At 37.8% G+C, this 115,343-nt stretch carries 106 protein-coding genes, 1 tRNA gene, 1 riboswitch and 1 other annotated feature (1 of these 109 running past the window's edge); of the genes, 16 read left to right on the forward strand and 91 right to left on the reverse strand.

Annotated elements, in window-relative coordinates; translation table 11 throughout:
- Both AB3I34_RS07525 and AB3I34_RS07530 read right to left on the reverse strand, forming a co-directional pair.
- Positions 1-2,319 (reverse strand): collagen binding domain-containing protein (locus AB3I34_RS07525; RefSeq protein ID WP_262231351.1); only part of this gene is annotated, 2,319 nt, incomplete at its 3' end.
- Complete coding sequence (locus AB3I34_RS07530) at positions 2,303-2,581, reverse strand: hypothetical protein (protein ID WP_002376690.1); 279 nt, start codon at positions 2,579-2,581, stop codon at positions 2,303-2,305. The genes AB3I34_RS07525 and AB3I34_RS07530, both read right to left, overlap by 17 nt.
- Positions 2,582-2,790: 209 nt before the next feature.
- Here AB3I34_RS07530 and AB3I34_RS07535 point away from each other — a divergent pair, with 209 nt between their 5' ends.
- The gene (locus tag AB3I34_RS07535) at positions 2,791-3,084 is read left to right on the forward strand and encodes a helix-turn-helix domain-containing protein (protein ID WP_048941565.1); all 294 of its coding nucleotides are present in this window, start codon (positions 2,791-2,793) and stop codon (positions 3,082-3,084) included.
- A gap of 81 nt (positions 3,085-3,165) precedes the next feature.
- On the opposite strand, the gene AB3I34_RS07540 is transcribed toward AB3I34_RS07535, so the two are convergent.
- The 7 genes from AB3I34_RS07540 to AB3I34_RS07570 all read right to left on the reverse strand — a co-directional run bounded on the left by AB3I34_RS07540 (position 3,166) and on the right by AB3I34_RS07570 (position 10,751).
- Entirely contained in the window at positions 3,166-3,666 is a 501-nt protein-coding gene (locus AB3I34_RS07540) for an HD domain-containing protein (RefSeq protein ID WP_002356666.1), read from the reverse strand.
- Positions 3,667-3,821: 155 nt separating this feature from the next.
- Complete coding sequence (gene argS / locus AB3I34_RS07545; protein WP_085444088.1) at positions 3,822-5,513, reverse strand: arginine--tRNA ligase; 1,692 nt, start codon at positions 5,511-5,513, stop codon at positions 3,822-3,824.
- A 319-nt stretch (positions 5,514-5,832) separates the two neighbouring features.
- Positions 5,833-6,879, reverse strand: coding sequence for a tRNA (adenosine(37)-N6)-threonylcarbamoyltransferase complex transferase subunit TsaD (gene tsaD, locus AB3I34_RS07550; RefSeq protein ID WP_010712694.1), 1,047 nt, complete (start codon positions 6,877-6,879; stop codon positions 5,833-5,835).
- On the reverse strand, positions 6,876-7,340 hold the full coding sequence (rimI, locus tag AB3I34_RS07555; RefSeq protein ID WP_002384200.1) for a ribosomal protein S18-alanine N-acetyltransferase: 465 nt from the start codon (positions 7,338-7,340) through the stop codon (positions 6,876-6,878). Before rimI (AB3I34_RS07555) ends, tsaD begins: the two co-directional genes overlap by 4 nt.
- Positions 7,341-7,347: 7 nt before the next feature.
- Positions 7,348-7,902, reverse strand: a complete 555-nt coding sequence (gene rimI / locus AB3I34_RS07560) for a ribosomal protein S18-alanine N-acetyltransferase (RefSeq protein WP_002384199.1) — start codon at positions 7,900-7,902, stop codon at positions 7,348-7,350.
- Positions 7,874-8,593 carry a tRNA (adenosine(37)-N6)-threonylcarbamoyltransferase complex dimerization subunit type 1 TsaB gene (gene tsaB, locus AB3I34_RS07565; RefSeq protein WP_010712695.1) on the reverse strand — a complete coding sequence of 240 codons (720 nt, stop codon included), beginning with the start codon at positions 8,591-8,593 and terminating at the stop codon, positions 7,874-7,876. The genes rimI (AB3I34_RS07560) and tsaB overlap by 29 nt, the downstream gene beginning before the upstream one ends.
- Before the next feature lie 115 nt (positions 8,594-8,708).
- The gene (locus tag AB3I34_RS07570) at positions 8,709-10,751 is read right to left on the reverse strand and encodes a penicillin-binding transpeptidase domain-containing protein (RefSeq protein ID WP_010712696.1); all 2,043 of its coding nucleotides are present in this window, start codon (positions 10,749-10,751) and stop codon (positions 8,709-8,711) included.
- Between the two features lie 207 nt (positions 10,752-10,958).
- Here AB3I34_RS07570 and AB3I34_RS07575 point away from each other — a divergent pair, with 207 nt between their 5' ends.
- From AB3I34_RS07575 to AB3I34_RS07595, 5 genes are all read left to right on the forward strand, one after another.
- Positions 10,959-12,191: an SPFH domain-containing protein gene (locus AB3I34_RS07575; RefSeq protein WP_002356656.1), complete on the forward strand. Its 1,233-nt coding sequence runs from the start codon at positions 10,959-10,961 to the stop codon at positions 12,189-12,191.
- A gap of 103 nt (positions 12,192-12,294) precedes the next feature.
- Entirely contained in the window at positions 12,295-13,440 is a 1,146-nt protein-coding gene (locus AB3I34_RS07580; RefSeq protein ID WP_010712697.1) for a hypothetical protein, read from the forward strand.
- Positions 13,437-14,246, forward strand: a complete 810-nt coding sequence (locus AB3I34_RS07585) for a TPM domain-containing protein (protein ID WP_010712698.1) — start codon at positions 13,437-13,439, stop codon at positions 14,244-14,246. Before AB3I34_RS07580 ends, AB3I34_RS07585 begins: the two co-directional genes overlap by 4 nt.
- Before the next feature lie 195 nt (positions 14,247-14,441).
- Positions 14,442-15,104, forward strand: a complete 663-nt coding sequence (locus AB3I34_RS07590) for an Ltp family lipoprotein (protein WP_002382705.1) — start codon at positions 14,442-14,444, stop codon at positions 15,102-15,104.
- A gap of 120 nt (positions 15,105-15,224) precedes the next feature.
- On the forward strand, positions 15,225-16,337 hold the full coding sequence (locus AB3I34_RS07595) for an SHOCT domain-containing protein (protein WP_085444090.1): 1,113 nt from the start codon (positions 15,225-15,227) through the stop codon (positions 16,335-16,337).
- Between the two features lie 23 nt (positions 16,338-16,360).
- Here the strand turns inward: AB3I34_RS07595 and AB3I34_RS07600 are convergent, their stop codons facing one another.
- The 16 genes from AB3I34_RS07600 to AB3I34_RS07675 form a co-directional block, all read right to left on the reverse strand.
- A complete protein-coding gene (locus AB3I34_RS07600; RefSeq protein WP_010712700.1) occupies positions 16,361-17,080 on the reverse strand; it encodes an HAD family hydrolase in 720 nt (239 codons plus the stop codon).
- 147 nt (positions 17,081-17,227) lie between these two features.
- Positions 17,228-17,455, reverse strand: coding sequence for a hypothetical protein (locus tag AB3I34_RS07605; protein WP_002362220.1), 228 nt, complete (start codon positions 17,453-17,455; stop codon positions 17,228-17,230).
- A gap of 87 nt (positions 17,456-17,542) precedes the next feature.
- Positions 17,543-18,193 carry a diphthine--ammonia ligase gene (locus AB3I34_RS07610; protein WP_010712701.1) on the reverse strand — a complete coding sequence of 217 codons (651 nt, stop codon included), beginning with the start codon at positions 18,191-18,193 and terminating at the stop codon, positions 17,543-17,545.
- A gap of 762 nt (positions 18,194-18,955) precedes the next feature.
- Positions 18,956-19,756 (reverse strand): phosphatidate cytidylyltransferase, encoded by an 801-nt coding sequence (locus AB3I34_RS07615; RefSeq protein ID WP_002376658.1) that lies wholly within the window; start codon positions 19,754-19,756, stop codon positions 18,956-18,958.
- Entirely contained in the window at positions 19,753-20,568 is an 816-nt protein-coding gene (locus tag AB3I34_RS07620) for an isoprenyl transferase (protein ID WP_002356646.1), read from the reverse strand. Before AB3I34_RS07620 ends, AB3I34_RS07615 begins: the two co-directional genes overlap by 4 nt.
- Positions 20,569-20,915: 347 nt before the next feature.
- Positions 20,916-21,734, reverse strand: a complete 819-nt coding sequence (locus AB3I34_RS07625; protein ID WP_010712702.1) for a MetQ/NlpA family ABC transporter substrate-binding protein — start codon at positions 21,732-21,734, stop codon at positions 20,916-20,918.
- A gap of 14 nt (positions 21,735-21,748) precedes the next feature.
- Positions 21,749-22,435: a methionine ABC transporter permease gene (locus tag AB3I34_RS07630; protein WP_002356640.1), complete on the reverse strand. Its 687-nt coding sequence runs from the start codon at positions 22,433-22,435 to the stop codon at positions 21,749-21,751.
- Entirely contained in the window at positions 22,428-23,465 is a 1,038-nt protein-coding gene (locus AB3I34_RS07635) for a methionine ABC transporter ATP-binding protein (protein ID WP_002364465.1), read from the reverse strand. Before AB3I34_RS07635 ends, AB3I34_RS07630 begins: the two co-directional genes overlap by 8 nt.
- A 113-nt stretch (positions 23,466-23,578) precedes the next feature.
- Positions 23,579-23,826, reverse strand: a binding site (T-box leader).
- Between the two features lie 53 nt (positions 23,827-23,879).
- The gene (locus tag AB3I34_RS07640; protein ID WP_011109554.1) at positions 23,880-24,194 is read right to left on the reverse strand and encodes a glycine cleavage system protein H; all 315 of its coding nucleotides are present in this window, start codon (positions 24,192-24,194) and stop codon (positions 23,880-23,882) included.
- Positions 24,195-24,199: 5 nt separating this feature from the next.
- Positions 24,200-24,559, reverse strand: coding sequence for an arsenate reductase family protein (locus AB3I34_RS07645; RefSeq protein WP_010712703.1), 360 nt, complete (start codon positions 24,557-24,559; stop codon positions 24,200-24,202).
- Positions 24,560-24,583: 24 nt separating this feature from the next.
- Positions 24,584-25,771, reverse strand: a complete 1,188-nt coding sequence (locus AB3I34_RS07650) for an FtsW/RodA/SpoVE family cell cycle protein (RefSeq protein ID WP_002367107.1) — start codon at positions 25,769-25,771, stop codon at positions 24,584-24,586.
- Positions 25,772-26,015: 244 nt separating this feature from the next.
- On the reverse strand, positions 26,016-27,452 hold the full coding sequence (locus AB3I34_RS07655) for a helix-turn-helix domain-containing protein (RefSeq protein WP_010712704.1): 1,437 nt from the start codon (positions 27,450-27,452) through the stop codon (positions 26,016-26,018).
- Complete coding sequence (locus AB3I34_RS07660; protein ID WP_010712705.1) at positions 27,453-28,154, reverse strand: bacterial Ig-like domain-containing protein; 702 nt, start codon at positions 28,152-28,154, stop codon at positions 27,453-27,455.
- A 196-nt stretch (positions 28,155-28,350) separates the two neighbouring features.
- Positions 28,351-32,652, reverse strand: coding sequence for a bacterial Ig-like domain-containing protein (locus AB3I34_RS07665; RefSeq protein WP_113817329.1), 4,302 nt, complete (start codon positions 32,650-32,652; stop codon positions 28,351-28,353).
- Between the two features lie 175 nt (positions 32,653-32,827).
- Positions 32,828-34,159 carry a hypothetical protein gene (locus AB3I34_RS07670; RefSeq protein WP_002378581.1) on the reverse strand — a complete coding sequence of 444 codons (1,332 nt, stop codon included), beginning with the start codon at positions 34,157-34,159 and terminating at the stop codon, positions 32,828-32,830.
- Positions 34,160-34,271: 112 nt separating this feature from the next.
- Positions 34,272-34,823: a helix-turn-helix domain-containing protein gene (locus tag AB3I34_RS07675; protein ID WP_002376638.1), complete on the reverse strand. Its 552-nt coding sequence runs from the start codon at positions 34,821-34,823 to the stop codon at positions 34,272-34,274.
- A 213-nt stretch (positions 34,824-35,036) separates the two neighbouring features.
- Between AB3I34_RS07675 and AB3I34_RS07680 the strand changes: the two genes are divergently transcribed.
- A complete protein-coding gene (locus AB3I34_RS07680; RefSeq protein WP_002381529.1) occupies positions 35,037-35,744 on the forward strand; it encodes an AzlC family ABC transporter permease in 708 nt (235 codons plus the stop codon).
- Positions 35,731-36,057, forward strand: coding sequence for an AzlD domain-containing protein (locus tag AB3I34_RS07685; RefSeq protein ID WP_002362235.1), 327 nt, complete (start codon positions 35,731-35,733; stop codon positions 36,055-36,057). Before AB3I34_RS07680 ends, AB3I34_RS07685 begins: the two co-directional genes overlap by 14 nt.
- Before the next feature lie 49 nt (positions 36,058-36,106).
- On the opposite strand, the gene AB3I34_RS07690 is transcribed toward AB3I34_RS07685, so the two are convergent.
- Positions 36,107-36,179 (reverse strand) — tRNA-Thr (locus tag AB3I34_RS07690).
- Between the two features lie 158 nt (positions 36,180-36,337).
- Between AB3I34_RS07690 and AB3I34_RS07695 the strand changes: the two genes are divergently transcribed.
- Entirely contained in the window at positions 36,338-36,574 is a 237-nt protein-coding gene (locus AB3I34_RS07695; protein ID WP_002381528.1) for a hypothetical protein, read from the forward strand.
- Positions 36,575-36,647: 73 nt separating this feature from the next.
- Here AB3I34_RS07695 and AB3I34_RS07700 read toward each other — a convergent pair whose 3' ends face one another.
- The 8 genes from AB3I34_RS07700 to AB3I34_RS07735 all read right to left on the reverse strand — a co-directional run bounded on the left by AB3I34_RS07700 (position 36,648) and on the right by AB3I34_RS07735 (position 44,406).
- Positions 36,648-36,920 carry a membrane protein gene (locus tag AB3I34_RS07700; RefSeq protein WP_002356625.1) on the reverse strand — a complete coding sequence of 91 codons (273 nt, stop codon included), beginning with the start codon at positions 36,918-36,920 and terminating at the stop codon, positions 36,648-36,650.
- Between the two features lie 105 nt (positions 36,921-37,025).
- Positions 37,026-37,655 (reverse strand): uracil phosphoribosyltransferase, encoded by a 630-nt coding sequence (gene upp / locus AB3I34_RS07705; protein WP_002356624.1) that lies wholly within the window; start codon positions 37,653-37,655, stop codon positions 37,026-37,028.
- 131 nt (positions 37,656-37,786) lie between these two features.
- A complete protein-coding gene (gene glyA, locus AB3I34_RS07710; RefSeq protein ID WP_002356623.1) occupies positions 37,787-39,025 on the reverse strand; it encodes a serine hydroxymethyltransferase in 1,239 nt (412 codons plus the stop codon).
- 75 nt (positions 39,026-39,100) lie between these two features.
- Positions 39,101-40,123, reverse strand: coding sequence for an L-threonylcarbamoyladenylate synthase (locus AB3I34_RS07715; protein ID WP_010712708.1), 1,023 nt, complete (start codon positions 40,121-40,123; stop codon positions 39,101-39,103).
- Between the two features lie 43 nt (positions 40,124-40,166).
- Positions 40,167-41,000, reverse strand: coding sequence for a peptide chain release factor N(5)-glutamine methyltransferase (gene prmC / locus AB3I34_RS07720; RefSeq protein ID WP_010712709.1), 834 nt, complete (start codon positions 40,998-41,000; stop codon positions 40,167-40,169).
- Complete coding sequence (prfA, locus tag AB3I34_RS07725) at positions 40,993-42,066, reverse strand: peptide chain release factor 1 (protein ID WP_002356619.1); 1,074 nt, start codon at positions 42,064-42,066, stop codon at positions 40,993-40,995. The genes prmC and prfA overlap by 8 nt, the downstream gene beginning before the upstream one ends.
- 11 nt (positions 42,067-42,077) lie before the next feature.
- Positions 42,078-42,662 carry a thymidine kinase gene (locus AB3I34_RS07730; protein WP_002356618.1) on the reverse strand — a complete coding sequence of 195 codons (585 nt, stop codon included), beginning with the start codon at positions 42,660-42,662 and terminating at the stop codon, positions 42,078-42,080.
- A 226-nt stretch (positions 42,663-42,888) separates the two neighbouring features.
- Positions 42,889-44,406: a flavocytochrome c gene (locus tag AB3I34_RS07735; protein WP_002356617.1), complete on the reverse strand. Its 1,518-nt coding sequence runs from the start codon at positions 44,404-44,406 to the stop codon at positions 42,889-42,891.
- A gap of 369 nt (positions 44,407-44,775) precedes the next feature.
- Between AB3I34_RS07735 and AB3I34_RS07740 the strand changes: the two genes are divergently transcribed.
- Positions 44,776-46,191, forward strand: a complete 1,416-nt coding sequence (locus tag AB3I34_RS07740) for a TrkH family potassium uptake protein (protein WP_010712710.1) — start codon at positions 44,776-44,778, stop codon at positions 46,189-46,191.
- Positions 46,192-46,228: 37 nt separating this feature from the next.
- Here AB3I34_RS07740 and nifJ read toward each other — a convergent pair whose 3' ends face one another.
- From nifJ to ssnA, 23 genes are all read right to left on the reverse strand, one after another.
- Positions 46,229-49,762: a pyruvate:ferredoxin (flavodoxin) oxidoreductase gene (gene nifJ / locus AB3I34_RS07745; protein ID WP_085444094.1), complete on the reverse strand. Its 3,534-nt coding sequence runs from the start codon at positions 49,760-49,762 to the stop codon at positions 46,229-46,231.
- A 20-nt stretch (positions 49,763-49,782) separates the two neighbouring features.
- Positions 49,783-51,201 (reverse strand): NADPH-dependent glutamate synthase, encoded by a 1,419-nt coding sequence (gene gltA / locus AB3I34_RS07750; protein ID WP_010712712.1) that lies wholly within the window; start codon positions 51,199-51,201, stop codon positions 49,783-49,785.
- Positions 51,194-52,051 (reverse strand): sulfide/dihydroorotate dehydrogenase-like FAD/NAD-binding protein, encoded by an 858-nt coding sequence (locus AB3I34_RS07755; RefSeq protein WP_002380635.1) that lies wholly within the window; start codon positions 52,049-52,051, stop codon positions 51,194-51,196. Before AB3I34_RS07755 ends, gltA begins: the two co-directional genes overlap by 8 nt.
- 37 nt (positions 52,052-52,088) lie before the next feature.
- Positions 52,089-52,553: a flavodoxin gene (locus AB3I34_RS07760; protein ID WP_002382673.1), complete on the reverse strand. Its 465-nt coding sequence runs from the start codon at positions 52,551-52,553 to the stop codon at positions 52,089-52,091.
- A 235-nt stretch (positions 52,554-52,788) separates the two neighbouring features.
- Positions 52,789-53,619, reverse strand: a complete 831-nt coding sequence (yqeB, locus tag AB3I34_RS07765) for a selenium-dependent molybdenum cofactor biosynthesis protein YqeB (protein WP_010712714.1) — start codon at positions 53,617-53,619, stop codon at positions 52,789-52,791.
- The gene (yqeC, locus tag AB3I34_RS07770; protein WP_010712715.1) at positions 53,583-54,338 is read right to left on the reverse strand and encodes a selenium cofactor biosynthesis protein YqeC; all 756 of its coding nucleotides are present in this window, start codon (positions 54,336-54,338) and stop codon (positions 53,583-53,585) included. The genes yqeB and yqeC overlap by 37 nt, the downstream gene beginning before the upstream one ends.
- Positions 54,326-54,583, reverse strand: coding sequence for a DUF3343 domain-containing protein (locus AB3I34_RS07775; RefSeq protein ID WP_010712716.1), 258 nt, complete (start codon positions 54,581-54,583; stop codon positions 54,326-54,328). Before AB3I34_RS07775 ends, yqeC begins: the two co-directional genes overlap by 13 nt.
- 20 nt (positions 54,584-54,603) lie before the next feature.
- Complete coding sequence (yedF, locus tag AB3I34_RS07780) at positions 54,604-55,191, reverse strand: sulfurtransferase-like selenium metabolism protein YedF (protein WP_002376609.1); 588 nt, start codon at positions 55,189-55,191, stop codon at positions 54,604-54,606.
- Positions 55,192-55,206: 15 nt separating this feature from the next.
- Complete coding sequence (gene selD / locus AB3I34_RS07785) at positions 55,207-56,229, reverse strand: selenide, water dikinase SelD (protein ID WP_002384171.1); 1,023 nt, start codon at positions 56,227-56,229, stop codon at positions 55,207-55,209.
- 15 nt (positions 56,230-56,244) lie between these two features.
- On the reverse strand, positions 56,245-57,393 hold the full coding sequence (gene sclA / locus AB3I34_RS07790) for a selenocysteine lyase SclA (RefSeq protein WP_010712717.1): 1,149 nt from the start codon (positions 57,391-57,393) through the stop codon (positions 56,245-56,247).
- 13 nt (positions 57,394-57,406) lie between these two features.
- The gene (gene mocA, locus AB3I34_RS07795; RefSeq protein WP_002359652.1) at positions 57,407-57,988 is read right to left on the reverse strand and encodes a molybdenum cofactor cytidylyltransferase; all 582 of its coding nucleotides are present in this window, start codon (positions 57,986-57,988) and stop codon (positions 57,407-57,409) included.
- Between the two features lie 13 nt (positions 57,989-58,001).
- Positions 58,002-60,575 (reverse strand): selenium-dependent xanthine dehydrogenase, encoded by a 2,574-nt coding sequence (xdh, locus tag AB3I34_RS07800; protein WP_010817544.1) that lies wholly within the window; start codon positions 60,573-60,575, stop codon positions 58,002-58,004.
- Positions 60,576-60,695: 120 nt separating this feature from the next.
- The gene (locus AB3I34_RS07805; protein WP_010712720.1) at positions 60,696-61,703 is read right to left on the reverse strand and encodes an XdhC family protein; all 1,008 of its coding nucleotides are present in this window, start codon (positions 61,701-61,703) and stop codon (positions 60,696-60,698) included.
- Entirely contained in the window at positions 61,700-62,059 is a 360-nt protein-coding gene (locus AB3I34_RS07810; RefSeq protein ID WP_002356595.1) for a winged helix-turn-helix domain-containing protein, read from the reverse strand. The genes AB3I34_RS07805 and AB3I34_RS07810 overlap by 4 nt, the downstream gene beginning before the upstream one ends.
- A gap of 93 nt (positions 62,060-62,152) precedes the next feature.
- On the reverse strand, positions 62,153-63,472 hold the full coding sequence (locus AB3I34_RS07815) for a nucleobase:cation symporter-2 family protein (RefSeq protein WP_002356594.1): 1,320 nt from the start codon (positions 63,470-63,472) through the stop codon (positions 62,153-62,155).
- Between the two features lie 93 nt (positions 63,473-63,565).
- Positions 63,566-63,946 carry a RidA family protein gene (locus tag AB3I34_RS07820; RefSeq protein ID WP_002362244.1) on the reverse strand — a complete coding sequence of 127 codons (381 nt, stop codon included), beginning with the start codon at positions 63,944-63,946 and terminating at the stop codon, positions 63,566-63,568.
- Between the two features lie 14 nt (positions 63,947-63,960).
- Positions 63,961-64,905, reverse strand: a complete 945-nt coding sequence (gene arcC, locus AB3I34_RS07825; protein WP_002362589.1) for a carbamate kinase — start codon at positions 64,903-64,905, stop codon at positions 63,961-63,963.
- A 240-nt stretch (positions 64,906-65,145) separates the two neighbouring features.
- The gene (gene ygeW, locus AB3I34_RS07830; protein WP_002359643.1) at positions 65,146-66,339 is read right to left on the reverse strand and encodes a knotted carbamoyltransferase YgeW; all 1,194 of its coding nucleotides are present in this window, start codon (positions 66,337-66,339) and stop codon (positions 65,146-65,148) included.
- A 38-nt stretch (positions 66,340-66,377) separates the two neighbouring features.
- A complete protein-coding gene (locus AB3I34_RS07835; RefSeq protein WP_025189415.1) occupies positions 66,378-67,703 on the reverse strand; it encodes a YgeY family selenium metabolism-linked hydrolase in 1,326 nt (441 codons plus the stop codon).
- Positions 67,694-68,887 (reverse strand): diaminopropionate ammonia-lyase, encoded by a 1,194-nt coding sequence (dpaL, locus tag AB3I34_RS07840; protein WP_002356589.1) that lies wholly within the window; start codon positions 68,885-68,887, stop codon positions 67,694-67,696. Before dpaL ends, AB3I34_RS07835 begins: the two co-directional genes overlap by 10 nt.
- A 23-nt stretch (positions 68,888-68,910) precedes the next feature.
- Positions 68,911-70,284, reverse strand: coding sequence for a dihydropyrimidinase (gene hydA, locus AB3I34_RS07845; protein WP_010712722.1), 1,374 nt, complete (start codon positions 70,282-70,284; stop codon positions 68,911-68,913).
- A 29-nt stretch (positions 70,285-70,313) separates the two neighbouring features.
- Positions 70,314-73,319 carry a putative selenate reductase subunit YgfK gene (gene ygfK / locus AB3I34_RS07850; protein WP_002411334.1) on the reverse strand — a complete coding sequence of 1,002 codons (3,006 nt, stop codon included), beginning with the start codon at positions 73,317-73,319 and terminating at the stop codon, positions 70,314-70,316.
- Between the two features lie 30 nt (positions 73,320-73,349).
- Entirely contained in the window at positions 73,350-74,684 is a 1,335-nt protein-coding gene (ssnA, locus tag AB3I34_RS07855) for a putative aminohydrolase SsnA (protein WP_002411333.1), read from the reverse strand.
- A gap of 401 nt (positions 74,685-75,085) precedes the next feature.
- On the opposite strand from ssnA, the gene AB3I34_RS07860 reads away from it, so the two are divergent.
- The 5 genes from AB3I34_RS07860 to AB3I34_RS07880 all read left to right on the forward strand — a co-directional run bounded on the left by AB3I34_RS07860 (position 75,086) and on the right by AB3I34_RS07880 (position 79,723).
- Positions 75,086-75,724 (forward strand): transcriptional regulator, encoded by a 639-nt coding sequence (locus tag AB3I34_RS07860; protein ID WP_002381503.1) that lies wholly within the window; start codon positions 75,086-75,088, stop codon positions 75,722-75,724.
- A 205-nt stretch (positions 75,725-75,929) separates the two neighbouring features.
- Positions 75,930-77,282 carry a Mur ligase family protein gene (locus AB3I34_RS07865; RefSeq protein WP_002362254.1) on the forward strand — a complete coding sequence of 451 codons (1,353 nt, stop codon included), beginning with the start codon at positions 75,930-75,932 and terminating at the stop codon, positions 77,280-77,282.
- Positions 77,272-77,964, forward strand: a complete 693-nt coding sequence (locus tag AB3I34_RS07870; RefSeq protein ID WP_002356583.1) for a type 1 glutamine amidotransferase — start codon at positions 77,272-77,274, stop codon at positions 77,962-77,964. Before AB3I34_RS07865 ends, AB3I34_RS07870 begins: the two co-directional genes overlap by 11 nt.
- Before the next feature lie 114 nt (positions 77,965-78,078).
- A riboswitch (PreQ1 riboswitch) is annotated at positions 78,079-78,123 on the forward strand.
- A gap of 77 nt (positions 78,124-78,200) precedes the next feature.
- The gene (locus tag AB3I34_RS07875) at positions 78,201-79,175 is read left to right on the forward strand and encodes a nucleoside hydrolase (RefSeq protein WP_002376589.1); all 975 of its coding nucleotides are present in this window, start codon (positions 78,201-78,203) and stop codon (positions 79,173-79,175) included.
- Between the two features lie 2 nt (positions 79,176-79,177).
- On the forward strand, positions 79,178-79,723 hold the full coding sequence (locus AB3I34_RS07880; RefSeq protein ID WP_002376588.1) for an ECF transporter S component: 546 nt from the start codon (positions 79,178-79,180) through the stop codon (positions 79,721-79,723).
- A 55-nt stretch (positions 79,724-79,778) separates the two neighbouring features.
- Here AB3I34_RS07880 and manA read toward each other — a convergent pair whose 3' ends face one another.
- The 10 genes from manA to licT form a co-directional block, all read right to left on the reverse strand.
- Positions 79,779-80,750, reverse strand: a complete 972-nt coding sequence (manA, locus tag AB3I34_RS07885; protein WP_002356580.1) for a mannose-6-phosphate isomerase, class I — start codon at positions 80,748-80,750, stop codon at positions 79,779-79,781.
- Positions 80,751-80,791: 41 nt separating this feature from the next.
- Positions 80,792-81,835, reverse strand: a complete 1,044-nt coding sequence (locus tag AB3I34_RS07890; protein WP_010712723.1) for a serine hydrolase — start codon at positions 81,833-81,835, stop codon at positions 80,792-80,794.
- Positions 81,836-81,964: 129 nt separating this feature from the next.
- Positions 81,965-82,834, reverse strand: coding sequence for a VOC family protein (locus tag AB3I34_RS07895; RefSeq protein WP_002359617.1), 870 nt, complete (start codon positions 82,832-82,834; stop codon positions 81,965-81,967).
- A gap of 162 nt (positions 82,835-82,996) precedes the next feature.
- Positions 82,997-84,865, reverse strand: a complete 1,869-nt coding sequence (locus tag AB3I34_RS07900; RefSeq protein ID WP_002356577.1) for an ABC transporter ATP-binding protein — start codon at positions 84,863-84,865, stop codon at positions 82,997-82,999.
- Positions 84,862-86,589: an ABC transporter ATP-binding protein gene (locus AB3I34_RS07905; RefSeq protein ID WP_002374237.1), complete on the reverse strand. Its 1,728-nt coding sequence runs from the start codon at positions 86,587-86,589 to the stop codon at positions 84,862-84,864. The genes AB3I34_RS07900 and AB3I34_RS07905 overlap by 4 nt, the downstream gene beginning before the upstream one ends.
- A 20-nt stretch (positions 86,590-86,609) precedes the next feature.
- Positions 86,610-87,287 carry a TetR/AcrR family transcriptional regulator gene (locus tag AB3I34_RS07910; protein ID WP_002376582.1) on the reverse strand — a complete coding sequence of 226 codons (678 nt, stop codon included), beginning with the start codon at positions 87,285-87,287 and terminating at the stop codon, positions 86,610-86,612.
- A gap of 147 nt (positions 87,288-87,434) precedes the next feature.
- Positions 87,435-88,004 carry a guanylate kinase gene (locus tag AB3I34_RS07915; protein WP_002367148.1) on the reverse strand — a complete coding sequence of 190 codons (570 nt, stop codon included), beginning with the start codon at positions 88,002-88,004 and terminating at the stop codon, positions 87,435-87,437.
- Between the two features lie 181 nt (positions 88,005-88,185).
- Positions 88,186-89,631, reverse strand: a complete 1,446-nt coding sequence (locus AB3I34_RS07920) for a glycoside hydrolase family 1 protein (RefSeq protein WP_002362575.1) — start codon at positions 89,629-89,631, stop codon at positions 88,186-88,188.
- A 24-nt stretch (positions 89,632-89,655) separates the two neighbouring features.
- A complete protein-coding gene (locus AB3I34_RS07925) occupies positions 89,656-91,536 on the reverse strand; it encodes a beta-glucoside-specific PTS transporter subunit IIABC (protein ID WP_010712724.1) in 1,881 nt (626 codons plus the stop codon).
- 162 nt (positions 91,537-91,698) lie between these two features.
- A complete protein-coding gene (gene licT, locus AB3I34_RS07930; protein WP_002359608.1) occupies positions 91,699-92,541 on the reverse strand; it encodes a BglG family transcription antiterminator LicT in 843 nt (280 codons plus the stop codon).
- A 301-nt stretch (positions 92,542-92,842) separates the two neighbouring features.
- Between licT and AB3I34_RS07935 the strand changes: the two genes are divergently transcribed.
- Positions 92,843-93,469, forward strand: a complete 627-nt coding sequence (locus AB3I34_RS07935) for an FMN-dependent NADH-azoreductase (RefSeq protein WP_002367152.1) — start codon at positions 92,843-92,845, stop codon at positions 93,467-93,469.
- A gap of 61 nt (positions 93,470-93,530) precedes the next feature.
- Here the strand turns inward: AB3I34_RS07935 and AB3I34_RS07940 are convergent, their stop codons facing one another.
- From AB3I34_RS07940 to AB3I34_RS08055, 24 genes are all read right to left on the reverse strand, one after another.
- Positions 93,531-94,700: an AI-2E family transporter gene (locus tag AB3I34_RS07940; protein WP_010712725.1), complete on the reverse strand. Its 1,170-nt coding sequence runs from the start codon at positions 94,698-94,700 to the stop codon at positions 93,531-93,533.
- A 4-nt stretch (positions 94,701-94,704) separates the two neighbouring features.
- Entirely contained in the window at positions 94,705-95,073 is a 369-nt protein-coding gene (locus AB3I34_RS07945; protein WP_002356567.1) for a PTS glucitol/sorbitol transporter subunit IIA, read from the reverse strand.
- A gap of 127 nt (positions 95,074-95,200) precedes the next feature.
- Positions 95,201-95,377: a DNA-directed RNA polymerase subunit beta gene (locus AB3I34_RS07950; protein ID WP_002356564.1), complete on the reverse strand. Its 177-nt coding sequence runs from the start codon at positions 95,375-95,377 to the stop codon at positions 95,201-95,203.
- Positions 95,378-95,390: 13 nt separating this feature from the next.
- Positions 95,391-96,692, reverse strand: coding sequence for a UDP-N-acetylglucosamine 1-carboxyvinyltransferase (gene murA, locus AB3I34_RS07955; RefSeq protein WP_002356562.1), 1,302 nt, complete (start codon positions 96,690-96,692; stop codon positions 95,391-95,393).
- A gap of 102 nt (positions 96,693-96,794) precedes the next feature.
- The gene (locus AB3I34_RS07960; protein WP_002356560.1) at positions 96,795-97,031 is read right to left on the reverse strand and encodes a DUF1146 family protein; all 237 of its coding nucleotides are present in this window, start codon (positions 97,029-97,031) and stop codon (positions 96,795-96,797) included.
- A 188-nt stretch (positions 97,032-97,219) separates the two neighbouring features.
- Positions 97,220-97,639 (reverse strand): F0F1 ATP synthase subunit epsilon, encoded by a 420-nt coding sequence (locus AB3I34_RS07965; protein WP_002356559.1) that lies wholly within the window; start codon positions 97,637-97,639, stop codon positions 97,220-97,222.
- Positions 97,640-97,655: 16 nt separating this feature from the next.
- Complete coding sequence (gene atpD, locus AB3I34_RS07970) at positions 97,656-99,062, reverse strand: F0F1 ATP synthase subunit beta (RefSeq protein ID WP_002356558.1); 1,407 nt, start codon at positions 99,060-99,062, stop codon at positions 97,656-97,658.
- A gap of 74 nt (positions 99,063-99,136) precedes the next feature.
- Positions 99,137-100,045 carry a F0F1 ATP synthase subunit gamma gene (locus AB3I34_RS07975; RefSeq protein WP_002359606.1) on the reverse strand — a complete coding sequence of 303 codons (909 nt, stop codon included), beginning with the start codon at positions 100,043-100,045 and terminating at the stop codon, positions 99,137-99,139.
- Between the two features lie 15 nt (positions 100,046-100,060).
- Positions 100,061-101,617 (reverse strand): F0F1 ATP synthase subunit alpha, encoded by a 1,557-nt coding sequence (atpA, locus tag AB3I34_RS07980; protein ID WP_002356555.1) that lies wholly within the window; start codon positions 101,615-101,617, stop codon positions 100,061-100,063.
- Between the two features lie 28 nt (positions 101,618-101,645).
- Positions 101,646-102,188 (reverse strand): ATP synthase F1 subunit delta, encoded by a 543-nt coding sequence (gene atpH, locus AB3I34_RS07985; protein ID WP_002356554.1) that lies wholly within the window; start codon positions 102,186-102,188, stop codon positions 101,646-101,648.
- The gene (gene atpF / locus AB3I34_RS07990) at positions 102,175-102,705 is read right to left on the reverse strand and encodes a F0F1 ATP synthase subunit B (RefSeq protein WP_002365031.1); all 531 of its coding nucleotides are present in this window, start codon (positions 102,703-102,705) and stop codon (positions 102,175-102,177) included. Before atpF ends, atpH begins: the two co-directional genes overlap by 14 nt.
- 137 nt (positions 102,706-102,842) lie before the next feature.
- The gene (gene atpE, locus AB3I34_RS07995) at positions 102,843-103,064 is read right to left on the reverse strand and encodes an ATP synthase F0 subunit C (RefSeq protein ID WP_002356552.1); all 222 of its coding nucleotides are present in this window, start codon (positions 103,062-103,064) and stop codon (positions 102,843-102,845) included.
- Positions 103,065-103,112: 48 nt separating this feature from the next.
- Complete coding sequence (gene atpB / locus AB3I34_RS08000) at positions 103,113-103,832, reverse strand: F0F1 ATP synthase subunit A (protein ID WP_002356551.1); 720 nt, start codon at positions 103,830-103,832, stop codon at positions 103,113-103,115.
- A 302-nt stretch (positions 103,833-104,134) separates the two neighbouring features.
- Positions 104,135-104,599 (reverse strand): SsrA-binding protein SmpB, encoded by a 465-nt coding sequence (gene smpB / locus AB3I34_RS08005; RefSeq protein WP_002356550.1) that lies wholly within the window; start codon positions 104,597-104,599, stop codon positions 104,135-104,137.
- Positions 104,600-104,611: 12 nt separating this feature from the next.
- Positions 104,612-106,981, reverse strand: a complete 2,370-nt coding sequence (rnr, locus tag AB3I34_RS08010) for a ribonuclease R (RefSeq protein ID WP_002356549.1) — start codon at positions 106,979-106,981, stop codon at positions 104,612-104,614.
- Positions 106,981-107,754 carry a carboxylesterase gene (locus AB3I34_RS08015; protein ID WP_016629924.1) on the reverse strand — a complete coding sequence of 258 codons (774 nt, stop codon included), beginning with the start codon at positions 107,752-107,754 and terminating at the stop codon, positions 106,981-106,983. Before AB3I34_RS08015 ends, rnr begins: the two co-directional genes overlap by 1 nt.
- A gap of 145 nt (positions 107,755-107,899) precedes the next feature.
- The gene (gene secG, locus AB3I34_RS08020; protein WP_002356546.1) at positions 107,900-108,136 is read right to left on the reverse strand and encodes a preprotein translocase subunit SecG; all 237 of its coding nucleotides are present in this window, start codon (positions 108,134-108,136) and stop codon (positions 107,900-107,902) included.
- Positions 108,137-108,303: 167 nt separating this feature from the next.
- The gene (locus AB3I34_RS08025) at positions 108,304-108,579 is read right to left on the reverse strand and encodes a GNAT family N-acetyltransferase (protein WP_002356545.1); all 276 of its coding nucleotides are present in this window, start codon (positions 108,577-108,579) and stop codon (positions 108,304-108,306) included.
- Positions 108,569-108,853: a (4Fe-4S)-binding protein gene (locus AB3I34_RS08030; RefSeq protein WP_002356543.1), complete on the reverse strand. Its 285-nt coding sequence runs from the start codon at positions 108,851-108,853 to the stop codon at positions 108,569-108,571. The genes AB3I34_RS08025 and AB3I34_RS08030 overlap by 11 nt, the downstream gene beginning before the upstream one ends.
- Positions 108,854-108,944: 91 nt before the next feature.
- Entirely contained in the window at positions 108,945-110,774 is a 1,830-nt protein-coding gene (locus AB3I34_RS08035; protein ID WP_025189417.1) for a heavy metal translocating P-type ATPase, read from the reverse strand.
- Between the two features lie 168 nt (positions 110,775-110,942).
- On the reverse strand, positions 110,943-111,770 hold the full coding sequence (nadE, locus tag AB3I34_RS08040; protein ID WP_002356540.1) for an ammonia-dependent NAD(+) synthetase: 828 nt from the start codon (positions 111,768-111,770) through the stop codon (positions 110,943-110,945).
- 2 nt (positions 111,771-111,772) lie between these two features.
- Complete coding sequence (locus AB3I34_RS08045; protein WP_002356538.1) at positions 111,773-113,257, reverse strand: nicotinate phosphoribosyltransferase; 1,485 nt, start codon at positions 113,255-113,257, stop codon at positions 111,773-111,775.
- Between the two features lie 77 nt (positions 113,258-113,334).
- Complete coding sequence (locus tag AB3I34_RS08050) at positions 113,335-113,745, reverse strand: GtrA family protein (RefSeq protein WP_002356537.1); 411 nt, start codon at positions 113,743-113,745, stop codon at positions 113,335-113,337.
- Positions 113,746-113,963: 218 nt separating this feature from the next.
- A protein-coding gene (locus tag AB3I34_RS08055) for a glucosaminidase domain-containing protein (RefSeq protein WP_010712728.1) crosses the window boundary here: on the reverse strand, positions 113,964-115,343 show its 3' portion. The gene runs 168 nt beyond the window's last position; only the last 1,380 of its 1,548 coding nucleotides appear in the window; its start codon lies beyond the right edge, outside the window; the stop codon is at positions 113,964-113,966.

Below are 115,343 nucleotides of genomic sequence, written 5' to 3' on the forward strand. Positions count from 1 at the left end.
CGTAAGTTCATACGTGCGATTGACGGATAAGTTGGGAATCGTGACCGTTCCATCGGTCCCAACTGTCACTGTTCCTGTTTTTCCTGTCACTGTATCTTTCCACTGAAATTCTGCGCCTGTTAAACGTTTTTTACTGTCTTTGTCTTGTTTGACAATTTTAATGGAGCCTTTTTGCGCTACATTATCAACAGTTACTGTCACTATTTTATTGGCTTGTGCAGTTGTTAGAGTGACTTTATGCACGGTTTTGTCTAGTACATAGCCTGTGGGTGCTTTTGTTTCTGTGATTTCATACGTACGATTGACAGATAAGTTGGGAATTGTGACCGTTCCATCGGTCCCAACTGTTACTGTTCCTGTTTTTCCTGTCACTGTATCCTTCCACTGAAATTCTGCGCCTGTTAAACGTTTTTTGCTGTCTTTGTCTTGTTTGACAATTTTAATGGAGCCTTTTTGCGCTACATTATCAACAGTTACTGTCACTACTTTATTGGCTTGTGCAGTTGTTAGAGTGACTTTATGCACGGTTTTGTCTAGTACATAGCCTACGGGTGCTTTTGTTTCCGTAAGTTCATACGTACGATTGACGGATAAGTTGGGAATCGTGACCGTTCCATCGGTTCCAACTGTCACTATGCCTGTTTTTCCTGTCACTGTATCCTTCCACTGAAATTCTGCGCCTGCTAAACGTTTTTTGCTTTCTTTGTCTTGTTTAACAATTTTGATGGAGCCAGTTTGTACTTGTTGCTTATTCTTCACCCGATATGTTAAAGTGTAGTCGGTTTTTCCAGCAAATGAAATAGGATGTTTAGTATCGTCTAATTCATAGCCATTAGGCGCCTTCGTTTCAACTAAATAATATTCTCCATCAGGTGATAAATTTGAAAATAACAGCTCGCCATTTTCATTCGTGACACCTTTTGCTATTAGATTATCTTTTTGGTCGTACAACGAAAACTCAGCACCTGCTAAACGTTTCGCCTCATTATTTTCATCTACTTTTTCTACTTTTAATTGATTTTCTAAACGTGTATTTTCTTTTTTCAGACGAATCGTCTGAGTTTGGCCTGTTTTAATTTCAAACGGAACTGGTGTTGCATCTAACTTATAACCAGTTGGTGCTCTTGTTTCAATCAGTTCATATAGACCAGGTTCTAAACCAGCTAAACGGATTTGTCCAGATTGATTGGTTCTTAAATTCTCTTGAACAACTTGTTGTGTTTTTTTATTCACAAGTTTGAAAATAGCGCCTTGCAGCACTTCAGCTGTCGCTGCATCTATTTTTTCTAAAATAACACCACCTTGGCCTGTTCCTCCACTATTTTCATCAGCCGTGATATAAGCGATGTCTTCATCTTCCCAAGCATCGAATCCCTCGTTAGAAATACGCATATAGGTGTAATTTGATAGCAAGGCATCACTTGGAATATTTTCATTTGGAATTGTTTCTAAATAAATATAATAGGCGTTTTTATTAGAAAGATAACTGCCTGTGGCCGTTGGTATTCCTTCAAATTTCTCCGCTTCATAATTAAATCCAGATTCAGAAGCATATTTTTGGAAAAATTGACTGGCATCATAACTGTATTCATCATGCTCTAAATTCCGAATCATTTCACCATTTACTTCTAAAATAGGCTGCTTGGTGAGATACGCGGCAATACTGTCAACAGCTAAAGTTTGGTTTGGACCTACATTATCTAAAAATTTAAAGGTTGTTTTTTCTGAACCTGAAAGTCCTGCTTGATTATAGTTAAAGTAAATGACCCAGGCAATTCTTCCCTCTGAGGTAAATCCTAACGGGACTTTTCGAACCAGTTCAGTTGGCGGAACTTTCTCCACGTATTGCCCGATATTAATTTTGACAATTTTTTGTGAATCACCAAAAGTAAAAACGACTTGATCTTCAAAATCTTCTGATAAATTTTGATTATATCGCAACTTCAGTTGTAAGTTAGCAGAGTAATCTGTGATTGTTTGTAAGGCTTTAATCGTCCAAGTACCATCATCATTTGGAATCACTTGGAGTGCATCTCCAATTTCAAAAGGCGTCATTGAATAGGAATATTTTTCACTAGCCATTTTTAACGTAAGGACCTCGCCCTTGGTTAATTCGGAAATTGATAACGCCAAGGAAACAGTTGCCCAATCTTTTGTGGCAACAATTTCCGTTTTTTCCTCAGGATATTCAACAGCTATGGACCGAATTTGCGTGCCACTTTCATTATTCATCGCATAAGAAACAATACTTGTATTAGACCCTATAATAGTAAAAATAATTAAGCAAATCGAAAATAACTTATTAATAATTTTTTTCATTCATCACAATCCTTCCAATACCAATATGTGTCTTTTTAGACACTAATTCACTAAAAAAAATAGTCATAATTTCTTCATTCTTCAAATCCAACAATTGTGAAATCAATTTAATATCCGATGCTTTGAAAACAACTTCTCCTTTTAATTTTTTGTAAATCGTTGAAGCAGATATGGGCTGTCCGTATGCAGTCATTTCATTTGCCAACCACTCAACATTTTTCCCTTTCATTTTCAATTTTGAGTGAATTAAATTAGATTCCATTTTACTCTCCCCCTTTTCAGTGTCTAATAAGACACTGAAATTATATCATTTTGTGAAAAAAACGTCAATATCATTAAAAAATACTGATTTTTTTATTATATTCGTTACTTTCATTTTGAAAAAAACATGTTTCTTTTGCGACACTTTTTGTGCTAGAATGTTTTTACGGAGGTGGTTTTTTGAAAGAGAATTTTTTGAAGCAAAAACGGATGGAGAAAAATCTTACATTAGAACAAGTTGGAAATTTTGTTGGTGTTGGAAAAAGTACCGTTAGGAAATGGGAAACTGGAATGATTGAAAATATGGGGAGGGATAAAATTGTCGCCTTATCTAAAGTTTTAGATGTATCACCTCTTGAAATCTTAGGTATTCCTGAAACGGAAGAAACGCCATTTGTTGTCCCGACCAATATTATGAATGTTTACAAACAATTGACAACTGAAAATCAAGAAGCAGTCTATCGATATGCTCAAAAGAAATTAACAGAACAAAATTACTTTTAATATTTATTTTAAATAGATGAATGCTAGACTTTTTAGTCAACGTCAAACAAAAAAAGCTTATCCTTACGGATAAGCTTTTTATTAGATTGACTGTTGGCCAAAATACTGACGCCATTTGGTTTTCATGGCTGTCGTCATCGGCAACGCCGCTTCTTTCACAGCACAATATTTGTCAACAAAGGTTACAATGTAACTTTCTTTGTATTTTGGTGGTGCAATAGTTGCGCCCCACATATGTTTAATAATAATGTCTCGTTCTAAATCAGACAACTCTGTAATTTTTTCAGCATTTTTGGCTGCAATTCGTGGATGAACATAGGCATGAGAGCCTTCGTCAAACTTTGTTGTGCGCCAATCATAGTAAAACAAATCATGTAATAAACCAGCACGAGCTGTTGCACGAGCATTGCCGTTCCAACGCTTTGCTAATTTATAGCTATGATAGGAAACACTAATTGAATGTTCTAAACGAGTTGAATGCATATGTTGTGTGTATTCTGCTAATTTTTGGACTTCTTCGGTTGCTAATAAATCTTCTACATAAGAAAGATATTCTTCGTCTTCACGCCATTTTTCTGTCATATAATTGGGTGCCACCTTTTCTAATCCTTTTATAACTTGACTCGAGTATAGCACCCCAGCTATTTAATTACTATGAATTTCTCAATCTGTAACTTAACTTTAATATTTGCTTAATAAGTTTAGCGTTCAACGCAGTAAAATTTTCACAAAAACTTCTACATTTCTTCTGGTGCATGTAACCCTAGTAAACGTAAATCTTCTTTTAGAACAGTAGCTACTGCATAAACTAACGCTAAGCGTGCCTCTTTTTGAGCATCTTCATCCAAAATCCGAACATGGGCATAATATTTATTGAACGCTTGTGCTAAATGAATGCTATGTTTCGCAATAACAGATGGTTCATATTTTTCAGCAGCTTGCATCACAGTTTCAGGGAATTTTTGTAACAACTTCACGACTTCCCAGCTGTCCTTGTCATTTAGTGCATAACGTTCTGTAGCGTCTGGTGTAAAGTTTGCTTTACGTAAAATACTCATCGCACGAGCATGCGTATATTGAACATACGGGCCAGTTTCGCCTTCAAAACGAACAACTTCATCTAATACAAAATCGAAATTATTTAGACGATCATTTTTAAGGTCATGGAAAATAACTGCACCTACACCTACTTGTTTCGCCACTTCTTCACGATTTGCTAAGTCTGGGTTTTTCTCGTTAATTTGATTTCCTGCTAAAGTAACAGCTTCATTCAATACTTCTTCTAATAAAACAATTTTCCCTTTACGTGTGGATAATTTTTTACCGCCTTGAGTAATTAAACCAAACGGAACGTGTTCCATATCATCTGACCAGTCAAACCCTAGTTCTTTCAAGACTGCTTTTAATTGTTTGAAGTGATTGCTTTGTTCGTTGCCGACTACATAAAGTGATTTGGCAAAATCATACGTCCGTTTACGGTAAAGCGCAGCAGCTAAATCCCGTGTGATATATAACGTCGCACCATCTGATTTACGAATAAGTGCTGGATTTAAATTATATTCTGTCAAATCAACAATTTCTGCACCTTGATTTTCTGTTAATAAATGTTTTTCTTCTAATAAAGTAACAATTTCATCCATTTTATCATTATAAAAGGCTTCGCCATTGTATGAATCAAATTCAACTTCTAACATGGAATAGATTTTATCAAATTCTTTTAGAGACTCGCTACGGAACCATTTCCATAATTCATTGGCTTCTTGGTCTCCTTCTTCTAATTTTTTAAACCAAGCACGTGCTTCGTCTTCTAATTCTGGTTTTTCTTCTGCTTCTTCATGAAATTGCACATATAAGCGCAATAATTCATTAATTGGCTGTTGGCGGACTGCTTCTTCAGAACCCCATTTTTTATAAGCTACAATTAACTTACCAAACTGTGTACCCCAGTCACCTAAGTGGTTAATCCGAATTGGCTGATACCCAATTTTTTCTAAAATAAAGGCAATTGAATTCCCGATTACCGTAGAACGTAAGTGTCCCATAGAAATTGGTTTAGCAATGTTTGGTGAAGACATATCAATAGGAACATTGCCATTATTGCCAAAGGTACTGTTTCCGTAGTTATTTTTTTCTTTGACTACTTCGCCAATAACAGCTTGACTGACTGCTTTTTTATTCATGAAGAAGTTTAAATAAGGTCCTACCACTTCAATTTTTTCAAAATTTGTGCCATCAATTTTTTCTGCTAATTCTGCTGCAATTTGTTGTGGTGCTTTACGATAAATTTTAGCTAATGAAAAGGCTGGAAAAGCCACATCTCCATGATCAACAGATTTAGGATTTTCCAATAATTGTTCGATTTGATCCATCGTTAATTCTTCATTTAAAACATCATGTAACGCTTTTGCTACGATTTCTTTGTTGTTCATAAGAACCCTCCTGATTAATTTGTAAGTATTAAAAAAACAAAAACGTCTCTGACAAAACAAAATATTTTGTTTTGTCAGAGACGAGAATTTACCCGCGGTACCACTCTAATTGTCTATACTACTTGGATAGACCTGCTTCATCGATAACGGTGATTGCCGTCTGCTTTCAGCAGAATTCTAAAAGTGCGCTTCCTCATTCCGATCACTCTTGGCTCCCACCTTCCCAAGATCGCTAAGCTGACGTTGAAATAAGTACTCTCTTTATCATCGAATGTCATTGTTAAACTGGCTTCATTATAGCAAATTTTTGTCTAGCTGGCTAGCCTTCTTCACTAATTGTCATAAAACTAACGCCAGGTTCTGCATTTAAGTTATACGAAGCAAAATGATTCTTTTCAGCTTCGATAAAAGCGGCAGCGCCAATCATCGCCGCGTTATCCCCACAAAGTTTTAATGGCGGAATAAGTAATTTTACTGCTGGTAATTGTTCACTGATTGCATGTCTCATTGCTTCTCGTAATCCTTGATTCGCAGCAACGCCCCCAGCGATTAGCAATTGCTTAACAGGATATTCTTGACAAGCACGAATGGTTTTAGTCACTAATACTTCTACCACACTAGCCTGAAAACTTGCGGCTAAATCCTTTGTAGACAGTGCTTCACCACGTTGCTCTGCATTATGAACCGTGTTAATAAACGCACTTTTTAAGCCACTAAAACTAAAGTCATAGTTATCCTCTTTTAGCATCGCCCGTGGAAATTGATAGGTATCTGTGCCTTCATGGGCCAAAGCATCAATCTCTTTGCCACTAGGATAAGTCAACCCTAACACCCGTCCGACTTTATCATACGCTTCACCAGCTGCATCATCACGTGTTTCACCAACAATTTCGAAAGAGCCATCTTCTTTCATGTAGACCAATTCCGTATGTCCCCCACTAACAAGTAAGGCCATCAATGGAAATTCGAGCGGTGCTACAAAACGGGCAGCATAAATGTGTCCAGCCATATGATTGACCGGAATAAGTGGTAATTGGTGCGCCCAAGCAAATGCTTTTGCTGCAGAAAGTCCTATTAATAAAGCACCGACTAACCCAGGCCCATAGGTCACAGCAACGCCACTAAGTTCTTCTGGTGTGACTTTTGCTTCTGTTAATGCTTCTTCAATACAGATCGTCACTTGTTCAACATGATGACGACTCGCAACTTCTGGAACGACTCCGCCAAAACGTTGATGGCTCTTAATTTGCGAAGCTACGATATTGGAAAGAATTTTGTCGCCATCTTCAATGACAGCCACACTTGTTTCATCACAGCTACTTTCCACAGCTAATAATAATTTACGTTCTTTTGTAAAAATTGTCATTGGGCTTCCTTCCTTAATTTCGCACACATTACAAAGGCATTTTCTTGAGGTTCTTTATAATAATTTTTTCGAACAGCTACTTTCCGAAAACCTGTTTTCTCATAAAGTTTTTGAGCTAATGTATTCGATTCTCTGACCTCTAAGAAAATTTGTGTAATGTCACGACTTTTAACATATTCTTTAAAAGCTTTCATTAATTGACAACCAATTCCTTGGTGTTGTCTCTGACCATTCACAACAACGTGACTAATTTCTGCTTCATCTAAAATAAAATGATAGGCAATATAGCCTAACCACTGGCCATTTTCAACTAAAAAAAGATATTCGCTATTTTCCTGAGCAAAATCTTCCGCGAATTGTGTTTCTGTCCAAGGGGAGCCAGTTGTATAAGAAGAATTACTGAAACGCCATAATTCTTCACCAATATTTGCTACAGATATTTCTTTTTTTGTTACTAACATTTTTTCTTCACTCTTCTTTTAAATCAATTATCATTTCTAGTGCGTCTTCATTATTTTCGTCATAATAGCCTTTTTTCACCGTCTGTGAGGCAAAGCCAATTTTTCGATACAAACGTTGGGCTTTAACATTACTCATTCGTACTTCTAGCGATAAGGTTTCACAACGATTTTTCTTGGCAAAAATTCGCGTTTCTTCTATTAAAGAACGACCTAAACCTAAGCCTTGGTATGCTGTATGGACAGCGACATTCGTAATGTGTGCATCCGTTCCTTGAATCCGACAACCAATAAAGCCAACTGTTTTCCCGTTAATTGCCGCTAACAAATAGAGATGCGGCGCTTTTGAGCCAAGTTCTGCCATGAAAGCAGACATCGTCCAAGGAAGTTCCCCAGCATAAACTTCGCGTTCAATTGCTAGTAAATCCTTAATATCTTGGTAGGTGATTTCACGCAATTGAAATTCTTGCTGGTTCATTGCAATGGTTTTAGTTATATACCGTTGCCGTCTTTTTGTAAAGTATTTTGTCACAAAATTAAAGTTTTTCCACATAGCTTTCTCCATTAGGCGTGTGTGTCTTCAACCAATTTTCTTCCGCTTCTACTTTTTTCAAATACGCAGGTAAGAACCCATGAACATTTTCAACAGGTTCAGCCACACTACCTAACGCAGCCAAAACTGCGGCATTAGGAATTTGCCATTGTGGAACATCACAAATTTCTCCATGAGGAATGATTTGAGCTATTTCTTCAGTGAATTTTTCAACATCTTCACCAACAAAAAAAAGATTTGGTTCATTTTTTAGTAGTTCTAATAACTCCCGCAGGGAAATATGTTGGTCCGGTAACTCATTTTGCCACACGCCATCGACAAACCGGTAAGCACCAGCATAGACGTTTTTACGACGCGCATCAAAAAGAGGCACAACTAAACCGGTTTGCCCAACACAATTAGCAGCTAGCGTTTGTAGACTGGAAATACCTACTAGCTCTTTCTTTAAAGTATAGGCCAATGTTTTGGCAGTCGTCACGCCTAAACGTAAGCCAGTGTATGATCCAGGTCCTTCTGCTACGACAAAACGATCAATTGCCGTTGGCGCCAAGTTCAATTGACTCATCAAATAGTCAATTGCTGGCATTAATGTTAAGCTATGATTTCTTTTAACCGTTGCTGTATAACTTCCCAGAATTTTTTGATTTTCACACACAGCAATACTCAATGTTTGGTTAGATGTATCTATTGCTAAAATTCGCACACGAATCCCTTTCCTTCTACAATTTAGTCGCTTCATTGTAGCACACTTTCCTTTTTCTAAAAAGGGAAAACGAGGTTTCTTTTTACAGAAACCTCGTTTCGTTCATTTTCTCTTTTTATTTAATGGTTGCTTCTAAGTAATCAATTAATGGTTTACTGATATCTGTTGCAGAACCATTTTCTCCTGAATTTTCAACCATAATCATTGTTAAGAATTTATTGTTACTACGATCTAACGTTAGAAGGAAACTGTTTTCTTTGCCATCTGTATCTTGTTTATCTTTTATTTCAGCTGTTCCTGTTTTAGCAGCCAATGAGAAGTTCGGATTGTACATATTATAAACATAACCTGAAGGATCTTCCACACTACCTAAAAGATCTGTGGCAATTGTATTCGCTGCGTTGGCGCTGATTACATTGTCTTTTTTCTTTGTTTCTTTGTCTAAAACTAATTTTGGATAGACTAATGTTCCATTATTTTGGAAAACACTATACATGGTAGCTTGCTGGATTGGCGAAATTAACAATTGGCCTTGGCCGTAGCCCGTATCTGCTAAAAGAATTTCAGAATTAAATTTATCTTCATTTGAAATTTGAGCAGGCGTCATGGCAATTGGTAAATCTAGTTCCTCACCGAAAATGAATTTATTAAGACCCGCTCTAAATTTGTCTTCCCCCATACGTAATGTTTGTTGGGCAAAATAAATATTATCTGAATTAACTAAAGCGGTACGCAGATTGACTGGACTTGCTTCTTTTACACGTGTCGCAAAATAGCCGCCCCAAGATTTATCTTTTTGCCATTTCAAGCCATTAATTTCTAGCTCTTCATCTGGCTTCAATGTCCCTGCATCTAAACCAATGGCACCGGTAATTGTTTTAAAGGTAGAGCCTGGTGCATAGCCTGTCGCAAAACGTGCTGTGAATGGTAAATCTTTGTTGTTATTGTAAGCATCATATTCTTTTTGAGAAATACCATTGGCCATTTTATTAGGATCATACGAAGGTGAACTAACCGTTGCTAATAAATCGCCTTTTTGAGGATCGGTAATGACCGCACTACCAGGACGTTTGTCAAATATAGCAAAAGCTTGTTGTTGTACCCCGCTGTCAATCGTTAATTTAATCGTTTGACCATCTTTTTTCTCTTTGGTTTGTAAAGCTTTTTTGACATTCTCTTTGTCATCTAAAATAACTAGCGAGCCACCATCTTGCCCTCTTAATTCTTTATCAAACGCTCGTTCTAAGCCAGTTTTACCAATTACGCCCGTACTACTTAACTCTGGATTTTTTTTAATATCTTCTGCAGTAATGGTGCCCGTATACCCGATTAATTGCGCAGCTGCTTCCCCCAACGGATAATAACGTGACTCTGTGTCTTTTGTCGCAGCCCCTGTTGGTAATTCTGTCACTGGTTCAGAAGCAACTGTGATTGGTACAAAGGAGTCTGCTTGGACCCATCCTTGGCTTAACTTTTGATTGATTTCATCAACAGAAACGCCGAACTTATCACTAAAAGCTTTGATATTGGCTGTTTTTTCTGCGCCAGAACCGAGTTTGCCAGGCACTACGCCCACTTCGTCAAACACTTTGTTAATTGCTAGCCCACTACCATTACGATCGACAATTTCTCCACGTTTGGCATTATCTACTTGAATCGAAATTTTATCATTTCCTGACATATCTGGAAAAATTAAAGACGGCTTCCAAGCGATTTGGTAGGTATCGCCTTTCTTGGCGATACTTGATTGATAAGACAAATCTTTCATTTCGCCTAAAGGAGTACTCATCGATAATTTATAGGTAAATGTGTATTGATTGTCTTTCGCCTTTTTGACTTGAACATCACTAGCCTTGACTCCTTCAGCTTGAATCCCTGAATAAATTGCTTGGTATTTTTCAACAACAGATTTAGTATCATAGCCATTTTTCTTTAAGCTAGCTTCTTGAACAACGGACGGTAACTTATCAAATTCCTGTTTTGACAATACGTTTAAAAATGTAGTAGCTGTTTTCTTCGCTTCGGCTAATTCTTGTTTGGCTTGCCATTGACTATAAGCATAGTACCCGCCACCGGCAGCAGCGATTAGAACCAAGGCAGAAACACCAAGAATAAGTGGTTTTTTTGAAGATTTTTTATTACGATTGCTTCGTTCCATTCAATAATCCCCTAACTATATAATATGTCTTTTCTTCTATTATACGTAACTTTTTTTAAAATGCTTGTGTTTCACCTATACTTTTTTTAATTTCTTAATAAAGTTTGATCAATTTTTTCCATTTCATCAGGCTTTCGTTGGATTTCTCTGCATTCATTGTGTGGTATACTAGCTGTAACAATTAGTTTTTTATTAGGAGGAATGAACATGGGACTTATTAAAGCAGCAACAAGTTCAGTTGGCGGTGGCTTGGCCGATCAATGGCTAGAGGTTATTGAACCTGATAATATGGGGGACACAACCGTCATGACAAAAGGTGTTTTTGTGCGTAAAGATGATAAACGTGGTTCTAATCGTAAAGGAACGGACGATGTTTTAACAGATGGTTCTGTTGTACATGTCTATCCCAACATGATGATGCTTCTTGTCGATGGGGGCAAAATCATCGATTACACTGCTGAAGAAGGCTATTATACAGTCAAAAATGATTCTGCGCCTTCAATGTTTAACGGTTCTTTAAAAGATGCGATTGCAGAGACCTTCAGTCGTTTCAAATTTGGTGGCGTAACTCCACAAAAACAACAAGTTTTTTATATTAACTTGCAAGAAATTAAAGGCATTAAATTTGGAACACCTGCGCCATTAAACTATTTTGATAATTTTTATAATGCCGAACTTTTCTTACGTGCACACGGAAATTACTCAATTAAAATTACAGATCCTTTACTATTTTATACTAATGCGATTCCTAAAAATCAAACGCAAGTAGATATTAATGATATTAATGAACAATATTTGGCAGAGTTCATTACAGCATTGCAAGCAGCAATCAATCAAATGTCTGCTGATGGGCAACGTATTTCTTATGTTCCCTCAAAAAGTGTTGAATTAAGTAAATATATGCAAACTGCACTTGATGAGGATTGGCGCACCAATCGCGGCATGGAAATTGTTTCTGTAGCAGTTGCGAGCATTTCTTATACAGATGATTCAACAAAATTAATCAACATGCGAAATGAAGGAGCTATGCTCAGCGATCCAGGTGTTCGCGAAGGTTATGTTCAAGGTTCCTTGGCTCGTGGTATGGAGGCTGCTGGTAAAAATGAAGGTGGCGCTATGAGCGGCTTTATGGGCGTTGGTATGGGCATGAATGCGAATGGCAACTACTTTGCGCAAGCGTCTCAAACAAACCAACAACAAATGCAAGAAAAACAAAACCAGCAAAATGCACAAGGGGCTACAGACACTTGGACTTGCCCACAATGTGGGACTGAAAACACTGGGAAGTTTTGCTCAAACTGTGGTACACCAAAACCAACAAACGAAAAACCAAAATTAGAAATGAAATGTAGTGAATGTAGCGAAATTGTTGACTTAAGTAATGGTATTCCTAAGTTCTGTCCACATTGTGGTAAACCATTCCAAGGGGTTCCTTTATAAGCAAGTAGTGAACAATTAAAGAAAAGGGTCAGGCACAAGTCTACCCTTTTTCTTTGAATCAGATTCCTGTTATTTACTCACTCTATTAGAAAGGACGGTTGCAATGGAAACAACATTTACCCATAAATGCCCCAACTGTGGCGGCCCGCTCTTATTTAATCCCAAAGATCAAAAATTTCATTGTGAATATTGTTTAAATATTTACACGGAAGAAGAAGTGACTAGTTATGAGCAACAGCAACATGAGGCACATTTAGAGAATCCCTCAACAACGACTGCCGAGGAAAATTTGACTTTCACAGCGGAAGAAGAATCCTCCGCTACGCAACAAACAGAGACCACTGAGAAGGAAACAACTGCAGATGCAGGCACAATGGAAATTTTTAATTGTCCAAGCTGCGGCGCTCAAATTGTCACCGATGCGACAACGGCTGCTACTTACTGTTATTATTGCCATAATCCAGTTGTCTTGGCTGGTCGATTAAGTGGCGAATTTTTACCAGAAAACGTCTTACCCTTTACAATTGAAAAAGACGAAGCGATTGAAAAATTTCTCGCTTGGACCAAGAAAAAATGGTTCATTCCCCGAGACTTTTTCAGCAAAAATCAAATCGATAAATTAACTGGGGTTTACTTCCCCTATTGGGTCGTTGATGCAGAAGTCGACGGACAACTCCAAGCTACTGGCACAAGTATTCGCATTTGGCGCGTAGGTGATATTGAATACACCGAAACAAAACGTTTCAATGTGGGACGTTCAGGAAAATTATCGTTTAAAGAATTAGTTAAAAATGCCTTGTCAAAAAACGTCCAACAAAAAATGGTGGAAGGCGTTCAACCATTTTTAATTGATCAAGCAGTGCCTTTCAAAAGCCAATACCTAGCAGGTTTCCAAGCAGAAAAACGCGATATTGAATATGAAGCAATCAAAAAACACGTTCAACAAGAATTACAAGATTATTCGGAATCATTGTTACGGGACTCTGCTTCTGGTTATACTACGTTGACAAATGTTCGCACGGATATTTCTCTAAACCAAGAAAATAATCACTATATGCTTTTGCCAATTTGGTTAGTCACCTATCGCAGTCAGGAACAATCAAAAAAAGTTTATTATTATGCCATGAATGGACAAACAGGTAAAGTAAGCGGTGTACTTCCAATTAGTTACACTCGTTTAGGGCTAGCAACGTTAGGCATTTTCGCTGGACTCTTAGCACTCTTTTTATTAGGAGGTTATTTCCTATGAAAAAACGACTTTTACCTATTTTTTTCCTAATACTTCTTACCTTTAGCCTTGCCCTATCCGTTTCGGCGGCTGAAAATTCAATTGATGATGGTACACAATTACTGACACCTGATCAAATCAATCAACTAAAACAAGAGATACAACCTTTAGAAGAAAAAACAAAAGCCTCTGTCTTTATTGTGACCACAAATAATAATACCTATGGCGATGAACAAGAATATGCAGATCATTATCTTTTAAATAAAGTTGGCAAGGACCAAAATGCCATTCTTTTTCTCATTGATATGGACTTACGGAAAGTCTACATCTCTACTTCTGGAAACATGATCGATTATATGACGGATGCACGAATTAATGATACCTTAGATAAAGTAATGGATGGGATGAGTCAAGGAAATTATTTCGCGGCTGCTCAAACCTTTGTTCAGGAAACTCAAGCATTTGTTGATAAAGGGGTTCCTGGGGGTCACTATCGTGTGGACAGCGAAACAGGTAAGATCACCCGTTATAAAGTCATTACCCCGCTGGAAATGGTAATTGCTTTTGCTGCTGCGCTGATACTCAGCTTGATCTTCTTAGGCATCAATATTTCTAAATATCAATTAAAATTTTCAAGTTATCAATATCCTTTTAGGGAAAAAACAACGTTAAACTTAACCTCCCGCACAGATCAGTTAACCAACTCTTTCATCACTACTCGTCGTATTCCTAAAAACAATGGCGGCAGTGGCGGAATGGGTGGCGGCGGCAGCACCACACACTCAACTGGCGGTGGCACATTCGGTGGCGGCGGTCGAAGTTTTTAGATTTTTTATCTTTTTTAATTATTTCATAAAAATAATGGTGTTATTTTTATGGAATAATGATAAAATAAGTATACTGTGGTGTGTTATTTTTACACATGGCGGTATACTTATTTTCATGAATAGACTTACTATCATTTTGGGGATTGTCTTTTTAGTAAGCGCTACAAAAAATAACAAGAAAGAGAGAGTTAGTGAATGAAAAAAAACATATCTGGTAATTCATCTATAAAAAAACCGTTTTATAAAAAAGTTTGGTTCTGGGTTGTTGTAGTTGTAGTTTTAGCCATTGGGGGCAGTGGCATGGGAAAAGAAGAGAAAAAAGCTACTTCTTCGCCTACAAAAGAAACGAGTCAATCTACTAAAAATAGCTCCTCTTCAAGTAGTAAAGAAGTGAAAACTTCAACCTCTACGAAAGAAATCAAAACATCACAAAGTAAAGAAAATTCTTTCGTCTCTAAAGTAAAAGAAAAAATGTCTGAAGCAGCATCCGAAGCAGATAAAAAGAAAGCAGAAACACCAGAAACAAAACCTTCTGAAGAAGCGGCTCCTGATGTACCAAGAGAATACAAATCAGCATTAAAAAAAGCGCAATCATATGCAAAAATTATGTCTATGTCAAAAGCAGGTATTTATGATCAGCTGACATCTGAATATGGTGAGAAATTCACTCCTGAAGCTGGACAATACGCAATCGATCATTTAGAAGCCGATTGGAATGCCAATGCTTTGAAAAAAGCGAAAGATTATCAAGAAAATATGGATATGTCACCAGATGCAATTCGTGATCAATTAACATCTGAATATGGTGAAAAATTTACTCCTGAAGAAGCAGAATACGCTATTCAAAATTTAAACTAAATTTTGAAGGACATCCCCTTCCATTAAAGCCCAATTTGGGCTTTTTATTTACCGTGGATTCTTGTTACTATGTTTTCTGAATGGTAAAATTAATTTATCTTAACAAAAAGGAGTCATCCCATGAAAAGTATGTGCGAATTGTGTGATCTTAATCCTGGTAAAATCATCACCTTTGATAATCACAGTATCTGTAAACATTGTGCAGAACATTTAGAATTAAAACCGAAAGAAATTAAAGATCGAACAATGGAAAGTATTATAAAACGTCAAGAAGAGATTATAAAAAAAGATCAAGCAATGCAAGCAAAGGGTAATTTATGTTATCTTTGCGAAGAGGAAACTGGTAAGTACTTTACGAATGATTTTTATCGCGTAGGAAAAAGCTGTTTAAAAAAACTTAAAGTATCCACTTGGTCCGTTGATAAAAAAAGTTTAGCTGATTTACAACAAATACAAGAGTTAATAAACAAGCAGTCTGAAATCGCAAAAGCAAATGAAAAAAATGCTGAAGTTTATGGAAATCTATGTGCTCTTTGTCAGGATAATAAAGGAAAATATTTAACTTCAGATAATTACCAAATCTGTAAGAAATGTGCAGGTCAACTCGGTGTCCAGGGACAAGGATATACCCAAACTTGGACATTGACGGATTTAAGAAATGTCCAAGAAGACAACCGGCTGTTCAACCCTACAACAACTATTGCTGGCTCGATTGAATTCGATGAACCTGAAAAAAAATTCCGACTGGTTGGTTCATCAAAAATTTTGCCCGTAAGCATTATCGCTGATTACAAAATTTTAGAGAAAAAAAATACCCATTTTACAGAAGAAAACGTACCTTATGATCGCGTTAGTAGTGTCTATATTTTGATTAATCTAGATGATTTGCAACGTCCAACCATCACTATTTCCTTTTTAAAGACACTTAGTGAGCAAACTACTGAATTTGATCGTCAATTAGCGATCGATAGAGCCCGTTTCAACGCCGAACGAGCCCTTTCATCATTAGACACTATTGTTCGTCGAATAAAAGAAAAAGAAATACCAACTCCTATAAAGAGTGATGAAAACCAACCGATTGAACCAAAGCTATCTGATTCAAAAAAAAACTCACCTAGCGCTATTGAAGACGTAATGGCTGAGTTAAGAAATTTAAAACTGTTAGTTGATGAAGGAATTCTAACAGAAGAAGAATTTCAACAAAAGAAACGGCAATTGCTTCAATTAGATTAATAAAAAAATCCTGAAAAGACTCGTCATCTTTTCAGGATTTTTTTATTCTTGGTATTTTCCCATAATTCTTGATAAGGTATTTCATGGATATCACGAAAATAAGCTACTTCAAACTTTTCAAAATCAGTTGACTGGCAGTTGCCGGTTAAAACACCAATTCCTGCTTTACCATGACAAGTTCCCATGAAAACATCCACGAGCGAATCCCCCACCATAATTACTTCTGTCGGCTTCAATTGACATGACTGACAAAAGGCTTGGAGCATGTCCGCATCTGGTTTCGGTAAGTAACGATCTCCTGTCGCAATAAAATCAAACATTTCTGTTAAACCAAGATATTCCATAATCAACATAGTCGCTGGCAAAGTATCTGAAGTTGCTAATCCAATTTTATAGTTCTTCCGTTTCAGCTCAAGAAATAACTGTTTTAAATCACCAATTGGTTCAATCTTTTTCAGATTTTTTCGTAAATAATCATAAAAAAATTGCTCCAGCCATCGACTGCTGATTCCCTGTTCGACTAATTCCTCAAATTGCGCCAATTCCTGATAAAGGACTTCATCAAGTAAATGTTTTTGCAAAAAACGTTGCTCCTGAATAGCTAATATCTTTTTTATTTCTGCTGAATGATGAGGGGCTAACATACTTAGTGTTTCAAAACAAGCTTTCAAACCTGCTTGCCAAAGAGTGTCAAAACGAATACACGTACCATCTTTATCAAATAAAATTCCTCGATTTTCCATGAAAGAACACCTCAAAACGTTTGCTTTGCTTCCTATTTGTTGCTTCAAGTATACTAATCATTTATTTGATTTTGATATGCTTTTTGTATCATTTGTGTAAAAAAATATATAAAAGCAACGAATTTAGAAAAATTCGTTGCTTTTATATTAATCGATTACTTTTTTCACTTTAAATTCTTTTGTTTCAGCAGACGGTTCTGTTTGATCAGCTAATTCAAATAAAATATGGGTACCATTTTCTTCATCTTCAACGATAATCAGTTTTCCTGGAATCTTTCGAGTATCTTTCGCAATTTGGGCTTCTTTAATTAATTCTTTTTGATCTCTTTTTGAAGCAAGGGCATTTCCTAAATTAAAAAAGACAGTTTCTTCCATAATTAACCACTCACTTTCTCTACTTTTCTTAAGTCAATTATAGCATATCGCTAGAAAAAGTGGCAGCTTGTGTCCTTTTATTTTCATTTAAGCATCAATAATCAAGGAATAAGCATAAGGACTTTCATAAATTCCTGAAGTATAATAATTGAGCCTCTTTTTAAATAGCGGGCCGTCAATTACCAACGTATGGTACTCCCCGTTTTCTCCGCAAATATCTAATTGATGCTCTTTAAGGTACGTGATAAACATTTCATCTAACGGTTCTCCTAAAAATTTTATTGGAATACCTGCCTCTTTGCTGACCGTTTTGATAATTGCTGTGTACCCTTTTGCCAAGAATTCTTTCACAAGTGCTTCGCGATTCTCCTGCCAAAGAGGTAATTGTGGCTCAAGCCCAGCACTTAATGCAACTTGGCGATCCCAAGCACCATTTTGTTCAATATCTATATCGCCAAAACAAACCGTTTCTGCACCTAATTTTTTGGTTTCCTGCAGTGCCTCAACCACTTTTTCTGTGTAATTTGTTTCATTGTTATGTGATATAACAAGTGGTAAATCTAACGCTTCGGCTGCTGCTTCTAAGACGGAGATTGGTATCCCGTGAAACCAAGAACGATTAATTTCATCACTTAGTGTTGTCACTAACGCTACTGGCTGATTTCCTGCTTGTATTAATCGATCCATCGCCAATAAACAATCTTTACCAGAGCTATAACTTAAACAAAATTTTTTCATAAACGTTCCCTCTTTTCTCTATGACTATACCTCAAAACAATACATCCGTATACATATTTATTATTTAAGTATAACTAATACTGAATAGTTATTTGAATCAAAACATGGTATAAAATAGAGGTAAAGCAAGCTTTATTCACTTCTTTATATCTCTTTTCAACGGATGATCAGCTGGCGGAAACCAGCTGATCTTTTTTTCAAAAAACACAGCTATCTTTTGCAGTTTTCTTTTCCTCATGTTATAAAGAGATAGTAGGAAGCATTTATTCACTTCTTTACAAATCTATCTTAATCTTAGACAGTCGGCGGAAAACGGCTGTCTATTTATCTGGAGAAATTATGAACTCGTCAGCTAGTGGTCAGTTGACGAGTTTTATGTTATAATAATTAGAACACGAAAAATATTTTTAAACGAACCATTCAATTGTTTTGATGATTTTATTCAAAACTGGCGTGTCTAGAGAGATACAAGGATGTATTAGAGGTAGGGAATACATCGCTTAAATGAAAAATACTTGAATACTAGAAATAGTCTGATCCAACTTTAAAATAATAATATTGATTCGTTAGATAGCCTTCTCTTTAAAGAGAAGGCTATTGTCAATTAAAGAGTAAAACCACCGTATGTTTAAAATTAAACTTATCTCAAACATACCCTGTCAGTGTTTCACGCATTATCTCAATAAACAGCAAAAATCCAGAAGAGTCTCTCTTCTGGATTTTTGCTTATTTGACGATACTTTTTAAATTTTGTTAATCAATTTAAAATAATCCACATAAGTGCATAATTGGGAAAACAAATAATAAACTATCAAAACGATCTAAAATACCGCCATGTCCTGGCAAGATGTTACCAGAGTCTTTCACGCCATAATGACGTTTGATAGAAGATTCAACCAAATCACCGAATTGCCCTACTATAGAAAATAGAACCGTCAATACGAGCATCACCGACATCGGATAAGGAAATAGCCCTTTATTAGCTGTGAAAACTAAAAACAACGCTGCTACAACGACGGCTGATAAAATACCACCAAGTGCACCTTCTATTGTCTTGTTGGGTGAAACATCTGGCATCAATTTATGACGACCAAATCGGCGTCCAAATAGATATGCACCAATATCCGTTGCCCAGACAATGAATAAAGCAAATAACAAGACTTCAAAACCTGCGGAACGGGCACTAATAAAGTTCTGGAACCCCATCCCTACATATAAACTGACAATAACTGGAAAGCCAGCTTCTTCAATCGTATATGTATTTTTAGAAATCACCGAAGCACCTAACAACAACATTACAGTGACATAAAATAAAATGAAATTTGTTTGCATTTCCGGCAAAAAGTTTAACCATTTAATTGTCGGGATAACTAAAAAAACGGCCCCTAATGCTGATAAAACACCTTCAAAACTTAATAACGTTAATCCTTTCATACGGAATAACTCGTACACGCCGACTACTGCCAAAGCAACAGCGGCAATCTCAATTGCAAAACCACCATACCAGATAATTGGAATAAAGATGATTAATGCGACGATAGCTGTGATGACACGTTGTCTCACTGCGGATCGCTCCCTTCTGTTTCTGTAGTTTCTTTTAGACCTCCAAAACGACGATTACGATTTTGGAAAGAAGCAATCGCGGTTTCTAAAGTGTCCCCTGAAAAATCAGGCCATAATGCTTTTGTAAAAAACAACTCGCTATAAGCAATTTGCCATAACAAGAAATTACTAATTCTCTCTTCCCCACTTGTTCGAATCAACAATTCTGGATCACGAAGTTCCGTGGGTAAAAAGCCAGTCATTAAGTGATCTGCGATCGTTTCTTCTGTAATCTCATCTGCCGTATATGTTTTTTCTGAAACCTCTGCAGCAATCTGTTTCATGGCAGTTAGTAGCTCCGCACGCGCCCCATAATTTAAAGCAAAGTTCAAAACCATGCCCGTATTGTCCTTGGTTTGCTCAATGGCCCGCTTAACAGCATCTTGCGTATGGCTTGGTAGAAACTCTTGGTAGCCCATTACATTGACTTTAACATTTTCCTTAATTAATTCAGGCACGAATGTATCAAAAAAATCAACAGGCAATTGCATTAAGAAATTGACTTCATCTGTTGGTCTCTTCCAATTTTCCGTTGAAAATGCATAAAGTGTTAAAACTTTAACGCCTAAATGACTAGCATGCTTCGTTATTTTTTTGACCGTATCCATGCCTTCTTTATGTCCAGCAATTCTCGGCAGTCTTCGATTCTGTGCCCACCGGCCATTTCCGTCCATAATAATGGCAATGTGCTGAGGAATTTGGCCTTCTTTATCAAAGGCGTACTGGCTTGCTTCTTCTACATATTTATTTTTTTGCGGAAAAAAACGTAACATCTTTTTCCCTCCATTCCAAAAAATCTATCTTAATTATTATAACAATAACTAATGCAAATGCCTATGCATAGTCCCTGAATTTTCCTGATAATTAAGAAATTCCTTGTAACTTTATCATTTATGGTCCTTTTTTAAAAGAAAAAAACTTAGACTTGGCAGGTAAATCAACATGATGTATCTGTCTAGCCCTAAAATTTTAAATAAACAACGGGACAGGAGCAGCTTCTTCGGAAATAAGCTGAACGTCCTTGAGAGACAAAAAGCATCTTTCAGAACTTTCTTCTTATTTCTTGAAGCTTAACACGCCTGACCCGACCTCAAGTTTTTATTCTATTGTCTTTTTCTTTTTATTCATTGACTGGAACAATAGCACCGTTCCATTTTTTCGTAATCCAATCTTGAACTTCTTTGCTACGTAACACTTTGACTAATTTTTTTACATTTTCATTGTTTTCGTCTTCTTTACGAACCGCAATAATATTGGCATAAGGTGAACTTTCTTTTTCTAAGGCAATCGCATCTTTTTTCGGATTTAATCCTTGATCCACGGCAAAGTTTGAGTTAATTAAAACCGCAGCCCCTTCTTCATTGTCATAAAGAGTGGTCATGATTGCTGGATCACTTTCATGATTGAATTTCAACTTTTTAGTATTTTTATCAATATCATCGAAAGTAGCAGTTGTCCGGTCTACCCCTTCTTTCAGCGTGATTAAACCAGCATCTTCTAAGATAGTTAATACGCGTGGCCAATCTGAAACGGAAGAGCTAACGTAAATCGTTGAACCATCAGGAATTTCTTGTAACGATTTGTATTTTTTCGAGTAAAGCCCAACTGGTTCTAAATGAATCGCACCTGCATTCGCAAAGTCATAATCATTTTCTTTAACCGCTTCATTAAAGAACGGCACATGTTGGAAATAGTTGGCATCGATATCGCCACTTTCCAACGCCTTGTTAGGTAGCACGTAATCTGTATAAGTCGTCACTTCTAGTTTTACACCTTCTTTTTCTAATAAAGGTTTTACATGTTCTAAAATCTCTGCATGTGGAACTGGCGAAGCCCCAACTTTCAAGACCGAGTCATCACTCTTTTTATTGCCGCACGCCCCTAAAATTAAGATAGCTATTGCTACAGTAATTACTGACCATAATGTACGTTTTTTCATCTTATTCCCTCCATTTATCGTTTATCTATTTTTTTAGCGACTGTATCCCCAAGCCATTGAATCGCAAAGACAATAATTAAGATACAAATCGTTGCTACTAAGGTAACTGTATTTTGACCACGTTGGAAGCCATCTTGATACGCCAAACTTCCTAAACCGCCTGCTCCAATAGCAGCTGCCATTGCAGTGTAGCCCACTAAGGAAATGGTTGTAACGGTTAAGCCAGAAACAAGCGCTGGCAGACTTTCTGGTAATAGAACTTTCCAAATAATTTGGAAACGGTTGGCCCCCATTGCTTTGGCTGCTTCAATCACGCCTTTATCAACTTCACGAAAAGCGATTTCGACCATGCGAGCATAAAAAGGTGCTGCGGAAATAATTAATGCTGGTAAGGAGCCTTTGACACCAGACATACTTCCTAAAATAATTTTTGTAAAAGGAATTAACAGAACGATTAAGATAATAAACGGAATCGAACGGAAAATATTTACAAAAATGGCCACTAGCCAATACAGTAATCGGCTCAAAATTCCTTTTCTGCCTGACGTTTCAAAAAGCAGTAGTCCTAAAATCAGCCCTAAAATGGCGACCACTATGATTGAAATCCCTGTCATATAGAGTGTTTCAATCGTTTTTTCTTGTAGTTTACTTATATCAATTTGCGAAAAATCAAAGAAACTTGCTAAGCCACGATTATTCATTTCCAATCACCTCTGTTTCTACACGAAGTTTACGTAATCCTTCAATGGCTGCTAGAATATTTTGCTCTTCGCCTAATAATTGAATATAAAGAGAACCCACTGCACCCTGCTTTGTTTGCTGAATGTTCCCTTGAATAATACTGACTTCTACTTGATATTCTTGGACAATATGCGAGATAATTGGCAATTTCGCTTGTTCGCCGTGGAAAAGTAGGCGAACAATTTTTCCATTCGGATATTGTTCCAACATTTCTTCAACAACCAGTTCCGTTTCTTCAATGTTTTTATCCGCTTCTTGTTGGATAAAGCGTTTCGCAATTTCTGTTTGAGGCTTTTTGAAAATATCGATTACTTTACCTTCTTCAACAATTTCACCATATTCCATCACGGCTACGCGATTACAAATTTTACGAATCACGTGCATTTCGTGGGTAATTAATACAACCGTTAAATTTAATTCTTGGTTGATTTTTAGTAGTAATTCTAGCACTTCATCGGTTGTCTGCGGATCCAAAGCACTCGTTGCTTCATCACAAAGCAAAATGTCAGGATTGTTAGCTAAGGCACGGGCAATCCCCACTCGTTGCTTTTGCCCACCAGAGAGTTGACTTGGGTAGGCATTTTCCCGTCCTTCTAAACCAACCAACTTGATTAACTCTTCTGCGCGGCTTTTCCGATTTTGTTTTGGAACACCAGCAATTTCCAATGGGAGCATGATATTTTCTAGGACCGTCCGTGACCATAATAAATTAAAATGCTGAAAGATCATCCCAATTTTTTTACGGAAGTTTCGTAGTTCTTTATTTGGCAACAATGCAATATCTTGTCCTTGAATTTCTACTTCACCTTCTGTAGGTGTTTCAAGCCCATTCAATAGGCGAACCAACGTACTTTTTCCTGCACCTGAATAGCCAATAATGCCATAAATATCACCTGATTCAACCGTTAAATCAATATCTTTTAAAGCTGTGACTTTACCCGCTTTACCGGAAAACTCTTTTTTTACATGACGTAATTCAATTAATGCCATTTTGTTCTCCTCTTCTTTCTGTTCTACTTTCTTATTTTGAAGGTTTCGCACTTTTTATGAAACGAATTTGCTTAATAAAAACAAAAAAACTTCCATCCTTTTGCTATTACAGCAAAAAGGACGAAAGTTTGTCATTTCGTGATACCACCTTAATTCGCTATTATTTCTCAATAATAACCTCATACGGTACTTGATTCTTCGCATACCGTTGGCTGTAACGGGCGCCCCGTAGTAAGTTCACTGCTTCGCTCACTTACTCTGCTCAAAGACCATCTTCCATCTTAAATCTGTTACCCATTCTCAGCAAACAGGGCTCTCTTCAAACGTCCTTAACATGTACTCTTCTTTTCAAAGCTTTCTTTTGATTAGATTGAGAAAATTATAGCAATAAACATTGGCCTTGTCAACGTAAGACTAAAGATTTTCAAATTCTGTTGGTTCAACATCTGCTAAAACAGCAATCCAGGCATTTTCTTCATCTAACGCACTTGGCTCTTGATCAGCCGCTTCATTAATCGCGACTACCTTACCAGATAATGGACTACTGAATTCACTGACTGCTTTTTCTGCTTCTAATTCAATTAAAGAGTCACCTTTAGCTAATGTTTGTCCGACTTTTGGAAACGTTGCAAAAGTAATCTTCCCTAAATCCTCTTGGGCTTCGGCGGTTAAACCAATTTTATAACCTGCTTCTGTTGGTAAGATCCATAATTGATCGATTTGTTTCATTTCACTCATTTTCCAAGCACTCCTTCGTAATCTGTTTCTTTAAAACCATTCGTTAGAAATGTATTGTCTTTTAAGAGAATTGGACGCTTAATCAACATGCCATCCGCAGCTAAACGCTGACTTGCTTCTTCAATAGAAAAACTGTCAACCAGATCTTTTAAGCCTTGTTCTCTATATAAAACCCCACTTGTGTTAAAAAAACGACGAACAGGCAAGCCGGTTTCTTTCATCCATTTTGCTAGTTGTTCACTACTAGGCGGTGTTGTTTTAATATCAATTGCTTGGTATTTAACGCCTTGTTGGTCTAACCACGCTTTCGCTTTTTTACAAGTTGAGCATTTAGGATATTCATAAAGTGTGTACATTTCTACCCCTTCTTTCTTCTTTCTTTAACGACCACTTCTGGTACGAACCGTTTCTTGTTGGTAACGCATGGACATAATTAAGCCCACCCCAATCATGTTACCTAAAATGGAAGAACCACCTTGACTAATAAACGGTAATGGAATCCCAGTTAATGGTAGTAAACCAATATTCGCTCCAATGTTTTCAAAAACATGGAACAAAATCATCATGATAATTCCTGTGGCAATGTAGGCATAGAATTCATTATTTGTATCAAAACAAACGCGAATCATGCGGTAGATTAAAATAAAATACAACAAAATAATGAAACAGCCACCAATAAAGCCAAAGTTTTCACCAACAACTGTAAAAATCATATCTGACTCACGAACAGGGACATACACATCACTCACGTTAAAGCCTTTTCCGAAAAGCCCCCCAGAACCAATTGCTGTTAATGCTAGCGCTGGTTGGAATGAGCGATCTGGATCTGTATGGAAAGGATTTAGCCATAAATCAATCCGATCAAATTGATAAGCTTTAATACCAATTTTAGACAATAAGTCTCTTCCTGTTTCTGTTGTTACCAAGTAGATGGTTCCAGCTCCGACTAGAGCAGCTATGATAAAGGCGGGCACAATAATTTTCCAAGTAATGCCAGACATTAAGAAAACTCCCCCAAAAATGGCTAAGAAAACTAACATCGTCCCGAAGTCTTTTTGTAAAAGTACTAAAACAATTACCGGAATCGCGACTAATAGCATTTTAGCGATTAGCCAAAAGTCACTTTTGAGTGTTCGGTCCACATACTTAACATTATGCATGGTCACTATATAGGCCAACATCAAAATAAACGCAATCTTCATCAATTCCGATGGTTGGAATGTGGTGCCACCAAAGCGAATCCAGTTTTTAGAACCTGTTTGCTCTGCTAGCACGGGATCATAGAATTTCAGTAGTAATCCCATTAATACTAATCCAAGTGCATAAAAAACGGGCGTTAACCGCCAGAGTAATTTTGAGCTAAAATGCATAATAATGACAATACTTAATCCTCCGACTAAATACCACAGTCCTTGTTTCATTAACAAGCTACCAATTTTAGGTTTGCTTGGATCATTGTAAAGCGCTACGTAAAGCGATAGCATACCAATTAGTGATAAAAGAAAAACTGGTAATATCACGCCGTAATCAATTCGACTATCTAAATTTGTTTTCTCTTTTCTATTCATTCGTCATCCCTTTTCCTTTGTTCATACGTTTTTTATTATATCTTTCTCACAGAAGAAAAGAAAGGAATTCTACTATATTTGAGAAAAACTTTAGAGAATTGGTCCTTCACTAGCAATTTTTTCTTTTTCTTCAATCCTATTTTGCTTTTATTTAAAATTTTTCACATCAGTGATAATGAGAAAGTTTACTATAAACATTCAGTAACAAAAAACAGTCGCAACTAAAACACGTTGCGACTGTTTTTTATTCGCTTTTTCTTTGTTTCGTTTGTTGTAGCTCTTTATTAATTCGGACAATTTCGTTGCCAAAATTTTGCCAGTCACTGGCTCGCGGGGGCGCTAGCCAAATTAAACATTTTACTGAAAATAACGTTTTTGGTAAATAATCCGAAACTACTAAATCAGTATCTGGTCGAATCGCTGAATGAAAGTGAATGCTGAAAGATTCGAATATTTTGATTTGTTCTTTGATAAACTGAGTATATTTTTCTCCTTGCGTAAAATTCACATAAAGATTGATCGTGCTTTTTTCATTCCTTTGGTCATAAAGACGGGATAACACTAATAGCAAATCAAAAAATAAAGAAAGCTTACTAAACTCAAACGTCGAACAATCCAACGCAAATAAAAACTGACGACAGCTATCAAAAACAATTGGGTAGCGTTCCTGAAAAAATTCTAAATCCATAATTCGTAAGGTGATATCGATAAAAGGCGTAATAAAACGATGTTGATAAATAATCGGAACAATTTCTTGATAAAATTCTTCGTCCGAAATTGTAAACGGCATATAAGAAAAGAATAATGTTTTCGTAGCCGTAATTGCCTCATTGTGAGAACTCAGCAAATGTTCCGAAATAAGTTCACTTTGATAGACCGATAAATTGCCGATAATTCCTTGAATTTCTGCGTTTTTCTCTGCATGAGTCGCCTTCATCACTTCGTTGATCCAACATTGAATTTCTTGATAAATCGAACTTTCTTCGTCAAAAACGAATGGATTTTCTTCTTGGGATAAAAAATAATTAGCTTTTCTCTGCGTTCGCTCTAACGCCACCAATACATAATGTTTAAATAAATGAAAATTAGTGATATTTTCATAAGAGCCTTTCAATTGAGCCAATAATTGGTTCACTGCGCGAAGATCTGTTTGATTATATAATTCTTCAGAATCTTTGTAAATTCGGTAATAGAGCATAGTAAAATATTGTCTAATCGCCATTTCATTGCCGCTAAGTTGTAAATTTTTGGATAACTTAATACCGTATTGACCTAATTCTTTCCGGATATGGTCAACAATTTTGTATACAACCGTTCGACTCATCCCGTGCTTTTCACCGTATTTTTTGATTGAGGTAAACTGATGAAAGAAAATCGTTTTTAATAGATTAAATTCTAACGAGTCTTTTAAATAATATTCTTCAATAATACTTGAAGAAATACGAAGGCTTTGAGATAACAAAATTTCATTATTTTTTTCACTGATTTCCATCTCATTAATCAGACCAAAGCGTTGCAAATCTGCATTGATTTCTGTTATGTTCCGTTCTAGCAAATAAGGAGAAATAGCTAATTGCTTACATAAACGATCTTTTCGTTCAGAAAATGAATATTGTTGCTCTAACTTTCTAATAATCGCTAATTTTAAATTTTCCCGATCATCTAATAACAAGAATTCCATTTAAACTCTCCTTGTTCCATACAAAAGTGAGCCTGACAGGAAGCTTAAAGTGGTGCCAAATTGAGAGGCCCCACTTGCCGCTCCTCCAGTAATTTCCACTGGGGCTATCGTATCTATTTTTTTCAACAACTCATCATTTAACAGCACCTTTTTATTTACTCGTTCCTGTTCAATTTTATTTTTCTTTTTCTCCTGTTTTGTTGGTTGCTCCTTGTCCTGTCTCGAGGCAATAATTGGTCTTTCTGGCCCAATCATTGCATGACTATAAGGAAGCTCTGCAAGCATATTCCCCTCTGCAGCAAAATTAGTAGGGTTGACATACACCTTCGCAATAGAAAGGTATGACTCGTAACGGAAGGTTACAAAATAAAGGCCTACTTTTTGAGTATTTACATTATTTTCTATAATTACATTTTCTAAATTTAGCGGGCGTCCCTCTTTATCTTTTAGAAAAACGACATTGTCTAATGGCGACCATGCTTGATTAACTCCTAAAAACGTGTCTTTTAATTTAAGTTCCGTTTGATTTTCTTTGACCGTAATGGTTGCTGTTTCAATTTTGCCATCCACTTCATAAGTCACGGTGTATTTGCCTGGTGTTGTCGCTTCGTTTGCATAGCTATTCACTGAAGCAATTAACATTCCTGAAGAAAGAAATAAGGCTGTGCCGATACTACCATAATAAATAGTTCGCTGGTTCATCTCGTTTATTATTCCTCCAAACTATTTCATAAAAACAACTATCTTAACAGAAAAACCTGCTAATAAGTGTTCTTAAAATAAGTAACTTGTAAAACTTCCTATTTTCCAAGGAAACAGCTACCCTCATTCATGCACTTATTCATCTTTTAAGCGTGGAACAAAAGTCACTTTAAACTTTTGCCCCACGCTCATTTAATTATTTTCGTTTCTTCTTGATGACTATACCACTAATAATCACAATAAGTAACACAACAAGTCCTAGCACACGATAGAGACCATTAGTTTGTTCTCCCGTTTTGGGATAACGTCCTTGCTTGTCAGGTTTCACAATGTGTGTGACATACTGACTACTTTTTATCGTGGTTTGATTCGTTGAGGAACTAGTCTGGTTGTTCTCATTTTTATCTGGTAGCGGTGTAGGATTATGATCAATCACATGAACAGTTGCTACTGTCGTTAATTGACGAGGTGTTTCGTTTGAAAACATTGAGAAAAGTCGTGACTGCACAGCTGGTTTGGTTTCATTAACTGACTCAGTGGTATAGGAAATCTGGTACTCTCCTGTTTTCTTTGTATCAACTTTCCCTTTTACTTGAACCTTATCAAAGGATATAGCATGACCGTCACGATCTGTTGCTGAAACGAAATTATCTTCTGGTTTCCATGAATCACCAACATAAATCGTTGTATCTTTAACCTCTAACTTAGATTGGTCGGGTTTGACGGTCACATTAGCTGTTTCTTTTTTACCTTCGTAACTGTAAATGATTGAGTAAATGCCCGCTTTGCTAGTATCAACTTGACCTGAAACAGTGATTTTTTTGAAGGGAACGTCTTGGCCTGTTTTGTCTGTCGCTGAGACAAAGTTGTCTTCTGGTTTCCATTTATCGCCCACATAAATCGTTGTATCCTTGACTTGTAAACGACTATCATCACGGACATGAACGATTGCTTTCGCTTCTTTTGTGCCATTTTTATAGACAATTTCATAATCGCCTATTTTATCAACATTCACTGTTCCCTGAACATCAATTTTTTCAAACGGAACGTCTTGACCTGTTTTGTCTGTCGCGGAAACGAAGTTATCTTCTGGTTCCCATTTATCACCCACATAAATTGTTGTATCTTTAACCTCTAACTTAGATTGGTCGGGTTTGACGGTCACATTAGCTGTTTCTTTTTTACCTTCGTAACTGTAAATGATTGAGTAAATGCCCGCTTTGCTAGTGTCAACTTGACCTGAAACAGTGATTTTTTTGAAGGGAACGTCTTGGCCTGTTTTGTCTGTCGCTGAGACAAAGTTGTCTTCTGGTTTCCATGAATCGCCGACATAAATCGTTGAATCTTTGACTTGTAAACGACTGTGATCAATTGTTTTAGTTAATGGAATTTTTAGTTGATTGTCTCCTTTGACCAGCTTAATGGCTTTGCCTGTCAAATACTCTTCATCCACGGAATATTCCTGCGGTACATTCGTTACTCGCAAAGTATAATCACCTGTCATGATGGCATCAAAGGAGTGTTGACCTTTTTCATCTGTTGTAAATTCGGTTGCTGTATGCGTGACATTATCAATTAGTTCAAAAGAAACCTTCGCAATTGCTTGGTTTTCATCCTCTATGTTATGCGTATAGAATGTGGCAGTTGCTAAATAAACAATACCTTCCGCATCGCCTTCTGAGAATTTCAATGTGATTGGCGCAGTGGCGACTTTTTTCTTGTTAGCAGACATCTGGTCCAATGTTTCAGAGTCGATTGTTGTTTCTGTATAGATTTGGCCAGCGTTTGCAGAGACAGTATTGTATTCAATCGTAATATTTTCTGTCAATGTATAGTCTTTAAAAATAATTTTCGCACCGTTTGTAGTCTTCTCTAATGAATAAGCATCTTCTGGCACGCCTTTCACGGTAATAGAATTCAAATCGATTTGAGCATTAGTTGTGCCTTTTGGTGTTAATTCAATCGTTGGATTTTTCACACGATGTGTTTTATTATCAATATTTTTTGTTGTTACTGTCGTTTTTGTTACATTTTTTAATGTTGGATTCGCCGCTTGTGTTGCACTCAAAATGTCTAACGCTTCATTTTGAACAGAAACCGAAGCAGAGCCTTCATTATTATTCGATTGTGGTTCTTTAGCTGTCCCTGTTATATAAAGAGTCGGCACGTCGATCCAGCCATTGGCATTTTTATACTCAATAATGTAACGTTTGTTGGTTTTTCCAAAATCAAACGTGTAACTATTGGTATTTTCGTCAAAAGTAATTGTTGGGTATCCAGGACTGTCTGGTGACATTGGTTTATCAAAATAATAGCCACGATCCCAGTATTGTGGATAAATTGAATCTACCTGATCGTTTGAAACATCATAAATGTCAAAAAGAACATCGGCGCCAGCTGGAATTTTTGTACGGACACTTAGTGAGTCAAAAGAATCATTTCGTGCATTGACAAGGAATTGATTTTTACTACTTTGAAGTGTTCGTTCTGAACCAATGTGTCGATTGGTATTTACTTCTGTTTCTATAGGGGACATGCCATCAGCACTCATTGTCACAGGAATTTTATCAAAAGGAATACTTTTATCTTTTGGTAAACTATCTGGCACGTAATTAAAGCCAATTGGAATTTCAAGTTCATTTGTAATTGGCGTAGTGAACTTAATGATCGAACCATCTGAGGTTGGTGTGACTGTATAATCTTTCCCTAAAACATAATATGAAAAATAAATATCTTTTGTGGCTCTAACAGATAGATATTGCGGATGTTTTATTTTAATCTCTAAATTTTCAATGGGGTTGGCCTTACTACCTGCTACAGCAATTTCGGTATCACTCATATAAGCACCGTTTCGATCATAATTTCCCCATGTCGCTTCCGCATTCGTAGGATTTAACATAGCGATTGGCTCCACGTATTGATCGGATAGTAACTGAATGGCTTTATTGGGACCAATTACAGGTGTACTTAATGATAGATTAATGTCCTTCTTGTCAAAATCCATTGTTAAATCAGAAATATTTATTCTTAAATAGCTATCTTTTGTGGCCGTTAAGGTAAGCTTGCCACCTTCAGTTTTAATATCAAAATAGTCTTCCAATTTTACATTTTCATATAAAGGACCATACGCCGTAAATTTAGGATTCTTAATTTCTTGACCATTTGTACTCTCTAATACGATTTGTTGACCTACTTTTGTTTCTGTTAATGTGCCATAAATTGTTACATAATATTTCCCTTTGCTTTGAAAACTGATATAGGACATACTACGCATTTCACGATCAGCAATTACTTTACTTGTTTGACTCGTCTTAGCAGTAAAATCGGTTGTTTTATTCGTTCCTGTCGTATTTTTTAACGAAAGAGAACCTAACTTGGTTGTTGGATATTGCTGATAAAATGAATAACTGTAGTCCGAAACACTCTCTAAATAAATTGTCCGATTAATCGATAAAGAATAGGCTTTTTGTTGATTCATGTTTGGAACAGTTACAGCAATCCGACCGAGTGAATTATCGCTTAATGTATAATCTTTGCCAGGTGTTAACAGGGTTTGCGTTTCTGGTAAAATTTGACCATTAATGTCGACATCGTAACTGAAAACTTGAGGTTCCAAGTTATCTTGTTTTCCAAAGACAGCGCCTGGCGTCTCTGTTGTCAATAATTCTAATGTTTGATTGCCAGTTAACGTCCGGTCTAAATTATAAAAAATTTCGCCATCTAACCCTGTCGTTCTAGTTCGTTCGTTATATTGAATTGGTTCCACTTGTTCATATAAATCAAACGAGTAGGTTTTTTTATTTTTTCCTGGAGTTTCAATTTTGATTAATGGTTCCGCCTCTGTTGTTAGATAACTTTTTAGTTCTACTTTAAAGGAAGTATCTGAAACTCGCTGATTAAACGTAATACTTAATGTTTTAGACGCCGCATCGACTGCCCAAGTTGCGCCAATGCCCGTCACTTCTCCACTAACAGTTGAATAACCTAAATGTTCTGGTAATTGAACTGTATAAACTGATCCAGGTGCATAACCTGTGTTTCCAACAGCAAATTGGAACGTAGCGGTTACCGGTGTTGTATTTAATTCGCGGTGAACCTCTGTTTGGCTGTATTCTGTTCCACCAATCGGCGCAAGACTCATACTGTCAAGTAGTTCATCTGTAATTGGCGCTTGAACATCTGGTAGGGCTTTTTCATTAAGTGAGGTGTCCTCCGTTGTTTGTTGTTCAGCTGGTTTAGCAGCATCACTGGCAGCTGTTGTGCTCGCCTCTGTGGTTTGCGATTCAGTTGTTGCAGTTGGTTGATTCATTTCTGAAGTAGTCGTTGTTGCTAAAGGTAAAGCTGGTGTTGTGCTCGATAACTCTGCCTCTTTTTTTGCTGTATCAGTGGTCTCTGTTTGTGCTTCTGTCGTTGTTACAGCATAGGCATTTACGGCAAACCCGAAATTTTGTGCGAGAAGTATACTCAACATCACAAAAGAAAAAGTTTTTTTCTTCATACTAATCCCCTTTCAATAAAATTCATATAACCTAATAATAGCTTGTTAAAAATGAAACAATTGATTAATTTTTTTTGAATCTTCGAAAAAAAAAAACAGCTTTTCATAAAAAAATACTTGGAAAATCAGCCACAATCACTGTTTTTCCAAGTATTTTTTTATTAATATTTGTAAATTATCGTTTCTTTTGACGAAAAACGACCACGAAATAAACTGCAATAAACAATAACACTAAGAGCGAGTTACTATTTTTAATGAAAGTTAAAAATTGACTTGTTTGCGTTGAAATACCTTTGCCGCCAGTCAATTCTAATAAAAATTGTGTCGTACCACCTTTGCCTACTACAGTGACTAACATAAGCGCCATCAAAATAAATTGATGGAATAAACTACCTTTTGTTTGTGTTGTATATTTGATAAGGATGCGGCTATCTTTTGGCAAATCTGTCTCTTGATAATATCGCCTAGCTAAAAAGCTGTTCAATGTGCTTTTGAAAAAACTCAAGAGAAACAGGCCTAAAATAGTCCACGAGGTAAGAAGTAATATTCCCAAACTTCCCGCCAGACCAATCATTGGTATGTTGTTTGACCATTGTTTCGTTTTACTAGCTGCAATCATTGCAAAAATCATCCCTAAAACATAAGGTAAATAGAGATAGATGCCCATATGAGCTCTGCCATAAACCCCTGCAACATAAATGGAACCAAATAAAAATAAATAGTTCCCGACAATCCCGTTAATCAAGGTCGCAAGATTCATTTCTAATGATACTTTATACGCGCCACGTTTGCCATAATGACTAACGAAAAGGACAGCCACCACAAAGAAACAGCAGGCGCCAACAATCGCATAATCAAATTCCACCGCATTCGTTAATAAGCGACCACTTCTTAATAAAAGTAATAACACAAAAAAGATAACAAACAGAATTAATTCTTTTCGTGAAACTTCTGCTGATTCTTCTTCTAGCTCGTTTAATGAAACAGGATAGCTCTTGATTGCTACTAAAGCAACCAGAAAATAGAGCGCGTACACCAATAACGCCAGTCCAATCTCAGTCGCTTTAAAAAATAAAGCGCCAAATAAAACAGCGGTCAATAAGACTGTCGTTAAAAGATTGCTATGACTGATTTTTTGACCTTCTTCTTTTAAGAAAAAGCGAATTGATTGATTACTTGGTGGCAACAACGCCCCACTAAGTCCTAACAACATTCCTGAAATACTATAAAGCGGGAAAGAATAAGCGCCGGCAATCCCAATTAAGGAGCCTGCCAAGCCTAACAATAGAGAAATCTTTAGTAGACCTAGACTAGTTAAAGACAAATTAATTCCTCGAACCAGAAAAATGCCTGTCATACGCAATGTATAAAATAAGACAAATGGTAAAATTGTTAAAAGGTTGTGTCCATCACTCAATTGAATGTAAAGTAAATAAGGCACAACAATAATCGTATTACTTAGTAAACTTAATGCTGTATTACCAAGACTTTCAATTTTTTTATTCATTTTGACCTCTTCTTTTATCTTTCATTTTCTATTATTTTTAGGGTAGCATTGTTTACTTTTTTTGTCCATAAAATAACAGATGCAGCAATTTCCTAATGTTTATTTTCCACTGTTACGTATAATAGTTAATGACGACAGCTTGGACTTTCTCTGTTCCGTCATTTATATACGTGTGTACTTGATTAGCATCAAAATACATAGCGGCGTCTTTTGGAAGAAGATATCTCTGACCGCCCACTTCAATAGCTAATGTTCCTTGAATAACCATGACATATTCTGTCGAACGTTTTGAATGCCCAACAGCTTGATACTTTTTCCCTGGATCTAATTCAAACTGAAAGAGTTCAAAGTTTCTTTCCTGGTTGTCCGAGTAGTAATTAAAGACTCGATAGGAGTGATCTTCAGAATGTTGTGTTACCGTCTCAGTTTTTTTAACCACGGGATTTTCTTTAACATAGTCATCTTCTAATAAATACGTATATGGAACATTGAGTCCATTACTTATTTTCCAAATTGTATTTATGGTAGGATTGGTGGTTCCTTTTTCAATCTGCGAAAGCATCCCTTTACTCACTCCGGTTATCCCAGCTAGTTCATCTAACGTAAGTTTTTTTTCTTGTCTAATTTTTTTTAAATTATTGCCAATAATTGTATTAATCTCCAAAATAGTTGCTCCTTCTGCTTCTTTTTATCACCCAAAAGTTTAATATATTGAACAAAAGTATTCTTTATTGTATTATACAATATATATCTTAGTTGTTCAAAAGGAGTGGTTAATAATGAAAACGCTCATTCGCTCGTTGTGTCTTATTATCGAAGGTCTAGATTTCCATACACACGTGTTTAAATTTTATACAGAAAGAAGGAAAAAAAGAGAATGAACCACCAATTAGATGCACCCACTGGTATTCGTGAAGCCTTGCCAACGGTTTTTGGCTATATTGGTATTGGCATTGCTTTTGGTATCGTAGGACAAGCAGCAGGTTTTTCCCCTCTTATTGTTAGTGCGATGTCGTTTTTTATTTTTGCAGGATCTGCTCAGTTTGTAACAGTTAGTATGTTGACTGGCGGCAGCCCTATTTTATCCATTGTGTTAGCGACTTTCTTAGTAAATGCGCGTATGATTCTTATGGGAATGACCATTGCGCCTTACTTTAAAGCCGAATCTCTCGGTAAAAATCTCTGGTTGGGAACCTTACTGACGGATGAAAGTTTTGCACTAGGAATGAATAAATTAAACCACACCAAAGGACGTTTAAGTTTTGAGTGGTTTAATGCTGCCAATTTGATTTCCTATGCGACTTGGGTTTTTTCGACGATCATCGGTGCCTATCTAGGGCGCTTTATTGCAAACCCTCAAGCATTAGGTCTTGAGTTTGCGGTCGTGGCTATGTTCATTGGTTTACTCTATCTGCAGATAATTAGTGATCGTTCCATGAAAATCGCTTTACAACTCATCATGGTCCTGATTACTTTTGGGTTGATGTCTATTGGTCTAATTTTTATTCCCAGTAATTTAATTGTCTTAGTTGTCACGTTAATCGGGTGTGGAATAGGAGTGATGATAAAACATGCCTTCTTCTGAGTATCTCTTTTTAACAATTTTAGGCTGTACCGTTGCAACCTGGCTTTCAAGAATACTGCCATTTTTACTTTTAAAAAAAATCAGTCTGCCACAGAAATTATTAGAATATCTAAGTTTTGTTCCCATTGTGATTATGTCAGCCTTATGGTTTAGTAGCTTATTTGAACAAAGAATTGGGCATTTACCAAGCCTCAATCTTCCTTATTTATTCGCTTCATTTCCTACCATTTTAGCCGCAATACTTACTAAAAACTTATTGCTTATTGTACTGGTAGGCATTGCTTCATTTGCACTAATCCAAAATTTTATCTAAAAAAACAGACAGGCACTACCAGATGGTAGTGCCTGTCTGTTTTTTTAGATGCCAGCTGCAGGGATCGAACCTGTGACCTACGCGTTACGAGTGCGTTGCTCTACCAACTGAGCTAAGCTGGCCTGAAACAAATCTATTATAGGACTTTCTACTTTATTTGTAAAGTCTGTTTGTTATTTATTTATGCAAAATCTCTTTAAAATAAGCCAAATAGCGACTTTACAAACTTTTTTCTGAAAATGTGGTATAATAGAGATATCAAGAAAGGATGGTTTTTTGTATGTCAAATTTTAATGGTATGGTTACTCCTGTTGTTCCATCGGATGCTGGTAAGGATTTCGCCGTTGACACCCATGTTACTTTTCTTGTTCACGGACAGCCACAAACAGGCGTTGTTACGAAACAATTAAAAAATGCCGCTGTCGTCGAAATTGACGAAACGCAAAAAAACAATCACTTAATGGTGCACAGCAATGGTGTGATTGTTATTAATTACAAACAATTGAAAAAGATTTAATTCTTCAAGCGTGGGAAATTTCCCCCGCTCTTTTTTATGTACAGAATTGGAATACTTTCCAATTCGTCGGAAACTATAATGCTGTAATAAACGCAAAAAAACCAAAAATAATTCCGGGAACATTAGCAAAAATAATGGACTTATCTCGTGTTTCTCCATCGTCTCCATATAAACCATGAATCGTCCAAAAAATACAATTAATCATTGCCACTAATGGTTGCGTCGGATTGCCTTTTTCCCCATGTAAATTTCCATAAATTTGTGGAATATATGAAACATACATCAAAACTGACATCACACTAGCAATCACAGCGATAGCGTGTAAGACTTTTTTATTCTTTTTCATAGCTCCTCCTTTGTTTTTTTATTTTTTATTATACACCTAGAAAAGTTCTTTAAGCAAAAGAAAACCGTTAGTAACCATAATCGGTTATCTAACGGTTTTTTGTTATTATTTTGTTCCAAATAAACGGTCACCAGCATCCCCTAAACCAGGAACGATATAGCCGTCTTCGTTTAAGCGCTCATCTAAAGCTGCTGTATAAATATCTACATCTGGGTGCGCTTCTTGTAAAGCTTTCACACCTTCTGGAACGGCCACTAGACATACAAATTTAATGTTGCTAGCACCACGTTCTTTTAATGAATCGATGGCCATAATTGCGGAACCACCTGTTGCTAGCATTGGGTCAACAACAAATAATTGACGACTTGCAATGTCTTCAGGTAATTTCACGAAGTATTCATGTGGTTGCAATGTTTCTTCATCACGGTAAAGTCCAACGTGTCCAACTTTCGCTGCTGGAATTAATTCTAAAATCCCATCAACCATGCCAATGCCGGCACGTAAAATAGGAATGATTGCTACTTTTTTCCCTGAAAGTGTTTTTTGTGTTGATTTACCCATCGGTGTTTCGATGACAACATCCTCTAAAGGCATATCCCGTGATACTTCATAAGCCATTAACATAGCAATTTCGTTGACAACTTCGCGGAAAACCTTTGTCCCACAGTTCTTTTCGCGAATCATTGTTAGTTTGTGTTGAATTAGCGGATGATCAATTACTTGAAATTTTCCCATATCTATTCTCCTTCATTATTTTATTCTTTCTTATTGTAAAACAAAAGAGCCTAGGACACAAGTTGAATTCCTTAAATCCTAAGCTCCGACTCTTATTTGTACAGAGAATCGCGCTTCAGCTATCCCTGATGTTAGTTATATAATGGATATTTTTTAGTTAGCGCTGCTACAGCTGCTTTGACTTCATCATGAACTGCTGTATTTTCTGGATCTTTTAAGACTTGAACGATTAATTTAGCAACTTCTACCGCATCTTCTTCTTTAAAACCACGTGAAGTAATCGCAGGCGTTCCAATACGGATACCACTTGTTTTAAATGGACTTAATTGTTCAAACGGAATTGAATTTTTATTGACAGTAATATTTACACTATCTAAAATAGCTTCTGCTTCTTTTCCATTTAAACCAAAACCTGTCACTTCAATCAGTAATAAGTGGTTATCTGTTGCCCCACTAATTAAACGAGCTTCTGGCGCTTGATTGAAAACTTTCGTCATCGCTTGCGCATTTGCAATCACTTGCTGACTATATTCAGCAAAACTTGGATCCAATGCTTCTTTAAAAGCTGCGGCTTTTCCGGCAATCACATGTTCCAATGGGCCACCTTGAATGCCTGGGAAAATACTACTATTTACTTTTTTCGCCAATTCTTCGCTATTTGTCAAAATTAAACCGCCACGAGGACCACGCAATGTTTTATGGGTCGTACTTGTTACGATATCAGCATACGGAACTGGATTTGGGTGCAACCCTGAAGCTACCAAGCCTGCAATATGCGCCATATCAACCATTAACTTGGCATCTACTTCATCAGCGATTTCACGGAAACGTTTGAAGTCAATCGTTCGTGAATACGCACTTGCGCCTGCAACGATTAGTTTTGGACGATGTTCTCTTGCTAAAATTCGCACGACATCGTAATCGATTACTTCTGTTGAAGGATCCACTCCATAACTGACAAAATTATAGGTTTTGCCACTAAAGTTAACTGGCGAACCATGTGTTAAGTGACCACCAGCTGATAAATCCATCCCCAAAATGGTATCACCTGGTTCAACCAATGAAAGGTATGCCGCTGTATTGGCTTGAGAACCTGAATGGGCTTGTACATTCGCGAATTTTGCACCAAATAATTCTTTGGCACGATCGATAGCTAAATTTTCTACGATATCGATAAATTCACAACCACCATAGTACCGTTTGCCAGGGTAACCTTCTGCGTATTTATTCGTTAAAATACTTCCTTGGGCAGCCATAACTGCTTTTGACACAACATTCTCAGATGCGATTAGTTCCAAGTTATTTTCTTGGCGCTCTTCTTCTCTTGCAATTGCATTCCATAAATCTGGGTCATACGTTTTGTAATCCATTCAAACAACACTCCATTTTGTTTTCTTTTGTCTGATTGTATCATACTTCTGTGTCAGCTTCGTTACAAATACCTCTTATTTTTCAAAAAATTTTTGATTAGCTGATTTTTTCAAGCGATTCATGTAAGCAGTGCCTAAACCAGTTTCTGCAAATCCTTGTGCAAAAATCGTGGTAGCTCCTTGCTCATCTAACGCTCTTAACCCTGCAAATAGTTCTTTTGTGGCATTTTCAACCGTTTCTGCACCATAAGAATAAACAAACGCATTTTCTGTATCTAGTTGTGCTGCCTGTTCATCACTTAAAAATAAGCCGATTTTTTCCTGTTGTTCTTTTGCTTGCTGAATCGCCGCTTGCCATTCTGCTGTTTGACCGCTTATAATCCAAACTTCCGCATCAGGAGAATAGTGTTTGTATTTCATCCCTGGCGCTTTGGGTGCTGCAGTTTCACTAATCAAATGTGTATCGATTTTCACTTGAGGAATAATGCTTTCCAACTGCTCTTTGGTAATTGCTCCTGGTCGTAAAATAACTGGTACACCATCTTCCGCCGTTAAATCTAAGACCGTTGATTCCACCCCAATCTGCGTTGGGCCATCATCTAATATGGCAGCAATTTTCCCCTGCAAATCATGATAAACATGCTCTGCAGATGTTGGACTAGGCTTGCCAGAAGTGTTCGCACTTGGTCCGACCAACGGAACATTGGCTTGTTCAATCAAAGCTAAGGTCGCTTGGTTATCTGGCATACGAAAAGCGACTGTCTCTAAACCACCTGTTACTGTTTTAGAAAATGTATCGCTAGGCACATTAAAAATTAAAGTTAATGGTCCCGGCCAAAAGGCAGACACCAATTTTGTAGCGACTTCTGGTAAGGTCGCTACGTATTTTTTGACCATTTCAACGTTGTTCACATGAACGATCAATGGATTATCACTGGGGCGGCCTTTTACTTGGTAAACTTTTTTTACTGCCGTTTCATTTAAGGCATCGGCACCTAAGCCATAAACAGTTTCTGTTGGAAAAGCCACTAGCTCGCCTGCTTGAATGGCTGCTGCTGCTTGGGCTATTTCTTGTTTGGTTAATTTTTTTGTTTCCATTGCAAATCGCTCCTTCTAGAAAAGTGGCGACGAAGAACCTTAGTTACTCGGCTATCGCGAGGCGATCGTTGCCAGATAAATCTTTTTCAATTTTAATTGTTTTTTGTGGATAGGCGGCGTTCAATAATTCTTGGAGGGCCGCGCCTTGTTGAAACCCTATTTCAAAATAAATTTTACCGTCTGCTTTAAGCATCGTTTGACTTTCATGAATTAATTGTTGGTATAAAGCCAAACCGTTATTTTCAGCGAATAAAGCGGTTTTAGGTTCATACGTTCGGACACTTACATCCATTAAATGGCATTCTTGTTCACTAATATAGGGCGGATTAGAAATAAGCAGATCAATTTTTTCAGAAGCAACTGGCTGTAAGCCATTCCCATGATAAAATTCGATGCCAGCACCTAATGCTTGCGCGTTTTGTTTAGCGACAGTCAACGCTTCCTCTGAAAGATCAATGGCAATAACTCGCCAGTTGGGCCGTGCCAGTTTCAAGCTAATCGCAATGGCACCTGTCCCTGTTCCGACATCCACGACCGTCAAAGGAGTATCTGGATTGGCTTTTAAGCAACGCTCGACTAATTCTTCTGTTTCTGGTCTAGGAATCAAAGTATGTTCATTAACAATAAAGGAATGTCCATAAAATTCAGCTTGTCCTAGTAAATATTGTGCTGGGTAATCTGTCAATAATTGGGCTAAATCCGTTTTTAATTGTTCCTCTTCTTCTTGGGGCATTTCTTCTTGCATATGCAGGAGCCACTGCGTTTTATCCCAACCTTTACGTTCTAAAAAAACATAGTGAATAGCATAGCCTTCTTTGCCTTGCGCCTCTAAAAAAGAAGAAGCCCAGTTAAGGACTTCAAAGTAACGTTTAGCCATTTTGCATCTCTTCTAATTTCGATGTTTGATCATATAAGACTAATGCATCAATGATTTCATCTAATTTGCCAGCAAGAATCTGATCTAATTTTTGGATGGTTAAACCAATACGATGATCCGTTACTCGATTTTGTGGGAAGTTATACGTTCTGATTCGTTCTGAACGATCTCCGGTCCCCACCGCCGATTTACGGTTAGCATCATATTCACTTTGTGCTTCTTGTTGAATTTGGTCATACACACGAGCACGCAAAACTTTCATTGCTTTTTCACGGTTTTTTAGCTGTGAACGTTCATCTTGCATTGCGACTACGATTCCTGTTGGTAAATGGGTTAAACGAACAGCCGAAGCGGTTTTATTAACGTGCTGTCCACCAGCGCCACTTGCATGATAAATATCGACACGGATATCTTTATCAGCTAATTCGATTTCGACTTCTTCCGCTTCCGGCATAACTACAACGGTTGCTGTCGATGTATGAATCCGTCCTTGTGATTCTGTTGAAGGAACTCGTTGCACGCGGTGAGCGCCACTTTCGTATTTTAATTTTGAAAAGACGTTATCTCCTGAAATCATCATAATTACTTCTTTATATCCACCGATTCCAGTGACGTTCGCTTCTAAAACTTCCGCTTTCCACCCTTGTGCTTCTGCATATTTTTGGTACATATTAAATAAGTCGCCAGCAAAAAGTGCGGCTTCATCGCCACCGGCTGCACCACGGATTTCCATGATGATGTTTTTATCATCATTTGGGTCTTTTGGTAATAATAAAATTTTAATGCGGTCTTCTAACACTTCTTTTTCTTTTTTCAAATCAGAAAGTTCTTCTTTCGCCATTTCGGCCATTTCCGCATCTAAGTTTTCACTTAAAAGTTCTTCGGCATCGCTAATCCCTTCAACAACTTGTTTATATCGGCGATAAACTTCAACCGTCTCACGTGTATTAGCTTCTTCCTTCGATAATTCCATGAAACGTTTTGTATCGCTAATGACTGCTGGGTCACTTAATAATTCGCCCAATTCCTCATAGCGATCTTCAATAGATTGTAATTGATCGTACATAGTGTCTCTCCTTACTGTTCTTCATTCACTGTTTTTGGATGAAAATAATGTTTGCGACAAACAGGATAGTAGGCTTCATTCCCACCAATTTGGACTTGATCCCCTTCATAAACGGGTTTGCCATCAATATAGTGCAAGTTCATAGTTGCTTTTTTATGACAGAACCAGCAAATCGTTTTTAATTCTTCTAATTTGTCTGCATATAAAAGTAAATACTTTGAGCCTTCAAATAATTCATTTCTAAAATCATTCTTTAGCCCAAATGCCATTACTGGAATATCTAATTCGTCAACAATTCGTGCAAATTCAATGACATGATGCTTGTTTAAAAATTGACATTCATCGACTAATACGCAAAAAGGTTTGTAAGACAAATCATTAATCAAGTCAAAGACATTGGTTTCTTCAAAAATTGGAATAGCATCTCTGCGTAATCCGATGCGACTGGATACTTTCCCAACACCATCACGTGTATCTAGTCCACTGGTCATCAAAACAACTGGTTTGTCTTGTTCTTCGTAATTGTGTGCTACTTTTAAGATTTCAATGGTTTTACCACTGTTCATTGCGCCATACTTGAAAAATAATTGAGCCATGTTCACTACACCTTTCCGTTAGTTCCTTACGTATTTTACTATATTTTCAGCAAAAAAGCAGTATTTTTAGCTAAAATGGTCGTGCATTTTTCTGAAAAAAACAGAATCTACGCCAAAGTCATTTTAGCAGGGCTGTTTATTCTCCAACTAATGATCCTGCTAGTATGCAATAAAAAAGCCCAAAATTGTAGTTATTTGACTACAATTTCAGACTTTTTAATGCTAGTTATTTTTGAGCAGAGGCAAATTCTGCTGATTGCGTACCTGCTTGACGACCATAAATGATAATATCGGCGATGGCATTGCCTCCGATACGGTTTTGACCATGTAAGCCACCTGTTAATTCACCAGCAGCATATAGACCTTTAATTGGTGTGCCATCTTCACGTAAAACTTCTGTTTTCGTGTTAATTTTCACGCCACCCATTGTGTGGTGAATCCCTGGTGCAATTTTAATTGCGTAGTAAGGCGCTGTGCTTAAGTCAGCTTCCATGCCAGTTGTCCGGCCAAATTGTTTGTCATCTTTGGCATTAACATCTTGGTTCCAAGTATCAATCGTTGCTTTCAATGTATCGGCAGGCATGCCAATTTTTTCAGCTAATTCTTCAATCGTTTCACCTTTTTCCACGAAGCCTTTTTGATCATAGAAATCAATGGCTTTTGCACGGTCGCGAACGCCTTGGTCAAAGACTAAATAAGCTGATTTTTCTGGTAAGGCATTGATTGCTGCGGAAACTTTGTCGCGTGTATCTAACTCATTAACAAAACGTTCTCCTTTTTGAGAAGCCAAGATTGCGCCTTCTCCACGAACTGCTTCACCAATTAAGAAAGCATCGCTTTGTTGAACAGTTGGGTGAATTTGAATTTCTTTCATATCCACTAACGCACCGCCAACTTTTTGAATCATTTGGATACCGTCACCTGTTGTTCCTTCTTGGTTCGTTGTAACATAGTTTTTCAATTCTGGTTTGTATTGTGTAATTAATTTTTCGTTGGCACCGAAACCACCTGTTGTGACAACGACTGCTTTTGCTTTAACTGTTTTTTCTTTATCATCTTTCATTTTCACTTTTACGCCATCGATTTGACCGTTTTCTTCAACTAAGTCTGTGACGTCAGCATCAACAAACAATGGAATTTTTTCTTCGCGAACGTTACGTACTAAACCGTCAACTAGATAGCCCCCAATTGCTGATCCGTCAGCAGGACGGTGTGTGCGTTTTTCGCTCATTCCACCTGTAATCGTTAAATTGCTCAATGTAATTCCTTTTGTATCTAACCAATCAATTGCTTCAGCTGAATGATCAACAAAATAACGTAGTAATTCTTGATCGTTGGTTCCTTTACCGCCTTTTAGTGTTTCTTCAAAGAATTTATCGTTGCTATCTTTAATGCCTTCTTTTTCTTGGAATTTTGTTTGTGAAGCATTCATTCCTGAAGACGATTTAATTGTATTCCCACCTGCAACAGGCATTTTTTCTAAAATAACTGGATTCATGCCAGCTTCTTTGGCTTGTAATGCAGCGGTCATCCCCGCACCACCTGAGCCAACAATAACAACATCATAACTGTCTTTTAGTTCACTTGGATCTGTATAACCATTAGCAGAGGCACCAGATGTTGCTTCTGTTTTTTCAGAAGATGCTTTTGTTTTACCAGCGGCTTTTTCTTGATCGCTTGTACAACCTGTTGCTGCACCTAATAATAACCCTAGGGAAAGAACTCCCATTAACACTTTTTTCATTGTTTTCCCACCTTATAAACTATTGATTTCTACCAACACAATTTCTTATTTTTCATTTGAATAAAAATAACAGTTTGTTACATAAAGTGAACACATTCACATATCAACCGAAATAAAAAAGCTACCACTACTTTTTAAAGTTGTATCGTTAGACAAACTGACCAATTAGCAATAAGTTGTTTGGGGAACAACCTATTTTTCTATTCTTTCATAAAATATCATGTTCTCGCTTGTTTGTGGATGTTTTCCAATTATTTCTAACGAATTTCTTATTTTTATTTGTCATTTCAAGGATTTTCTGGCAGAATTATTCGTTTGAGGCGAAAAGTTTTGGTATACTTAATTTAATTAGAATTGGGAGGTTATCTAGTGAACCATACACGTTTGCTGTGGCTGGCACAGCGAAAAAGCGATCGATTTATTCGCAAAAATTTTTCATCTATTCAAATCATCGTCGCTTATTACATATTAATGACGGTTATTTCTTATTTATTGTTTTGCCTCCCTATTTTCAGAGAACCTGACTCGCATGTTCCTTTTATTGATTTATTTTTCTTAGCAATCAGTACAGTCAGTGTTACTGGACTCACCACAGTCGATATTAATTCGGTTTTTAATGATCGTGGGATCGTCTTATTGGAGGTTCTTTTCCAAGTTGGTGGCTTAGGGATTATGATGATTTCAACGGTCTTTTTTATTTTATCAAAACGGCGAATCACATTAAAGCAACGTCAGTTAATTATGACTGACATGAATCAGCCGCGACTGAGCGGAATTGTTCGACTGATCCGCACCACTTTTTTGATTTTAATTTGGTTTCAAGTAATCTTCGGCTCGCTCTTTTCGCTTTATTTTTATATAAATGGTTATTATACGAACTGGCGAGATGCGATATTTTATGGCTTTTATCAAGCTATTTCTGCAGTAACTAATTCAGGCTTTGATATTTCAGGTGATTCAATTATTCCTTTTGCTCATGATTATCTCTTTTTACTGGCAATTATGTTCTTGATTTTTATTGGCGGAATTGGATTTCCCGTTTTACTGGAAATTCATGAGTGGTTACATTTTAAGAAAAAGAACTTTCGTAAGAAGAAACGAGGCTTGCCTTTCCGCTTTTCATTGTTTAGTAAAATTGCTTTGCTAGCGTTTATTGTTCTGTTTATTGGTGGGACTATTTTGATTTACTTATTAGAAAAAGATCACCTATTTTTGACAATGAATGAAAGTGGCCGTTGGGTAAGTTCGATGTTTTATTCGATGACTACACGAAACGCTGGCCTCCAAATTAATGATTTAGGGGACTTCCAAATCACAACATTGATTATTTTTTCTGTGTTAATGTTTATTGGTTGTAGTCCTAGCTCTGTTGGTGGTGGTGTCCGAACAACGACTGTTGCGATTATTGGCTTGTATTTGTTAGCTTTTTTAAAAAGTGAAGATGATATTAGCGTCTTTAGCCGTAAAATAGATGACGATGATGTCAAAAAATCGATTGTCGTCTTCATGTTATCTTTGATTATGTGCTTTTTCGCTGTCGTCTTTTTGTCAGCCACTGAAAATCTGCCCTTGATTTCAATCATTGTGGAAGTCGCTTCTGCCTTTGGAACAACCGGTCTTTCTTTGGGCATTACAGACGATTTAACAACAGTAGGTAAATTAATGATTGCCTTATTAATGTTTATTGGACGTATTGGTATGCTTTATACCTTAATGATTTTTGTACCAAAAGAAACACGTGACTTAGGCTACGAATACCCTTCAGAAAAAATTATTATTGGTTAAAAAAAACAAAGCCTCTTACTTGAGAGGCTTTGTTTTTTTATTTTTTCATATGTGTGGCTAGTTTGTTATAACTTTCAGAGCGTTCAATTGCATCTTCTTTAGTTTTATCAAGTAAATGTTCGACTACTTCTTGATTTTCTTTAATTGTATGCAACGCAGAGTAACGTGTTTGTTTTTCAAGAAAATCACGCATTTTGTCAAAATCTGTTTTCTTGTAGTCAATGACCATCGGATCTTTGCCTTTCTTAACTAACTCTGGATTATAGCGATAAAGTGGCCAATAGCCAGATTCAACGGCTTCTTTGGCTTGATCTAACGTCCGAACCATTCCGCCTTTGACCCCGTGATTAATACATGGGGTATAACCGATGATAATTGATGGGCCTGGGTACCGCTCCGCTTCGTCAATTGCTTTAATCGTTTGCATTGAGTTTGCGCCTAAAGCTACTTGTGCAACGTAGACATTCCCATAAGTGATTGCCATCATCCCTAAATCTTTTTTAGAGGTATGTTTCCCACCCGCTGAGAATTTGGCAATGGCTGAAGCTGGTGTAGCTTTAGATGTTTGCCCACCTGTGTTGGCATATACTTCATTATCCATAACAAAAATATTAACATCTTCCCCACTGGCAAGAACATGATCGATGCCGCTAAACCCGATATCATAGGCCCAACCATCGCCGCCGACAATCCATTGACTCGTTTTCACTAGTAAATCTTTTTGTTCGTAAATTTTTGTTAAAAGTGGATCTTCATCGGCTTCTTCACTTAATGCTGCCGCTAGTTTGGTGGCTCGCTGTTGTGTTCCTTCCCCTTCAGCCATGTGTTCCAACCAATCTTTTAACAAGGCTTGTAGTGAATCTGATCCGACATTTTTAGCAAGACTTTCTTCAACCAGACTAGCTAAATGTTGACGTTTCGTTCGATTGGCAATATACATACCATAACCATATTCCGCATTATCTTCAAACAGTGAATTACTCCAAGCTGGTCCTTGGCCACATTCGTTCGTTGTATAAGGTGTCACTGGTGACGAACCACCCCAAATTGATGAACAGCCTGTTGCGTTAGCAATCATCATTCGATCACCAAATAATTGTGTCAACAACTTAATATAAGGTGTTTCGCCACAGCCTTCACAAGCACCTGAAAATTCCATCAATGGCTGATTAAATTGGGAACCTTTAACAGAAAGTTTTTTGACTGGGTTGGCTTTTTGTTTAAGAGTCATCGCAAAGGCCCAATTCATCGCTTGCTCTTTCTGAGTTTCATAAGGTTTCATTAAAATCGCCTTGTCTTTCACAGGGCAAGCCTGAACACAAAGACCACAACCTGTACAGTCTTCTAAAGAAACTTGGATACGATACATCAATCCATCTGTGCCACGCATTTCGCGCATGGCAAAACCTGCAGGTGCTTCTTTCAGTTCTTCTTCATCCGCTAAAAACGGTCGAATAGCCGCATGTGGACAAACAAAGGCACATTCATTACACATCGTACACTTATCCATTTGCCACTCAGGCACTTCTAACGCAATGCCACGTTTTTCATAAGCCGCAGTGCCCATAGGAATGGCACCGCCCTTCATTCCGTTTTCAATCAAATCTGAAACGGTCAGCAGATCCCCTTCTTGACGATTGATTGGTTCTAAAATATTTGTCACAAAAGCTGGAGCTTCCGACTCTTGATTTTCTGGTTCTAAAACAATGGTGGCCCACTCTTCTGGGACTACAATTTCTTGCAGCGATTCAAAGGTAGCATCAATCGCTTGGTAATTTTTTTCAACAATTTCCATTGATTTTTTTCCATAAGTCTTTTTCACTTCTTCTTTAAGTAACGGTAAATATTGCTCTTTCGTTAAAATATCTGTTACTTCAAAAAAGGCAGTAGACATCACTGTATTGATCCGACGGCCTAATCCTACTTTGCGAGCTAACTCAACCGCATTGATAATGTAAAATTTGATTTGGTGCTCCCCAATATATTTTTTTAACTTAGCCGGTAATAAACGATGAACCTTTTCTTGATCCCAAATAGTATTCAGTAAAAACGTTCCGCCATCTTTTAAACCTTTTAACAGGTCGTATTTATGCAAATAGGAAGCATTATGACAAGCGATGAAATCTGCTTGTTCAATTAAATACGTGGAAGTAATTGGCTCTTTACCAAAACGCAGATGCGAAACGGTTAAACCGCCTGATTTTTTAGAATCATAACTAAAGTAAGCTTGTGCATAAAGGTCGGTATGATCTCCGATAATTTTAATCGCTTGCTTGTTTGCTCCCACAGTTCCGTCAGAACCAAAGCCCCAAAATTTTGCTTGGAAAGTAGTATCTGGCGTTAAATCTAAAGTAGGTTCTTCTGGCAATGATTGATAAGTTACATCATCAACGATCCCCACCGTAAAGCGTTGTTTTAATTCTTTAAATGGCAATAACAAATGATCATAGATCGCTTTAATTTGATTAGGCGCTACATCTTTAGAGCCTAACCCATAACGTCCACCAATCACAATTGGTCGATTTTCATGTTGATAAAGAGCGCTTTGAACATCTAACAATAACGGTTCCCCTTCGGCTCCTGATTCTTTTGTTCGATCTAAAACAGCAACCTTTTCTACTGTAGCTGGTAATTTTTCAAGAAGGTTTTCGGTAGGAAATGGACGATATAAATGAATATTGATAAAACCAACTTTGCGTCCTTGTTGATTGAGATAGTCGACTGTTTGTTTGATTACTGGCGAAGCCGACCCCATTGAAATAATGACTTCTGTTGCATCTTCAACCCCATAATAATCGGTTAAATCATACGTTGTTCCACGAAGATTGTTAATTTTTTTCATGTATTTTTGAACAATTTTTGGCATTTCTTCGTAATTTTTATTGACTGTTTCTCTTTGTTGAAAATGAATGTCAGGATTTTGAGCGGTCCCTGAAACAGTGGGATGATTAGGATTCATGCCTCCCATTCTAAAACGAGTTACAGCTTCCTGATTCACCATTTCTTTCAGGTCATCATAATCAATCACTTCGATTTTTTGTAGTTCATGGCTCGTTCTAAAACCATCAAAAAAGTTTACAAAAGGTAAACTACCTTCTAAGCTAGCTAAATGAGCAACTGCCGACAAATCCATTACTTCTTGGACACTCGATTCTGCTAACATACAAAAACCTGTTTGGCGGGTAGCCATCACATCGCCATGGTCACCAAAAATACTCAACGCACTTGTCGTTACTGCCCGAGCCGCCACGTGGAACACAGAAGGTAGCAATTCTCCTGCGATTTTATACATATTGGGAATCATCAACAGTAAACCTTGTGAAGCAGTATAAGTAGTGGTTAACGCACCTGTTTTTAACGAACCATGAACTACTCCCGCTGCCCCAGCTTCTGATTGCATTTCAATAACTTGAACTTTTTGACCATAAATATTTTTTAAACCACTTTCCGCCCATTCATCTACCAACTCAGCCATTGTTGAACTTGGTGTGATAGGATAAATAGCGGCAACTTCTGTAAACGCATATGAAATATAAGCCGCTGCGGTGTTTCCATCCATTGTTTTTTTCATTTTTTCACCTTTTATCTTTCCTAAACATTGCTTGTGACTGTTGTTTTTTGTGTTTTGACATACTGATCAATTGCATTAGCTGCGATTTTCCCAGCGCCCATCGCTAAAATAACGGTGGCAGCACCTGTGACTATATCGCCCCCAGCAAAAACGCCAGGTATTGAGGTTGCTCCTGTTTTAGGATCGGCCTGAATGTACCCCCATTGGTTTAGTTCTATTTCTGGATATGTTGATAACAAGACTCGATTTGCTCCTTGGCCAATTGCCTCGATTACTGCATCAGCAGGAATGGTAAACGTGCTGTCTGGAACCGGTTCTGGCCGTCGTCTTCCAGACACATCTGGTTCACCTAAAACCATTTTGACACATTCAACACCGGCTAGATTTCCTTGTTGGTCATCTAAATAAGCAATTGGATTCGTTAACCAATAATAGTTAATTCCTTCTTCAAGGGAATGGTGGTATTCTTCAATTCTTGCTGGTAATTCTTCTAACGAACGACGATACACAATGTTCACATTTTCAGCGCCTAATCGTTTGGCTGAACGAGCGGCATCCATTGCAACATTCCCGCCGCCAATCACAACAACATTTTTAGCACGTTTAATCGGTGTATCATATTCTGGAAACTCATAGCTATGCATTAAATTGATTCGTGTTAAAAATTCACTAGAAGAATAAACCCCATTTAAACTAGTTCCTGGGATTCCCATAAAGTTTGGTGCCCCTGCACCAACCGATAGATAACAGGCATCAAACTCTGACATTATTTCTTCCATCGTAATCGTTTTACCTACTACCACATTGGTTTCTATTGTTACACCTAAGGCTTCAATACTCGCAATTTCTTCTTTAACAATTTTTTTCGGTAAGCGAAATTCAGGTATGCCATAGGTTAATACGCCGCCAGCTTCATGAAGCGCTTCAAAAATAATTACTTCGTAGCCTAGCTTTGCCAAATCCCCCGCAACTGTTAACCCAGAAGGACCAGAACCGACCACTGCGACTTTCCCTTTTGTTGGTTCTGCTGTTTTCTTAGGAAACATGTGATTTTCTAATGCCCAATCGGCAACTAAACGTTCTAATTTGCCAATTGCCACTGGTTCAAAGTTTTTGGCTTTCCCTAATTTACAAACTTGTTCACATTGTTTCTCTTGCGGACAAACGCGTCCACAAATAGCAGGTAAATTTGTATATTTACTTAAAATATCGGCTGCTTGTTCCATGTTTCCTTCACGAATAGCTAAAATAAATCCAGGAATATCAATCATCACGGGGCATTTAGTAATACAAGGTGCATTTTTACATTGTAAACAGCGAACCGCTTCTTCTTGCCCTTCTGCTAATGTATAGCCTAAGCAAACCTCTTCAAAATTATTCTTTCTGATAGTAGGTGCTTGTTCCGCAATCGGTGTTTTTATACGACTTTTTCTAGCCATTTTTCTCCACCTGCTCTTTCAAACGATCTGTAAAGCAAACTGCTTCTTCTTCCTGATATTGCTTCATTCGATTAATGAATTCATCCCAATTTACTTCATTGCCTTTAAACTCAGGTCCATCAACACAAGCAAATTTCATGGTGCCATCAACAGTGACCCGACAACCGCCACACATGCCTGTTCCGTCAATCATAATAGGATTCAAGGAAACATAAATTGGTAATTGATGTTTTTCAGCTGTCAAGGTACAAAATTTCATCATGATGCTGGGCCCAATCGCCCAACTGCACGCTACAGATTCACGTGCAATAACTTCTTCCATCGCTTCTGTTACTAAGCCCTTTTTACCTAATGAACCATCATCCGTTGTAATGATTAGCTCATCTGAATAACGACGGCATTCTTCTTGTAACAGAACTAACTCAGCTGTTCGTGCTCCCAAAATCGTAATCACTCGGTTGCCTGCTTCTTTTAAAGCCTTGATAATTGGATAAATAGCCGCGATACCAACCCCGCCACCGACAACCATCACCGTTCCATATTGCTTCACTTCTGTGGGCATACCTAAAGGTCCAGTGATATCCAACAAAGAGTCTGAAGTTTTAAGTTGGGAAAGTGCAGCTGTTGTCTTACCGATTACTTGGAAAATAATTCGAATACCGCCTGCTTGTGGATTTGTCTCCGCAATCGTTAAAGGGATCCGCTCTCCCTTTTCGTCAATTCTTAAAATAACAAACTGTCCAGCCTGAGCATGTGTCGCTATTCTTGGCGCTTCCAGCCAAAAATCAAATGTATTACTAGATAATTGAGTCGATTGAAGAATATTAAACATTGAAATACCTACCTTCATCGTTCCTTTTCATTCTGACTCCTACTTTCTTAAACCCTTAGGCAACGCTATCAGATAAAGTTGTGGCGACACTTTTAACAAATGTTTTTAGCATTTCGATGTCTTCTTCTTCTGCATTGTTTTCAATTTCAACTGTTTCAGCTACTTTTTTAGCACCAGCTTTTTCAAAAGCTCCTACAAAATCATGCGCTGATTTACAGAAAAATTCACCATATTCACGATCACCGGAACCAACAACGCCAAATGGCTTACCTGCTAAATCCTTTTCAGTTAATTCATCAAAGAAATCTTCAAATTCAAAAGGCAGTTCCCCATCACCATAAGTATACGTTGCGATAATACAAGCATCTGCATCATCAAAGAAGTCTACATCAACTTCTGAACACTCTTCACGTTCTACTTCAACTCCAGCTTCTTGAAACTGTTCTTCCAAAATCTCGGAAATTTCTTCTGTGTTTCCAGTCATACTTGCATAAACAATTTTTACTAGTGCCATCTTCATTCATTTCCTTTCTTTTTCCTAAATATTTCAATGCATTCAAATGCAATTGTAACCCCTTACATTAATTCCTAAAAAAATAACTTTTACAAATGATTTTATTCACAAACTAATCTAAATAAGTATGTACTCTTCCCCTTTCGAGATAGAGTATTTTTTACTACGTCTTTACTATACCACATTCCAAACCTTTTTAACAATATTTTTAAGGTAAAAAAAATATTATTTAGGTTCTTTTTTATAAAACGTTTTTCCTTCTTCCAATCATAAAAATTGCTTCTAAAACCGCTCCCCCTAATGCACGAGCTTTGTCGGAGATCGTCAAGCAATCGACTTTCTCAACTGGTCGAGGATCTACATCTGCACACTTCAACCCTTGATAACAGGTTACCTTTTCTGAAATCAATCCTCTCAAAGTCCCTGTCAGAGGCGAATAAACTGGAACCTGATCGATAAAGAATAATGCTTCCCCTTTCAACACGAGATCCCCTATGTTTTTAAGGTGGGTAACTTGTCCTGAAGCAGGGGCATGGACAACTCGTTCCGCACTTTTTCCGCCAATTTCACCTGGAATACCTGTATTAGGTAAAGCTGTTCCTTCAAAGTATAAACGTCCCAACCTATGGCCACGCATTGTCTCAATCACAACATCGACATCTTGCGGTGCTGAAAAGCCTGGTCCTAAAGCAATCGTAATCGGTGCCATTCCTCGATGCGTACCTAAATTTTTCTTAGCCAAAATCGCATCGATAACAATCAGTGGTTTCAATTGTTGAATAGCACTTGCTGTTTGATCGACAAAAACAGGCAGCTTATTTTGCTGCCAACATTTCGCGCAATCCTTTAATGAAGTAATTCGAACAGCAACCAAATCTTCCACTCTTTGTTCTTTCCGGAAAATAGCATCACAAACTGAAACAGTCCGCCGAATGGCCAGAGGACATTCTGTTTCTAATACTAGTATTTTAAAGCCAACGTGCCATAATTTTTGGATAACGCCTGTCGCTAGATCGCCCCCTCCGCGAACAATCACTAATTTTTCTTGGATGTTTTGACTGATTTCTCCCATAAAATAAGTCCTTTCTCTAATTCCATATTGCAAGCAATAATTTTGTCTAATTTTTCAAAACAGCTTTTGGGTAACTGAAGACAGACATTCATCGCTTGAACGAACTCTCTTCGCGTATGGGTTTGATTTAAACACAAAATTCGTTTGCCTTGGCTCTCTTTAAACAATCCTTTTGGATGAGCAATCAGTTGAGCTAACAATGTTTCTGTGATTGGTTCTTGTTGTTGCGCATCGGTTAATTCCAAAAAAAGCGGCAACCGATGAATGGTCGTTTCATCTATCTTTTGACCAATCACAGAAATCGGAAGCACACCAATCGTGGTGGTTGTTTCCTTTAATATCACGGGTTCATAAGAGGACCAGCCTTTCAAAGGTCGTTGTTTGGATCCATCCGCTTCTAAAAAAACTTTCGTGAAGTGCTGAAACAATGTTTGAAGCGAGGTCATTGCAGGCATTGTTAGTTTTGTTTGGTTGTTGATAGCTGTTCCTGCTAAAGTGATTCCGCAGATATTCGGCGTTATTTTTTCAAAATGGTTTGTATAAAAATAATCATACAATTGACGTTGGGGAAACCCAATTTTTGTGGTTGTACTAACCAGAACAGCTTCCTTTCGATATGTTTTTGCTAGCGCCCACATTAAGCTTGTTTTCCCACCACTACCAACAATCGACACAATTTCCTTCCCTTGTAAATCAAAACACTTTTTTAAGGAGTCCACAGTTGGTACCTCCTTTCTCCAAGGTCATTTTTCACAGAAAAAATAGAGGCTACGCGTACTTTTGCTTCTTCTAAAAAACATACACTGTGAGTTATTTCCGCTTCATTAATGAGTAAACCGATCCCACAGCCATCCGTCAATGATGGTGGCAAAGTAAAGACGCGAACAGCCACCTTTCTTGCCAACAGTACTTGTTCCGCCTGAACAGCATAATGTGTATTCGGAAAGGTTAGCAAATACTCCATCTTTTCACCTTCTTTTTTTGTTAAAGCGTAATTACTTTAGCCGCTTGATTCATTGTTTCAACAATTTCGTACATATTAGTAATAGAGCCGATGGCTAAGGTGTCTGTTAAATGATAAAAATCTAAACAGGCCCCACACGTTTGAATCGTGGTTCCCTTCTCCACTAATTGTTGCAAATCAGCTAAGGTATTCGCTGCTTGATTCGTTAAAAACGCCCCTCGATTAAAGAATAACAGCTGTGTAGGAACAGTTTCTGCTTCTGATAATGATTGAAGATAACTTTTCATTAATAGTCGTCCTAGCTGCTCGTCTCCAGTACCTAATTGATCGGAGCCAATCGTAATTACTAAATCTGTTGCTGACTGACTTGTTTGTTGCGTCGCTTCTTCAGGTACCGTAATTTTGACAGAGAAAACCGTGTCTTCTATCTGCTTTGCAGTCAAAGTGGCCTGTTTTTTAGCAGCTAATTTTTTCAAATTTTCAACAGCTACTTCGTTATCGACTAAAACTTCGATAGTGCCTCCAGCTAAACCTAACTCCGCCAAGGCTTTTTTTGTTTCAATCACAGGTATTGGGCAAGGTTTTCCCAACGCATCTACTAATTTCATATTTGGCCCTTCTCTCTATAAAAGTACTACTGCTTGTTGTTCTTTTGGCAGAACCTCGCCAATAATTTTGGCAACAGGGTCCTCTTTTTGAATAGCTGCTAAACAGGCTGCCGCTTCATCAGCAGCGACACTAATTAACAGTCCGCCAGATGTTTGTGGATCAAACAAAAGTTCTTGCATTTCCATAGAAATTTTTGAATAATCGATTGTCGTTCCGATTGTTTGGCGGTTTCTTTGCCCAGCTGCAGTGACTAAACATTCTGCGGCGTAGGCCAACGCTCCTGTAATGGTTGGTAATGCTTCTGTATCAATCAGTAATGTTACCTGATTATCAGCCATTTCTTTTGCATGAATTAATAGACCAAACCCAGTCACATCAGTACAAGCATGTACTGCGTAGGATCGAGCATTTGCAGCGGCATATTTATTTAAACGTTCCATCGAATCTTGTGCGATTTTTTGTTCCGTCTGCTTCGCTAATTGCCCCCGAACAGCCGCTTGAATAATTCCTACACCTAATGCTTTAGTTAAAATCAAGACATCCCCCACCTGTGGCGTATTATTATGCCACAATTTTTCTGGATGAACTTCTCCAGTTACCGCTAAACCATACTTGGGTTCATGGTCATAAATCGAATGGCCTCCCGCCAGTAAAGCACCCGCTTCCTTTAATTTTAAGCTGCCACCTAAGAGCATTTGTTCCAACCATTCTTTTGACATCTTTTGTGGAAAACAAACAAGATTTAGCGCATAAAGGACTGTTCCGCCCATGGCATAGACATCGCTTAAAGCATTAGCGACCGCAATTTTTCCAAATGATAACGGATCATTGACCATTGGTGAAAAAAAATCAACCGTTGAAATCAAAGCTTTTTCAGGCGTTAATTGGTAAACCGCGGCGTCGTCGGCATGTTCAAACCCGACGAGTAGCCGCTCATTTGCCGGTGTTTCGGGTAAGTGTTGCAACAATTGGTTCAGTACACGGGATTCAATTTTTGCCCCGCAGCCGCCTGATGTACATTGTGATAAAAAATCCATGCTGTCCGCTCCTTCTCAAATTAGTAGTTCTTGTAAAGCGTGAATTGTCCAAGTAATTTCTTCAGGCGTTGTCTGCCAACCAAAGCTAAAACGTAAGGTGCCAGTTGCTAAAGTCCCAGCTGTTTCATGGGCTAATGGTGCACAATGCAAACCTGCGCGCGTCATAATGCCATATTGTTCTGCTAGTTGCTGTGCCACCACTGTTTCTTCCTGATTCCACAGTATGATAGAAACAACAGGGACAGTTTGTGCCGCATCCTTGGTTCCTAAAATTGTGACAGGTAACCCTGATAAACCATCTAAAAAATTCTGCATTAAGGTTCGTTCGTGCTTTTGAATCGCTGCTAAACCAATTTTATTCAACTCTTTAATAGAACTATTTAAGCTTAAAATACCTAAACTGTTTAACGTACCAGCTTCAAATTTATCTGGTAAAAAAGAGGGTTGATCAAAGGAATTAGAATGGCTACCAGTGCCGCCCGTTATCAGTGGTTTGACCGCTTCAGCCCCTCGCTCACTAAAAGCTAACCCACCAATACCTGCTAATCCATATAAGCTTTTATGTCCAGTAAAGGCTAACACATCAATGGCCATCTGGGTCATTTTTATTGGTAAAAATCCCGCCGTTTGAGCCGCATCCAAAACGGTTAATAATCCTTTCTGTTGAGCCCATTGAAAACATTCTTCAATGGGTAAAATGGTGCCTAAGACATTGGATGCGTGTGTCATCACCAAGGCTTTTGTATTCGTTCGCCAAGCTCGCTGAATATCTTCTACATCTAACAGGCCAGTTTTTTGACAAGCAACATACGTCACTGAAATGCCTCGTTCTTTCTCAAGCAAGTGAAGAGGTCTGGCTACTGCATGATGTTCTAACATAGTCGTAATCACATGGTCGCCAGGTTGTAAAATCCCCGCTAATGCAAGATTTAAGGAAGTTGTTGCGTTATTCGTAAACGTAATCTGAGCCGCACTGGGTGCCTGAAAAAATTCTGCTAACAATTGACGTGTCTCTAAAAGAGGAAGCCCCTCTCTAAGCAAAGGGGCATTTCTTCCGTAATTCATGAACTGATTTTCTGCTAAATAGGCAGTCAAAGCCTCAATGGTTGCTGGAAATTTTTTATAGGAAGTCGCTGCATAATTTAAATAAACCAAGTCCTTCATACGTTTTTCCTCTCTAACTATTGGTTTCTTGAATTAATTTTCTGTACTCTTCTGGCGTATCGATATCTTTTAAACGGCCAGGAGTCGCTATTCTCAGCATCTGAACTGCTTCTGGAAAGCGTTCATAAATCATGCGTCCGCCTGTTTCACCAGTCAATGTTAATAGTTCTTGTCGAAATTGATTACCGAATAATACTGGACTACTAGGACAGCCATCTTTTTGTAATGGCACTACAATTTTATTTCTCTGACATTTATCTAACACGGGTTGTAGCATTTTAGGTGTTAACAATGGTTGATCACTAGGTAAGTATAAATAGCCAGCTCCCCGAGCTTGTTCGGTTCCTAAACGAATACTGCTACTTTGCCCTTCTTGCCATTGATGATTGAGAATCAACTGAATGTTCTTAGGTAAAGGAAACGCTGGCTGATTCTCAGGCGAAACAACTAAAATCCGTTCTAATACGTCTAATTGATTCACTAAGGTTAACGTGTGCTCTAAAAATGTTTTTCCTTGATATTTTAAGAACAATTTATTTTGGCCCATCCGTTGTGAATTGCCCGATGCTAGAATAATGACACTAACGAGTGACATGAGTTGTCTCCTTTTATCTTTTTTTCTTTTGATAAGGGGTATTTTCTAAAGGCAGACTTGGTCGGAGCTGACCATCCAAGGCGAAATATGCGCCTGCTAAAGCTGGTGCGGTAGGGATCGTTGCTAACTCACCTACGCCTTTAATTCCATAGGCTAAACCTTCGTGAAGATTGTCAGCATGAACCAAAATTGTTTCGATTGGTGGTACTTGAGTGGCGTTCACTAATCCTAGCGTTGCATATTTTGCTTTAACATAGCCTTCTTCTAAGGCAAATTTTTCAGTTAAAGCATACCCCATGCCCATCGCAATCCCACCTTCAATTTGACCTTCAGCAGCTCGTGGATTCACCACTTGCCCCATATCATACGCAGCCACAAATTTAGCTACTTTTCCTTTGTCATCTAGAATAGCTACTTCAGCAGCATAACCATAACCAGCATGACTAACTGGACTTTTTTTATCATTAATTAACGGATCCGTTTTCGCTGAATATTCCCCATAAAATTCTTCGCCTTCCAAATCACTTAAAGCACGTCCCATATCAAGCTCATACCGTAATTGCATTGCCGCTCTTCTAGTTGCTTCTCCTGTGAAGAGTGACTGCCTCGAAGCCGTTGTCGTTCCTGAATTCGGTGTTCTTCTCGTATCAGGTGCTTCCGCAACAATCATTTCTGGTGGTAAATTTAATGTTTCACAGGCAATTTGCGTCGTAACGGTTGCCATCCCTTGACCGATACAAGCAGCACTTGTGCGGACATGTATTTTTCCTTCTTCAACAGAAATAATACAACGCCCTGTATCAGGTAGCCCCACACCCACGCCACTGTTTTTAAAGAAACTAGAAATTCCAGCAACTTCCGCTTGTTCATAGACGTCTTTAACTGCTAACAAGGCTTCTTTTAACGCCGCATTTTTCGAGACCAATTGTCCATTCGGTAAAGTATCTCCTGGGGCGACGGCATTTTTAAAGCGTATTTCCCATGGTGATAGTCCGACTTTTTCTGCTAACAAGTTTAAATTACTTTCAATTGCAAAAGCCGTTTGGCAAACACCAAATCCACGAAATGCACCTGCTGGCGGATTATTAGTATATACAGCAAACCCTTCCACATCAATCGTTTGATACTTGTAGGGACCTGCCGCATGTGTACAAGCCCGTTGCAATACTGGTCCTCCTAAAGAAGCATAGGCCCCAGTATCCGCATAAATCACTGCTTTCATTGCAGTTAAATTGCCTTCTTCATCACAGCCGGTCGTAAAGTCCATTTCCATGCCATGGCGTTTGGGATGAACCATCAAACTTTCTTCACGGCTTAGCAGTACTTTTACTGGTTTCTTCAATAACCAAGCGGCTAAGGATGCATGATGCTGAACACTCATGTCTTCTTTTCCACCAAAACCACCACCAACAAGTTTTGATTGAACATGAATTTTTTCCTTGTCCAGACCTAACATCCGAGCCACTTCCCGTTGTTCATCATAGATACTTTGACCCGCACTAAAGAGTAAAATGCCCTCACCTTCAGGCTGTGCAATCGCACACTCGGGTTCCATAAAGGCATGTTCGTTAATTGGTACGGAATAATGTTCTGTCACTACAAACGCAGAATTTGCTAATACTTCATCTGCGTTGCCACGTACCAAGTGTTCATGAGACAAGATATTGCCCTTTTCATGAATAGCTGATGCACCTTCTGCTAAAGCAGCTTCACAAGAAGTAAGCGGTATCATTTCTTCGTAATCAACTTCCACTAAATTTTTTATCTCTGGTAAGGTTTCTTTTCTTTTTGAAACAACGAGTGCCACTGCATCCCCAACATACCGTGTTATTTCTCCTTCTGGAATCATTACATCCCAATCGGAAATAAATTCTAAATGACCAATTTTATTATTTCCTGGAACGTCTTTAGCTGTGAACACAGCCACACAGTCAGGATGCGCCAATGCTTGGGTACTATCGATTGATAGAACTTTTGCACGAGGATAGGCACTCCGCAAAGCAGATGCATGAAGCATTCCTTCTATGTCAATGTCATCTACATAAATCCCTGTGCCTAATGTTTTCTCCACTGCATCGACCCGTTGGAAGTCTTCCCCTAATTTACCATTTGAATGTTCTTCTGGAATGCTCGTTTCTTCACAAAACATTTTAGCAGCTAACTGAATGGCTTCTATTATTTTCACATATCCTGTACAACGACAAATGTTTCCTCGTATAGCTTTTTGAATGTCTTCTTTTGTGGGTTCGAGTTTCTTGTTCAACAATCCTTGTGCCGAAATAACCATCCCAGGGATGCAATACCCGCACTGAACTGCACCCGTTTTTGCGAACGCATAGGCGTAGACATCTTTTTGCCGTTGGCTTAAACCTTCGATTGTCGTGACTTCTTTGCCAGCTAATTTTTCCAGAGTAAACAAACATGCTTTGGAAGCCTTTCCATTCACTAACACCGTACATGCGCCGCAAGAGCCTTGGTTACAACCATCTTTTGTTCCAGTTAGGCCCAGATCCTCCCGCAAAAAGTCCATTAATTTTTTGTTTGTTTCACAGGTTTCACTTTGACCATTTACAATAATTGAATACATTTCTTGCACCTCGATTTCTGATATAGTTTAGTGTTCAATCACCTAGATTATACCACAAATCTTCGTTCTAAAAATTATTTTTTAGCAAAAAAAGTTTTTTATTTAATTTAAAGGTCCTCATTATTGATAGCGCTGTTGAATTAATTCTCCCGCGATGCTAATCGCTAACTCTTCTGGTGTTTCGGCTGCAATGTCTAAGCCAATTGGCATGAAAATTCTTTCAATTTCAGTCATTGTATAACCGACCTCTTTTAACCGTCGAACTTGTGAAGCAATTTTGTGTTTGCTCCCCATCACACCAATATATTTGGCTGGTGTTTCCAATAACTGTTTGGCAACGATGAAATCAAAATTGTGTCCTCTGGTAATTACTATACCATAATCATCCGCCGTTATTTCAATAAACGCAGCTAAATTTTCTAAAGGAATCACCCGTAGTTCCTTAGCTTGTGGAAAAGCTTGTGCCGTCAAAAATTCTGGACGATCGTCCACTACAACGCAATAAAACGATAAATAGTTTAAAATAGGTACCAATGCGCGTGCGACATGACCACTTCCAAAAATATACACTTTCCCTACTTGGAGGATCGCTTCTGTTAAAAAAATTATGTCCTCTTTTTGCTCACAATGGATACCTTTAGGTAGCAAACTTAATTCCCCCTCCCAAGAAGTGGAACCAATCAATTCGCCTGTTTCACTATAAAAGGATACTTTTCCTAAATTGTTTTGATCTAGTTCAGTCATTAACCAACCTTGTTGATTATTTTGAAAATGCGTTTCTATGGACTCACACAACTCTTTTAAAAATGGCGTTTCCCATGAAAGATAATGGAAAAAAATCGTGACATTCCCGCCACAGACCATGCCTAAATCAGCAATATTATTCGGGGCTAAAATAAATTGACGTTGTGCATTTTCTTTCTCAAAAAGTAGCTTTTTTGCCACTTGTTCAGCCTGAAATTCAACCGCCCCACCACCAACAGTTCCGGCTATTCTACCTTCGGCGGAAACCAGCATTCTAGCCCCTTGACTTCGTGGTGTAGATCCTGAACTTGTACCAATCGTTAATAACATCGTGTCTTGCTTTTCCAATATTGCCTGTTTCAAACGCTGAAATACTTCTCTCATTTCAGTTCCTCCGATACTACATCCTGTTCTTTAAATATTTCTTCAAAACATGCCTCTACCTGTTGATACACTTTTTTCTCAAATAAAAGATATTGATCAATCAACTCTTTTCCTTGGTCCGTAACAATTGACCCGCCACCATTACAACCACCAACACTTTTGATAATTAATGGAAAAGATAGCTCTTCTTCAGCTACCCGCACAATCCGCCATGCCTTATTATAAGACATTTTCATCTCTTTTGCCGCTAAGTTTAGTGAACCAGTTTGCTGAATTTTTTGTAAAACTTCGACAACGCCAGGACCAAAAAAGTTCCGATCTGTTTTTAATTTTAAGTTTAGGGAATACGTAAACATCTTCTCCTCCTTTATTCGTTCGTTTTTTTATAGATAACGTAAGGGAAAAAGGATACGAAAGCTTACTCACTTTCGTATCAAAAAAAGCAATCTTCACTCAAGTGCTACGCGCTTTTTTGGTTTTAAAATGACATTTAAAAGGACTGCTACCAAAGTGGTTAAGATAACTTCCGAATTACCGAAAATCGTTGTTACCCAAGTTGGAAAACCAGCTAAGCTTCCAGTAGACAATGTGACACCAATTCCAAATGCTAGAGCTGTTCCGACAACCCCAGTATTTCGAGGAGTCATTTCCTGCGAAGCAATCATCCGAATACCTGTCATAGAAATAGAAGCAAAAACTGAAATCGTTGCGCCACCAATTACTGCGTAAGGAATCGTAGTTAATAATGCAGCTACTTTCGGAACAAAACCAGCAATTAATAATATAACTGAAGCGAAAACCAGAACATACTTATTAATCACTTTTGTTACCGTAACCAGACCAACATTTTGTCCAAAAGTTGCCACTGGGATTGATCCAAATAAACTGCCAATAAAGTTAGTGAAACCACTCCCCATAATTCCGCCAGATAATTCTTCATCCGTTGCATCCCGATCCATTGCCCCAACCGTTGTTGCTGTAAATTGACCGATGGCTTGAACAGCATCAACAATAAACATCACTACAAGCGTAAAGATAGGTACCAGTTGAAAATCCAGTCCAAAATGAAACGGGGTAATTACCTGAACGATTTTAGCATTTTGAACTGGTTCAAAACTAACCATCCCTAAAGCTAAAGAAATCAAATAACCAATAACCATTCCGTTTAAAATTGCGGATAACTTCAAAAATCCTTTTGCAAAATAATTGAAGTAAAAGACAATCGCAAAGGTTAATAATGCAACTAACCAATTCCGGGCTGAACCAAAATCAGCACTACCAGCTCCTCCTGCCATATATTTAATCGCAACTGGAAACAAGGATAGTCCAATGCTTAAAATAACCGTTCCTGTTACTAAAGGCGGAAACAACACACGGATTTTTTTAATGAACAAACCAACAATAATAACAAGAATACTGCCAACTAATTGGGAACCAAAAATTGCTGCAATCCCAAAATCAGCTCCGATGGCCATCAAAATCGGTACATAGGCAAAACTTGCACCCATCATAACTGGTAACCGTGAACCCACTTTTCCAAAAATAGGGAAAAGTTGAATTAACGTTGCAACTGCTGAAAAAATCAATGATGTTTGAATCAAAATAGTCGTATCACTAGGACTTAATTGGCAAACTTTGGCAATCATGATTCCCGGTGTGACAATCCCTACTACTGCTGCGACAACGTGTTGCAATCCCATCGGAATTGCTTCAGAAATTGATAGTTTCGCATCATATTCAAATAATGCTTGCTCTTTTTTTTCATTCATAGGATCGTTTCCTTCTTCTTTTTATTCTAAAAGGATTGTTCCCCTTAATCAGTAAAGAATGCAATCCTTTTTCCCTCAGAAACATCTTAAAAATTATCCTTTGACAGCAACTGCTTCAATTTCAAATAACCCATCTTTAGGCAACTTGGCTACTTCTACACAAGAACGTGCAGGCAAAACTTCTGAAAAGTAATTCCCATAGATTTCGTTAATTTTGCTAAAATCAGACATATGTTGTAAAAATACCGTTGTTTTCACAACATTATCATAGGTCATTTCGACCTCTTTTAAAATCGAACCTAAATTGATAAACGCTTGTTTTGCTTGTTCTTCCACTGTAGTCTTCATTTCGCCCGATTGCGGATCTAATCCTAGTTGTCCAGAAATGTACAACGTATTTCCAGCTAAGACAGAATGTGAATAAGGTCCTACAGCAGCTGGTGCCTGTGCAGAATTAATCATTTTGTTTGTCATCGTTTTCCTCCATTCTATGATTCTTTATTTTCAATTAAAGTCCCTGTTTTTCCAGATAATCCTTCTTTGGCTTTTTCTAATAACGTAATCAATGTTTTTCGACCTGGCTTAGATTCAGCAAACTTAATCGCTGCTTCAACTTTTGGTAACATTGAACCTGGAGCAAACTGACCTTCTTGCGCATATTGTTTCATTTTTTCTGTTGAAACATTCCCTAAGGCTTCTTGATTTTCTTTACCAAAATTAATACAAACTTTTTCAACTGCTGTTAAAATCACGAGCAGATCAGCATCCACTTGTTCAGCCAGTCGTTCACTACAAAAATCTTTGTCGATGACTGCATTTACACCTTTTAGTCGGTTCCCTTCTTGAATGACTGGGATGCCACCACCGCCGCCAGCAATGACTGTTTGGCCAGCATCAACCAATGTTTGAATCGTGAGAAGTTCGACAATATTTTTTGGTTTAGGAGAAGCGACGACTTGGCGATAACCACGGCCAGCATCTTCCATCACTTGTATATTTTTTTCTTTGACTAATTGTTCTGCTTCTTCTTTTGTCATGAAGCGACCAATTGGTTTCGTTGGTTTTTTGAACGCCGGATCATTTTCATCCACGACCACTTGAGTGACTATGGTGGTGACGGCTTTACTTATATTTCGCTGACGCAACTCTTCTTGTAGCGCATTCTCTAAATCATAGCCAATGTAACTTTGACTCATGGCTACGCACATGGATAACGGAACAACTGGATATTGTGGATTATTAAAGGAAAATTCTTCCATAGCTAATTGAATCATCCCCACTTGAGGACCATTGCCATGAGATAAAATAACTTCATATCCTGCTTCAATCAAATCTGCAATCGCTTTGGAAGTCTGTTTTACAGCAGTCATCTGCTCCGTCAAATTATTTCCTAAAGCATTGCCACCTAAAGCTACTACGACGCGTTTGCCCATTGCTTCACCTCATTTTCTGTTTTATAAAAAGGACGATGCTTTTTCTTTTTCACAACGAGTTTTCGTATTAACTGTCTGTTGTCGTTGCATGAAGTCAACGCACATGACTAAGCGTTCTTGACTCGAGACAATCACACATTCATGAATAGACTTGGGAAGGTCTTATTTGTTCATGTTGAAGAGGCAACTTCTAATGATTCATTGTGTAAAGAAAAAGCATCTGTCTTCATGCCAAATTCATTATTTTACTTCTCTTGGTGTCGCTTTATCCGCTAAGTCTGTTAAGGTTTTTTGCGGATTTTTTACTTTACTTAAGAAAATCATAGCCGCAATAACATACGGTTTGTAGCTAGCTTCTTTGTAAAGTTCGACCCGATAACGATCGAAAACAGAAGCTTCCACTTCACCTTCTTCACAACTTACACCAGTAATATCAGCTGGTAGACAATGCATATACAAAGCTTTGCCGTCTTTCGTTGTTTTCATCAATTCTTCTGTACATTCCCAATCTTTGTGCTTTTTATTTTGAGAAAGTAATTCTTGTTCTAATTGATCAATTCCTGCTTGGTCACCATTGCCATATAATTCAGTTCGCTTTTCCATTGCCGCAAAAGGTGCCCAGCTTTTCGGATAAACAACATCCGCGTCTTTGAATGCTTCTGCCATACTATTCGTTTTAGTAAAGTTTCCACCAAATTCTGCCGCATTTTTCTTCGCAACTTCTTCTACTTCTGGCATAATTTCATAACCTTCTGGATGTGCTAAGACGACATCCATTCCTAAACGGGTCATTAGACCAACAATTCCTTGAGGAACAGATAATGGTTTTCCATAAGATGGTGAATACGCCCAAGTCATGGCAACTTTTTTCCCTTTCAGGTTTTCAATGCCACCAAATTCATGAATTAAATGCAACGCATCCGCCATTGCTTGCGTCGGATGGTCAATATCACATTGTAAATTCACTAACGTTGGGCGTTGTTCTAATACCCCATCTTTATATCCTTCTTGGACAGATTCTGATACTTCGTGCATGTAAGCATTGCCTTTACCAATGTACATGTCATCACGAATACCAATGATATCAGCCATAAAAGAAATCATGTTTGCTGTCTCACGAACAGTTTCTCCGTGAGAAATTTGGCTTTTTCCTTCGTCTAAATCTTGAACTTCTAAGCCCAAAAGATTACACGCTGAAGCGAAACTAAAACGTGTTCTTGTAGAGTTGTCGCGGAATAAAGAAATCCCCAAGCCACTATCAAAGATTTTAGTTGAAATATTATTTTCTCTTAAATAGCGTAATGTATCGGCAACTGTAAAAACAGCTTCTAATTCATCTCTTGTTTTTTCCCAAGTTAGGAAAAAGTCATTTTCGTACATTTTTTCAAATTCTAATTTATCTAATTTCTCAATATATTCTTTAAACGTTTCCATTCCATCTGCTCCTTTTTGCTTATCTAATAATCCTTTACTTAACCACAATAGACCGTTGGTAATGCCGCATAAACGGCTGCACAACGAACCAGATCATCTTTCCAAGTTTTTTCATTTGGTGCATGTGCTTGTGCTTCCGCCCCTGGCCCGAAACCAATACAAGGAATGCCATTACGTCCCATAATTGAAACGCCATTTGTTGAGAAGGTCCACTTATCTAACAATGGGCGTTCTTGACGCATTTCCACTGTTTCTACAGAGCCTTTCCGTGTTTCTCCATAGAGATTTTTATGCGTTTCCATCAAGGCTTTTGTTACATCATGATTTTCTGGAATGACCCACGTTGGGAAATAACATTCAATTTCATAAGTTAAATCAGTATAAGAAGGACGATCATAGTTGTACATTGAAACCGTCACATCATCTCCATATTTTTTAACAGCTGGTAAATTGCGAATTTCTTCTAAACAACTTTCCCAAGTTTCTCCAGCAGTCATTCGACGGTCTAGTGAAACGGTACAGCCATCCGCAACAGCACACCGACTTGGTGAAGAATGGAAAATTTGCGAAACAGTCACCGTACCACGTCCTAAGAAACGGGCTTCTTGCCACTCTGGATTGTACTTAGGATCTAACATACGAACTAAACCACGAATCGCTGTGCTTTCTGTATCTCCATTGTTGTTTAAGGCACGAACATCTTGTAAGATATCCGCCATTTTGTAAATGGCATTATCTCCACGTTCTGGTGCTGAGCCATGACACGAAACGCCTTTGACATCAACTTTAATTTCCATGCGGCCTCGTTGACCACGATAAATCCCACCATCTGTTGGCTCTGTTGAAACAACAAATTCTGGACGGATACCGTCTTCTTTGATAATGTACTGCCAGCATAAGCCATCACAGTCTTCTTCTTGGACAGTGACTGTTACTAAAGCAGTATATTTTTCTGATAATAGACCTAAATCTTTCATGATTTTAGCGCCATAAATAGCCGAAACAATCCCGCCTTCTTGGTCAGACGTACCGCGACCACCGATCTCAGTTTCTGTTTCATAGCCATCGTAAGGATCAAATTTCCAGTTACTCATTTCACCAATTCCGACAGTATCCATGTGCCCATCAAAAGCAATTAATTTTTCACCAGACCCCATATAACCAAGTAAATTCCCTTGAAGATCAATGTCAATTTTATCGAAACCTAATTTTTCCATTTCGGCTTTTGCTCGCGCAATTTTGTTGCCTTCTTCTGCACTTTCTCCTGGAATTTTGACAAGGTCTCTTAAAAATTTGACCATATCTTCTCTGTAACCTTCTGCTGCTGCATTTACTGCATTAAAATCCATTCCTTTTACCTCCATAAAATTTTTTTATAATTGTCTGGATCAGTGTCTCCTTCGGTAGAAAACATTAAAACGTTTGACGTCTCATCCAGTTGCAATGCCTCACGTAATTCTTGATAGTCGGGATCTTGCATCACTGTAGCTACTAAGCCCATTGCTACTGCCCCAGATTCGCCTGATACAACTTGCGGATCCCCTTTTAATGGCGCGCCCAACATACGCATTCCTTTTTCAGAAACCCAATCTGGTGCTGAAACAAAGAAGGATGTATGATTTTTTAGAATATCAAAAGAAATCGTATTAGGTTCTCCACATGCTAAGCCAGCCATAATTGTCTGTAAATCACCATCGACAAAGCGAATTTCTCCGTCTTTTTTAATTGCTGATTGATATAAACAGTCAGCCGCCTGTGCCTCAACTACGACCATAATCGGTGGGTTTTCTGGAAAAGCATTAGCAAAATAACCAATCACCGCCCCAGCTAAACTGCCGACACCAGCTTGAACAAAAACATGACTAGGTCGTTCAGAGCCAAATTTTCTTAATTGTTGAGAGGCTTCTAACGCCATCGTTCCGTATCCTTGCATAATCCAAGTTGGAATTTTTTCATATCCGTCCCAAGCGGTGTCTTGAACCATGACACCGTTTTCAGTTTCTTCGGCCATTTTATTAGCCATTCGCACACATTCATCGTAATTAACTTCTTCGATTGTGACGGTTGCGCCTTCTTTTTCAATATTTTCTTTTCTCGTCTGTGTTGAACCCTTCGGCATGAGTACAACTGATTTTTGGCCTAATTTATTCGCAGCCCAAGCGACTCCTCGTCCATGGTTACCATCAGTTGCTGTAAAAAACGTAGCTTGTCCAAAAGCTGATCGTAATTGATCAGAAGTTAATTCATCATATGTTAGTTCCGAAACATCTTTCTTTAATTTTTCGGCAATATAGTTAGCCATGGCAAACGAACCACCTAAGACTTTAAAAGCATTTAAACCAAAGCGATAAGATTCATCTTTAACAAAGAAATCATTTAACCCCAGATACGCGGCCATATGATTCAATTCTGCTAATGGTGTTTCTGAATACTGTGGAAAACTTTTGTGAAAAGCCAAAGCTTTCTCAATTTTTTCTTTAGACATCAGAGGTAAGTACTTATCCTCCGTCTTCGGCATTTCATTTGCTGTCCATTTAATTTTTTCCAAAAATACTTCTCCTCCTTCTATTTTTAAGTTGCTTTACGAAAAACAAATTTTCCTTGATTTGCCAAGATGACTTTCCCAGCTTCAGCAACTTTTTGACCTCTTAAATAAACCATTCGAGCCTGTCCTTGTGTTTCAAATCCTTCATACGGCGTATAATCGACATTTTGTAACTGCGTTCTCGCAGCAATCACGCCGGTTGTTCTAGGATCCCAAACAACTAAATCGGCATCACTGCCTTCTTGCACCACACCTTTTTGTGGATACATCGAGAATTGTTTAGCAATATTTTCAGAAAGCAGAGCAACCATTTTTTCCAAGGTGATTCGGCCCTTCGCCACACCTTCCGTGTAAATTAATTCTGGTCTCGTTTCAACACCTGGCATCCCATTGGGAATTTTACTAAAATCATCTTTGCCAACTGTTTTTTGTCCGTGAAAATTAAAACTGCAGTGATCTGTCGATATTGTATTGATTGCCCCCTCTTTAATTCCTTGCCACAAAGCCTGTTGATCCTCTCGTTTGCGTAGTGGCGGTGAGCAGACATATTTTGCTGCTTCAAAATTAGGCGCATCATACAAGTGATCATCTAGTAAAAGATATTGAGGGCAAGTTTCTACATAGACTGATTGTCCTCTTTGACGAGCCCGTTCCACCGCTTCTAACGATCGTTTTGTGCTTAAATGCACAATATTAACCGGCAAATCAGCCATTTCCGCTATCATCAAATATCTTGCTACCGCTTCTGCTTCCACAGCCGCCGGTCTTGATAACGGATGATAGTGCGGGGCTAACTTTCCTTGAGAAACATATGATTGGATTAATTCATCTACTAAATCACCATTTTCACAATGAACGCCTAACATTCCATTAACTTTTTTTATTTCCTTCATCGCTTCAAAAATTTCCGCATCTGTGGTCCGTAAGTTATCATAAGCCATATACATTTTGAAGGAAGTAATACCTGCAGCAATCATTTCCTGAATTTCAGCAGCTATCGTTGGTTTCCATTCAATCATGGACATATGGTAAGTATAATCACATGAACTCTTGCCTTCAGCCAATTGATTCCAAGTAGCTAAACAGTCTTTCAATGAGCCGCCTTTATTAGGTGTAGCCATATCAATAACCGTAGTCGTACCTTTGGCCACCGCCGCTTGGCTGCCAGTAGTAAAGTTATCCGCCGTACTTAACGAACCTTTGCCATTATTTAATTCCAGATGCGTGTGCGCATCAATAAAGCCTGGTAATACATAACACCCCGTAACATCCTCAATCTGAGAATTTTCTACTGGTAAATTTGCCCCCATCTCTACAATTTGCTCGCCGTCAATTCGAATATCCAATTGACGACGATTATATGCAGATACGACGGTTCCACCTTTGAGCAGAATAGACATTTATTTATCCCCCAGTCGTAAATTTCCTTTTATGCTTGCATACAATAAGCATATTCTTCAATCATAGTTACCATTAATGCGATTAAATCTTCTGGTACATCTAATCCTTGATCCGTTAATTGAATTGTTGACACCGTTCCCCATAGACGCAGTAAACAAATTTTATCCACAGGATTTTGAACATAGAAACCTGAATTAGTACTGTCATAAAAATCAGATTCACTGTTAAATAAGGTAAATTTGTCTTTGTAAGGGGCACTTGCATAAGGGCAAAATGTTTCACAGTTACCACATTCGTTACACATCCGATCAACATGAACAATTTGTGGTTTTCCTTCGACGTACACAACAATATTTGCTCGGTTTGGACAGACATCCATACAAGATTCACAAATTGTGGAGCATTCTAAGCAACGACTAGCTTGACTACAAGACATCTCGTCTGTCACAAGGATACCTCGTTTGTTTCTAACAAATGCAACATCACTATTTAAATTATCTTTTTCATAGTGATGATTGTGGACAAGACAAATATTATTGGCCGCTTTGGTTGCATCAGCGATTGCTTCAACAATTGTGGCTGGTCCTAAGTTAGCGTCACCAATGACATAGACGCCTGGTATATTTGTTTCCAATGTGTCTTGATTTGAAACGACTTTCCCATAGTTGTCCGTGTGAATGCCTAATGATTGGTAAAACTCTGTATCTACTTTTTCACCAACAGCGGCAATCACTGTATCAGCAGGAATATCAATCATTTCTCCTGTACCAACTGGACGACGGCGTCCAGAAGCATCTCGTTCACCTAGGACCATTTTTTCACAAGTTAATTGTTGATTTTCATGTTTAATTGGCGAAAGTAATTCTAAAAAGTCGACACCATCTTCTAAGGCTAAATAAAGTTCTTCTTCATCTGCTGGCATATTGCGTTTATTCCGACGATAAACCACTGAGACTTTTTTAACACCAGGTAATGTTGTGGCTGCACGAGCACAGTCCATGGCTGTATTTCCGCCACCAACGACGACAATCTGTTCTCCGTAAGGATTAATCGTTGGATTTTCTCGGTTTGCTTTTAAAAATTCTAACGAGTTCAATGCTCGACCAGATTCTAAACGAAGGACCCCATGTTTCCATGCACCAATGGCATAAATAACATTCGTATAGCCTTGGTTTTTCAATTCTGCCAATGATGGCGCCTCTTGTCCTGTACGGAATTCAGCTCCCATAAATTCCGCTAACTGAACGTCTTTTTGAACAGATTCCATAGAAATTCGAAATTCTGGTACAATCTGGCTACAAACGCCCCCAATTGTCTTGGATTTTTCAAACACAGTAACAGGCATGCCTTCACGTGCTAATAAATACCCAGCAGAGATCCCTGCAGGACCTCCACCCACAACAGCTGTTTTAGGTGCATTTTCTTTTGGCTGTGGCTTTTCTAGTGTCGTCAATAATTCATCATAAGCATGTTCAGCTGCTTCTAACTTCACTTCCCGAATATGAATAGATTCTTCATAAAATTGACGTGTGCATTTGGTCATACAAGGATGTGCACAAATGGTTCCAGTAATAAAAGGCAACGGATTTTTATCGACAATTACTTGCAAGGCCTTTAAATAATTGCCTTCACTTACATAACGAAGGTAAGCAGGAATATCCTGATTGATTGGACAACCACCGTCACTTCGACAAGGAGCGATATAACAATCTGTTAGTGGAACTGTTTTTCTTAGTTTGGTACTTTCTGGTAATTTAATTGATTTTTGGTAACGCGCTTGTGTTTTAGCTTTCTCAACAACTTGGGCTAATTTATCCAAGTTGACATGAACCATCTGAGGATATTCTGCTGCGCCCAATACATTAGCAACTTGATTCATTCGTTGATAGCCACCAGGTTTCAACAGCGTCGTTGCCATAGTGATTGGCCAAATCCCAGCATCAAATATTTCTTTACTATTGAAAATATCTGCACCGCCAGAATAAGAAATTTGTAGTTTCCCATCAAATGCTTCTGATAATTTTTGTGCCAATGAAATACTAAGAGGAAATAGCGAACGTCCTGACATGTACATTTCATCACCAGGTAATTCATTTGCTGCAATCGTTACCGGGAAAGTGTTCGTAATTTTAACTCCGAAGCTTAGATTTTTACTATTGGCTAATAATTGTAGACGTTGTAACATCGGTACTGCTTCTTCAAATTGTAAATCTTCTTTAAAATGGTGATCGTCAAAAACCATATAATCAAACCCTAGCTCATCCATCGTTTGACGCGCATATTCATAACCTAACATGGTTGGATTACATTTAATAAAGGAATGGAGCCCTTTTTCACTTAATAAATAGGCCGCAATTCGTTCAATTTCGTCTGATGGACAACCGTGTAAAGTCGACAGCGTAATAGAATGACAGACTTTAGGACTAATTGCTTCGATATATAAGTCATCTACTTTTTTAAAATAAAATAGATATTTTTTGGCAGCTGCTTGGCATTCCGCCCAAATCGGCGTTCCTTCTGCGTTCTGCATTTCGTTAATATAACGATCAATTTTTGGTGATTGAATCCCTGCCAAATCATAGCCAACACTCATGTTAAAAATGAAACCATTCGGGTCACCTAGCTCAAACTCTTTACTCAGTAACTTCAAAACAAACCATGCTTTGACGTATTCATCATAAGCTTGGGGAACGCGCAATTCTGTGGACCACTCAACGTTGTAACATTCATCCGCTGCTGCGATACATGGTTTACTCACTGGTAAATCTTCTCCATCCAGTATCTGGACTGTCTTAACTTCAAAAAAACGAGAACCTGTTAAATAGGCCGCAATAATATTTTGTGCTAATTGTGTATGAGGACCTGCTGCTGGACCACAAGGGGTTTCCATTTTTTCTCCAAATAACGGAATCGTTTTTGTAGGATCCGCATGATAAAATTTACGAATGCCAAAAATTGTGCCATCTTGTTGATACTCACTAAAAATCCAATTTAATAAAGCCTCAATTGAGATGGGATGCATAATATCACTCATTAACGTCACTCCTTTTATTTATAATGAAAGCTATTGATTTACTCGTTTCCAGAAAGATTGTGCTTGCGTTTGCGCATCATGCCAAACTTTCTCTTCGTCAATTCCTTGAACTTCACGATTACGCATCCGAATTTCTCCATTAATCACCGTGTCAGTAACCATCCCACCATTCATGCCGAATAAAATGTGCATGTTATAATTCTCTTTTGTCATTGGTGTCGGGCCATGATAATCAACAATAATGACGTCTGCTGCTGCATTAGGTTCTAAAACGCCTAGCTTTGTTTTAAAATAGCGATTAGCCATTTGCGGATTATTATCAAACAGCATTGTGGGAATTTCTGCCCAAGCCGCATTTGGATCAGCTAAATGATGTTTGTGGATAACATTTCCTACCTTATAAGATTCCGTCACATCATTCGTATAACCATCTGTGCCAAGACCCATCAAAATACCATACTCATTAAACATGCGCATCGCAGGTGGGCAACCGACCGCATTCCCCATATTCGACTCTGGATTCGTGACCACCATTGTGTCTGTATCTCTTAGTAATTCCATCTCATGAGGTCCAATATGGATGCAATGGCCTGCCATTGTCTGTTTTCCTAAAATTCCTAAATCAAATAATCGGTTCACAATCGGCTTCCCATATTTTTTCAAAGAATCATGAACATCGGCTAAATCCTCTGCAATATGAATATGATAACCAATCCCATCTGGCGTATTGGCTGCACATAATTCTAAAGAAGCATCTGATAAAGTAAAGGCTGCATGCATACCCATCATCGCTTTTTGCATATCATCCTTTCTTAAGGAACTGGCTTTAATAAAGGCGGCATTTTCTTGAACTGCTTCTCGCATTTTCTGCTCACCATCGCGATCAGAAACTTCATAACAAAGGCAGGTCCGAATCCCTAACTCGTCCGCTGCATTAGATAATTGGGTTAAACTCCCTGTAATTTCTCCGTAACTAGCATGATGATCAAAGACAGTTGTAACACCGTTGCGAATACTATCTAAATAAGCAACCTTACCACTTTGATAAGTGTCTTCTAATGTCAAGGCACGATCAATTCGCCACCATTGATCTACCAAAATATCCATGAAATTTTTAGGATGATAATTCGTTAAACTTAACCCACGTGCAAAGGTACTATAAATATGATTGTGCATGTTAATAAAGCCTGGCATAATCACTCCACCTTTAGCATCAATAAATGTCGCTTCTGGATAAGCTTGTTTTAAATCTTCTGTCGTTCCGACTTGTTTCACAACTTGACCATCAATCGCCACACACCCATTTTCAAAAAAATGATTCTGCGCATCCCGAGTGATTAAACGCCCATTTCCAATTAATAACATGTATTCTCCTCCTATTTTTCAACCTATTCCCCACAAGTGGCAAACGCTTACAAATATATCGCTCAATCATTCACGAATATAGCTTGACTAGCTTGGCTAATCTATATCCCTACGAAAAGCATTTGAAGCGCTTGCATTTTTTACTAACGAACTCATTAACTTGATTAAAGTATATCACCTTACCTTAAAAAAAACAATGCTACCTAAAAAATATTTTTTAGAATTTTGACAGCCGTTATCTTGTATTATTATTTTTATCATGCTATCATTATTTTTCAGAACAGGTAGTACGCGACATTAAAGGATTTAGCCCTGCCTATTCCATTTAAAAATATTATGTTAAATTTGACACAATCTTATAAAAACTGTTTGTGCCAGGCACATTAGAAAGGAGCTTATTTATGTTATCCGACGAAAAACTTACTTTTTTAACACAAATTGCTAAAGGTTTAGCTGGTCAATTTGGGGAAAACTGCGAAGTCGTTATCCACCAAATCAATGAAGACAATATTAACAATTCTATTGTTTCCATTGAAAATGGTCATGTCTCTTCTCGTCATCTGGGCGATGGACCTTCTCAAGTAGTCTTAGAAGCCTTAAAAAAAGACCCTAGTGAGTTGAATGATCATATTAACTATCTGACCCGCACCCATGATGGTCGTATTTTAAAATCTAGTACAATGTATTTTAAAGATGAGAATGGTCAACTCGATGGTATTTTTGCTATTAACTACGACATCACTACATTGATTGCTGCAGAGTCAAACTTAAAATCTTTGATTTCCACTGCAGAACCTGAAGAAGATAAAGACCCTGATTACATTCCTCAGGATGTTAATGAGTTGTTAGACGATTTAATTCATGAATCAGTCAAATTAGTTGGCAAGCCGGTCCCATTAATGACGAAGGACGATAAAATCAAGTGTATTCAATTTTTAAACAATAAAGGCGCCTTCTTAGTCACTAAATCTGGGGACAAAGTTTCTAACTTCTTCAATATTTCTAAATATACGCTATACAGTTATATTGATGCGAAATAAAAATGGAAATCGATGGACGATTTGTTGTTAAGACAAGTCGTCTATTCTCTTTTTTCCTTCACTATTCTACTTTTTCTAAAAGACTTTTTAAATAATAGTAAGAAAAAGTAAAAGGAATTAATTTTTTATTTTAGTTATGGTATGATAGATTGAGTTTAATTTAAAATAACGAAAAATTAAAGATATAGAAATTGGGGGACAACAAATGGGGATTCGAAGTCATTTAGCAATTGCTGCAGGAAAAACTTCGCAATGGGTTTTACAAACATTTTTTAAAGGCGGCAGTAGCTACCCAGGGAAATTAGCCCTAAAAATCGATCCTAAAATTTTAGATACATTGGCAAAAGACTATGAAATTGTCGTAGTCACTGGAACGAACGGCAAAACATTGACAACTGCTTTAACTGTTAACATTTTACGCCAAGAATTTGATGAGGTATTAACAAATCCAACTGGTGCTAACATGGAGCAAGGAATTGTCTCTACTTTTTTAAATGCCAAGGCGAAAAAAGGACAAAAGAAATTTGCGGTTTTAGAAATTGATGAAGCAAGTTTAAGCCGTGTCACTAAATATATTCAACCAAAATTATTTGTTTTTACGAATATTTTCCGCGACCAAATGGATCGCTATGGTGAAATTTATACGACGTATCGCTTAATTATGGAAGGCGCCGCCGCTGCTCCTGAAGCAACTATTTTGTGCAATGGTGATTCGCCAATTTTTAATTCAAAAGAAACTGTAAATCCTCGCAAATACTATGGATTTAATCATTTACCACCAAAAGAGCAATTGGCTCATTACAATACAGATGGGGTTTTATGTCCAAAATGCAATCATATTCTTCATTATAAAATGATTACGTATGCTAATTTAGGTGATTACTATTGCCCAAATTGTGGCTTCAAACGCCCTGAATTGGATGTGCAGTTAACGGAAATGGTCCGGATGGATAATACATCTGCTGATTTTGTGATTGATGGCGAAGAATACGGCATTGCTGTTGGTGGGATGTATAATGTTTATAATGCGCTAGCGGCCACAGCGGTAGCAGAATACTATCAGGTGGCACCAGATAAAATCCGAGCAGGTTTAGCTTATGATGAAAAAGTTTTTGGGCGTCAAGAAACCATTAAAGTTGGCGATAAAGAATGTACGTTAGTTTTAGTAAAAAATCCCGTTGGTTTAAATCAGGTCATTGATATGATGGGCTTAGCCCCTTACTCTTTCTCGCTGGTTTCATTATTAAATGCTAATTATGCAGATGGAATTGATGTCAGTTGGATTTGGGATGGTAATCATGAAGCCTTTGCTGATATGGACATTCCAAAAGTAATTGCTGGCGGTGATCGCCATGAAGATATGGCCTTGCGTTTAAAAGTTGCGGGTATTCCTGAAGAAAAATTACTAGAAATTCCTGATTTGGAGCAAGTAATTTCAGAAATTAAAACGTTGCCGACAGATCATGTCTATATTTTGGCAACCTATACTGCTGTTTTGCAATTAAGAAAATCATTAACAGCCCAAGGGTATATTCAAGGGGGAATGAATGGTGTCTAAAGAATTAGTCGTTTGTCATTTATATGGCAACTTATTAAATACTTACGGAGATAACGGAAATTTATTGATGCTTAAATATTTAACCGAAAAAATGGGCGTTACCTTCCGATCAGAAATTATCAGTATCTACGAACCGTTTGATCCCGAAAAATATGATTTAGTCTTTGTTGGTGGCGGTCAAGACTTCGAGCAATTGATCATCTCAGAAGACATTCAGAATAAAAAAGAAGCTTTGACTTCTTATATTGAAAATGACGGCGTCTTGTTAGCTATCTGTGGTGGTTATCAACTTCTAGGACATTACTATGTCGGCGCACAAGGCGAAAAAATTAAAGGAATCGGTGCATTAGATCATTACACTTTGAGCCAAGACAACAATCGTTTCATTGGTGATATCGAAATTTATAATGAAGAATTTGATGAAACGTATTATGGTTTTGAAAATCATAATGGCATGACTTTTTTAGGCGAAGGTGAACGACCTTTAGGAACAGTCAAACAAGGCAAAGGCAATAACGGTCAAGATAATGGCGAAGGCGTTGTCTATAAAAATGTGTTTGGCTCCTACTTCCACGGTCCAATCTTAGCACGCAACAAAAATCTAGGGATCCGGTTAATTCGGACCGCTTTAGAGAAAAAATATGGTGAACCGATCGCTATTCCTGAAACGCTTTATAAATAAAAGAAGAATCTAGTTCCTACATATAGGGCTAGATTCTTTTTCATTTCTCCGACAACTATTTACATCTTTACAAAATATAGTAAGATAAAGAGGTGCATTTAAAATCGAGAATTTCTCGGACTGGTTCGGAAACTTCCCAGAATAAAAAACTAAGTATCTCTCAATACTAACTCAAGTCATAGCTTTTTTAACAAGAGTTATCATTTGCAGTTAACGAAAAAGGAGGATTGGAAAAAATGCAAAAAGTAATTATTGATTGTGATCCTGGAATTGATGACACGCTTGCTCTCTTGTATGCACTTGCTTCACCAGAGCTAGATGTCCAAGCGATTACAGTTGTTTGCGGAAACGTCCCTGTGGAGATTGGCGTGGAAAATGTTTTTAAATGTTTGGAAAAAGTTAATCGCTTAGATATTCCTGTCTACCAAGGGGCTGCTAGCCCTTTAAAACGGCCATTTGTTAGTGCACAAGATACACATGGCATGGATGGTTTAGGTGAAACATATTTCCCCAGAACTAGCAAAATCCAAGCACAAGCGCTTTCCGCTGCTGACTATTTAGCACAAACCTTTCAACAAGCTACCGATTGCTCAATCATTGCCCTTGGTCCTTTAACAAATATTGCTTTGGCTTTAAAAAAAGAACCTCTTCTGGGGCGAAATCTTCAACGTTTTGTCTCAATGGGTGGTACCTTTAAAAGCCACGGCAATTGCTCTCCTGTTGCAGAATTTAATTATTGGTGTGATCCTGATGCAGCAGCTTGGGTTTTTGAGGAATTAGGTGCAAAAATCGAGATGGTCGGCTTAGATGTCACACGAGAAATTGTTTTTACACCAACAATTCTCAATTATTGTCAACGACTCAACCCCAAAATGGGGAATTACCTCGCTGAGATTACTCAATTTTATTTTGATTTTCATTGGAAATATGAACGTATTTTAGGGTGTGTTATCAACGATCCCTTAGCGGTTGCTTATTTTATTGATCCTACGCTCTGCCAAGGCTTTTCCAGTTACGGACAAATTGTTCCTGACGGCATTGCTATGGGGCAATCAATGATCGATCAGTATCATTTCCAGCAGCAACCAGCTAATTGTCATGTCTTGACTACGGTTGATAGTCAACAGTTTTTCGTGAAGTTTCTATCCATTCTTTTAAATGTACAAATAGATGAGATCGAAAGAGATTTCAAAAATTTAAGGATGGGATAACCATGAAAAAAATAACACCACGAATCATTACAATTATCGCTTTTAGTGTTGCTTTAAATTACCTTGGCAGTACCATTGCGTTACTCCTTCGTTTACCAATTTATCTTGATAGCGCGGGAACTATTTTTACAGGTGCGTTATTAGGCCCACTCTTTGGTGCACTGACAGGTATTTTAACAAGTCTAGTAACTGGATTGACAACGGATATCTTTTCTCTGTATTATTCACCTGTCCAACTCTGCACAGGAATTTTAGCAGGCTTGCTCCTTCATCAGCAGTTAAAAGTAACCAAATTACCATTTAAAACGTTGTGGTTAACGATACCAGGAACAGTAATTTCTTCCTTGATTACAGTTTGTTTATTTGGTGGAATAACTTCTGCTGGCTCCAGTATAATTGTCCAATTTTTATATGGTTTAGGCTTAAATCAGTTAGCAAGCGTCCTGTTGGTTCAATTGATAACAGATTACGGGGATCGTCTGCTATCAGTCATCATCGTCACAGCTGTTATCGCTGCCTTACCTAAACGTTCCTTTATAACAAAATAAACTGTTTTAATGCCAAAAAAAAGAGGAAATCATCTGTTGATGATCCCCTCTTTTTTTAGCGACTACCAGGTTCTGAAGCTATAATCGTTAGATCACCTTCAAAACGCCAGCTCGGAATATCTGTTGGAAAGATAAAGCTATCGCCTTTTTTCAAATCAAAAGTAGCCACATCTGCTTTTGCAGCATCTTCTGTAATCAATCGACCAACACCTTCAATAACTGTTGCTAATGTATAAGGTGCTTGTTTTTTAACTTTTAGAATCCCACTGACACGCCACTCATAGACATTAAAGAAATCTGTTTTTACATAAGTAACAATGCTTGATTGTCCTTGATTTTCTTGTTGAATAGAGAGGTCAGGATCCTTCGCCGGAACGGTTGTCACATCAATGGATTGTTGAATATGCAATTCCCGGGTCTTTCCTTGATCATCTGTTCGATCATAATCATAAACCCGATACGTAGTATCACTGCTTTGTTGCGTTTCTAAAATTAAAATACCCGAGCCGATGGCATGAATAGTGCCGCTTGGTACATAATAAAAATCGCCTTTTTTCACTGGTACTTTTCTTAAAAGATCGTCCCAACGACCTTCTTCAATCATTTCTGCAAGTTCTTCTTTTGTTTTCGCGTGATGTCCATAAATGATTTCAGCGCCAGGTTCTGCATCAATAATGTACCAACATTCAGTTTTGCCTAGCTCGCCTTCATGTTTTTGGCCATATGCATCATCGGGATGAACTTGCACGGATAAATCATCTTCAGCATCTAAAATTTTCGTTAATAATGGAAAGACAGCACCACCTGCATGGCCGAATAGCTCTTGATGGTCTGCCCACAATTCATCTAATTTTTTTCCTTTAAATTCGCCATTTAAAACAGTACTAACGCCATGTGGATGTGCACTGATTGCCCAATCTTCACCAATTTTATCGCTCGGTAAATCGAAACCAAATAGCGTGTGTAGACGATTGCCGCCCCAAATTTTTTCTTGAAAAACAGGTTGTAAAAATAATGGTTCTTGCATTGACTGTGACCTCCCAAATTGAATTCGCTCTCATTATATCACTAAAAACTAGTCATTTCATCTGAAACTGATGATTTCTCTTTTAAATAGGTTGCCAACAACTGATCTCTTTCTTCGATATAAGTGTTCCGGTGGTCCTCTGGATGGACTCGATTAGATAAAAAGATAAACGCTGATTGTTGTTGCACATCAATTAGCAAAAAAGTGCCTGTATAGCCTGTATGGAATAATAATGGCCGTTGCGTAGCTACATCATATTTAAAATCCCAGCCTAGAGAACGTGGTTTATCTGCAGCTGGCACTTGGTTAACTAGTAACAAATCAATCGTCTCTTTTTTTAAGAATTGGAGATTGTGATAACTGCCTCGATTTAAATACATTCGAACAAATTTTGTTAAATCATAGACATTGCTAAACAAGCCAGCATTCCCTGCATGTTCTCGTAAAACAAATGCCTTAGGATCATGGGTTGTACCTCGAATCAACCCTCTTTGTTCATGTAATTCTGTTGGCACACAGTTTAAAGGATTCTTTGGTAGAAACGTACTTTCGTTCATCCCTAAAGGAAGCAATACTCGCTCAGATAAAATTTCTATCATTGATTGCTGGAACATTTCTTCTAACATAAAGCCTAATAAAATAGTTCCTGCATCTGTATAAACAACTTTTTTACCTATCGCTTTGCCTGCGTGAAATGAATGATTGTAGGCGTCTTTTAATTCTTGGGCATTCAGCTGATCACGATTAGGAATATAGCCTTGTAAATCTGCCGTATGTGTCAACAAATGCCGGATTGTAATATTAGAATCTTGAAAAGAGGGATAATAAGTTTGTAATGATTGATCTAGAATAATTTTTCCTTCTTCCACTAATTGCAAAATAACGGTGGTGGTGCCGACTACTTTGGTTAAAGAAGCCACATCAAACAGCATGGCCGAGGTTAATTGTTCTTTGGTGGGTTTTACTTGTGCGAGTCCCCAACAATTGCTCTCCTCTTTTTCACCTTCAATGAAACAAAAACTAGCCCCCGAAAAAACACCTTTTTTCATCATTTTTTGAATTTTCCACTTTGTTTTTTCGTACATTTTTTCACCTTCTATTTTTAATATTAAAGGAAAAGTCTAGAATAAGTTCCGAACAAAAGTAGCGTTAAACTTTTATTCAGACTTTATTCCAGACTTGCTAAAACAAGCTTATTTTGTCTGTCTAAGCGTTTATTTTAAGACAAACCACCATTCCAAGCCAATTGGATCAAACACAGTGACAATCGCTTTTTTCTGGTCAATAAAGAACTCTTGATTTTTTGCCGTTAATTGTTGCTCCATTGCTAAAATATGTTCTTGATCAGAGAGCTTAATGGTAAAGAAATCTAAACCTAAGTGTGGATCAGGTAATTGATCCACTTCACTTGTTTCAGGTTTTTGGAATCCAATAGTTGCTTTGCCATCTTCTAAAACAAATTGATCTTTTTCATTGCGTTTTAAACCCAGAACTTCCTCATAGTATGCTTTTATTTCTTTTTGATTGTTTGTTTTTAATTGCACATGTGCTAAATATGAGCCAGCGGCTAACCCTTGATGTGGCTCTAAGTCCTCACTGATAAGATCTTTAAGCACAATCGGTTGCTTTTCAGAAGTCGAATTTGCTGTTGCTTCATCGTGAAAAATCTCAAATTGATTGCCTTCAAGATCAGTAATGAACATGCTTTGACGTGTGCCAATTTGGAAACTTTCATCAATTGGGTAGTCTTGTTCAAGCACTCGTTGAGCAATTTGTAAAAATTCTTTTTCCGTAGGAACTTTAATTGAAAAATAAGCCATTTGCTTTTCTTCATTATGAAAATCTTCGGCTTTTCTAGTTTCTTCTAAAATTAATAATTGCGTTCCTGCTTCACGTGTACCCCAGATAGACAGGTTATTTTCTTCTGACTTTAAAACAAAACCCATTACTTTTTTATAAAAGTCGACCATTTCGCCAACTTTTTTCGCACGAATGGCAATTGTTTTTAATGTCGCAGCTTTTTCTAATTGAAATTCAGTCATTTTTTCTGTTACCTCCATTTTCTTCTCTCCCATTTTATACATCTCTTGCTATTTCATCAAGTAATATCCTGTTTTTCTCAAAAGAAAATAGAAATTTTTCAATTTCGCTAACTTTTTGTCAAAAAAATAGGGCTTTAGGAACCAGTCTTTACGACTATGGTTCCTGAAGCCTCATCATGAATTACTATTTTTTTGCTACGCCTTTTAGGCTACTTCTTCAGAAAACTGACTGTTATATAAATCAGCATAAAAACCGTTTTTCGCCATTAATTCATCGTGGGTTCCTGTTTCTACAATTGAACCTTCTGCCATAACGATAATCGTATCGGCATCACGGATAGTCGACAAGCGATGAGCGACTACAAAGCTGGTCCGATTTTCCAGTAAACGATTCATTGCTGCTTGAATCAGTATTTCTGTTCGAGTGTCCACACTTGAGGTGGCTTCATCCAAAATTAAAACGTCTGGATTTGCTAAGAATGCTCGAGCAATTGTAATTAATTGTCGTTGACCTTGAGAAATATTGCTGGCTTCTTCATTTAGAATCGTTTGATAGCCTTCTGGTAATTTTCTGACAAAATCATCCACATGGGCTGCTTTCGCCGCACGGATCACTTCTTCTTCGCTCGCTTGGTCATTACCATAATGAATATTGTCATAGATACTTCCAGTGAACAACCAAGTATCTTGAAGAACCATTGAAAAGTGTGCTCGCAACTCTTCGCGAGACAAATCGCGCGTATCAACGCCATCATATTTGATGCTGCCGCTACTAATATCATAGAAGCGTTCCAATAAGTTAATTAGGGTTGTTTTCCCAGCACCTGTTGGGCCCACGATCGCGACCATTTCCCCAGGTTTAACATTTAAATTGAAATCTTTCATTAATAATTTCTCTGGTGAATAGCCAAAAGCAACATGTTCAAAAGAAACACGATAAGGACTATCTGTTTCCACTGGTACGCCAGAAGGTTCATCCACCATTTCTTCTTCATCTAATACTTCAAAGACACGTTCTGCCGAAGCCACCGTAGCTTGGATTGTATTCATTAAATTAGCGATTTGAGTAATCGGTTGTGAAAATTGATTGGTATATTGAAGAAATGCTTGGACATCCCCTAAATCCATCATACCATTCGCTACTTTTACGCCACCAAGGACTGCAACAAACACATAGCCTAGATTTTTGATAAAGTTCATTAAAGGCATAATGATCGCTGAAATAAATTGTGCTTTGCGACCAGCATGATATAATTTTTCATTTTCTTTTTCAAATACTTCTTGATCACTTTCTTCGTGGTTGAAACTTTTTACTACTACGTGACCACCGTAGGTTTCTTCGACTTGGTTATTCAATAATCCTAAGCTTTTTTGTTGAGCCGCAAAATGTTTTTGCGAGCGAGGCGCCACAACCATCACAACAATTAAGCTTAATGGTACTGTCGCTAAGGCAATTAGTGTTAACTGCCAGCTAATGGTCAGCATCATCCAAAGTACACCCACAAATGTCACGATACTGGTAATTAATTGGGTTAAGTTTTGCTGTAAAGTACTCGCAATATTATCCATGTCGTTAATTGCCCGCGACATGATGTCCCCATTACTATGAGTATCATAATAGGAAATTGGAACTTTGTTCATTTTCGCTTCTAATTCTTGACGTAATTCATAAACTGTTCGCTGTGAAACACGTGTCATAATTACTTGCTGCAAGAAATTAAAGACAGCAGAAATAAGGTACATGGCAATAACAATTAATAAAATTTGACCGATTTTGTCAAAATCAATTGGAAAAGATGTTATTTTTAAGCCTTGTTTCATTTCAGCAGCGCCTTTCATGACGCCTTTAAAAATTTCAGTTGTTGCCTGTCCTAATACTTTTGGTGTTTGAATTTGGAAAACGACGGCTGCGATTGCTAATACTAAGACAGCAATAATTGACAGCATTCGTTTAGACATGTACCGAAATAAACGTTTCACTGTTTTCCAGAAATTTTTTGGTTTTGGCCCTTTTGCGCCAATGTTACGTCCTGGTCCCCCGCCCATTGGTCCGCCTTTTGGTCGACTACTCATGCAAGGTCCTCCTCTCTCAATTGAGAATGTACAATTTCTTGATACGTTTGGTTATTCGCTAATAACTCTTCATGCGTTCCTTTACCAACTAATTTCCCTTCGTCTAATACTAAAATTGTCGATGCTTCCATAACCGTACTTACACGTTGGGCCACTAAAACGACAATTGCATCCGTCATCTGCTCTTTTAAGGCTTTTCTTAAATTAGCATCTGTTTTGAAATCCAATGCAGAAAAGGAATCATCAAAAACATAGACATCTGCTGGTTTTACTAAAGCACGAGCAATAGCCAACCGCTGGCGTTGTCCGCCAGAAAAATTACCGCCGCCTTGTTCGACATGACTATCCAAACCTTCTGCCAATTCTGAAACAAACGCCTTTGCCTGCGCAATTTCTAAAGCTTGCCAAATTTCTTCATCGGTCGCATTTGGGGCGCCGTATTGCATATTTTCACGAATCGTTCCTGTAAATAAAACAGCCTTTTGCGGTACAAAGCCAATCATTTCTCGTAAATTATGCTGTGACGTTTCTTTAATGTTTTTACCATTTAGCAAAATTTTGCCAGATTCAACATCATAAAAACGTGGTAAAAGATTAACCAGCGTTGTTTTCCCAGAACCAGTCCCACCAATAATCGCGACCGTCTCCCCAGATTTTGCTGAAAAATCTATATCTTCCAGTGCTAAGTTTTCAGCATGCTGGTAACGATAATTAACATGTTCAAACGCCAATGTTGCTTTGTCACCTTTTAGAGAGAGTAGTTCTGGATTGGGTACATCTTTGATTTCTGAATCAGTATTTAGCACCTCATTAATCCGATCAGCAGAGGCTTGCGCCCGCGGTACCATGACAAAAATCATGGATAACATCATGAAACTCATCAGAATTTGCATGGCATAAGTCATAAAGGCAATTAAGTTCCCTACCTCTAGTTGCATTTCCGCAATATAATGACCGCCAAACCAAGTGATTGCAATATTGGTACCACTCATAATGAGTGTCATTAAAGGAATCATCAAAGCGACAATCGTATTCACTTTAATCGCCGTTTGTGTATAATCCTTATTGGCTTCATCAAAACGTTGTTCTTCATAGTTTGCTTTGCCAAAGGCCCTAATCACACGAACTCCTGTCAGTCCTTCACGAAAAACTAAATTTAAACGGTCGGTTTTCTTTTGCATGCTTTTAAATAACGGAACCGCTAAAAACATGATACCGCCCACTAAAACAGCCATAATTGGTAAAACATATAGAAAAATTTTCGTCAATTGTGGATCCTTGTTATACGCCATAAAACTTGCACCAATTAACGTTAAAGGTGCGTTAATCATTAAACGTAAAAACATTTGCATAACCATTTGAATCTGATTGACATCATTGGTTGTTCGTGTAATTAGCGAAGCTGTCCCAAATTTGTCAAATTCATTATTAGAAAAATTTTCAACTTTTCGATAAATATCGGTCCGTAATTTTTTACCTAAACTTTGTGATTCTTTGGTGGCAAAAAAGGTATTTCCAATAGAAGCGACAATGCTAATCAAAGAAAAGCCTAACATGACAACTCCTGTACTCCAAATATAGTTAATATCTCCTTTAGCAACACCGTCATTAATGATATTAGATGTTAATGTGGGCAGATATAAATCTGCGATAATTTGCACGATCATAAATAAAACCGCTGCAAAGACCGACCATAATGACATCCGTTTGACTAGTTTAATCAACTAACTTCTCCTCCTTTTTGCTACTTATAAGCGCCATTTTTCAACCAACTTAATTTCATTTTTAATTGTTTGACTGCTTCAGTTGAATCATAGGCAGTATTTTCTCTTTGTTGACGATACCCATCAACAATTGTTGAGAAAACGGCATGCATCGCCGTCTGCATGAACCATGTGAATTCTTTTGGCGTTTCAATGGTTAATTTCGAACGATCAATTATTTGATAAAGATGTTCTGCATAGGCAGCATGGCCTTTTCTTCCTCTATGCTTATGACAGTGCTGTTTCCTATTTTTTTCCTCTTCTCCAGTCGCTAAATTATCCGTCACCCGACGTGAAGCACGATAGTCCATGTTGACAAATAAATTCCGATAGAAAGAAGCATTCTCTCCAGTTAGCACTTCGACAATCATTTTGGAGAAATAGACATCCATGGCTTCGATTAAATCACCATTTTCCGCAATAATTTGTTTCTCTAAATCTCGTTCACTATTTTTTCTTAATGTCGCAAAGTAATAAAAATACAAATCTTCTTTGTTCTCAAAATATTGATAAAAGCTACCGCGAGGAATTTCCGCTAATTTAACAATATTTGCAATTGACGCTTCTTGTAAAGAATGGCGCGAAAATTCAATTTGTGCAGCATCTAATAAGCGTTGTTGCTTTTCTTCTGGCAAATGAAAAAACGTATTCGTAGGCATATTTGTGTTCCTCCCTTTTATGACACATTGTCATATGACACCATGTCATTATAGCACTCTCTATTCAGAATGCAAGTTTTTTACAAAAAAAATCAAGCACCTAGCAAGACAAAATTAATGTTAGATTCTGTCTCGCCAGTTGCTTGATTAATAATAGTGTTTGATGCATTCTTGTAACAAGCCAGCGACCTCTTTTATAGGTCCATTGGCATCTATTCGTTGATAATTAGGATATTGTTCCAATTGGTTTTTGATAAGAATTTCTTGATCATAAAGGTTTAAACGTTCTTCAATAATTTTAGGATCAGATTCTCGTTGCTTTAAACGTTGATAAATATTTTCTTTTGAAACGTCAAAAAAAACTGGAATGACGGACTCGCCAAAACGCTCAAAGACCGCTTGAAAGCCTGGAAAAGTTAACGCATTATAGGCTGGATGCTCTTTCGTTGTTTCAACGATGGCAGCTACACCGACACCGTAATAGTTTCCATGGTAAAAATCATACTCCACTAACTGATTGGTTTCAATCAAGGTTTGAAAACTTGCTTTTGTTTCAAAATAGTAATCCACACCATCCACTTCATCCAATCGTTTTTTCCTCGTAGTATGCGAGATAACTTTATAGTTTTTCGGAAAAACCTTACTTGTAATTGCGGTCTTGCCAGAACCACTCGGACCCATAATAACAAAAAATGGATGTTGTAATTGCTTAATCATTAGAAACGCTCCTCTCAGTTGTTTCTATTATAACGTATTGTGCACTATTTTGAAAAATTGACAAAAAAGAGCTTGGGCCAAAAATCACTTTGGATTTTTGGCCCAAGCTTAAAAATTAATAAACGGCGGGAACAGAAGCAACTACCTACTACGATTGTCTTGTTTTGTTTAATTACAATAACTAGTCTAAGTTTTGTCCATTAGTTTCAATAACTTGTTTGTACCAATTAAACGATTTTTTTTCATAACGGTTTTTAGTACCATTTCCTTCATCGTCTAAATCAACGTAAATAAACCCATACCGTTTACTCATTTCACCTGTGGAAGCACTGACTAAATCGATACAGCCCCACGGCGTATAGCCCATTAAATCGACGCCGTCTGCAACTGCTTCTGCCATTGCTTCAATATGACGACGTAAATAATCAATCCGATAGTCGTCTGCCACATAGAAATTTTCGTCTACTTTATCAATTGCACCTAAGCCGTTTTCCACAATAAATAAAGGTTTTTGATAACGATTATATAATTCATTTAGGGCGATTCGTAAGCCTTCGGGATCAATTTGCCAACCCCATTCACTTGCTTCTAAGAAGGGATTTTTAACGCCGCCTAAAAGATTCCCATTTGCTGTATCGTTGGTAGTACCAGTAACATCGACAGCAGTCGACATATAATAACTAAAGCCAATGTAATCCACTGGGTATTCTTTTAATAATTCTAAATCTCCTTCTTCAATAACTAAGTCTTTCACAGCATATTTTTGATACATGCGTTCTGCGTATGCTGGATATTCACCACGAACTTGAACATCTGTACAATAATAATTAAACTCTTGGTTTTCAATCATTGTAGCAACTTGATTGACTGGATTCGAATCAATGCCATACGTTGTTGCATAAATAATCATACATCCAATTTGTAATTCTGGATTTAATTCATGGCCAATTTTTACAGCTTTACTACTTGCAACAAATTGATTATGCCAGGCTTGGAAAATGTTTTGATAATCATTGGCCCCATTGCTTTTCACCAATCCTTGACTAAGTGCTGGGAAATGGAACGCTGAATTAATTTCATTGAATGTCATCCAATAGTTAACTTTTTGGTGGTAACGTGTTAAAACAGTTTCCGCAAAACGTTCATAAAAGTCAACTAATTGACGATTTTTCCACCCGCCGTATTCTTTCGCTAAATGCAGGGGCATTTCATAATGAGAAATCGTAATTACTGGTTCAATGTTATAGCTTAAGCATTCATCGATAACCGCATCATAAAATTTCAAGCCGGCTTCATTCGGTTGTGTTTCATCTCCTTGTGGAAAAATACGCGACCACGCAATTGAAAATCGATAACATTTGAAGCCCATTTTAGCAAACAACGCAATGTCCTCTTTAAAGCGATCATAGTGATCAATTCCTGTATGATTAGGATAGCGATATTTCGTTTCGTCAATCGTCCAATCAAACGCTTCATCTCCTAAAATAGCGAAACGTTGTTTTCCTCCCGGCATCGCATCTGCCACAGATAACCCTTTACCATCGGCTAAGTAAGCCCCTTCTAATTGATTGGCTGCGGTCGCACCGCCCCATAAAAATCCTTTTGGAAATTTTGTCGTTGTTGTCATACTTGTTCCTCCTCCAATTGTCTTTTATTTAATAATGGCTAAAAAGTCTTCACCATGTAACACGTCTGTTTGGTTCATATCCAAAACATCTAAATAATCATTCGTATTCGTTACCACAATCGGTGTAACTACTGGATAACCAGATTCTTTAATGGCAGCAATATCAAAAGTAACCAGCAAATCTCCTTTTTTAACAGAATCACCTTGTTTCACTGATAATTCAAAGCCTTTACCATCTAATTCGACCGTATCCATGCCAATATGCATTAATAATTCAACGCCCTCTGTTGTCGTCAAGCCAACAGCATGTCCTGTCGGAAATAATGTGGTGATTTCACCATCTGCGGGCGCATACAGTTTGCCTTCAGTCGGCTCAATTGCAACACCTTTTCCTAAAGCACCTGACGCAAAAACAGGATCTTGTACTTTTTCTAGCGGTAAAATTTCACCTTGAAGTGGACTTGCTAAAATAATTTTGTCTTCTTGATTCGTTTTTACAGGTGCCACCATCTTATCAGTTGCTGTTTTTTCAGTTGCTGTTTCTGGATTAGGTTGATCTTCAAAACGTAAGACAAACGTTAAGACAAACGCAATGATAAAGGCAATTCCAGCACCAATTGCACCAGTAATCATCGGTGCAGTATCTTTTGTCTCTGCAGGAATAAACCCAGGTAAGCTCAACATACTAACCAAACCAAACGTAAAGTTTTTCACGTGATTCATAGCTACAAATGCACCACCGATACCGCCACCAATACAAGCTGCAATAAATGGTTTTTTCAATGGTAAAGTCACGCCATATACAGTTGGTTCAGTAATTCCAAAAATAGTTGTAATGCTTGAAGACAAAGCCAAACCTTTTAGTTTCACATTTTTTGTTAGGAAAAAGACAGCTAAAGCAGCCCCGCCTTGTGCAATAACGGCTGGTAATAACATTGGTACCATCGTATCGCCACCTTGTGTTAAGTTTAACATCATAATTGGTACAAAGCCCCAATGCATACCAAACATTACCAAGACTTGCCACAACGAACCCATTAATAACCCTGCGATAATTGGACTAAAAGCGTAAATTGCGTTGTATCCTTGTCCCAACCAATCGCCGATGACCGTCCCGATAGGACCAATAGCTAAGAAGGTAACAGGTGCCATAATAAGGAAAACAGCTAACGGAACGCAGATAATTTGTAGAAAACTCGGAATTACTTTTTTGAAGAAACGTTCTACATAACTTTGTGCAAAAACAGCCAAAATAATTGGTAAAACCGAAGAAGTATAGCCACTTGGCCCAATAATCACTGGAAGACCAGCAAAGCTAATTGTTTTGCCTGCTAAAGCAGTAATGCTGGGATGAACTAAGGCCATCGCCAAAGCAACCGCTAAAAAGGGATTAGTATTGAATTTTTTAGCAGCCGTAAACGCTAACATAATTGGTAAGAAAGTAAATAAACCATCTGCAATCGAAAAGAGAACAAGATATACGCCTGAAGTGTCAGCTAACCAGCCCATAGTTACAGCCAATGTTAAGAAGCCTTTTAGAACCCCAGCGCCGGCCATTGCACCTAAAAACGGTGTAAAAATAGAAGAAATAATATCAATTAAACGGTTAAAGATATTTCCGCCACTTTCTTTTTCTCTATTATCAGAATCATTACCTAGTCCACTGTTGGCCATCAAATCCTTATAAACATCACTAACGTGACTGCCAATAACCACTTGATATTGTCCTGCACTTTGAACTACCTGAATAACATCTGGGTCAGCATTCAATGCAGCTGTATCTGCTTTATTCTCATCTTTTAATTTAAAACGTAAGCGCGTAGCACAGTGAACAACACTATTAACGTTGCCTTCGCCCCCAACAGCTTTTAACACACGTGCTGCAATTTCTTGATTTTTACTCATCTCTAGATCCTCATTTCCATTAATTTTTAATATCAAAAAAACCTACATTGAAAAAGAGCCAGATCCTTCTCTTCACAGCTGCGCAGTCTGCGAAAATCATTATCGGTTTTTTCAATCTAGGTTTTGCCTGCATTATCAGTAACAATCCGCGATTATTGGTTGTTATGCTTTTTTATCATTGACCACTCTTTGGATATGAATGGTTAAATAAATCATTTCCGCTTGATCAATTGGTCGATCATAGCTTTTTAATAAATACTCATTAATACGTTGGACCGCTTGAAACGCCTTAGGATACTTTCCTTGGACCAATGCAAAAAGAAATTCGTCCTCCTCATCATGCGCTTCTTGTTTTAAATAACGTTGCGCAAAATATTGAAGATGTGTAACAATTCGTTGATAGTTCAATGAATCTTCATCAAACACCTGTCCAAAGTAGCGACTAATAATCGTTAAAATATCACGAACCATCTTGGTTGCTTCCATGGTAACTTCCATATTGCCATTTCCTTGTTCAGCATTCACAATATGAAAAGCAATGAAGCCCGCTTCATTTTCTGAAAATTGAACCCCTAGCTTTTCAGCAATAATCGCTAATGCTTGCTTTGCGATTTCAAATTCTTTAGGATAAAATTTGCGTGTTTCGAATACAAGAGGATTCGGAATATCAATTCCTTCTTTGGCTCGAAGTAACGCATAGTGAATATGATCCGTTAAAGTTAAATAAATATTTGATGAAAGCTCAATCGCTAGCGTTGTTTCTGCTAAATCAACGATTTGTTTGACGACTTCTACTTCTTTGGTGGGGACGTCTTCAAACAGCTGCTGGAATTGCCCTGCCATAGCGGAGTCCTTTAACACGAATTCCTTTTCAACATAATCTGGATTGATCGTGTCTCCAATCTTCTTTTGAAAGGCTAAGCCGCGTCCCATATAAACAATTTCTTCGCCTTGCTCATTTCTTGAAAGCACGACATTATTATTTAAAACTTTTTCAATCCTCATGATGAATGCAACCTCACTTTTTTATAAAAAAAGCCCAGAATCCCTCCACTGATTGTGTTAATGGAAGACTCTGGTTTTGCCTGCAAAGCAGTAACAATCCTTATTTACAAAGTAATAATAGCATGCTTTTTTTTAATATGCAAGCCTTTCCAAAAAAATATTTTTATTTATTTTTTACTCTGTTGATCCATTTTAAAAAAAAGTTTACTAAATCTAAAAAAAAGACTTGCTTTCTCTTACTTTTTATTAGTAAAATAGAGATGTTGAATTTTTAAACTATTTATTTTAAGGAGATTACACAATGTCAAAATTATTAGTTGTTAAAGCACATCCATTAACAAAAGAAGAATCACGCTCAGTTCGTGCGTTAGAAACATTTTTAGCTTCATACCGTGAAACAAATCCATCAGACGAAATCGAAATTTTAGATGTTTATGCACCAGAAACAAACATGCCGGAAATCGATGAAGAATTATTATCTGCTTGGGGTGCACTTCGCGCTGGCGCAGCATTTGAAACATTAAGCGAAAACCAACAACAAAAAGTGGCTCGTTTTAATGAATTAACTGATCAATTTTTATCTGCCGACAAAGTAGTAATTGCTAATCCAATGTGGAACTTAAACGTACCGACACGCTTAAAAGCTTGGGTAGATACAATCAACGTTGCTGGAAAAACATTCCAATATACTGCAGAAGGACCAAAACCTCTAACAAGTGGTAAAAAAGCCTTACACATCCAATCAAATGGCGGCTTCTACGAAGGAAAAGATTTTGCTTCTCAATACATTAAAGCGATTCTAAACTTTATTGGCGTTGATCAAGTCGACGGATTATTCATCGAAGGAATCGATCATTTCCCTGATCGCGCGGAAGAACTTTTAAATACTGCTATGACCAAAGCAACTGAATACGGTAAAACATTCTAAATTTTCCGAGTGATTTACAGCAAAAAGAGACAAGCAGTTCCTTCACTGCTTGTCTCTTTTGTTACGTAGATTCTTGTTGATCTGGCTTATCTTCATCATACAAACCGGAAACAATTTGGTACCACTCAAAAATGTGTGTAATTATCACCTTAGCTGCGGCATAAACAGGAATTCCTAAAATCACCCCGACAATCCCAAATAGTTTACCAGACGTTAATAAAACAACCAAAATGGTGACTGGATGAATGGATAACTGACTGCCTAGGACAAGTGGTGAAATAAACCGACCTTCGACCGTTTGCTCAATGGCAAAAACAATCAAGACTTTAATTAACAAAGCTGGCCCACTGACAATTCCTAAAAAGACTGCTGGAATCATGGCTAAAAATGAACCTAAATAAGGGATTAAATTTAAAAAGCCTGCTGCAATACCTAAAGTGACTGCATAATCTAAGCCAATGACAGAAAAACCAATCATAAACATAATTGCCACTGCGAAAGCGACAGTTAACTGTCCTCTAATATAAGAAGAGACTTGATCATTAACTTCTGCAAGAACTTTTAAGGTTGGTTTACGCATCTTCACTGGTAAAAACTTCATTAAATATGGCGCTAAGTTTTTGCCATCTTTCAGTAAATAAAATAGAATAAAGGGCATCGTAATGATGGCGACAAAGATCGTAGCCACCGCCCCAAAGAAATTACCAATTCCTTGTACTGTGAACGTTGAGACGTTTTTAATGATGGTACCTAACGAACTGACAACTTTATCGCCTGCCGCTTCAATTTGTTCTCTAAATTGCGCGAAAAGTGGATCACTTAATATTTCCTGCGATTTTTGATCAATTGTATCAATATATTGAGGAAAATGATTCACAAAGCTGACAGATTGCTCACGAATTTTAGGAACGATTACAATACCACCCCAAATGAGTAGTGCCACAATTAAAATAAATAGGCCGATAATACTCCAGACACGTGAGATTTGTTTTTTCTCTAAATAATCGACAATCGGATTTAATAAATAATATAAAATCCCCGCCATAATTACTGGTAAGCCGACAACGCCAAAAAACTGCCAGACGGGCTTAAATAAATAAGAAACTTTCGTAAAAGTTAGAATAATTAACAGCACCAATAAGACAATCAGTAAGGCTGTTACTACTTGATTATTTAAAAACCAACGCCAAAACCAAGACAGGCGTTTATCAGTCGTTTGTTTTTTATCCATTGATTCACGCTCCATTTACTAAATAATCAATTGTTGTTCCAATAGTTATCTTTGGTAACTGATGGGGCGTTAAATAAACACCATTTCGGATAACATCATCCTCATCGGTTGGTGCATCAGCAAAGATTAAAGTGCTATGAGCGATACTTTGCAAGTTACTATTGGCAAAAGAACCCACTTTTGTGATTGTATAATTTGTATCGCCAATTTTCAGATGATCTCCTTCTGCCAAGGTAACTTGGTCTTTTTCTGGGAATGATTGAATAACTGCATGTTGCTTCAAGGTATCGGTCGCAGTTTCTCCAAAAAGAATAATCATTTTTTCTGAATCATCGATTGCATGTTTGCCTATTTCTGTTACGGTTGCTTGCATCTTCCATCCCACTCCTTCATTATCTTACTTCTATTATTATAGCATAGAATAAAATAGATATTCAGGAAAAAGAAAAGGCGGTGAACAATCGTCAATTGACTTTTGTTCACCGCCTTAAAATAAGTTTTTATTTAAAGAAGTTCATAATATGAGTCCAAATTTTTTCATCAAAGACATCCATTGGATTCCCATTTCCAATCAATCCATAACCAATCATTGTTCCCACAACAAATAAGATAATGACTAACGAAATGACCACTAGAATTTTCAATAATGTTACTAAAATATAGCGAAATGAACTCATACGTTTGACTCCTTTAGATTACTGTCGTTGCTTGTTTTTCTTCAATTTTTTCATCATTGACACGTTCAACGTTCGCGCCTAATTTTTGAAGTTTTTTATGGAACTCATAATAGCCACGATCTAAATATTTCAAATTAGAGACACGTGTAATGCCATTTGCACGTAACCCTACTAAAATCAATGCGGCAGCTGCCCGTAAATCAGTGGCTTCCACTGCTGCTCCTTGTAACTCGTTGCCGCCATTAATAACGGCAATGTTGCCGTCAATTTTTAAGTCAGCGTTCATTCGACGCATTTCCTCTAAGTGTTGGTAACGATTTTCAAAGACTGTTTCTGTCACGATGCTTGTTCCTTCAGCAAACATTTGGATCGCTGTCATTTGCGCTTGCATGTCTGTTGGGAAACCAGGATGCGGCATTGTCTTAACATCTGTTGGTTTTAGATGTTTTGGTCCAATTACACGGATGCCATTTTCTTCTTCTTCAATGATTGCACCCATTTCAGTTAATTTAGAAATCAGCGGACGATTATGTTCAGAAATTGCTTCTTCAATTAAAACATTGCCCTCAGTCATTGCTGCAGCTACCATGAACGTACCTGCTTCAATTCGATCTTGAACGATTGAATGCTCTACGGCATGTAATTTATCGACGCCTTCGATACGCATCGTTTCTGTCCCAGCACCGATAACATTGGCACCCATTTTGTTTAAAATGTTTGCTAAGTCAACGATTTCAGGTTCACGAGCAACGTTTTCAATGATGGTTGTTCCTTTCGCACGAACAGCAGCCATCATAATATTTTGCGTAGCGCCGACACTTGGGAAGTCTAAGTAAATAGTGTTACCGATTAGTTCATCCGCAATTGCTTCAATATAACCATTTTTTTGGATGATTTTTGCACCTAATGCTTGGAAGCCTTTTAAGTGTAAATCAATTGGTCGTTTGCCAATGGCACAGCCACCTGGCATTGCCACTTTGGCATGGCCATTACGAGCCAATAAAGGTCCCATTACAACGATAGAAGCACGCATTTTACTAACGTACTCATAGTTTGCTTCGATCCCTAAAGGTTGTGTTGCGTCTATTGTTACTTCATTCGCGTCTTCATCAAAATCAATGGCTACATTCAAATGCTTAATTACTTGATTCATTGTAAATACATCAGATAAAATTGGTACATTTTTTAAAGTAGTAACGCCTTCTTCAGCTAAAAGAGTAGCTGCTAAAATTGGTAAAACAGCGTTTTTGGCGCCTTCAATTTTTACAGTTCCTTCTAATTTTGTATTACCACCATGAACAATAATTTGTTCCATTTTGTTCCCCCCAAAAAAATGAGAATAGGTATTCCTATTCAAAATCTTTACTATTATACCATTATTCAACTAAAAATTGTACCTTTTTTTATTTTTCAATTTTTAAGGAAAATACACAATGAAAAGATTTCGACAAAGCGCAATCAATTCTAAAGCAAAAGAGCTAACTGTGTATCCGATAGCGATGGCGAAAAATACCATCAACATTCTGATTTGCGGTGTAAATTGGGTTTTGAAAAATTGCTCAATACGCAATGATTGCAACGCCCAAAAACTTATGTAAATGAACATAAGATGACTAACGATTCGAACAATAGCATCTACTCCATAGTATTGCATAAGGAGCCTCCTTTTTTCTAACGTAGGAACATTTTATCACAAAATAATAAAAACCGATAATTAATCCACTTGAAATGCCAAAATTTGACACTATTTATTAAAAAATACGAAGAAATAGAGTTTAAGGCACCTGACTCAATAGCAAGCGCCTTAAACTCTACAAAAGTGACTGAATCCTTCAGCCTTTTTTACCCATGTTTCGATACGTTGATCCGGTTGATTGCACGATGCAAAGCAACAGTCGCACGACGTAGTTGATCGCGGTCATCTTTTGCTTTGGCTTCTTCAATTAAACGTTCTGCTCGTTGTTTTGCTCGTTCAGCACGAGGTACATCGATATCTCGTTCACGTTCGGCACTATCGGCAATAATAGAAACGACATTATCACGGACTTCCATGATACCACCATTTACAGCTACCCAGTCAACATGTGTATCTGAATCGGTCCGTTTGATGCGGACTTCATCAATCGCTAGCGGAACGATGATTGGCGCATGTTTTGGTAAAATACCAATTTCACCATCTGTTGTTTTCGCCACAACGATTTTTGCATGGTGGTCATAAACTAGACCATTAGGCGTTACTACATTCACAGTAAGACTATCCATTGTGTTTGCCGCCTTTCTAGTAGTTTAATTGTTTCGCTTTTTCGATGGCATCTTCAATTTTACCGACACTACGGAAGGCTTCTTCTGGCAGATTGTCATGTTTACCTTCAAGAATTTCTTTAAATCCACGAACTGTTTCCGCAACTGGTACATAAGAACCAGGTTGACCTGTAAATTGTTCAGCAACGTTAAAGTTTTGAGATAAGAAGAATTGAACACGGCGTGCGCGACCAACAAGTACTTTTTCGTCATCTGATAATTCGTCCATCCCTAAAATAGCGATGATATCTTGTAATTCACGGTAACGTTGTAAAATATGTTGCACTTCGGTAGCCACTTCGTAGTGTTCTTCTCCAACAATTTCAGGAGCCAAGGCACTAGAAGATGAAGCTAACGGATCTACCGCTGGATAAATCCCTTGTTCGGTTAATTTACGTTCCAAGTTAGTTGTTGCATCCAAATGGGCAAACGCTGTTGCTGGCGCTGGATCGGTATAGTCATCGGCTGGAACATAGATTGCTTGAATAGAGGTAATTGATCCTTTTTTCGTTGAAGTAATCCGTTCTTGTAATTGTCCCATTTCAGTCGCTAAGGTTGGTTGGTAACCAACGGCTGACGGCATCCGACCTAAAAGGGCAGAAACTTCTGAACCCGCTTGGGTGAAACGGAAAATGTTATCAATAAATAATAGCACGTCTTGTCCTTCCACATCACGGAAATATTCAGCAATCGTTAACCCAGTTAAGGCCACACGCATCCGTGCACCTGGTGGTTCGTTCATTTGACCAAAAACCATGGCTGTTTTTTCAATAACGCCTGAATCTTTCATTTCATAGTACAGGTCGTTCCCTTCACGTGTCCGTTCACCAACACCAGTAAAGACGGAAATCCCTCCATGTTCTTGGGCAATATTATGAATTAATTCTTGAATTAAGACGGTTTTACCAACACCGGCACCACCGAAAAGTCCGACTTTACCACCTTTTAGATAAGGTGCTAATAAGTCAATAACTTTAATCCCTGTTTCTAAAATTTCATTACTGGTACTTAATTCATCAAATGCTGGCGCTTTTTTATGAATCCCACTACGTTCAGCATCTGCAGGGAATGGCGCTTCTAAGTCAATTGTGTCTCCTAAAACGTTAAACACACGACCCAATGTATCTTTACCAACAGGAACTGAAATTGATTTTCCTGTATCGATAACTTCCATTCCACGTTGTAAACCATCTGTCGATTCCATGGCGATAGAACGAATCACTCCATCACCTAGTTCTAAAGCGACTTCAAGTACTACTTTTTGTTTTGCTTCGCCATTTTTATAAACGACTAAAGCGTTGTTAATATCGGGTAAGGATTGATCTAATGAAAATTCCACGTCAACAACGGGACCGATTACTTGAACAATCTTTCCTGAACTCATAATTTCTTTCCTCCAGTCTTCATAAAGTCACACGCTTTGAACGTTTTTTACAAACGTTCAAACGTAAGACTAGATTATTCTAGTGCAGCTGCACCAGCAACAATTTCTGTAATTTCTTGGGTAATCGCCCCTTGACGAGCACGGTTATAAGAAATTGTTAAATCGCTAATAATATTTTGCGCATTGTCAGTGGCTGTTTTCATGGCGGTCATCCCAGCAGCATGTTCTGCTGTTTTCGCATCAATGATCGCCCCATAAATTAAGCTTTCTGCATATTGTGGTAATAATTGATCCAAGATTGCTTCAGGTGAAGGCTCTAAAAGATATTCTTGTTCGTAAGAGGTCGCCTCTGATGGATCTAAATCAGTAATTGGCAACATTTTTTCCACACGAAACTGACTCGTTAGTGAGTTAACGTGGTGATTATAACAAACATACAATTCATCAAACACTTCGTTTTGGTACATAGTCGTTGCCGTTGTCACAATCTTACGGACTTCTTCAAACGTTGGTTGATCCGTTAAGCCTCTTAGCTCATAGGAAACATCGATTCCGCGTGCTTTAAAGAAATCCGCCCCTGTACCACCAATGGCGATTAAGGCATATTCTTTATTAGAATCGTGGTCTTCTTGAATCATACTCATGGTTTGTTTTAAGATTGAGCTATTGTAGCCACCAACTAATCCTTTGTCAGAAGTGATAACGATATAGCCTGTTTTTTTGACAGGTCGTTGCGCTAACATCACATGATAGTTCCCTTCACTAAGAGAAGATTGTTCTGTTTCACGTAATTCACTTAACTGAGCAGCTACTAAATGCGTAACGACACTACGAATTTTTGAAGAATATTCTTGAAAGCTTTTAGAGGCGCCTTCTGACTTGGTCAATTTGGCTGCAGAAACCATTTGCATCGCTTTGGTAATTTGGCTTGTCTTTTTTGTTGATGCAATGCGTTGTTTGATTTCGTTTAATGAAGCACCCAATGTTGCTCACCTCTCTTATGCGTTATCGATTTTTTCTAAAGCTTCTTTGGCTGAATCTCCGCTGTTGTTTGCCGCTGCAAACATTTCAGAAAACTCTGTAATCGCTGCATCTAATGCATCAGTATCTGGTAAGTCTTTCGTTGTACGAATGGTTTCCAATAAGTCTGCATGTTTGCCATCAAAATAATCGAATAAATCTTGTTCAAAGTGTAAAATTTTATCTACGCTCACGCTATCTAAAAAGCCGTGTGTTAACGCATATAAAATCAAAACTTGTTTTTCTACAGGCAGTGGCGCATGTAGTTTTTGTTTTAAAATTTCTACCGTACGACGACCACGGTTTAATTTAGCTTGTGTTGCCGCATCTAAATCAGAGCCAAATTGTGTAAAGGCTTCTAACTCACGGTAACTAGCTAAGTCTAAACGAAGCGTTCCGGCAACTTTTTTCATTGCTTTGATTTGCGCTGATCCTCCGACACGAGAAACAGATAACCCAGCATCAACGGCTGGACGAGTGCCTGCATAGAACAAGTCGCTTTCTAAGAAAATTTGTCCATCAGTGATTGAAATAACGTTTGTTGGAATATAAGCAGAAATATCGCCTGCTTGTGTTTCAACGAATGGTAAGGCTGTCATTGAACCGCCACCTAATTCATCACTTAATTTAGCTGCACGTTCTAATAAACGTGAGTGTAAATAGAAGACATCCCCTGGATAAGCTTCACGACCTGGTGGACGGCGTAATAGTAGAGAAAGTTCACGATAAGCCACGGCTTGTTTTGATAAGTCATCAAAAATAATTAAGACATGTTTGCCGTTATACATGAATTCTTCACCCATTGCAGTTCCTGCATATGGTGCAATGTAAAGTAATGGTGCTGGTTGTGAAGCCCCTGCAGTCACAACGATTGTATAATCTAAGGCACCAAATTTACGAAGTGTCTCTACTTGATTACGAACAGTAGATTCTTTTTGACCAATCGCTACATAAATACAAATTACATCTTGTCCTTTTTGGTTAATAATTGTATCAATTGCAATCGATGTTTTCCCTGTTTTACGGTCTCCAATAACTAATTCCCGTTGTCCACGACCAATTGGTACTAGGGCATCAATGGCTTTTAAGCCAGTTTGCATTGGTTCAGCAACAGATTGACGTTGCATAACACCGGGAGCTGTTGCTTCCACAGGACGTGTTTTGTCTGTTTTAATTTCGCCTAAACCATCTAATGGTTGACCTAATGGATTAACAACACGGCCAATCAAAGCTTCCCCAACGGGTACTTCCATGATTTTGCCTGTGCGTTGTACTTTATCTCCTTCACGAATGGTTTCAAAATCGCCAAGGATAATAATCCCTACATCATTTGTTTCTAAGTTTTGTGCCATTCCGTATGAACCGTTTGAAAATTCAACAAGTTCTCCACTCATGGCATTTTCTAAACCGTGGGCGCGGGCAATTCCGTCACCGACGTAAGTGACTGTTCCAACTTCTTCAACAGCAAGCTGTTGTTGATAGTTTTCGATTTGTTCTTTAATCAAGGCACTGATTTCTTCTGCTTTGATAGCCATTCAATTCACCTCTTTGTAGTCCTAAAGATTATTTTAATAACTTCTGCTGCATATGTTCTAATTGTTTGCGGATGCTGCCATCGATTACTTGATGGTTTGCTTCAATAACCACTCCGCCGACAATTGACGGGTCAATTAAATTGACTAAATGCGCTTGTTCATACCCTAATAATTGGGCAGCTTTTTCTTCCATTGCTTGATGTTGTTCTTTTGATAAAGGAATGGCTGTTGTCACTGAACCCAAAATTAGTCCTTGGTGCTCATCATAACGTCGTTCATATTCATCAATCATCAAGAGCAGATCGTACATGCGACGATATTCGTAAACCACTCGCAAAAAGTTTTGCATCATTTCACTAAAACCTGTTACTAGTTTTTCCATGATGCTGTCTTTTTCATAAGGCTCTAAGCGATCATCACTTAAAATATCGCCGATACCAGGTACTTGGTGATAGACTTCGCGAAGCGTCAATAATTCTTGATAAATTGCTTCAGCTTGGTTCTTTTCAACTGCCAACTCAAACAAAGCCTTGCCGTAGCGTTTACCAACTGTATATTTATCTAGTTTCATTTGCTTTACCTAAACTTTCAATATAAGAATCAATCAATGCTTCATGTGCATCTGGTGTTAATTCTTTATTTAAAATTTTGGCTGCAATTTGAAGAGAAAGATCTGCCACTTCATTTTTTACTGAAGACAATGCTTCTTCACGTTCTTGAGAAATATCTGTCCGAGCTTTTTCGCGTAGGCGAGTAACTTCCGCAGTTGTTTCTTTTAATGTTTTTTGGCGAGTCTGTTCTCCACTTTCTTTCGCGTTTTTAATAATTTCAGCTGCTTCTGATCTGGAAGAAAGTAATTGTTGTTGACGTTCTTTTTCCATTTTCGCTGCTGCTACGCGAGATTGTTCTGCAGAGTCTAAATCGTTGGCAATTTTTTCTTCACGTTGTGTCAAAATATCTACGATTGCTCCCCATGCATATTTCTTTAATAAGAGCATCAAGATTAAAAATGCACCACTGACAACAATCATCGTGCCTAGTGTGGTACTAGGAGCCGTTTCACCGACTACCAATGTAGTAAGTAGCATGAAGTCTCAACTTCCTTTCCTGCAAAAATCGATTTAGCTTCTTCAACTGCTTTATCACCAGCTATTGAAAAGGCTAAAGATAGAAGAAAGCAGTGACGGTCCCGATAATAATCAGCGTCCTGCCTCCAGTTTATTGCTTATCTGAATAAAAGTAATAAAGAAACAACGACACCTAAAATTGGCACAGCTTCGATTAAAGCGACCCCGATAAACATTGTTGTTCTTAATTGACCAGACATTTCTGGTTGACGAGTCATTGACTCGATTGTTTTTGAAATAACTTGTCCGTTACCGATAGCGGCTCCGATAGCTGAACCGAAAATTGCAATTGCTGCTGCGATAAAATTTAATCCTTCCATTGTGTAAAATCCTCCTAAAAGATAATTTTTGTCCTTCGTATTTCTTGATTATTCTTCTGTTTCAATTTTGTGTGACATATAAACCATTGAAAGTGTCACAAAGATAAACGCTTGGATACATCCAATAAAGATTGAGAATGCTACCCAAATCATTTCTAGCGGAATTGCTAGTGGGATAACCCATAATCCGACGCTTGCTACGGTTCCAGCAATTAAGCCCAATAGAACTTCGCCGGCAAAAATGTTTCCGTACAAACGCAAGCCTAATGTTAATAGATTCGTGAATTCTTCCATTAATTTTACCGGTAGTAAGAAACCAACGGGTCTTAAATAACTATTAACTAGATAGCCTTTAAAACCAAAGCGTTTCATACCAAAGAAGTGTGTTAAGACAATCATCATCATCGCTAACGTTAAGGTTACGATTGGATCGGCGGTTGGACTTTTCCAAACGCTGAGATCGTCGCCCACAACGATTTTTGTAACGAGACCCAAGATGTTTGAAACAAGCACAAACATGAAGAGGGTAAACGCCATTAAATGAAAATTGCTCACTTCTTTACGAGGTAAATTGTCTGTAATGATTCCACGAATAAAATCCACTAACCATTCGATGACCGTTTGTTTGCCCTTAGGTCGTAGCTTCATATTTCTCGTACAAGCATAGACAAAGGCGAAAACAATGATACACGTCAACAGCACCATCAAAACAATGGTTCCATCAAACCAAATTGGTCCGATATTGAAGAGTAATTTCTTCTCTTCCAAATCAATTCACCTCTTTTCCAACAATCTTTCAGAAGTTTCATCCTACTCCTGAGTGATAATCCCTGGCAAAGCTATCGTACCACCACTTGTTGATAATTTACAAATAGTTTACTTTTAAAATTTCATGTGTTGAAAATTGGTTGGAAAACCTTTTCCATAAACCAATCTAATGCAGGGTGGTACTGCTTTCCGAAGCGATTAAAAAATGAATCATTTACATTCATTTACTCAACACTTACCAGATTTTACACCTAATCCGAAGAAAGGCAAGCAAATATGCGAAAAAGAATAAATTTACATTTTTAACGTCGGTTATTTTTTAATGTTCGGCTGATTTGTCGGTCAACTTCCTTACGTTTCAAGTCTTCACGCTTGTCGTACTGCTTTTTCCCTTTAGCTAAACCAATCAAAACTTTGGCATAGCCGTCTTTAATATAGACCTTCAAAGGTACTAATGTGATACCTGTATTTTTGGTTTCGCCGATTAACTTATTAATTTGTTTTTTGTGTAATAATAATTTTCTGGTACGTAATGGGTCATGATTAAAAATATTGCCCTGTTCATATGGACTAATATGAACATTATACAAAAAGGCTTCCCCGTTTCGAATTCGTGCAAAACCATCTTTTAAATTGATACGACCATTACGAATAGATTTGATTTCTGTTCCTTGTAAAACAAGACCAGCTTCAACCGTATCAATAATTGAATAATCATGTCTAGCTTTGCGGTTTTGTGCAATTAATTTTCCTTCCCCTTTTGGCATAAGCGACCTCCTCTACTTCTTCTTTTTCCCTTTTTTATTTTTTTGTTTCATTGCTTCTTTATAAAAAGGTTGTTTTTTGCCTTTGCCTTTTTTCTTATTTTTCTTTTTCTTACCATCAAATGATTCATCTTTTTTATTTCTTCGTTGATTATTTGAACGAGTTGAAGAATTGGCTTTACCTTTTTTACGTCCTTTTGGTCCTTCGACTGGTGCGACTTCCTCAGCTGAAATCAATTCAAAATCAACTTCTCTTGTTTCTGGATCAGCTTTTTCAACACGGATTTGAACTTTCTGACCAATTTTCAAAGTCATTCCCGTCCGTTCACCAACTAACGCCATATGATTTTCAATAAAGTGGAAATAATCTTGTTTTAAGTTGTTCACGTGAATTAAGCCTTCTATTGTATTAGGCAGTTCCACAAAGATACCAAATTTTGTGACAGAGCTGATGATCCCGTCATACGTTTCTCCCACTTTATCTACCATAAATTCGGCTTTCTTCATAGCGTCCACTTCACGCTCTGCATCAACTGCGCGACGTTCCATACTTGAACTATGATTGGCAATTTCTGGTAATGCTTCGTTCCATTTTTCTTGATTTTTTTCAGATTGATCTTGGCTATAGCTGCGAATCAAACGATGCACAATTAAATCTGGATAACGACGTATTGGTGAAGTAAAATGCGTATAATATTCAGCGGCCAACCCATAGTGTCCGTAGTTGTCTTCTGAGTATTTCGCTTGTTGCATACTTCTTAGCAACATCGTATTGATAACCACTTCTTCCGGCTTATTTTCAACTTGCTCTAAAACTTTTTGTAAATCTTTCGGTGAAATGTTTTCTTTTGTTCCTTTAACAAGAATGCCAAGTACTGCAGCGAAATCAAAGAAACGTTGCATTTTTTCTTCTTTTGGTTGTTCATGAATCCGATAAATGAATGGCAGTTTTAAGTCATGATAATGACGCGCCACAGTTTCATTGGCTGCCAACATAAAGGATTCAATTAATCGCTCACCCACGCCACGCGTGCGTAAAAGAATATCTTGGGGATGACCATTTTCATCAACTAGGACTTTGGCTTCACGATCTTCAAAAGAAATCGCACCACGGCGCATACGCATCTCTTCTAATATGTGGTGCAGCTCGCCCATCTCTTTAAACATGGGAACTAGCTCTTTGTAGCGTTCTAACGTTTCAGGTTTTTGCTCTTCTAAAATTTCATTGACTGCTGTATAGGTCATTCGCTCCGTTGTTTGGATTACACTTTGGAAAATTTCATGCGAAATAACTTCTCCTTCTGGTGTAATTTCCATCTCACAACTCATGGTTAAACGTGGAACATGTGGGTTTAGCGAACAAATCCCATTTGATAATCGCTGCGGAATCATTGGCACAACTCGGTCTGTCAAATAGACACTTGTGCCGCGTTCATACGCTTCCATATCCAATTGGCTTCCTTCAGTTACATAATAAGAAACATCTGCAATATGCACCCCTAAAAAGAAATTGCCATTTGCTAACTTTTGTACCGTTACTGCATCATCTAAATCTTTCGCATCTTCTCCATCAATCGTCACAATTAACTGATCACGTAAATCCCGACGACCGACTAAATCGCTTTCTGCAATAGTTTCTGGTACTTGGTCCGCTTCAGCCAAAACTTCATCAGGAAATGCTGTGGGAATTCCATGAGCCACCACGATTGATAAAATATCCATTCCTGGATCATTTTTATGACCAATCACTTGTTTGACTAGTCCTTCCATACTCGTTGGATATTCTTGATCTGGATAATAGGTAATTTCAGCAATGACAATGCTGCCATCTACTGGCTTAATCCCTTCAGGTGCAATTGATACAGTATACTGATTCAATTTCTTATCTTTGGGAATCATGTAGCCATACAGTCCCATTTCTGCCATTTCTTCTTCACTATATGCCACAAATTCTCCGACAACTTGGCTCACTGCTCGCTCTTTAATTTCTTTGACTTTACCTTCTGCGCCGCGATCTGAAAAAGGATCCGCATGTTGGATCACGTCGATTAAAACCGTGTCCCCATCCATTGCAAAGTTCGTTGCCTCTTTGGGAATGTAAACATCTGGTTCTTCAGGATCGATGGTCACGAAACCAAAGCCTCGTTCATTTGCACGAAACGTTCCTTCTATTAATAAGTCTTTCATTGGTAACAGGACTTTGCCTTTTTTGTTGAAACTAACTGACTTTTCTCGTTCCATTTGTGCAATGGTTTGCACTAAAATTTTAAAATCTGAACTTTTTTCTAAATTCAAGCCTTGTGCAATTTCTTCCATTGAAAAGCTTTTCTTTTTTTGGCTTTCCATAAAATGTAAAATTTGCTCTTTAATTGTTTGTTTTGTCATTATTTCTCCTCATTCCAAGGTAGTGTTGCTAAAAATTGCACCACATCTTGCTCTAATTGTTTGTGTTCTCCACTCACCGTAATGACATGTCCGCTGTTTGGGTACCATTGTAAGGTCACACGTGCTTGTGTTAGCGCTTGGGCCGTTTGATAGACGCCCATTGGCTCAATCATTTCATCTTTGCCAGCTTGCGCTAAGAAAAGAGGGGTGTGGATTTTGTTTAGTTTGTCAGCCGTCTGACTAGCAATCGTTTCAATCGCTCCTAATTGTTGTTTGACTCGTTGCTCAATCGATTGCAACCGGCTTTGTTGTTCCTCTGCAGGAACTTCTGCGATTTTCATCACGTTTTCTGCGTATAATACAAAATTTTCTGGGACTTTATTTGCGACAGGGTAGATCGGTGAACAGAAAAATCCACCACCAATTAATCCTGTTAATTGTTCCGTTAATGCATGCATACTGAAAATCCCGCCCATTGATAAACCAAAAATGGCAATTTCTTGGTAGCCTCTTTCTCTCAAAAAAGCGACTGCTTCTTGTGTATCTTGCCACCATTGTTCCGTTGTTTGATCTAAAATATCTTCAGGAACTAGCGTGCCATGTCCTGAAAAATTAGGCGAATAGACAGTATAATTTTCTTTTTCTAAACGTCTGCTTAACATCCGTACATCATTACTGCTGCCAGAATAAGCGTGTAATAAAAGGACCGCCCGTTTTCCTTTTTCTGAAAATAACGGCTTCGGTAAATTGATTTTTTTTGCCACTTCGCTCACCTCAGCTTCATTCTATCATATTCTCAAAAGAAAACCTTCCGAAATGATAAGTTTCAAAGACTTTTTCAGAAAGAAAAAGAACAGAAAAATAAGTGTCCGCACTCATCTCTCTGTTCTAAACTTGTCATTTTAAAAGATTACGTACTTATTTTGAAGATAAGAACGCCAAAACAAATAATAAAATCATCCAAATTGCGCCAAGAACTGCTGTTGAGCGTTGCATAACAGCTTCAAAACCGCGCGCTTTTTGCTTCCCAAATAATTTATCTGCACCGCCAGTGAAGGCACTTGCTGCACTGTTTTGTTTGCTTGGTTGCATCATAACAGTAATGACGATTAAAACAGATAAAATGATGACCAACGTTAAGATTAGATTATACATGCGTTAATTCTCCTTTTTATACAAATATGCGAAATTCATCTACTTTAATGTAGCATATTTTATCTGTAAACACCAGTGAAATTTAATGTCTTTCCTTATTTGTCTCTAATAGCAACAGCCGCAAGTAGGAATCAGATTTCTACTTGCGGCTGTTGCTAGCTTCTTTTTTATTTTCTCAATACGTCTCCGTATTCAGGTTTAGTATCAAATTCTTTTTTGGCAAATGGACATAGCGGAATAATTTTTTTATGCTCTTTTCTCGCTTTTTCAACACCGGCTAAAACAAGTTTTTCAGCTAATTTTTGTCCACGATAAGTTGGATCAACAAACGTATGGTCAATAATCATCATGCTTTCACCAGCATCTGACCATGTCATTTCACCAATTTCTTGGTTTTCATCGTTATATAGAGCAAAACGATTGTTTTCTTCTTTAATTTGCATATTCGTTCCCTGCTTTCCGAATATATTTTAGAGCACCACTTGGACATGAATCTACCACAATCATGTCATTTTCAACACTTCCGTTATCTGGAATAATCCATGGTTTCCGACCAACTTCAAAGACTTCTGGATTTCCGCGAACACAATTACCAATATGTTCACAAATATCTTTATTATAAAAGATATCAATTCCTTCCCCAGTATATTTACGGTAGCCTTCTTTTAATAGTTGTTCTTCCGTGACTGGTTGCCCATCTATTTGGTTTCCTTTCATTGCACAATCTCTCCCCTGTAACTTATTAATATTAAAAACGTACCTTTATTTTACCACTAAGCTGGACATTCAGGCAATTAATTGTTCCACCTTACTTGCCAATTCGACGAGCACGCAAAGCAGATAAGATTGACACAGTGTCCACAACTTCTTGTAGCATAGCCCCGATTAGCGCCGGAATGATCCCGGTACTAGCAATTAGCATTAGTAAAACGCAGATAAAAATTCCGATTAATACAGATTGTTTGGCAATTTTCATGGTATCTTGGGCAATTTCGACCGCTTGGCTGACTTTACTTAAGTCATCTTTTAAAATAACAACGTCAGCAGTTTCACTAGCCGCAGTAGCTCCATGAGCGCCCATAGCAATACCTACGTCTGCAGCAGCAAGCGAAGGTGCATCATTTACACCATCCCCTACCATGATGACTGGATGGTTTTCTTTGGGCAATTCTTTTAGAATAGTTAACTTATCTTGTGGTAAACATTCCCCATGTACTTCGGTAATTCCTACTTCTGCAGCAATCGTTTCTGCGACGGATTCTTGATCTCCCGTCAGCATTAAAATTCGTTGAAGATGTAATTGGTGTAATTTTTCCATAGTCTCTTTTGCTTCTGGGCGTACAGTGTCTGTAAAAGTAATTCGGCCTAAATATGTGCCATTACGTGAAATATGAATAGTCGTTTTATCAATTTTTTCAGTTGCTTGAGACTCTTGTGTCACAAAATTCTTTTTACCTACCCGTATCTCAGCACCATCCACAAATGCCTTCACGCCAGCACCAGAAACTTCCGCTAGATCTGTAATATTTTTTAATGGGACATCTTGCTTTCTGGCATAAGCAACAATTGATCTAGCTAAAATATGACTTGATTCTTGTTCCACGCTTGCTGCCAATCCCACTAATTCAGCAGCAGTTATTTCAGCATTGATTGGTTGGAGTTGATCAACAGAAAGTTGTCCTTGCGTAATCGTGCCTGTTTTATCAAACGCAATCGTTTTTGCAGAAGCTAATTTTTCGACCATCGTTCCCGATTTAATAACGACCCCATGACGACTTGAACGACCCATCCCTGCCACTAAAGCAATTGGGGCAGATAGAATTAAAGGACACGGCGAAGCAACAACTAAGACTTCCGCAAAACGTGTCGGACTTTTTGAAACAAACCAAGCAACACCTGCAATTAAGTAGGCAACTAGTGTAAAAGGTACCGCATAGCGGTCTGCTAAACGTACAAAATGAGCTGGACGTGCCGCAGATTCTTTCACTAAGTTCACAATCGTTTGATATTGACTGTCGGCTACAGTTTTTTCAGCAACCATTTTCAAAGAGCCATCACCATTCACGGAACCCGACATTAATTCATCACCAGGATTTTTTTCAATTGGTTTTGATTCTCCTGTTAATGAAGATTCATCGACTGTTGATGTCCCGGTTTTTACCAAGCCATCAACTGGAACTAGTTCCCCTGGTTTTACTACTAATTCATCGCCAACATTGATTTCCTCAACAGAAACATCTTCTAAATTTTCGCCATTCAAGCGATGAGCTTTTTGTGGCGAGTTATCCAATAATGACTTCAGCTCTTGGTTAGCTTTTCCAGCAGCATAGTCTTCTAATGAATCACCACCAGTCAACATAATTAAAATCATCAAACTGGCCCAGTATTCTCCCACAGCTAAGGTTGCAACGATAGCGGTAATCGCTAAAATATCGACACCATATTTTCCTTCACGTAAGGTTTGAATCATTTCCCAGAACATCATTAACGCCATTACAGAACCTGTTATTAAAATAATACCATACGCCCAATTCGGCTGATGTAAAATAAATTCAAATAATAATGCCAAAACTCCTGTTATAATTGTAATCCCCAATTTTGTTACATGCTTCATCTCTTTTTCTCTCCCATCATTCACTTTACATTATTGAGCGTACCTTTTCTGTTTTGAAAAAGAAAGTGAAAACGCCTAAATGAAAACGACTTTCATTATCATAGGATAGTTGCTGTAGCAACGTTTACTTTCTGAAAAGTAGTTATGTAAAAAAAACACAGACCATCGTTCATTCGCCGATGGTCTGTGTTTTTATTTCCAAAAATCATCAAAAATTGTAATGGGTAAATGCCGTTTGTGTTGTCCTTTTTTATACCAGTTTTCAATTGTTTGTTGATCTGTTTCCGAGACTTTTTTGCCTTCCAAATAGTCATCAATGGCATCATACGTGACACCTAAGGCAACTTCATCTGCAACTAACGGTTTGTCATCTTCTAGATCAGCTGTTGGTATTTTTAGATACAAGGCTTCTGGTGCCCCAAGTTCTTTCAGCAAAGCTTTTCCTTGGCGCTTATTTAAACGAAATAACGGTAAAATATCCGCTCCGCCATCGCCATATTTGGTGAAGAAAGCTGTCACATTTTCGGCTGCGTGGTCTGTGCCAATTACTGCGCCAGCATTTTCGCCAGCTACTGCATATTGTGTAATCATACGTTGACGTGCTTTCATGTTCCCTTTATTAAAATCGCTAATTTGAACACCAGCGTTTTCTAGCGAACCAACCATTGCATCCACTGCTGGTTTAATATCCACTCGTAAAGAAACATCTGGCTGGATAAAGGCTAGCGCAGCTTGTGCATCAGCTTCATCTGCTTGCTCACCGTATGGAAGGCGAATCGCAATAAATTGATACGACATATCTCCTGTTTCTTCGCGCATTTCAGTCATCGCTAATTGTGCTAAGCGACCAGCTAATGTTGAATCTTGTCCGCCACTAATTCCCAAGACAAAGGTTTTTAAAAAAGGATGTTTAGTTAAATAAGCTTTCAGAAAATCAATACTTTTACGAACTTCTTCTTTTGGATCAATTGTCGGTAAAACACCTAACTCTTGAATGATTTTTTCTTGAAGTGTTGTCATTTCTAGGCCTCCTTATTCACCGTTTCCGTTAAATGTTTAACGTCTTTACGCACTTTTTCCAATAAATTCATTTTGTGGTTCCAACAATCTGTTGAAAGGTCCACTGGATATTTCTGCGGATTCAAGTCCCGCTTGTATTCTTCCCAAAGTGAATCTAAATTTTCTTTTGCATATTGTTTAATTTCATCTAAAGTTGGTAATTCGTACACACGTTTTCCTTCAACGAAAATATCTTGGAGTACTGGCCGTGCTTCAAAATCACGGACATACTTATTAATAAAGGTATGAACGGGATGGAACATATAAATTTCTTCTTCTTGGCGAGGATCTTCGTTCCAAAGTGTCACATAGTCCCCTTCTGACTTTTTATCAGATTTACGTGTAATACGCCAAACTTGTTTTTTTCCTGGTGTTGTCACTTTTTCAGCATTGCTAGATAGTTTAATGGTATCTTTCATTTGACCATCTTCACCTTCAATTGAAACTAATTTAAACACCGCTCCTAAAGCCGGTTGATCATAGGCCGTAATCAGCTTGGTACCCACGCCCCATACATCAATTTTTGATTTTTGCATTTTTAGATTCAAAATCGTATTTTCATCTAAATCGTTCGATGCATAAATTTTTGCTTCAGTAAAGCCTGCTTCGTCCAGTTGTTCACGAACTCGTTTAGAAATATAAGCCATATCGCCACTATCAATCCGCACGCCTAGGAAATTAATTTTATCACCCATTTCTCGAGCTACTCGAATTGCGCTTGGCACTCCCGCTTTCAAAGTATCATACGTATCAACAAGAAAAACGCAATCCCGATGTGTTTTGGCATACGCCATGAATGCTTCATAATCATTTCCATACGACTGAACCAATGAATGGGCATGAGTCCCACTAACCGGAATACCAAAAATTTTACCAGCACGAACATTACTTGTCGCGTCCGCCCCACCAATATAGGCGGCTCTTGTGCCCCAAATGGCAGCATCTAATTCTTGTGCCCGGCGTGTTCCAAATTCCAATAAAGGATCATCGCCTATCACGGATTTAATTCGAGCCGCTTTTGTCGCAATTAATGTTTGGAAATTCACCATATTTAGCAAGGCAGTTTCTACCAATTGACATTGTGCCAAAGGACCTTCAATTTGAATTAACGGTTCGTTATTAAAAACCAAATCCCCTTCTAAAGCAGAGCGTACAGTACATTTAAATTCAAAATTTGCTAAATACGTCAAGAAATCTTCTGGATATTCTTCAACTTCTCGGAGATATGCAATATCAGATTCTGTAAACGTTAAATTTTCGAGATAATTGACTAAACGTTCTAAACCTGCAAAAATTGCGTAGCCATGATTAAAGGGCATCTCTCTAAAGTAACATTCAAAAACAGCATGTAAATCTGCTCTCCCTAATTCCCAGTATGTTTGCATCATATTGATTTGATACATATCTGTATGCAATGTCAAACTATCATCTGCATATGTATAGTCCATCGTTTTCTACCTCTATTCTTTGTATTAAAAACTTGTTTATATTATAACAAAAAAATTTTTTTTAGCCTAAAATCTGCTTAGACCTCTTTTTCTTTAAAAATGAAAAATTTACTGAAGAAATAATTTAAAATCACTACTACAACTTGTGTAATCATTTTCGCCCAAAACGATGAAAAATGAATGCCATCAATTAGGAGAATCATTAAACCCATATCAGCCACAAAAGATAAAATTCGGTACCAATAAAATAAGCCCATTTCTTTAAAAAAACCAGCTATGCTTTCATGCTTACTTGCGAATACCCAATATTTATTCGTGAAAAAGGCAAATAGAACAGATAAAAACCAACTAATTGTGTTACTTATCTTGTAATCCAACCCTAACACATTTTGACAAACAAAAAACACAACTAAGTTGACGACAGTCGTTGCACCACCAAAAAATAAATAAGCCAGTACTTCTCGGTATTTACGAAATAATTCTTTCAATTTTCACGCATCCTTTCAACTAATCATTTTATCAAACTTCGGCAAGAAAACCTATCTATTTTGTGTAAAGACACAATTCTCTTGCTAATTTTACTATTTATTAAGTATTTATGAAAAACATAATAAGAGTAGAGGATAAGTTCATTCATGAATGAACTTATCCTCTACTCTTACTCTAATAATATATTGACTCCATCGACCGATAAGTTAAATCAGCATTAGTCCTTTAGCTTAGGAAGTGCTATCGTTTGTCCTTCGGTTAATACAGAATACGTTAAGTCATTTGCCTGCTTGAGGGCGGTTAAGGAATAGCCCGTTTTTTTAGCAATTTTTGCGAGTGTCTCTCCTCTTTTTACTTCATAATACTCAGTAGACTCTGTTTTTGAATCATTCGCTTTACCATTTGATTGCTCTGCTGTCTTCAAAGCATTAGTCACCGATTTACTGATTATTAGTGATTGAAGTAACGCTTGTTCTTTCGGTTCTAGAGAAGTCGCCGCTGTTTGCTGAGGAATTGTGATCTTTTGGCCAATATAAAACATTTCTTTAGTCTTTGAATTTTGTTTTAAGATGGCTGTTGCTGACACACCAAACGTCTGGCTAATGGTGGCGAGAGAATCTCCTTTGCTTACTTCATAGACGACTGCTTCTTTTTTTAGCTGTGCCTTGACTGCTTCCTTATCAAACGAAGGTTTCTTTTCTTCTGCCAAATTAGTCACTACTGGTTTCTTCTTTTCTTGATCGTATTTAGTTAATTGATAGGTTTCAATCAACGCATTTAATTTTTTATCGTAATATGTATCCGTTGCATAACGACCTGTTAAAAATTTTGTTGCCTGCTGATAATTCGTCGTGTTTGCTTTCAAAATGCCGTGATAAAACGTTGGATTACCCGCCAGCCCATTGATGATTAATTTACTATAGTCTGTTAATGACTCTTTATAGGAAGGATACTGACGAAAATCGGCATGAATGGTGGTCATCTTCCCTTTACCATCATCTTCTTGTGTGGGAAAGCTGACACTTTGACCTTGATAAGCGCCTTTAATGCCAAACAAATTATAATTAGGCGGCGCTGCTAACGCACTATTGCCCGAGCCACTTTCTAAAATAGCTTGAGCTATCATGACAGAAGCGTATAGCTCATGTCGCTGACCAATAACTCGTGCTTCTTCACCGATTTTTCTAATAAACTCAGAAGTAGAAGCATTCTCTTGGACAACAAAATTTGCCTCGGCTTGTTGTTGAATTCCTGCTTGCTTTTCCTTTTCTTGACTATTGTTCATCTCTGAATGTGCTAATGGCTCTTTGGTCTTTTCAGTTAATGTAGAATTTTGTGGTTCCTGATTATGAGGCGGCTTTTCAGTGAGTGCTTTACGCTCTTCAGACGCTGGTTGCTCACTTTGTAACGATTCGGTTGGTTTAGTACTAGCAATTGTCTTTTCTTGTGGCGGTAAACTATTTTCAGATTCTGAAGGTTCCACATTATTTTCCTGATGGTCACTGCTGTCATTTTGTGTTGAACTTTCTTGTTGTTCAGACGAACTTATTATTGTTTCGTTCAGCGTTGAAGAAGTAAGGGTTCCTTGGTCTTGATT

The sequence above is a fragment of the Enterococcus sp. C102(2024) genome, assembly GCF_040888205.1.
Lineage (GTDB): Bacteria > Bacillota > Bacilli > Lactobacillales > Enterococcaceae > Enterococcus > Enterococcus faecalis.

Excerpts from the sequence above, each read along its gene's own strand:
- AB3I34_RS07530 (WP_002376690.1), bottom strand. The coding sequence starts at position 2,581 with ATGGAATCTAATTTAATTCACTCAAAATTGAAAATGAAAGGGAAAAAT.
- AB3I34_RS07535 (WP_048941565.1), top strand. The coding sequence starts at position 2,791 with ATGGAGAAAAATCTTACATTAGAACAAGTTGGAAATTTTGTTGGTGTT.
- AB3I34_RS07540 (WP_002356666.1), bottom strand. The coding sequence starts at position 3,666 with ATGACAGAAAAATGGCGTGAAGACGAAGAATATCTTTCTTATGTAGAA.
- argS (WP_085444088.1), bottom strand. The coding sequence starts at position 5,513 with ATGAACAACAAAGAAATCGTAGCAAAAGCGTTACATGATGTTTTAAAT.
- tsaD (WP_010712694.1), bottom strand. The coding sequence starts at position 6,879 with ATGACAATTTTTACAAAAGAACGTAAATTATTATTAGCTGTGGAAAGT.
- rimI (WP_002384200.1), bottom strand. The coding sequence starts at position 7,340 with ATGTTAGTAACAAAAAAAGAAATATCTGTAGCAAATATTGGTGAAGAA.
- rimI (WP_002384199.1), bottom strand. The coding sequence starts at position 7,902 with ATGGAGAAAGCTATGTGGAAAAACTTTAATTTTGTGACAAAATACTTT.
- AB3I34_RS07570 (WP_010712696.1), bottom strand. The coding sequence starts at position 10,751 with ATGGAACGAAGCAATCGTAATAAAAAATCTTCAAAAAAACCACTTATT.
- AB3I34_RS07575 (WP_002356656.1), top strand. The coding sequence starts at position 10,959 with ATGGGACTTATTAAAGCAGCAACAAGTTCAGTTGGCGGTGGCTTGGCC.
- AB3I34_RS07580 (WP_010712697.1), top strand. The coding sequence starts at position 12,295 with ATGGAAACAACATTTACCCATAAATGCCCCAACTGTGGCGGCCCGCTC.
- AB3I34_RS07585 (WP_010712698.1), top strand. The coding sequence starts at position 13,437 with ATGAAAAAACGACTTTTACCTATTTTTTTCCTAATACTTCTTACCTTT.
- AB3I34_RS07590 (WP_002382705.1), top strand. The coding sequence starts at position 14,442 with ATGAAAAAAAACATATCTGGTAATTCATCTATAAAAAAACCGTTTTAT.
- AB3I34_RS07595 (WP_085444090.1), top strand. The coding sequence starts at position 15,225 with ATGAAAAGTATGTGCGAATTGTGTGATCTTAATCCTGGTAAAATCATC.
- AB3I34_RS07600 (WP_010712700.1), bottom strand. The coding sequence starts at position 17,080 with ATGGAAAATCGAGGAATTTTATTTGATAAAGATGGTACGTGTATTCGT.
- AB3I34_RS07605 (WP_002362220.1), bottom strand. The coding sequence starts at position 17,455 with ATGGAAGAAACTGTCTTTTTTAATTTAGGAAATGCCCTTGCTTCAAAA.
- AB3I34_RS07610 (WP_010712701.1), bottom strand. The coding sequence starts at position 18,193 with ATGAAAAAATTTTGTTTAAGTTATAGCTCTGGTAAAGATTGTTTATTG.
- AB3I34_RS07620 (WP_002356646.1), bottom strand. The coding sequence starts at position 20,568 with ATGTTACGTTTTTTTCCGCAAAAAAATAAATATGTAGAAGAAGCAAGC.
- AB3I34_RS07625 (WP_010712702.1), bottom strand. The coding sequence starts at position 21,734 with ATGAAAAAACGTACATTATGGTCAGTAATTACTGTAGCAATAGCTATC.
- AB3I34_RS07630 (WP_002356640.1), bottom strand. The coding sequence starts at position 22,435 with ATGAATAATCGTGGCTTAGCAAGTTTCTTTGATTTTTCGCAAATTGAT.
- AB3I34_RS07635 (WP_002364465.1), bottom strand. The coding sequence starts at position 23,465 with ATGGCATTAATTGAATTACGTCATGTAAAAAAAGAGTTTTCCGGTAAA.
- AB3I34_RS07640 (WP_011109554.1), bottom strand. The coding sequence starts at position 24,194 with ATGAAACAAATCGATCAATTATGGATCTTACCAACAGAAGCAGGTTAT.
- AB3I34_RS07645 (WP_010712703.1), bottom strand. The coding sequence starts at position 24,559 with ATGTACACACTTTATGAATATCCTAAATGCTCAACTTGTAAAAAAGCG.
- AB3I34_RS07650 (WP_002367107.1), bottom strand. The coding sequence starts at position 25,771 with ATGAATAGAAAAGAGAAAACAAATTTAGATAGTCGAATTGATTACGGC.
- AB3I34_RS07655 (WP_010712704.1), bottom strand. The coding sequence starts at position 27,452 with ATGGAATTCTTGTTATTAGATGATCGGGAAAATTTAAAATTAGCGATT.
- AB3I34_RS07660 (WP_010712705.1), bottom strand. The coding sequence starts at position 28,154 with ATGAACCAGCGAACTATTTATTATGGTAGTATCGGCACAGCCTTATTT.
- AB3I34_RS07665 (WP_113817329.1), bottom strand. The coding sequence starts at position 32,652 with ATGAAGAAAAAAACTTTTTCTTTTGTGATGTTGAGTATACTTCTCGCA.
- AB3I34_RS07670 (WP_002378581.1), bottom strand. The coding sequence starts at position 34,159 with ATGAATAAAAAAATTGAAAGTCTTGGTAATACAGCATTAAGTTTACTA.
- AB3I34_RS07680 (WP_002381529.1), top strand. The coding sequence starts at position 35,037 with ATGAACCACCAATTAGATGCACCCACTGGTATTCGTGAAGCCTTGCCA.
- AB3I34_RS07685 (WP_002362235.1), top strand. The coding sequence starts at position 35,731 with ATGCCTTCTTCTGAGTATCTCTTTTTAACAATTTTAGGCTGTACCGTT.
- AB3I34_RS07695 (WP_002381528.1), top strand. The coding sequence starts at position 36,338 with ATGTCAAATTTTAATGGTATGGTTACTCCTGTTGTTCCATCGGATGCT.
- AB3I34_RS07700 (WP_002356625.1), bottom strand. The coding sequence starts at position 36,920 with ATGAAAAAGAATAAAAAAGTCTTACACGCTATCGCTGTGATTGCTAGT.
- upp (WP_002356624.1), bottom strand. The coding sequence starts at position 37,655 with ATGGGAAAATTTCAAGTAATTGATCATCCGCTAATTCAACACAAACTA.
- glyA (WP_002356623.1), bottom strand. The coding sequence starts at position 39,025 with ATGGATTACAAAACGTATGACCCAGATTTATGGAATGCAATTGCAAGA.
- AB3I34_RS07715 (WP_010712708.1), bottom strand. The coding sequence starts at position 40,123 with ATGGAAACAAAAAAATTAACCAAACAAGAAATAGCCCAAGCAGCAGCA.
- prmC (WP_010712709.1), bottom strand. The coding sequence starts at position 41,000 with ATGGCTAAACGTTACTTTGAAGTCCTTAACTGGGCTTCTTCTTTTTTA.
- prfA (WP_002356619.1), bottom strand. The coding sequence starts at position 42,066 with ATGTACGATCAATTACAATCTATTGAAGATCGCTATGAGGAATTGGGC.
- AB3I34_RS07730 (WP_002356618.1), bottom strand. The coding sequence starts at position 42,662 with ATGGCTCAATTATTTTTCAAGTATGGCGCAATGAACAGTGGTAAAACC.
- AB3I34_RS07735 (WP_002356617.1), bottom strand. The coding sequence starts at position 44,406 with ATGAAAAAAGTGTTAATGGGAGTTCTTTCCCTAGGGTTATTATTAGGT.
- nifJ (WP_085444094.1), bottom strand. The coding sequence starts at position 49,762 with ATGAAAAAAACAATGGATGGAAACACCGCAGCGGCTTATATTTCATAT.
- gltA (WP_010712712.1), bottom strand. The coding sequence starts at position 51,201 with ATGGCTAGAAAAAGTCGTATAAAAACACCGATTGCGGAACAAGCACCT.
- AB3I34_RS07755 (WP_002380635.1), bottom strand. The coding sequence starts at position 52,051 with ATGAAGGTAGGTATTTCAATGTTTAATATTCTTCAATCGACTCAATTA.
- AB3I34_RS07760 (WP_002382673.1), bottom strand. The coding sequence starts at position 52,553 with ATGAAGATGGCACTAGTAAAAATTGTTTATGCAAGTATGACTGGAAAC.
- yqeB (WP_010712714.1), bottom strand. The coding sequence starts at position 53,619 with ATGGGAGAAATCAGTCAAAACATCCAAGAAAAATTAGTGATTGTTCGC.
- AB3I34_RS07775 (WP_010712716.1), bottom strand. The coding sequence starts at position 54,583 with ATGGAGTATTTGCTAACCTTTCCGAATACACATTATGCTGTTCAGGCG.
- yedF (WP_002376609.1), bottom strand. The coding sequence starts at position 55,191 with ATGAAATTAGTAGATGCGTTGGGAAAACCTTGCCCAATACCTGTGATT.
- selD (WP_002384171.1), bottom strand. The coding sequence starts at position 56,229 with ATGGATTTTTTATCACAATGTACATCAGGCGGCTGCGGGGCAAAAATT.
- sclA (WP_010712717.1), bottom strand. The coding sequence starts at position 57,393 with ATGAAGGACTTGGTTTATTTAAATTATGCAGCGACTTCCTATAAAAAA.
- mocA (WP_002359652.1), bottom strand. The coding sequence starts at position 57,988 with ATGTCACTCGTTAGTGTCATTATTCTAGCATCGGGCAATTCACAACGG.
- xdh (WP_010817544.1), bottom strand. The coding sequence starts at position 60,575 with ATGTATTCAATTATTGTAAATGGTCAAAGTGAAACCTGTGAAACAAAC.
- AB3I34_RS07805 (WP_010712720.1), bottom strand. The coding sequence starts at position 61,703 with ATGAGAGAAGTATTTCAGCGTTTGAAACAGGCAATATTGGAAAAGCAA.
- AB3I34_RS07810 (WP_002356595.1), bottom strand. The coding sequence starts at position 62,059 with ATGTTTACGTATTCCCTAAACTTAAAATTAAAAACAGATCGGAACTTT.
- AB3I34_RS07815 (WP_002356594.1), bottom strand. The coding sequence starts at position 63,472 with ATGAATGAAAAAAAAGAGCAAGCATTATTTGAATATGATGCGAAACTA.
- AB3I34_RS07820 (WP_002362244.1), bottom strand. The coding sequence starts at position 63,946 with ATGACAAACAAAATGATTAATTCTGCACAGGCACCAGCTGCTGTAGGA.
- arcC (WP_002362589.1), bottom strand. The coding sequence starts at position 64,905 with ATGGGCAAACGCGTCGTAGTAGCTTTAGGTGGCAATGCTTTAGGAAAT.
- ygeW (WP_002359643.1), bottom strand. The coding sequence starts at position 66,339 with ATGGAAACGTTTAAAGAATATATTGAGAAATTAGATAAATTAGAATTT.
- AB3I34_RS07835 (WP_025189415.1), bottom strand. The coding sequence starts at position 67,703 with ATGGAGGTAAAAGGAATGGATTTTAATGCAGTAAATGCAGCAGCAGAA.
- hydA (WP_010712722.1), bottom strand. The coding sequence starts at position 70,284 with ATGTCTATTCTGCTCAAAGGTGGAACCGTCGTATCTGCATATAATCGT.
- ygfK (WP_002411334.1), bottom strand. The coding sequence starts at position 73,319 with ATGAGTGATATTATGCATCCCATCTCAATTGAGGCTTTATTAAATTGG.
- ssnA (WP_002411333.1), bottom strand. The coding sequence starts at position 74,684 with ATGTTATTAATTGGAAATGGGCGTTTAATCACTCGGGATGCGCAGAAT.
- AB3I34_RS07860 (WP_002381503.1), top strand. The coding sequence starts at position 75,086 with ATGTTATCCGACGAAAAACTTACTTTTTTAACACAAATTGCTAAAGGT.
- AB3I34_RS07865 (WP_002362254.1), top strand. The coding sequence starts at position 75,930 with ATGGGGATTCGAAGTCATTTAGCAATTGCTGCAGGAAAAACTTCGCAA.
- AB3I34_RS07870 (WP_002356583.1), top strand. The coding sequence starts at position 77,272 with ATGGTGTCTAAAGAATTAGTCGTTTGTCATTTATATGGCAACTTATTA.
- AB3I34_RS07875 (WP_002376589.1), top strand. The coding sequence starts at position 78,201 with ATGCAAAAAGTAATTATTGATTGTGATCCTGGAATTGATGACACGCTT.
- AB3I34_RS07880 (WP_002376588.1), top strand. The coding sequence starts at position 79,178 with ATGAAAAAAATAACACCACGAATCATTACAATTATCGCTTTTAGTGTT.
- manA (WP_002356580.1), bottom strand. The coding sequence starts at position 80,750 with ATGCAAGAACCATTATTTTTACAACCTGTTTTTCAAGAAAAAATTTGG.
- AB3I34_RS07890 (WP_010712723.1), bottom strand. The coding sequence starts at position 81,835 with ATGTACGAAAAAACAAAGTGGAAAATTCAAAAAATGATGAAAAAAGGT.
- AB3I34_RS07895 (WP_002359617.1), bottom strand. The coding sequence starts at position 82,834 with ATGTATAAAATGGGAGAGAAGAAAATGGAGGTAACAGAAAAAATGACT.
- AB3I34_RS07900 (WP_002356577.1), bottom strand. The coding sequence starts at position 84,865 with ATGAGTAGTCGACCAAAAGGCGGACCAATGGGCGGGGGACCAGGACGT.
- AB3I34_RS07910 (WP_002376582.1), bottom strand. The coding sequence starts at position 87,287 with ATGCCTACGAATACGTTTTTTCATTTGCCAGAAGAAAAGCAACAACGC.
- AB3I34_RS07915 (WP_002367148.1), bottom strand. The coding sequence starts at position 88,004 with ATGATTAAGCAATTACAACATCCATTTTTTGTTATTATGGGTCCGAGT.
- AB3I34_RS07920 (WP_002362575.1), bottom strand. The coding sequence starts at position 89,631 with ATGACAACAACGACAAAATTTCCAAAAGGATTTTTATGGGGCGGTGCG.
- AB3I34_RS07925 (WP_010712724.1), bottom strand. The coding sequence starts at position 91,536 with ATGAGTAAAAATCAAGAAATTGCAGCACGTGTGTTAAAAGCTGTTGGG.
- licT (WP_002359608.1), bottom strand. The coding sequence starts at position 92,541 with ATGAGGATTGAAAAAGTTTTAAATAATAATGTCGTGCTTTCAAGAAAT.
- AB3I34_RS07935 (WP_002367152.1), top strand. The coding sequence starts at position 92,843 with ATGTCAAAATTATTAGTTGTTAAAGCACATCCATTAACAAAAGAAGAA.
- AB3I34_RS07940 (WP_010712725.1), bottom strand. The coding sequence starts at position 94,700 with ATGGATAAAAAACAAACGACTGATAAACGCCTGTCTTGGTTTTGGCGT.
- AB3I34_RS07945 (WP_002356567.1), bottom strand. The coding sequence starts at position 95,073 with ATGCAAGCAACCGTAACAGAAATAGGCAAACATGCAATCGATGATTCA.
- AB3I34_RS07950 (WP_002356564.1), bottom strand. The coding sequence starts at position 95,377 with ATGAGTTCATTTCGCTATATTTTAGTAACATTATTGAAAATTCTAGTG.
- murA (WP_002356562.1), bottom strand. The coding sequence starts at position 96,692 with ATGGAACAAATTATTGTTCATGGTGGTAATACAAAATTAGAAGGAACT.
- AB3I34_RS07960 (WP_002356560.1), bottom strand. The coding sequence starts at position 97,031 with ATGCAATACTATGGAGTAGATGCTATTGTTCGAATCGTTAGTCATCTT.
- AB3I34_RS07965 (WP_002356559.1), bottom strand. The coding sequence starts at position 97,639 with ATGGATAGTCTTACTGTGAATGTAGTAACGCCTAATGGTCTAGTTTAT.
- atpD (WP_002356558.1), bottom strand. The coding sequence starts at position 99,062 with ATGAGTTCAGGAAAGATTGTTCAAGTAATCGGTCCCGTTGTTGACGTG.
- atpA (WP_002356555.1), bottom strand. The coding sequence starts at position 101,617 with ATGGCTATCAAAGCAGAAGAAATCAGTGCCTTGATTAAAGAACAAATC.
- atpH (WP_002356554.1), bottom strand. The coding sequence starts at position 102,188 with ATGAAACTAGATAAATATACAGTTGGTAAACGCTACGGCAAGGCTTTG.
- atpF (WP_002365031.1), bottom strand. The coding sequence starts at position 102,705 with ATGCTACTTACTACATTGGTAGTCGGTGAAACGGCTCCTAGTACCACA.
- atpE (WP_002356552.1), bottom strand. The coding sequence starts at position 103,064 with ATGGAAGGATTAAATTTTATCGCAGCAGCAATTGCAATTTTCGGTTCA.
- smpB (WP_002356550.1), bottom strand. The coding sequence starts at position 104,599 with ATGCCAAAAGGGGAAGGAAAATTAATTGCACAAAACCGCAAAGCTAGA.
- rnr (WP_002356549.1), bottom strand. The coding sequence starts at position 106,981 with ATGACAAAACAAACAATTAAAGAGCAAATTTTACATTTTATGGAAAGC.
- secG (WP_002356546.1), bottom strand. The coding sequence starts at position 108,136 with ATGTATAATCTAATCTTAACGTTGGTCATCATTTTATCTGTTTTAATC.
- AB3I34_RS08025 (WP_002356545.1), bottom strand. The coding sequence starts at position 108,579 with ATGCAAATTAAAGAAGAAAACAATCGTTTTGCTCTATATAACGATGAA.
- AB3I34_RS08030 (WP_002356543.1), bottom strand. The coding sequence starts at position 108,853 with ATGAAAGGAAACCAAATAGATGGGCAACCAGTCACGGAAGAACAACTA.
- nadE (WP_002356540.1), bottom strand. The coding sequence starts at position 111,770 with ATGACAACACTTCAAGAAAAAATCATTCAAGAGTTAGGTGTTTTACCG.
- AB3I34_RS08045 (WP_002356538.1), bottom strand. The coding sequence starts at position 113,257 with ATGGACTATACATATGCAGATGATAGTTTGACATTGCATACAGATATG.